General features: G+C 35.7%; 101 protein-coding genes, 1 pseudogene and 1 CRISPR repeat array (1 of these 103 cut by a window edge). Of the genes and pseudogenes, 52 read left to right on the top strand and 50 right to left on the bottom strand.

The features are described 5' to 3' along the window. The first annotated feature begins 468 nt into the window (after window positions 1–468). Window positions 469–1,344, top strand: coding sequence for a hypothetical protein (locus BFU36_RS13345; protein WP_069284474.1), 876 nt, complete (start codon window positions 469–471; stop codon window positions 1,342–1,344). Between the two features lie 89 nt (window positions 1,345–1,433). On the opposite strand, the gene BFU36_RS13340 is transcribed toward BFU36_RS13345, so the two are convergent. Beyond that, window positions 1,434–2,108 carry a metallophosphoesterase gene (locus BFU36_RS13340; RefSeq protein ID WP_069284473.1) on the bottom strand — a complete coding sequence of 225 codons (675 nt, stop codon included), beginning with the start codon at window positions 2,106–2,108 and terminating at the stop codon, window positions 1,434–1,436. Window positions 2,109–2,575: 467 nt separating this feature from the next. Here BFU36_RS13340 and BFU36_RS14010 point away from each other — a divergent pair, with 467 nt between their 5' ends. The 5 genes from BFU36_RS14010 (at window position 2,576) to BFU36_RS13325 (ending at window position 5,276) form a co-directional block, all read left to right on the top strand. Beyond that, window positions 2,576–2,788: a hypothetical protein gene (locus BFU36_RS14010; protein WP_143576911.1), complete on the top strand. Its 213-nt coding sequence runs from the start codon at window positions 2,576–2,578 to the stop codon at window positions 2,786–2,788. Window positions 2,789–2,984: 196 nt separating this feature from the next. Next, a complete protein-coding gene (locus tag BFU36_RS14005) occupies window positions 2,985–3,155 on the top strand; it encodes a hypothetical protein (protein ID WP_156770097.1) in 171 nt (56 codons plus the stop codon). A gap of 841 nt (window positions 3,156–3,996) precedes the next feature. After that, window positions 3,997–4,416, top strand: coding sequence for a hypothetical protein (locus tag BFU36_RS13335; protein ID WP_231961180.1), 420 nt, complete (start codon window positions 3,997–3,999; stop codon window positions 4,414–4,416). 256 nt (window positions 4,417–4,672) lie between these two features. Then, window positions 4,673–4,900, top strand: coding sequence for an AbrB/MazE/SpoVT family DNA-binding domain-containing protein (locus tag BFU36_RS13330; protein WP_069284472.1), 228 nt, complete (start codon window positions 4,673–4,675; stop codon window positions 4,898–4,900). Continuing rightward, window positions 4,884–5,276 carry a PIN domain-containing protein gene (locus BFU36_RS13325; protein ID WP_069284471.1) on the top strand — a complete coding sequence of 131 codons (393 nt, stop codon included), beginning with the start codon at window positions 4,884–4,886 and terminating at the stop codon, window positions 5,274–5,276. The genes BFU36_RS13330 and BFU36_RS13325 overlap by 17 nt, the downstream gene beginning before the upstream one ends. 8 nt (window positions 5,277–5,284) lie before the next feature. Here BFU36_RS13325 and BFU36_RS13320 read toward each other — a convergent pair whose 3' ends face one another. Next, window positions 5,285–5,713: a hypothetical protein gene (locus BFU36_RS13320; protein ID WP_069284470.1), complete on the bottom strand. Its 429-nt coding sequence runs from the start codon at window positions 5,711–5,713 to the stop codon at window positions 5,285–5,287. A gap of 606 nt (window positions 5,714–6,319) precedes the next feature. On the opposite strand from BFU36_RS13320, the gene BFU36_RS13315 reads away from it, so the two are divergent. Next, window positions 6,320–7,747: a TM1812 family CRISPR-associated protein gene (locus BFU36_RS13315; RefSeq protein ID WP_069284469.1), complete on the top strand. Its 1,428-nt coding sequence runs from the start codon at window positions 6,320–6,322 to the stop codon at window positions 7,745–7,747. 36 nt (window positions 7,748–7,783) lie between these two features. After that, a complete protein-coding gene (locus BFU36_RS13310; RefSeq protein WP_069284468.1) occupies window positions 7,784–7,975 on the top strand; it encodes a hypothetical protein in 192 nt (63 codons plus the stop codon). 276 nt (window positions 7,976–8,251) lie between these two features. Then, a CRISPR array of direct repeats spans window positions 8,252–13,135; the repeat unit is 25 nt; unit sequence CTTTCAATCCCTTATGGGATGCATC. A 942-nt stretch (window positions 13,136–14,077) separates the two neighbouring features. On the opposite strand, the gene BFU36_RS13305 is transcribed toward BFU36_RS13310, so the two are convergent. From BFU36_RS13305 to BFU36_RS13295, 3 genes are all read right to left on the bottom strand, one after another. Continuing rightward, window positions 14,078–14,620 (bottom strand): zinc ribbon domain-containing protein, encoded by a 543-nt coding sequence (locus BFU36_RS13305; RefSeq protein ID WP_069284467.1) that lies wholly within the window; start codon window positions 14,618–14,620, stop codon window positions 14,078–14,080. Between the two features lie 145 nt (window positions 14,621–14,765). Continuing rightward, window positions 14,766–16,463 carry an ATP-binding protein gene (locus tag BFU36_RS13300; RefSeq protein ID WP_231961178.1) on the bottom strand — a complete coding sequence of 566 codons (1,698 nt, stop codon included), beginning with the start codon at window positions 16,461–16,463 and terminating at the stop codon, window positions 14,766–14,768. A gap of 10 nt (window positions 16,464–16,473) precedes the next feature. Then, window positions 16,474–17,493 carry a DNA double-strand break repair nuclease NurA gene (locus BFU36_RS13295; protein WP_069284465.1) on the bottom strand — a complete coding sequence of 340 codons (1,020 nt, stop codon included), beginning with the start codon at window positions 17,491–17,493 and terminating at the stop codon, window positions 16,474–16,476. Window positions 17,494–17,985: 492 nt separating this feature from the next. Here BFU36_RS13295 and BFU36_RS13290 point away from each other — a divergent pair, with 492 nt between their 5' ends. Further along, window positions 17,986–18,222, top strand: a complete 237-nt coding sequence (locus BFU36_RS13290) for a CopG family transcriptional regulator (RefSeq protein ID WP_069284464.1) — start codon at window positions 17,986–17,988, stop codon at window positions 18,220–18,222. Continuing rightward, window positions 18,209–18,613, top strand: a complete 405-nt coding sequence (locus tag BFU36_RS13285) for a type II toxin-antitoxin system VapC family toxin (RefSeq protein WP_069284463.1) — start codon at window positions 18,209–18,211, stop codon at window positions 18,611–18,613. The genes BFU36_RS13290 and BFU36_RS13285 overlap by 14 nt, the downstream gene beginning before the upstream one ends. A 666-nt stretch (window positions 18,614–19,279) precedes the next feature. Here the strand turns inward: BFU36_RS13285 and BFU36_RS13280 are convergent. The 7 genes from BFU36_RS13280 to BFU36_RS13250 form a co-directional block, all read right to left on the bottom strand. Next, the gene (locus BFU36_RS13280; protein WP_069284462.1) at window positions 19,280–19,924 is read right to left on the bottom strand and encodes a helix-turn-helix domain-containing protein; all 645 of its coding nucleotides are present in this window, start codon (window positions 19,922–19,924) and stop codon (window positions 19,280–19,282) included. 178 nt (window positions 19,925–20,102) lie between these two features. Beyond that, window positions 20,103–20,585, bottom strand: a complete 483-nt coding sequence (locus BFU36_RS13275; RefSeq protein ID WP_231961176.1) for a metal-sulfur cluster assembly factor — start codon at window positions 20,583–20,585, stop codon at window positions 20,103–20,105. After that, entirely contained in the window at window positions 20,569–21,744 is a 1,176-nt protein-coding gene (locus tag BFU36_RS13270) for a toluene monooxygenase (RefSeq protein WP_231961174.1), read from the bottom strand. Before BFU36_RS13270 ends, BFU36_RS13275 begins: the two co-directional genes overlap by 17 nt. After that, window positions 21,745–22,086, bottom strand: a complete 342-nt coding sequence (locus BFU36_RS13265) for an MmoB/DmpM family protein (RefSeq protein WP_069284835.1) — start codon at window positions 22,084–22,086, stop codon at window positions 21,745–21,747. Window positions 22,087–22,110: 24 nt separating this feature from the next. Then, entirely contained in the window at window positions 22,111–22,494 is a 384-nt protein-coding gene (locus tag BFU36_RS13260) for a Rieske 2Fe-2S domain-containing protein (protein ID WP_231961172.1), read from the bottom strand. Window positions 22,495–22,496: 2 nt separating this feature from the next. Beyond that, on the bottom strand, window positions 22,497–22,943 hold the full coding sequence (locus BFU36_RS13255) for a hypothetical protein (protein ID WP_069284461.1): 447 nt from the start codon (window positions 22,941–22,943) through the stop codon (window positions 22,497–22,499). 5 nt (window positions 22,944–22,948) lie between these two features. After that, window positions 22,949–23,878 carry a YHS domain-containing protein gene (locus BFU36_RS13250; protein WP_069284460.1) on the bottom strand — a complete coding sequence of 310 codons (930 nt, stop codon included), beginning with the start codon at window positions 23,876–23,878 and terminating at the stop codon, window positions 22,949–22,951. A 393-nt stretch (window positions 23,879–24,271) separates the two neighbouring features. Here BFU36_RS13250 and BFU36_RS13245 point away from each other — a divergent pair, with 393 nt between their 5' ends. Next, on the top strand, window positions 24,272–25,078 hold the full coding sequence (locus BFU36_RS13245; RefSeq protein WP_069284459.1) for a toluene hydroxylase: 807 nt from the start codon (window positions 24,272–24,274) through the stop codon (window positions 25,076–25,078). Between the two features lie 21 nt (window positions 25,079–25,099). Here the strand turns inward: BFU36_RS13245 and BFU36_RS13240 are convergent, their stop codons facing one another. Together BFU36_RS13240 and BFU36_RS13235 are read right to left on the bottom strand one after the other, a co-directional pair. After that, complete coding sequence (locus BFU36_RS13240) at window positions 25,100–26,569, bottom strand: CoA-acylating methylmalonate-semialdehyde dehydrogenase (protein ID WP_069284458.1); 1,470 nt, start codon at window positions 26,567–26,569, stop codon at window positions 25,100–25,102. A gap of 212 nt (window positions 26,570–26,781) precedes the next feature. Further along, a complete protein-coding gene (locus BFU36_RS13235) occupies window positions 26,782–28,233 on the bottom strand; it encodes an aldehyde dehydrogenase family protein (RefSeq protein ID WP_083216424.1) in 1,452 nt (483 codons plus the stop codon). 163 nt (window positions 28,234–28,396) lie between these two features. On the opposite strand from BFU36_RS13235, the gene BFU36_RS13230 reads away from it, so the two are divergent. Continuing rightward, window positions 28,397–29,479 carry an alcohol dehydrogenase catalytic domain-containing protein gene (locus BFU36_RS13230; protein WP_069284457.1) on the top strand — a complete coding sequence of 361 codons (1,083 nt, stop codon included), beginning with the start codon at window positions 28,397–28,399 and terminating at the stop codon, window positions 29,477–29,479. Window positions 29,480–29,486: 7 nt separating this feature from the next. On the opposite strand, the gene BFU36_RS13225 is transcribed toward BFU36_RS13230, so the two are convergent. After that, window positions 29,487–30,290, bottom strand: a complete 804-nt coding sequence (locus tag BFU36_RS13225; protein ID WP_069284456.1) for an acetoacetate decarboxylase family protein — start codon at window positions 30,288–30,290, stop codon at window positions 29,487–29,489. Window positions 30,291–30,587: 297 nt separating this feature from the next. Between BFU36_RS13225 and BFU36_RS13220 the strand changes: the two genes are divergently transcribed. The 6 genes from BFU36_RS13220 to BFU36_RS14360 all read left to right on the top strand — a co-directional run bounded on the left by BFU36_RS13220 (window position 30,588) and on the right by BFU36_RS14360 (window position 36,124). After that, on the top strand, window positions 30,588–31,589 hold the full coding sequence (locus tag BFU36_RS13220; protein ID WP_069284455.1) for a VOC family protein: 1,002 nt from the start codon (window positions 30,588–30,590) through the stop codon (window positions 31,587–31,589). A 17-nt stretch (window positions 31,590–31,606) separates the two neighbouring features. Continuing rightward, window positions 31,607–32,395, top strand: coding sequence for an acetoacetate decarboxylase family protein (locus BFU36_RS13215; protein ID WP_069284832.1), 789 nt, complete (start codon window positions 31,607–31,609; stop codon window positions 32,393–32,395). A 134-nt stretch (window positions 32,396–32,529) separates the two neighbouring features. Next, the gene (locus BFU36_RS13210) at window positions 32,530–33,744 is read left to right on the top strand and encodes an NAD(P)/FAD-dependent oxidoreductase (RefSeq protein WP_069284454.1); all 1,215 of its coding nucleotides are present in this window, start codon (window positions 32,530–32,532) and stop codon (window positions 33,742–33,744) included. 63 nt (window positions 33,745–33,807) lie between these two features. Then, window positions 33,808–34,254 carry a heme-binding protein gene (locus BFU36_RS13205; protein WP_069284453.1) on the top strand — a complete coding sequence of 149 codons (447 nt, stop codon included), beginning with the start codon at window positions 33,808–33,810 and terminating at the stop codon, window positions 34,252–34,254. A 10-nt stretch (window positions 34,255–34,264) separates the two neighbouring features. Continuing rightward, window positions 34,265–35,197 (top strand): amidohydrolase family protein, encoded by a 933-nt coding sequence (locus tag BFU36_RS13200; protein WP_069284452.1) that lies wholly within the window; start codon window positions 34,265–34,267, stop codon window positions 35,195–35,197. A 492-nt stretch (window positions 35,198–35,689) separates the two neighbouring features. After that, window positions 35,690–36,124: a transposase gene (locus BFU36_RS14360; protein WP_231961170.1), complete on the top strand. Its 435-nt coding sequence runs from the start codon at window positions 35,690–35,692 to the stop codon at window positions 36,122–36,124. Between the two features lie 62 nt (window positions 36,125–36,186). Here BFU36_RS14360 and BFU36_RS14560 read toward each other — a convergent pair. The 5 genes and pseudogenes from BFU36_RS14560 to BFU36_RS13170 all read right to left on the bottom strand — a co-directional run. After that, window positions 36,187–36,372: pseudogene (locus BFU36_RS14560) on the bottom strand (hypothetical protein); the annotation flags it as partial. Between the two features lie 253 nt (window positions 36,373–36,625). Further along, the gene (locus BFU36_RS13190; RefSeq protein WP_069284451.1) at window positions 36,626–36,913 is read right to left on the bottom strand and encodes a hypothetical protein; all 288 of its coding nucleotides are present in this window, start codon (window positions 36,911–36,913) and stop codon (window positions 36,626–36,628) included. A gap of 90 nt (window positions 36,914–37,003) precedes the next feature. Further along, window positions 37,004–37,282, bottom strand: coding sequence for a winged helix-turn-helix domain-containing protein (locus BFU36_RS13185; protein ID WP_069281366.1), 279 nt, complete (start codon window positions 37,280–37,282; stop codon window positions 37,004–37,006). A gap of 122 nt (window positions 37,283–37,404) precedes the next feature. After that, window positions 37,405–37,959: a hypothetical protein gene (locus BFU36_RS13180; protein ID WP_069284450.1), complete on the bottom strand. Its 555-nt coding sequence runs from the start codon at window positions 37,957–37,959 to the stop codon at window positions 37,405–37,407. A gap of 261 nt (window positions 37,960–38,220) precedes the next feature. Further along, the gene (locus BFU36_RS13170; protein WP_409349244.1) at window positions 38,221–38,922 is read right to left on the bottom strand and encodes an IS6 family transposase; all 702 of its coding nucleotides are present in this window, start codon (window positions 38,920–38,922) and stop codon (window positions 38,221–38,223) included. Window positions 38,923–40,105: 1,183 nt separating this feature from the next. Between BFU36_RS13170 and BFU36_RS13165 the strand changes: the two genes are divergently transcribed. The 9 genes from BFU36_RS13165 to BFU36_RS14425 all read left to right on the top strand — a co-directional run bounded on the left by BFU36_RS13165 (window position 40,106) and on the right by BFU36_RS14425 (window position 53,028). Beyond that, on the top strand, window positions 40,106–40,540 hold the full coding sequence (locus BFU36_RS13165) for a hypothetical protein (RefSeq protein WP_143576937.1): 435 nt from the start codon (window positions 40,106–40,108) through the stop codon (window positions 40,538–40,540). After that, on the top strand, window positions 40,540–40,752 hold the full coding sequence (locus BFU36_RS13160) for a hypothetical protein (protein ID WP_069284446.1): 213 nt from the start codon (window positions 40,540–40,542) through the stop codon (window positions 40,750–40,752). The genes BFU36_RS13165 and BFU36_RS13160 overlap by 1 nt, the downstream gene beginning before the upstream one ends. Window positions 40,753–41,034: 282 nt before the next feature. Next, on the top strand, window positions 41,035–44,190 hold the full coding sequence (locus BFU36_RS13155; protein WP_069284445.1) for a tubulin-like doman-containing protein: 3,156 nt from the start codon (window positions 41,035–41,037) through the stop codon (window positions 44,188–44,190). 7 nt (window positions 44,191–44,197) lie between these two features. Further along, window positions 44,198–46,507, top strand: coding sequence for a hypothetical protein (locus BFU36_RS13150; RefSeq protein WP_069284444.1), 2,310 nt, complete (start codon window positions 44,198–44,200; stop codon window positions 46,505–46,507). Between the two features lie 18 nt (window positions 46,508–46,525). Beyond that, a complete protein-coding gene (locus BFU36_RS13145; protein WP_069284443.1) occupies window positions 46,526–47,320 on the top strand; it encodes a hypothetical protein in 795 nt (264 codons plus the stop codon). A 147-nt stretch (window positions 47,321–47,467) separates the two neighbouring features. After that, on the top strand, window positions 47,468–47,998 hold the full coding sequence (locus BFU36_RS14355) for a PKD domain-containing protein (RefSeq protein WP_231961168.1): 531 nt from the start codon (window positions 47,468–47,470) through the stop codon (window positions 47,996–47,998). Between the two features lie 68 nt (window positions 47,999–48,066). Then, the gene (locus tag BFU36_RS13140) at window positions 48,067–50,367 is read left to right on the top strand and encodes a hypothetical protein (RefSeq protein ID WP_231961167.1); all 2,301 of its coding nucleotides are present in this window, start codon (window positions 48,067–48,069) and stop codon (window positions 50,365–50,367) included. Window positions 50,368–51,483: 1,116 nt separating this feature from the next. Next, entirely contained in the window at window positions 51,484–52,434 is a 951-nt protein-coding gene (locus tag BFU36_RS13135) for a hypothetical protein (RefSeq protein ID WP_069284442.1), read from the top strand. A 465-nt stretch (window positions 52,435–52,899) separates the two neighbouring features. Beyond that, entirely contained in the window at window positions 52,900–53,028 is a 129-nt protein-coding gene (locus tag BFU36_RS14425) for a hypothetical protein (protein WP_257784674.1), read from the top strand. Between the two features lie 89 nt (window positions 53,029–53,117). On the opposite strand, the gene BFU36_RS13130 is transcribed toward BFU36_RS14425, so the two are convergent. Beyond that, window positions 53,118–55,079, bottom strand: a complete 1,962-nt coding sequence (locus tag BFU36_RS13130) for a hypothetical protein (protein WP_069284441.1) — start codon at window positions 55,077–55,079, stop codon at window positions 53,118–53,120. 247 nt (window positions 55,080–55,326) lie between these two features. Here BFU36_RS13130 and BFU36_RS14130 point away from each other — a divergent pair, with 247 nt between their 5' ends. From BFU36_RS14130 to BFU36_RS13120, 3 genes are all read left to right on the top strand, one after another. Continuing rightward, window positions 55,327–55,491, top strand: a complete 165-nt coding sequence (locus tag BFU36_RS14130; protein ID WP_197490535.1) for a hypothetical protein — start codon at window positions 55,327–55,329, stop codon at window positions 55,489–55,491. Window positions 55,492–55,913: 422 nt separating this feature from the next. Continuing rightward, complete coding sequence (locus BFU36_RS13125) at window positions 55,914–57,164, top strand: glycosyltransferase (RefSeq protein ID WP_069284440.1); 1,251 nt, start codon at window positions 55,914–55,916, stop codon at window positions 57,162–57,164. Between the two features lie 5 nt (window positions 57,165–57,169). Continuing rightward, window positions 57,170–57,637 carry a hypothetical protein gene (locus BFU36_RS13120; RefSeq protein WP_143577137.1) on the top strand — a complete coding sequence of 156 codons (468 nt, stop codon included), beginning with the start codon at window positions 57,170–57,172 and terminating at the stop codon, window positions 57,635–57,637. Window positions 57,638–57,721: 84 nt separating this feature from the next. Here the strand turns inward: BFU36_RS13120 and BFU36_RS13115 are convergent, their stop codons facing one another. The 4 genes from BFU36_RS13115 to BFU36_RS13100 form a co-directional block, all read right to left on the bottom strand. After that, window positions 57,722–58,633 (bottom strand): aromatic ring-hydroxylating dioxygenase subunit alpha, encoded by a 912-nt coding sequence (locus tag BFU36_RS13115; RefSeq protein ID WP_069284438.1) that lies wholly within the window; start codon window positions 58,631–58,633, stop codon window positions 57,722–57,724. 552 nt (window positions 58,634–59,185) lie between these two features. After that, window positions 59,186–59,761, bottom strand: coding sequence for a hypothetical protein (locus BFU36_RS13110; RefSeq protein ID WP_231961311.1), 576 nt, complete (start codon window positions 59,759–59,761; stop codon window positions 59,186–59,188). After that, window positions 59,739–61,451, bottom strand: a complete 1,713-nt coding sequence (locus BFU36_RS13105) for a DNA polymerase domain-containing protein (protein WP_069284437.1) — start codon at window positions 61,449–61,451, stop codon at window positions 59,739–59,741. Before BFU36_RS13105 ends, BFU36_RS13110 begins: the two co-directional genes overlap by 23 nt. A 25-nt stretch (window positions 61,452–61,476) precedes the next feature. Then, entirely contained in the window at window positions 61,477–61,716 is a 240-nt protein-coding gene (locus BFU36_RS13100) for a DNA polymerase II (RefSeq protein WP_069284436.1), read from the bottom strand. 379 nt (window positions 61,717–62,095) lie between these two features. Between BFU36_RS13100 and BFU36_RS14125 the strand changes: the two genes are divergently transcribed. The 3 genes from BFU36_RS14125 (at window position 62,096) to BFU36_RS13090 (ending at window position 65,082) form a co-directional block, all read left to right on the top strand. Further along, window positions 62,096–62,236 (top strand): hypothetical protein, encoded by a 141-nt coding sequence (locus tag BFU36_RS14125; RefSeq protein WP_185957831.1) that lies wholly within the window; start codon window positions 62,096–62,098, stop codon window positions 62,234–62,236. 70 nt (window positions 62,237–62,306) lie between these two features. Continuing rightward, complete coding sequence (locus tag BFU36_RS13095) at window positions 62,307–63,365, top strand: hypothetical protein (RefSeq protein WP_069284435.1); 1,059 nt, start codon at window positions 62,307–62,309, stop codon at window positions 63,363–63,365. Window positions 63,366–64,440: 1,075 nt separating this feature from the next. Further along, a complete protein-coding gene (locus BFU36_RS13090) occupies window positions 64,441–65,082 on the top strand; it encodes a hypothetical protein (RefSeq protein ID WP_069284434.1) in 642 nt (213 codons plus the stop codon). 112 nt (window positions 65,083–65,194) lie between these two features. On the opposite strand, the gene BFU36_RS13085 is transcribed toward BFU36_RS13090, so the two are convergent. From BFU36_RS13085 to BFU36_RS13075, 3 genes are all read right to left on the bottom strand, one after another. Further along, window positions 65,195–65,884 carry a hypothetical protein gene (locus tag BFU36_RS13085; protein WP_069284433.1) on the bottom strand — a complete coding sequence of 230 codons (690 nt, stop codon included), beginning with the start codon at window positions 65,882–65,884 and terminating at the stop codon, window positions 65,195–65,197. A gap of 103 nt (window positions 65,885–65,987) precedes the next feature. Next, the gene (locus BFU36_RS13080) at window positions 65,988–67,952 is read right to left on the bottom strand and encodes a thermopsin family protease (protein WP_083216423.1); all 1,965 of its coding nucleotides are present in this window, start codon (window positions 67,950–67,952) and stop codon (window positions 65,988–65,990) included. Between the two features lie 312 nt (window positions 67,953–68,264). Continuing rightward, complete coding sequence (locus BFU36_RS13075; RefSeq protein WP_069284431.1) at window positions 68,265–69,269, bottom strand: alkaline phosphatase family protein; 1,005 nt, start codon at window positions 69,267–69,269, stop codon at window positions 68,265–68,267. Between the two features lie 308 nt (window positions 69,270–69,577). On the opposite strand from BFU36_RS13075, the gene BFU36_RS13070 reads away from it, so the two are divergent. Continuing rightward, the gene (locus BFU36_RS13070) at window positions 69,578–70,891 is read left to right on the top strand and encodes an MFS transporter (protein WP_083216422.1); all 1,314 of its coding nucleotides are present in this window, start codon (window positions 69,578–69,580) and stop codon (window positions 70,889–70,891) included. A gap of 43 nt (window positions 70,892–70,934) precedes the next feature. Here BFU36_RS13070 and BFU36_RS13065 read toward each other — a convergent pair whose 3' ends face one another. Further along, window positions 70,935–73,304: a serine/threonine-protein kinase gene (locus tag BFU36_RS13065; protein ID WP_069284429.1), complete on the bottom strand. Its 2,370-nt coding sequence runs from the start codon at window positions 73,302–73,304 to the stop codon at window positions 70,935–70,937. A 648-nt stretch (window positions 73,305–73,952) separates the two neighbouring features. On the opposite strand from BFU36_RS13065, the gene BFU36_RS14350 reads away from it, so the two are divergent. Both BFU36_RS14350 and BFU36_RS13055 read left to right on the top strand, forming a co-directional pair. Beyond that, the gene (locus BFU36_RS14350) at window positions 73,953–74,330 is read left to right on the top strand and encodes a zinc ribbon domain-containing protein (protein ID WP_083216421.1); all 378 of its coding nucleotides are present in this window, start codon (window positions 73,953–73,955) and stop codon (window positions 74,328–74,330) included. A gap of 269 nt (window positions 74,331–74,599) precedes the next feature. Further along, window positions 74,600–75,736: an acyl-CoA dehydrogenase family protein gene (locus tag BFU36_RS13055; RefSeq protein WP_083216450.1), complete on the top strand. Its 1,137-nt coding sequence runs from the start codon at window positions 74,600–74,602 to the stop codon at window positions 75,734–75,736. 308 nt (window positions 75,737–76,044) lie between these two features. Here the strand turns inward: BFU36_RS13055 and BFU36_RS13050 are convergent, their stop codons facing one another. From BFU36_RS13050 to BFU36_RS13035, 4 genes are all read right to left on the bottom strand, one after another. Next, entirely contained in the window at window positions 76,045–77,202 is a 1,158-nt protein-coding gene (locus BFU36_RS13050) for a hypothetical protein (RefSeq protein ID WP_083216420.1), read from the bottom strand. A gap of 34 nt (window positions 77,203–77,236) precedes the next feature. Then, on the bottom strand, window positions 77,237–78,475 hold the full coding sequence (locus BFU36_RS13045) for an MFS transporter (RefSeq protein ID WP_069284426.1): 1,239 nt from the start codon (window positions 78,473–78,475) through the stop codon (window positions 77,237–77,239). Window positions 78,476–78,525: 50 nt separating this feature from the next. Continuing rightward, complete coding sequence (locus tag BFU36_RS13040) at window positions 78,526–78,810, bottom strand: hypothetical protein (protein ID WP_069284425.1); 285 nt, start codon at window positions 78,808–78,810, stop codon at window positions 78,526–78,528. Window positions 78,811–79,000: 190 nt separating this feature from the next. Beyond that, window positions 79,001–79,483, bottom strand: coding sequence for a hypothetical protein (locus BFU36_RS13035; RefSeq protein ID WP_069284424.1), 483 nt, complete (start codon window positions 79,481–79,483; stop codon window positions 79,001–79,003). Between the two features lie 518 nt (window positions 79,484–80,001). Here BFU36_RS13035 and BFU36_RS13030 point away from each other — a divergent pair. The 5 genes from BFU36_RS13030 to BFU36_RS13010 all read left to right on the top strand — a co-directional run bounded on the left by BFU36_RS13030 (window position 80,002) and on the right by BFU36_RS13010 (window position 84,676). Next, window positions 80,002–80,748 (top strand): AAA family ATPase, encoded by a 747-nt coding sequence (locus tag BFU36_RS13030; RefSeq protein ID WP_069284423.1) that lies wholly within the window; start codon window positions 80,002–80,004, stop codon window positions 80,746–80,748. Between the two features lie 371 nt (window positions 80,749–81,119). Next, window positions 81,120–81,869 (top strand): enoyl-CoA hydratase/isomerase family protein, encoded by a 750-nt coding sequence (locus tag BFU36_RS13025; protein WP_069284422.1) that lies wholly within the window; start codon window positions 81,120–81,122, stop codon window positions 81,867–81,869. Window positions 81,870–82,140: 271 nt separating this feature from the next. Next, window positions 82,141–83,580, top strand: a complete 1,440-nt coding sequence (locus tag BFU36_RS13020) for an ATP-dependent endonuclease (RefSeq protein WP_069284421.1) — start codon at window positions 82,141–82,143, stop codon at window positions 83,578–83,580. A gap of 410 nt (window positions 83,581–83,990) precedes the next feature. Then, on the top strand, window positions 83,991–84,221 hold the full coding sequence (locus BFU36_RS13015) for a hypothetical protein (protein ID WP_069284420.1): 231 nt from the start codon (window positions 83,991–83,993) through the stop codon (window positions 84,219–84,221). After that, a complete protein-coding gene (locus BFU36_RS13010) occupies window positions 84,218–84,676 on the top strand; it encodes a type II toxin-antitoxin system VapC family toxin (RefSeq protein ID WP_231961165.1) in 459 nt (152 codons plus the stop codon). The genes BFU36_RS13015 and BFU36_RS13010 overlap by 4 nt, the downstream gene beginning before the upstream one ends. A gap of 812 nt (window positions 84,677–85,488) precedes the next feature. Here BFU36_RS13010 and BFU36_RS13005 read toward each other — a convergent pair. From BFU36_RS13005 to BFU36_RS12990, 5 genes are all read right to left on the bottom strand, one after another. Then, window positions 85,489–86,700, bottom strand: a complete 1,212-nt coding sequence (locus tag BFU36_RS13005; protein WP_069284418.1) for a hypothetical protein — start codon at window positions 86,698–86,700, stop codon at window positions 85,489–85,491. A gap of 7 nt (window positions 86,701–86,707) precedes the next feature. Continuing rightward, window positions 86,708–88,408: an AAA family ATPase gene (locus BFU36_RS13000; RefSeq protein ID WP_069284417.1), complete on the bottom strand. Its 1,701-nt coding sequence runs from the start codon at window positions 88,406–88,408 to the stop codon at window positions 86,708–86,710. A gap of 311 nt (window positions 88,409–88,719) precedes the next feature. Continuing rightward, complete coding sequence (locus tag BFU36_RS13990) at window positions 88,720–88,866, bottom strand: hypothetical protein (protein ID WP_156770096.1); 147 nt, start codon at window positions 88,864–88,866, stop codon at window positions 88,720–88,722. 385 nt (window positions 88,867–89,251) lie between these two features. Next, window positions 89,252–90,055, bottom strand: a complete 804-nt coding sequence (locus BFU36_RS12995) for a hypothetical protein (RefSeq protein ID WP_143576954.1) — start codon at window positions 90,053–90,055, stop codon at window positions 89,252–89,254. Window positions 90,056–90,065: 10 nt separating this feature from the next. Continuing rightward, window positions 90,066–91,538, bottom strand: a complete 1,473-nt coding sequence (locus tag BFU36_RS12990; RefSeq protein ID WP_069284415.1) for a hypothetical protein — start codon at window positions 91,536–91,538, stop codon at window positions 90,066–90,068. 1,023 nt (window positions 91,539–92,561) lie between these two features. On the opposite strand from BFU36_RS12990, the gene BFU36_RS13985 reads away from it, so the two are divergent. The 6 genes from BFU36_RS13985 (at window position 92,562) to BFU36_RS12955 (ending at window position 97,802) form a co-directional block, all read left to right on the top strand. After that, window positions 92,562–92,957: a hypothetical protein gene (locus BFU36_RS13985; protein WP_156770095.1), complete on the top strand. Its 396-nt coding sequence runs from the start codon at window positions 92,562–92,564 to the stop codon at window positions 92,955–92,957. Further along, window positions 92,957–93,295 carry a hypothetical protein gene (locus tag BFU36_RS12975; protein WP_069284412.1) on the top strand — a complete coding sequence of 113 codons (339 nt, stop codon included), beginning with the start codon at window positions 92,957–92,959 and terminating at the stop codon, window positions 93,293–93,295. Before BFU36_RS13985 ends, BFU36_RS12975 begins: the two co-directional genes overlap by 1 nt. 1 nt (window position 93,296) lies before the next feature. Beyond that, a complete protein-coding gene (locus BFU36_RS12970; protein WP_143576952.1) occupies window positions 93,297–93,596 on the top strand; it encodes a hypothetical protein in 300 nt (99 codons plus the stop codon). A 42-nt stretch (window positions 93,597–93,638) separates the two neighbouring features. Continuing rightward, window positions 93,639–94,886: a PIN domain-containing protein gene (locus BFU36_RS12965; RefSeq protein ID WP_069284410.1), complete on the top strand. Its 1,248-nt coding sequence runs from the start codon at window positions 93,639–93,641 to the stop codon at window positions 94,884–94,886. A 935-nt stretch (window positions 94,887–95,821) separates the two neighbouring features. Then, window positions 95,822–96,682 carry a site-specific DNA-methyltransferase gene (locus tag BFU36_RS12960; protein ID WP_069284409.1) on the top strand — a complete coding sequence of 287 codons (861 nt, stop codon included), beginning with the start codon at window positions 95,822–95,824 and terminating at the stop codon, window positions 96,680–96,682. Window positions 96,683–96,689: 7 nt separating this feature from the next. Beyond that, window positions 96,690–97,802 carry a hypothetical protein gene (locus tag BFU36_RS12955; RefSeq protein WP_231961163.1) on the top strand — a complete coding sequence of 371 codons (1,113 nt, stop codon included), beginning with the start codon at window positions 96,690–96,692 and terminating at the stop codon, window positions 97,800–97,802. A gap of 81 nt (window positions 97,803–97,883) precedes the next feature. On the opposite strand, the gene BFU36_RS14420 is transcribed toward BFU36_RS12955, so the two are convergent. The 8 genes from BFU36_RS14420 to BFU36_RS12925 all read right to left on the bottom strand — a co-directional run bounded on the left by BFU36_RS14420 (window position 97,884) and on the right by BFU36_RS12925 (window position 104,191). Further along, window positions 97,884–98,009 carry a hypothetical protein gene (locus BFU36_RS14420; RefSeq protein ID WP_257784673.1) on the bottom strand — a complete coding sequence of 42 codons (126 nt, stop codon included), beginning with the start codon at window positions 98,007–98,009 and terminating at the stop codon, window positions 97,884–97,886. Between the two features lie 189 nt (window positions 98,010–98,198). Beyond that, window positions 98,199–99,053, bottom strand: a complete 855-nt coding sequence (locus BFU36_RS12950) for a cation transporter (protein ID WP_069284407.1) — start codon at window positions 99,051–99,053, stop codon at window positions 98,199–98,201. Window positions 99,054–99,307: 254 nt separating this feature from the next. After that, window positions 99,308–100,441: a mandelate racemase/muconate lactonizing enzyme family protein gene (locus BFU36_RS12945; RefSeq protein ID WP_069284826.1), complete on the bottom strand. Its 1,134-nt coding sequence runs from the start codon at window positions 100,439–100,441 to the stop codon at window positions 99,308–99,310. A 5-nt stretch (window positions 100,442–100,446) separates the two neighbouring features. After that, window positions 100,447–101,610 (bottom strand): UxaA family hydrolase, encoded by a 1,164-nt coding sequence (locus BFU36_RS12940; protein ID WP_069284406.1) that lies wholly within the window; start codon window positions 101,608–101,610, stop codon window positions 100,447–100,449. Beyond that, complete coding sequence (locus BFU36_RS12935) at window positions 101,607–101,903, bottom strand: UxaA family hydrolase (protein WP_069284405.1); 297 nt, start codon at window positions 101,901–101,903, stop codon at window positions 101,607–101,609. Before BFU36_RS12935 ends, BFU36_RS12940 begins: the two co-directional genes overlap by 4 nt. Window positions 101,904–102,492: 589 nt before the next feature. Then, entirely contained in the window at window positions 102,493–103,128 is a 636-nt protein-coding gene (locus tag BFU36_RS12930; protein WP_250637318.1) for an Ldh family oxidoreductase, read from the bottom strand. Further along, a complete protein-coding gene (locus BFU36_RS14370; RefSeq protein WP_250637317.1) occupies window positions 103,055–103,462 on the bottom strand; it encodes an Ldh family oxidoreductase in 408 nt (135 codons plus the stop codon). The genes BFU36_RS12930 and BFU36_RS14370 overlap by 74 nt, the downstream gene beginning before the upstream one ends. A gap of 42 nt (window positions 103,463–103,504) precedes the next feature. Beyond that, window positions 103,505–104,191 carry a DUF1640 domain-containing protein gene (locus BFU36_RS12925; RefSeq protein ID WP_069284404.1) on the bottom strand — a complete coding sequence of 229 codons (687 nt, stop codon included), beginning with the start codon at window positions 104,189–104,191 and terminating at the stop codon, window positions 103,505–103,507. Window positions 104,192–104,583: 392 nt separating this feature from the next. On the opposite strand from BFU36_RS12925, the gene BFU36_RS12920 reads away from it, so the two are divergent. Further along, entirely contained in the window at window positions 104,584–106,560 is a 1,977-nt protein-coding gene (locus BFU36_RS12920; RefSeq protein WP_069284824.1) for an ABC transporter substrate-binding protein, read from the top strand. 546 nt (window positions 106,561–107,106) lie between these two features. Here BFU36_RS12920 and BFU36_RS12915 read toward each other — a convergent pair. The 3 genes from BFU36_RS12915 to BFU36_RS12905 form a co-directional block, all read right to left on the bottom strand. Then, entirely contained in the window at window positions 107,107–107,631 is a 525-nt protein-coding gene (locus BFU36_RS12915; protein ID WP_069284403.1) for a PaREP1 family protein, read from the bottom strand. A 314-nt stretch (window positions 107,632–107,945) separates the two neighbouring features. Continuing rightward, window positions 107,946–108,749 (bottom strand): enoyl-CoA hydratase/isomerase family protein, encoded by an 804-nt coding sequence (locus BFU36_RS12910; protein WP_069284402.1) that lies wholly within the window; start codon window positions 108,747–108,749, stop codon window positions 107,946–107,948. A gap of 11 nt (window positions 108,750–108,760) precedes the next feature. Further along, a complete protein-coding gene (locus tag BFU36_RS12905; RefSeq protein ID WP_069284401.1) occupies window positions 108,761–109,528 on the bottom strand; it encodes a Phenylacetic acid catabolic protein in 768 nt (255 codons plus the stop codon). An 87-nt stretch (window positions 109,529–109,615) separates the two neighbouring features. Here BFU36_RS12905 and BFU36_RS12900 point away from each other — a divergent pair, with 87 nt between their 5' ends. The 4 genes from BFU36_RS12900 to BFU36_RS12885 all read left to right on the top strand — a co-directional run bounded on the left by BFU36_RS12900 (window position 109,616) and on the right by BFU36_RS12885 (window position 114,277). Further along, window positions 109,616–110,314, top strand: a complete 699-nt coding sequence (locus tag BFU36_RS12900) for a Phenylacetic acid catabolic protein (RefSeq protein ID WP_342719108.1) — start codon at window positions 109,616–109,618, stop codon at window positions 110,312–110,314. Window positions 110,315–110,388: 74 nt separating this feature from the next. Continuing rightward, on the top strand, window positions 110,389–111,969 hold the full coding sequence (locus BFU36_RS12895) for a benzoate-CoA ligase family protein (protein WP_069284399.1): 1,581 nt from the start codon (window positions 110,389–110,391) through the stop codon (window positions 111,967–111,969). Between the two features lie 42 nt (window positions 111,970–112,011). Next, on the top strand, window positions 112,012–112,812 hold the full coding sequence (locus BFU36_RS12890; RefSeq protein WP_069284398.1) for a DNA-binding transcriptional regulator: 801 nt from the start codon (window positions 112,012–112,014) through the stop codon (window positions 112,810–112,812). 421 nt (window positions 112,813–113,233) lie between these two features. Next, window positions 113,234–114,277: a DUF917 domain-containing protein gene (locus BFU36_RS12885; protein ID WP_069284397.1), complete on the top strand. Its 1,044-nt coding sequence runs from the start codon at window positions 113,234–113,236 to the stop codon at window positions 114,275–114,277. Here the strand turns inward: BFU36_RS12885 and BFU36_RS12880 are convergent. Then, window positions 114,266–115,343, bottom strand: partial view of a hydantoinase/oxoprolinase N-terminal domain-containing protein gene (locus tag BFU36_RS12880; protein WP_069284396.1) — the 3' portion only. It continues 467 nt past the right edge of the window; only the last 1,078 of its 1,545 coding nucleotides appear in the window; its start codon lies off the right edge, out of view; its stop codon occupies window positions 114,266–114,268. The two genes, BFU36_RS12885 and BFU36_RS12880, sit on opposite strands and share 12 nt — an antisense overlap.

Raw genomic sequence — 115,343 nt, 5'->3', positions numbered from 1 at the left:
GTTTTTAGGAAACGGGATATAAAGTAAGCTAAGATGGTTTGAAGCATAGGTTAAGGTGAGTGATAATATATTTAAAAACTATAAAGGGGGTAAAGTGACCTCCTACCCGCTATAAATGTCGAGGCTTTACCACACTTTGTAATGAAACATCATTTCTATAGACATTTCAAAAACTTCCTTTACGTGTAAGAATTAAGTTAATAAATTGTTCACAGATGAGGAAAGTCAAACCTAACCATTTTATGTAGAAGCACTTAAACACGCTAGGGGAGCAAAATAGCCCATAGGGCTTTAGATAGCGTAAAAACGTTTTAATTGAAAAAGTCATGAACTAGTCCATTAAGCACCTGCATGTTGTGCAACAAAGTATTACGGAATGGTTTCTCATTTTAAACTTCACACTATAACACCTTGTCTCGGTTTTATTCTTACAAAAGTTTATAAACGTTAATATCCTTTTAAAATTATATGAGTTCAATTAATTGCTTCTTTCAGAATAAAGGCAAAGCAGTAAATATAGCCATAGATCTCGCCAAGGTGGCTGCTAAAATATTTGATAGACTGCCTAAGGTCGTACTAGGAGATACCCAAATATTTGACCTACCTGAATATATCCCTCCTACTCATGGGTTCGACATATGTAGCAAAGAGGCTGCACTGTACTACACCTTTAGCGTTGCAATTGACTACCAGACTAGAGCTAACTTTTTTTGGAAAAGGCTTAGGGAAGCTTATGTGAGGACGATGATTAGGGAAGACCCTAAGGTACCAAAAGGTCTGTTTTACCCAGAGGTGATCTTAAATTACGAGAATAGACCAGAAGAGCTAGCTGACATAATAAAGAGGTTAATAAGACCGAGGTCACATATGAATGCAGCCAAAATATGGTTAGACATCGCTTCGAGCCTCCAGTCATATTATAACTCAGACCCTAGGAATATAACGCCCGTAAAAAGGAAGGTGAATGAAGTCTTTTTCGAGATAAAGAAGTTTAGAGAACTGGGAGGTATTAAAATAGGGAGCCTTTATATAAGAATTATGTGGAGCCTTGGGCTGTTTAAAATAAGTGACCCGGAAAACATACCAGTCGCTGTGGACAGACATGTCTGCCGTTTCACGTATCTGGAGGTATGCGGAAGTCAACCACGTGAAGGAATATGTGATAGGAACAATACAAAGGTAAATATAGCAAAATTCTGGACAGAAGTAAGCAGGGAAGCTGAGAAAATTAATGAACCGTGGCTCAAGTTCCCCTATTACGATTGCGAAGAGAGGAAATGGAAATATACCAATGGCGTTATCCCCGGATACCTCGATGAAGGCATGTGGAGTAGCAAAAAGTAATTAAGCTAACAAAGGATTTTATGTAGTATTTTTATTTATTATTATATTCCCTATAAAATCTAAACATAACTTTATATAGAAATTAATGGTTAGAAAATTAACGAAAATATTTCCTCATTATCTTCATATACTCTTACTTCGTTTTTTTCAGATTCTAATAATCCATAACATCTACGAGTTTGTGAGCTGTCGACTCTAAGATATTTAGTTCCGGAGGGAAATTGATAATAAGAGTAACAGCCAACATGCATGTGTCCGTTAAAGAATAGTCTAGGTTTTAATTCTTCAACTGCTTCAAATACTAGCTTACTGTAGTTATCTGCCCTCATGTTAGGATATATATCTGGAATATAAGGAGGTTGATGAGTTATAAGAATGTCCAGTTTCGAAACAGATTCTTTTATCTTATAAATAGCATTCATGAAATGAGTTGGCGTAGTTCTAGGTATCCCTTTGATATTAGCATCTCCTACAAGTCCGTTAATTCCTGCAATTTTCAAATCCCCAAATTCGAAAACTTTCCCATTTGGCATAGCATAGTTCTCTATCAATGGAAAATTTTCGTGATTGCCATAGACTGTTAGAAGGTTTACTTTTGATAATATTCTCCCGAAATCTTCTGGAGTCATCCCTACGTCCCAATCTCCGGCAGAAATAAGGATCTGAGGATTTGTTTTATCTATTACTTCCAATAGCCATTCAACTGCTACAGACTGGTTATATCCTCTGTAGACTCTGTAGGCCTTATGCACGTCACTGACCAGTAGAGTCTCATAGCTTTATACAAAGAGGAGTAATTTATTAAATTAACTTCCACATGATTTGCTGTACTCACTGACTTCCTCCCCGCCCTAAAGGACGAGGCTTTCCTCACTTTTGTAATATATTCAGTAAACGGGAGCACAAACTTATCAATGAGACTAGTCAACAACAAAGGCAGTAAATACATACACTCAAGTACGTACTATACACGTTTGAAATGGGACTGCAACCACAATTTATAGCTTCATGACGGCGCTATATCCACTAATTAGTGTATCTATTTTTAACACATCTTTTCTAATCCATTTTCTGGGTTAAGTAAAGAACTGATTAAAAAAGTAAAAGGTCACGTTAATAACGCATCATGAATATCAGCTGAAATATAAGCTAATCAGAAATTGTAGCAACTGTTAATAAGAAAGGTATTTCTTGATATACTGAACCTGTTAGTGAGAAGAGGAGTCTATATATGATGGCAAAGTTTGAGGAAGCCTCACCATTTAGGACAGGGAGGATGTCAGCGATAGGTAAATTCAATTCAAGAAAAGCTTTTTACTCTAAAAACAATATAAGAAAACTAGGGAGTGGCGGGTCAGCCGAGGGGTGTTCTTCACGGCTCTGTGTGTCAGCTGTTCATCATTCCCCGCCACTCCCAATTCTTCTTCTGAAAGAGCCTATTTAAAAATTTTTCGTTTTTGACTTTATTATCATTAATATCATGATTATAATAATATTATAAATTGAGAGAATTCTCTTTAGGCGGGAAGAGGTAAGAAAGCCGTCTCACACTCTTCAAGCTTTTTAAACTTACCTGAGGGTAATAATGGTTTAGTAGTATACTTAGTAACCTTTTAACACTTTTAGTACCATCTATAGCTATGATGGAAGTAATTAAAATATCGAGAGAGACAAAGGAGAAGTTGGTAAAGATAGCTGGCAAATTGCAAGCCGAGAGGGGTGAGTTTGAACGAGGCTATAAATTTCCTTTAGAGTTCTATGAAAGTAACAATGAACACGTTATAAACTTAGTGAAGCCTTATCTCCTTTAATCTCTGATATGGGGTTGTTAGTCCTGAGGATATAGATAAAATCGTTTATAGTGGTGATAAAGATTGATCTTACTCGATACCTCCTTTATCTTCTCCTTTTTGAACTCATCTGATTCTAATCACTCCAGAGCCTTAGAATTAATGAAATAGAGTTTACGGTAAACCATACATAACTGATTATATCTTTAACGAGATTCTAACCCTAGTTTTAATCCGTAAAGGTAAGGAATACTCAATTAATGTAAGGAAGACGATAATGAGTCAAATAAAAAATGGTCCCTCGGGACTCGTAGGGATAACAGAAACGTTGTTCAACATAGCATGGGAATGTTAAACTACTTATGATAAGTTAAGCTTCACTGACTGCACTTCGGTAGCCGTTATTAAAACGCTTGGAGAGAAGTTTATAGCGAGTTTTGATAAGGGTTTCGATCAAGTAAAAGACTTAGTTAGAGTTAGTTAGGCTAATAACTTGTCCTATTTCTCTCTATCATACACTGTATTTAGCAACCCCTTTTCTGGTCAATTTTCCCCAACCAATCAAGTACATAACGCAGACCTCTCTCATATTAGGAGAACGGTGAGTAAATCAGTAGGCTAAGTGTAACCCTGATATCAAACCCTCCTCGTATTTGGGATAAGGAAAAGAGATTTATACATATGCTTTCTGTTATACATACTTTCTGACATCCTCCCCGCTATAAAGGGGATTCTTTCCTCACTTTGAAGAACTAAAATCTTGTTTTAGTAACTCTAAATCGAAGAAGTTGGATAAATCATATCTAATGTACGACCCCAATATCTCAAAGACTGATGTAAGATTTATTACTTCTGGGGGTGAATGTATATTCTGGGAGAGAAGTTGTTATTTGATGAGAGACCAAAGAGGACAAGAGAGGAGTTATTCGATAGAGAAGGGGAAATAGAAGAGATAGAGAAAAATGTATACAGACCTTTACTAGCCGGTATAAGGAGAATCGGCAAAACGTCAACTCTGCTAGTGGCACTGAATGAGATAGGTATAGACCACGTAATAATTGTCTGCAGGAGGTTAAAGGAGAACTACGGAAGACAAGAGCTCTACAACCTGTTCTCCAACAGTTTCTCCTCAATTCTAGATAAGATCAGGGATATCCTTTCAGGGGTTAGAGGTGTAAACATTGCAGGAGGTAGTGTAGAGCTTGAGTGGAAAGGGAGGCAGTCCCTATCTTTGGCAGACCTCTTTGATCACCGTGTGTGGACAACAATTTGGTTGATATAAACTGAATTTTGCTTAGGAAGGGTATTTTTAAACTTAGGGCGAGAAGATGAATAGGTTTGATTTCCCAGCACTTAACTCAACAAGAAACACATTAGCAAGGTGCTTATTCTTCCGCAATATACTCTAAACCAATTGCATAAAACAGTTAGACGAAATCATTTCCTCCACACCCACTGCTATAACTTACACCACGTATTACTAGTAACATTTATATATACTAGTAACATTTATATATTAGTAAATTCAATAGTAGCATATGGAAAGGGTTAAGGTTACTAGGAATTACCAGATAACTATCCCTTCTGCTGTAAGGGAGACTTTAGGGATAAAAGAAGGAGACATTTTAGAAGTCTACGTCGAGGGTGATAGGATAGTGATAAAGAAGGTCAAGTCTAAGAGACCTAGGATAAGGCTCAATAAACCCGTAACTTTGGAATACATAGACGAAAGCGTAGAGAGAGGTATGCATGAAAGTCTTGGTTGACACTAACGTTATCATTTTTGACCTCATAGAGGATTCACAGTTCCACAAAGAGGCTGAGGAGCTACTCGATATAGCTGAAACCTGGGTAATACCTTCAATAGTCATCCACGAATTAGTATGGTTCTTAAGGGCTAACAACTTAGAGGACTTAGAATACGTAACAGCCTACTTAGGGAACCCAAAGGCTGAGGTAGTCTGTGACGATTATGAAGTGATAAGGAAGGCATTTGAGATAATGACCAGAGAGGGGCTGTCACTCTCTAGATATAACGACGTGGTCATACTTTCCCACGCTATACTTAGGAAGTTACCCCTCGCTACCTTTGATAAGAGGCTCTCAAGCCTAGCTAAAAAATACGGCATAAACACTGTATAGGACTGACCCTAAAGGAGTGTACTACTGACGTTATAGTACTTATATACATATGTGTTAATACTGGACTCAACTTTGACCTCAAACATTACCTCAAATTTCACCCTCCTTCCTATCAATTCGTTAACAACGCTTTGAGGTAATGGTACGTTTACAGTATAAACCATAGTGTTCCCACCAAAGTTAAAGAAGCAAGTTGGACTTGAGACTTTTATAGTCCTATTTAGTAGCCTAAGCCCTATCACGTAAAAGAAGTAGTGTGATCCCAAAGCTGATGGCGTAGAAACATTTACGTAAAGTGTGAGGTAATCGTCGTTTAGGAACGAACGAGTAATTTTTATCGTGGGGTTCTGAACATAAGGTAAGACGTAACTGGCTACAAGCAAACCAAAGACTAAGGAGATCAACAATATAGGAGGGATCAGATACCGCCAGTCCATAGCATCACTTATCCAGCATGGATTATAAGAGTTTTCGCAAGCTTAGGTAACTGTTTTGTCTAATAGCTTCACGTTTAACGAGAAGAAATGAATTGATCAAAAAACGCGTGAAAATTTAAAAAATGGGACTATTTACTTGCCTTCAGCCTTAAAGTTCTTTGCCCATAGCCTCGAATTATGTCTCACTTCTTCCCTTTAAGGAAGTCCTTCTCATCGATTAGTGCTCACACCTATCTCATAGGACCATGATCGATTGAATTAGTGTTACAGATACTTTGCAGATAACTACCGAGTTCAGGATTGTTTAACTACACTTTGCGATAGACCTTTGATGGTACTTCTTTCTCTCACTCATGAGTACCTTTCAATAAACTCTTTGGCTTGTACTCTCTAAACCACTCAATGACGAGAAGTAGTTTTTCCATGATTAGGTACGAGAACGGGCAGAGGGGAGATAGGTGAATCTTCAAACTCTGATTTCTAACCCACCTCTTTTTAGCCCCTCTACCTATAAAGTGGAAAAAGACTTTAAACACTTTTCATCCTCGCCCTGTAAGGCTTTCATCAAAAATGTTTATAATTTATTATTAGTATACTCCTTACTTGATGAGCTCTCAAAAAAAATCCAAATGCCTAGTATATTTAGCTGGGGACGTGACAAATTATAAACCTATAACATACAGATTTGAAGGGAAAGGAGTAAAAACGTTCTTTTCCGCTCACGCACTATCTAAAATTTTTGAAGTTGATAAAACTATAGCATTACTTCCAGATAGCTTATTATCTAATAAGGATATTGCCGGGAACAAACTATCTCCCGACGATATAAATACCCTTAAAGAAGGGTATAAAAAACTTATTTCAGATAGGGCAGAATCTCTATTGGGTGAAAATAAAATAACTAAAGATATTGAGGAAGATATCAAATCATTAGTCGATAAGCTAGAGATTGAGGTAATACCCAACGTTGGCATAGGGCAGGCAATAAAGGTTAATAGTGATGGACAACTAGAAAAGGACAATAAGGGTTATAAAAGGGTTAAGTACTCTACGTCCAGAAGCCCTGTATTCATCTTTAATACTATTTATACTATATTGCATGATTTAAGTGAAAATAATGAGGTGTTTATAGATCTAACTCACGGGACTAACGTCTTAACGTCAATAACTATGGCTGTGGGGGCTCTGTTCAAATCCCGATTTTTCGCATCACCAATAATGGGAGCACCAAGCCAAGATGAGGTAGATATTGTAGAGCTCACAGATATAGTTGAATCTATGAAGGACTCACTAATGATAGTCTCATCTATAGAAAAGCTTGATGACAGGTACTTTAGAGATTATATAAGCAGGTTAAAAAATATTAATCCCCAGAACTTTAATGATAACGAGAAAGAAGTTATCGATAAAATAAAGGCTAAAGACCCAAATAGAGTGATAGACCTTTTGTGGAATTTAAGGAATGGCTTTACTGTCAATGCAATAAATTCTATGAACGATGTCAGTAAATATCTATCTGAATTAAAAGATGATGTATCTAACTTATCTAATTTTTACAGAGAATGGTATGACCACCCTAATTTAGAAAATATTAAGGAAATAGTTATTTCCAATTTTTACTCGACTTTAAATGTAAATAAAATTATCATTAGTGGGAAAGACGATATAGAGAGGTTAAGGGAGTTAGTCCAGTTATATATTAATGCGTCAATTTATGATAAAGCTTTGTCTCTAGCTAGGGAATTACCTGTTGCAAAATGCCTAAACGATAAAGGAGGAGGAGTCTTCGATGATAATGATGGTACATATAAAGAATGTGATGAAATAACAAATGATATATTAAGAAATAAGCATAGTGCTATAATGCAATTGAGGAATTACTTAGTGCATGGTGGACTATCCAAAGACATGAAAACTGAGGTAAGAAACGGGGAAATAAAAGCCAATGTCCAAATAAGTAAGAAAAAGATAGAGGAGTATGTAAAAGGGAGTTTAACAAAGGACCTAGATGATGTAATGAATAAGATAATGTAAAGTGAAATAAAATTTTTTATATTTTGTACCTTTAAAATGCGTTATTTCCTAAACATCTATTTCATCATAGTATTGGCAATTAAAGACAGTAAGCGAGCAGAAAAGTTTAAGGAGAGGGAGTTTCAGATTATTGTATTAGAAGAGATAGAAATACTAGGAAAATGGGGCGTTATATTAGTAAAAGAAAACGAAATACCAATAGTTAAGAGAAGGGCAATGCACGGATAAAATACAGAGGGAAACAATTTTGCACAAAACTTTATTGGATGAAAAATATTGCTATAAAAAACGTAGAGGAATTTAGAAAGTATAAAAATAATATATAAAGACATATATGAGGAAACTTTTGAAGAGACTAGCTTCTGAAGAAGTTAATAGATTTTCTATTTATAATATACCATAAAAACTTCACTGGGTTTTTACTAGCTTTAAATGTATTTTAGTTCCTTTTGGGATGAATCATGAAGTCGATACTAATTTCATTATGGACGTCATCAAGAATAGCTTTCAATCCCTTATGGGATGCATCTAATAAATCCTATCGATAACAAAGTATATTCATACGAAACCTTTCAATCCCTTATGGGATGCGTCCCGAGAGTACCTAGGTTCCATTTCTTAAACTACAAAACATCTTTCAATCCCTTATGGGATGCGTCGTATCTCAAACACAAGCTACGGGTAACGTACTATATACAGTCTTTCAATCCCTTATGGGATGCGTCCATAATTTTCAATAAAGATAAGCTTTTACAACAAAACCTTTCAATCCCTTATGGGATGCGTCAAAAATCTATTAATTCCAATTAGTGTTTCTAATATTTCACTTTACTTTCAATCCCTTATGGGATGCGTCATAATGACCAATATTCACCCGTACTACGGGCTAATGGATTCTTTCAATCCCTTATGGGATGCATCTTATGAAGTATAAAATATTGCATATGTATATTAATTCCTTTCAATCCCTTATGGGATGCATCATTTTTTGACAAAATCTATTAGCTCTTCAACATCTTCACTTTCAATCCCTTATGGGATGCATCAATCAATTGATTCCAAATCTGAGTTTATTGCGGTCTTGACTTTCAATCCCTTATGGGATGCATCAAAGGTGGACCAGGGGTTTGTAGTTTTCTGTGCTGTGCTGTATCTTTCAATCCCTTATGGGATGCATCTAAATCGTCTCATTAGAAATTCCAGACGGTTGTTTCACCTTTCAATCCCTTATGGGATGCATCAGTATAGCGTCTACAGCCTACATAAAACCAATAAATTATACCTTTCAATCCCTTATGGGATGCATCGAAGGAAATAGGGAGGGACATTGAAATAAAAGAATGGTATCCTTTCAATCCCTTATGGGATGCATCTTTATATACCACTAATAACGTTATGGATAACATATGATACCTTTCAATCCCTTATGGGATGCATCCTAAGAGGGGCTACACATATCATTCAATTTGAGAGAGACTTTCAATCCCTTATGGGATGCATCTTCTTGCCTTTTAATTCAATTTACTCCCCAGTAAAATGAGCTTTCAATCCCTTATGGGATGCATCTTGGTGGAGACATTACGGTAACGCGTCAAGGGCTATTATCTTTCAATCCCTTATGGGATGCATCTCAATATTACTTTGTGGTTAGATATGAAAACGAAGGAATAACTTTCAATCCCTTATGGGATGCATCGATTCGCAATACATTATTATCACAAAACCGGCGAATACTTTCAATCCCTTATGGGGTGCATCTAGGTGTTGCAGAGTTAGAAGGGTTTCATGAAGAATATCCTTTCAATCCCTTATCGGATGCATCTTGGTTATTGTAAATACTGTTTGTGTTTTGCCGTTTAGCGCTTTCAATCCCTTATGGGATGCATCCAAAGTTCTGGCTCCTCAGGGTCTTCTCAATCTTCACTTTCAATCCCTTATGGGATGCATCAATTCTGCTCAGGGTGACTATATGTATACTTATATTAATCTTTCAATCCCTTATGGGATGCATCTTTATAATCCATCACCTGGCGGAATTAACATTAATCAAAATCTTTCAATCCCTTATGGGATGCATCTTATCTCAAATTATCATGTTGAGAAATCAGAACTTTTGGAAATCTTTCAATCCCTTATGGGATGCATCTTAAACGACAAAATTATGGACATAGTTCAACAAATCATCTTTCAATCCCTTATGGGATGCATCAAAGTTCGATAAATTTGAGGGTGAAAAAGAGGGAGATAACTTTCAATCCCTTATGGGATGCATCGGGCGTGAATTACATAGTAATCTAGTGAAGGTCTATAAGTTCTTTCAATCCCTTATGGGATGCATCAAAAATACAATTTTTAAGTACATGTAGCGAATAAAATACCTTTCAATCCCTTATGGGATGCATCACGAAAACATGTGTGGGCGATTATTTAGTAAATTTCTTAACCTTTCAATCCCTTATGGGATGCATCAGATATGGGGACATAATTTTTCAAAACAAAATTTTAAAACCTTTCAATCCCTTATGGGATGCATCGAGTTTCTCGTAAACTTCATGAGAAAAACGGGGAAAAGTTACGTCTTTCAATCCCTTATGGGATGCTTCCGAGAATGAGATTAATAATCTACTGTATCTCGCTAACCGTTACTTTCAATCCCTTATGGGATGCTTCTGTTCGACAACTTTAATCTAAATGTGCAAAGTGACAAAATCTTTCAATCCCTTATGGGATGCTTCACTCCAGTTCTAATTTCAGTACTCCCTTATTGAACACTTACTTTCAATCCCTTATGGGATGCTTCAAGACTTTGCGGTTTGCAAAATTCAAAGTTTGGAAAATTGACTTTCAATCCCTTATGGGATGCTTCTAGTATTTTTAACGTAGCTGAAGATATAGCTGAAGTAATTCTTTCAATCCCTTATGGGATGCTTCATTTACTTACGAGAAAACGACTCGCTACGACTATTTACCCTTTCAATCCCTTATGGGATGCTTCGCGATACCGTTACAATGAATAGGGCGATAGCAGGAGATTACTTTCAATCCCTTATGGGATGCTTCAATGACGATACCAAAACCGATAAGAGAAAAATTTCCAATCTTTCAATCCCTTATGGGATGCTTCTCGTAGAAGTCCGGCGTGTAGTCTTTGTATTTCTTATCTTTCAATCCCTTATGGGATGCTTCATAGGTATATGCATAAAAACAATATAACCAAAGTAGGACCTTTCAATCCCTTATGGGATGCTTCTGATGCAGTGTACTACTTGTGGCACTTGAGGAACGGTAACTTTCAATCCCTTATGGGATGCTTCACGAAGACCAAAATATGCTTATTATTGCAAAGGCTGAAGACTTTCAATCCCTTATGGGATGCTTCAAAGCCCAGACGCGAAAGATGCAATAACTCGGTGAATTTACTTTCAATCCCTTATGGGATGCTTCAATGAAGGGCGATATTATCTCAGAAATACTGGAAACGGTCTTTCAACCCCTTATGGGATGCTTCGTTATAAAGGATAGTGAAACAGACTTAAGGGTTTTTGATATCTTTCAATCCCTTATGGGATGCTTCCTGAGGGCGACATAGACGAGCTATTGGAAAGGCTACATATCTTTCAATCCCTTATGGGATGCTTCTTGAATGTAATTAATAGTGACTTAAGGCTAATACCAGCCTTTCAATCCCTTATGGGATGCTTCTAAGAGATTACAAAAAGAAAATCTTAGAAACTATGAACTGCTTTCAATCCCTTATGGGATGCTTCCTTCGCACAGTAATCCAGTAAAGGTTTACAAATTTAATAGCTTTCAATCCCTTATGGGATGCTTCTTTCTATTTCTTCTATTTCCCTTTTTCTAAATATCTTTATCTTTCAATCCCTTATGGGATGCTTCATGCCTCAAGATAAAAAACCGTGAGATCTGGGTACCCGACTTTCAATCCCTTATGGGATGCTTCCGTAAAAAATTGGAATACATTTCTGGATTGTAGCTGATTTCTTTCAATCCCTTATGGGATGCTTCTCGGAGCAGGCATGGTTATGGGAATAATACTGTTATTATTTCTTTCAATCCCTTATGGGATGCTTCGAGTAAACCAGATAAAACCCCTATAGTAATAGGTGGGTTCTTTCAATCCCTTATGGGATGCTTCATTTCCAGCAATTCTATTGTAGACTTTTATCGTGAAAGACTTTCAATCCCTTATGGGATGCTTCCGTAAAGACATTTATAAACTAAAAAATTTTAGTGAAAAGCTTTCAATCCCTTATGGGATGCTTCGAGTCTTACTTTGAAATTGCTGTAAAGATTTTCAACAAACACTTTCAATCCCTTATGGGATGCTTCTACGAGACCTGCGACCATTAAGCCGATTAACAAATCGATAACTTTCAATCCCTTATGGGATGCTTCTTTTACTGACTTCAAGAAGTGTATGTATTACAAGGTGAGCTTTCAATCCCTTATGGGATGCTTCAGTTAAACAAGTTATGGGTTTCGGCGAAATCATATCCAAACTTTCAATCCCTTATGGGATGCTTCAAGTTTGGACGAAATAAAGAACGAGATCGAAAAAGCGTACTTTCAATCCCTTATGGGATGCTTCTGGGACAGAGTTTGTATTTACTAATATACAATTTCATCAACTTTCAATCCCTTATGGGATGCTTCGTTGTGTAGGCTAAAGATTCAAACTGGGTAGACTGTTGAACCCTTTCAATCCCTTATGGGATGCTTCCTTACTTTCTAACGATAACTGCCAATACCAAAAAATACTTTCAATCCCTTATGGGATGCTTCCATTACAACAATGGTGATAGGAATGCAATTTCTAAACTTTCAATCCCTTATGGGATGCTTCTCAGAAAATCTTTTGCTAAAATTATTTTTATATAGTGAGCTTTCAATCCCTTATGGGATGCTTCGTTTTTACTATTTAGGTATGATGAGTTTATCGGGAAATTTCTTTCAATCCCTTATGGGATGCTTCCATGACGAGCTGGAAAGATATATATAATCAAATAAAAACTTCCTTTCAATCCCTTATGGGATGCTTCACAACCCTATGTTACTATTATATCCGTATTGGCTTAATGGGTCTTTCAATCCCTTATGGGATGCTTCATTTTTGTGTCTGTAATAGATTACAAAATAATGTAAATTTCTTTCAATCCCTTATGGGATGCTTCAATCAATGACCCACAGTGTATTTCATACATGAAAGAAATCTTTCAATCCCTTATGGGATGCTTCTGTGGACTTGTGGACGCCACAGAATTTTGAAAACTATTATTTCTTTCAATCCCTTATGGGATGCTTCTTGGGAGATTTTATCGATATGATATTTTTCGCGTGGGCTACTTTCAATCCCTTATGGGATGCTTCTGATTTGTTTATTAACCCATATTCCTTATCTTCTCCTTCCCCTATAATAAATTTTACTTTAGTCACCTTCCCCTATCATGCGAGTGTTTTTCCTAGTAATAGTCTTTAACGTTTTTCTCTCGCATGGACTTTTAATTTATTTGAAAGTTTGGGTTAATTTATAAACGTTTAATTCACCAAATGATTATCGCAACTCTCGCATTGAGACTCATACTTTTACACTTTTAAACCACTTAATGAAGACTGACAAATACTGTTTGAATTTACGCGTTATAAGGTTATTATATCGTAATAAGGCGTTTAAAGATTTATTGAAAATGATAGAATATATAAAACGATTTTTAACATAACGTTATAGTTATGTTTATAAAGGGGCTTAAATAAGCGCGTTATAACGTAAAAATTGGATTGACGTTAAAATAAAAAGGTTTTATTACATTATAAAATCTATATTTCCCTCAAATAAAAATTACCATGTTTGACTGGTTTGCAGTAGTTAAAGAATCCATAGTTTTTACACTTTTTAGTAGGCTGTATTATTCTAATATTTTTACGGTTTTCATTTCTTTGTATATTCCTTATATTGTCTTCTATTAAGCTTAAAAACCATTGTAAGGGAAATAATTTTGTTAAATTCTATTCATCCTAGAAAATTTTAGGGTTAAAACTGACTTCAAGGTCAGTGCTGGGGCAAGCATATAAGTTTACTCGAATTTTAGGGTCTAGGAAAGCCCCTCTGGTAAGGAGGAAGTCAGAGATGTAAAGGTACTTAAGGAGACTTTTTTATGGTTGAAAGAAGTCAGAAGGTTGAGTCGTCATGAACTATGGCATAAGGGTTTAGCTTCCAATCTTTTCCATCCCCGTTTAAGCACTCTTCTCTGGATTACTCCTCTGACTTTCCATTTTAACCCTAAAAGGCGAGGTTTGCCTTCTCTGAGCTAATTAAGAAAGTCTTATCCCACAGTTTATACAGTATTTATACCCAGCCTTTATTGGATGTCCACAGTTTGGGCACCTTTGGTACTGGAGAATGACTTGTTGTATCTGTTGCAGTATTTGGTTCTCTTGTTGGTAGCTCCCCAGGACGCTAGCTATGTCCACACCACTAAAGGCTCCAGAGAGTAGTGTTAAAAATCTGTTGTGTAGGAATACGTCAGAGACAGCGCCTATGCCAGCAGATATTCCAGCCTCCTCCAGTTGTACTCTACCATTAGTTATCCCAGCCTCTAGAAGGACTACGTTATTGTTCTGACAGATCTTAACAGTGTAGTAGTGCCCCCTAATCCCAACTGCGTGTATTTGGAGGATTAGGACGTTTTCGCCGTAAGTAGCGTAAACAGTATACCCCTGTGACCTCAGAAGTAGCTTTAAGTCCTTACTCAGTCTTCTCATGTCTAATGAGCTAGTGATTGGTATTTGGATCATTTTAGTACCTAAACCAACGGGTTGGCATACCATGTTATATAGGGGATTATTAGCTGCCATAGTATATACTTGTAGATGGAGATTTTTAAGTCTTTTTTAGACTTTAGATTCTAAATTACAAAGTTAGCGATTTATTGGAAGAGTCCAGTTGAGGCAGATCAGTAGTTAATACAAGGGATGAGCTTTAAATATCTAAGTACACCCCCTATACTTGAAAGTTATCACGGTCATCGTATTTAAGGGCTCTGAAGAACAAGTCATGGACTTTTAAGGAGAATGTCCTCATTACCCCGTAACCAGCTGGGGCAGCCTGCAAGAGACTTGCGTAGTTGTCCATACCTATCTTCTTTAGGGCGTCTTCATCAGCCCTTAAAGTGATCTTAGTATTTGCCAAAGTAAGTATTAAGTCGTTGAGGTCAGTAGGCCTATGCGTTGCCAATATCGTACCTATACCCCTTACCCTTCCTAACCTCATAATCCTATTTATTAACCTCTCTAACGCATCTTTTTGTTCGTCTCTTCTACTCTGGGGGAAGTATTCATGCGCTTCATCGAATATCATCAAGAAGGGAGTCTCCTTTCCCTCTTTTTTATACTTATCGTCTATGAGCTCGAATATCCTGTCTGCTATGATAAAGGCTGACATGGTGGCAGAGGAGATCCCCTTTTCTGAGACCCACCTGAGATCTACGACCGACTTCGCATCAGAACTGACCAAGTCCTTATAGTTCGGTTCGTATAAATAATACCCTTTTAGTTCTTTCATCTTTACGTCTATGACTCCAGTCTCTCTTAATAGGGTAACAGACCTCAGGATGTTTTCTTGTGTGGTCGGGTATACCTTATTTTTCCTCATAGCACTTGAGCACATTTCTTCCCATTCATCGATAATACTCCCGCATTCCCTCGTTACTATCTTGAAGAACTCACCACCCTGGGCTGAAAAGAACGGTGAGACCTCTGGTAATAGATTATAGGTTTCTGTGAGTCTGAAGGCTACTAAGTAAAGGTTGAACTCTTTGCCCTTATCGTTTCTTAAGACTGCTTTGTTACCTTCGATCTCCCCTATAGTATAGCCTTGTAGGTTGCTCCTCTTTAGGTACAGATTGATGAATTCAGTTACGCCTAGTTTAGCGTAATCTCTAGTAATGGGCAATATTACGTTACCTCCCATTCTCGCGACAGGGGTAACGTAGTCACCTTGAATGTCGAAGACTATTACTGGTATTTCACTGTTCCTCAATATGACCTTTAGGAGATTGGTCTTTCCAGCACCCGTAGTGCCCACGACAAGTACGTGGTGCCTTAGGATCTCCCCAGTGAGTTTTACCTCTATGTCTAACTCTTTATAGCCTTCCACTATTCTTCCTATTGTAATACCAGAATCTGGTATTCCTAGCATTCTCTTTATGAACTCCTTGTTAGGAACGAAGATGGGGCTCTGGGGATCTACTGGGGATGAAGGAGGGACTACCTCACCCCCTACCTCTTCAGATAATAGCTCAATGGTTAGGGTGAGCGGAGTCGTCATTCCAGAGGCTTCTTCTACGGGGAAAAGTGCTGGGACTCTCGACACGGATAGGATGTCAGACCTCTCAACCTGGGTTATCCTACCTAGGATGAGAGTCTCGGCAATAGGCAAAGAAATACCTATATAGCTACCTACTAAAAACCTCTTAGACAGATATACGTTGAATGGAACATCAGCCTTTATCTCCTTAGTCTCAGTACCGTGAGATATTGGCGTTACCCTCGATACTAAGCCTACAACTTCACCTTCCTTTTTAGCCCTTAGCTTAGCATCCTCTATCAACTGGCTGAGCTTTAAGACCACATCCTCTCCTATTGGTCTGTTATTATCTAAGGCTTCATCCCTTTTCATTTCCTCATCTCTTTCTTCCATTACAGCCCACCTAATCATTTAGGTCTCTATTAGCCTCAATAAACCTGTTCCAATCGTCGTATGTAATACCGACTAAGCCCTTAGCGTAGGTAAAGCTCAAGACGTAGACTGAGGCACTCAACTTCCTAGACATCTTGTCAGCGACTTCAATGAAGGTTGGTATACCCCTAAATGAGGCGTTTTTTATAGCTGTTGAAACTCCTTTGCATAATAAATCTTTGCTCATGCTCTCCACTCTGAAGACGCTATCGAATACCTTCACGTAGACCATATAGCGTGTGAACTCTTTGTCCCTTATAGTAACTTCCTCGCTGTAGATCGGTGTTAAGTACACGTTACTCCCCTTCCCCATCTCCATGACTATTATGTCATCTGTTGCCCCAGACTTGACTAGCTCTGGGTAGTTCTGCTCTATCTCTTTGACTCTCCTCAACTTTCTGCTGAAGTTCAGCCTCTTAACAATCCCTATTAATTTATCCGTGTTTCTCTGGAGTGCTAATGTCTCAAAGGCTGACTTATAGGGCTCACCGACCATCTCTAAGTAAGGTCCAGGGAAGATGGGTCCATCTACTATTACTACCTTTGATCTAGACTTATTTATAGCATAGTTCTCTAAGGATATCCTCATCTCATCTAAGATGTTGTCGTCCTTGTAGTCCAATGAATAGGGTTCACCGTTAGGGTTCTGGACCTTTATGAAGCCTAAGTTCTGGATAGCGCTTGTCACGTCTTCAGATGCCTTTATGGCGATGAAGGGGACGGAAGTGTTTAGGGGTACCATTATGTGACTCCCACTATCGTTAGCGTAAAGGGAAGCGAAGTAAAGGTTAGCTCCCCTTATGCTAATTACCCTAGAAGAGCTGTCCAGGTAACCGAAGTCAGATAGAGGGTCGCATGGAGTGAAGTTCTCCTCAAAGAAAACTGGGTTGGACTCCTCAATGTTTGAAGTCTTAACTCCCAAGAACTTCTTGTCTTTAGACAACTTTGATAGGATTAGGATGAGGTCCCTTAGTGCGTCCTCAATTCCCATAGAATATGTTACTCAACTGTCATTTAAAAATATTATCTTATATAGAGAGTCGAAAACAGTTTTGTAAGAGCTTATAGAGGGCTTTTCTCGACTTTGTAAAATAGTTAAACTAAATTCAATGGGTGATTTAACGTTCAGATAACTGAAAACTTTAGATTGATGGGAAAAATGAGGACAGAGTCACAAAGAGGGGAGAAGAATGGTTTAGGTAATAAGATTAGATGGGTTGGTAGTAAGGTGTAGGGGAAAAGAAAAGATTTGTAAGGTTAACTAAAAGATTTGGGTGTGTGAGCAACAATTTGGTTGATATAAATTGAATTTTCTTTATTATGGAAAAGTATTTTTAGGGCGAGGATAGGTTTGATTTTAAGCAAAATTAAGGGGTTTCACTTCCTGGAGGAAATTACAGAGTTTATGAAAGCCTCTCTGTCGGGAAGCTGAGACGTAAAACCCTAGAGTAAACTTTATAGGTCTACTTTACAGTATAATTTTATGTCTGAGGTTGTCAGTTTTAAGGTCAGAAAGGAGATAAAGGAGAAGATGGAGTTATATAGAAACGAGGTTAATTGGTCAGAGGAGTTGAGGAGGTTTGTAGAGCAAAAGATTGCTGAAATTGAGGCTAAGAGGGGGGTTGATAAAGTCCTAAAGGAGTTGAATGAGGCTAACTGGAGCTTTAGAAGGGGTATATCATCAGAGCTCATCAGGGAAGATAGGGATGCTGATAGTTGACGCTTCTGCCCTTACTGCTGTGATATTAAAGGAGGAAGAGTGGGATAAGATATTAAGGCTTTTCACACCAGCCTATTCCATTGACCATGTTATAAAAGAGACTATGAACGCTATATGGAAAATGGCGAACGTAAAGAAACTGATAGACGTTAGGACAGCTCTTGAAATGAAGAGAATACTATTCGACATTTTAAAGGAGAAGACCTTAATACTCTTAAATGAAATGGACTACGTCGAAGAGGCGTTCAACATCGCAATAAACAATAACCTCACGTTCTATGACTCATTGTACATAGCGGCGTGCTTAAGACATGGAGCTACACTAATAACGAGGGATGTAAAACAGGCTGAAGTTGCAGGAAGTTTAGGCGTAAAAGTCGAAATACCTTAATTACTTCCCTTAGAGGTCTCTTTTAAGAATGGTTTAGTTCCATTCAAAGGTTAACTTCCTTTATAGCTAGTTGGTGTCTCTGATATCATCCATATAACTACTAAAGACAGCGTTTAATAATAGACTTGTTAGTAAGATTTAGCTTACTTTTATAAAATTAACTGTTTTTAGAATTTTAAAACATGTTACTTCCAACTTTCACATCTCGTGAACATACTATAGATTACATTTGTAATAGACTTGGCTTTCCCACTTCACTTTCAAGATAGTTTGAAAACCCATCCCTATATTTCAAAATAATGTGAAATTTCCTGACGCCATAACGTAAACATGTGCTCTAAAAATTGGATTTTAAATTTCCTTCTCTTTTCATCGATTTTGATTGCCGGTAAACAGGGTTAGAGACCCTCTAGTATGCTTAAAGCTTTGCCGTCCCCTCCTTGTGAGGTTTTCCTCAACTCTTTCATACTAGAGCTTTCCCTTTGAATTTAAGCCCTAAGTCCTTCAAGTAGATAGCCCTTGGTTCTTCTCCCGTTTCTGATGAGGCTTATCTCGCCCTTTAGGGAGGAGCAATCTTTATGGCTGAAGCTGTTAATTTCGCAACTTTCTTAGTATAATAAAAAGGAAAGGATTTCACTCGTTTTATCGCTTAATCGTCAATAATTATTACTTCTCTTCACTGACCAGTTTTAACATTATCTTCTTTTCTATATTTCTTATGTGGTATAATAGAGTTGAGGGGGAAACGTTTAACGTTTTACTTAAGTCTTCTAAGTTTACTTTTCTGGGGAACTCAAAATAGCCTAGTTTAACTGCGGTTTCTAGTATTTCTTTTTCCTTTTCTGTTAGTTCTACTTCGCTTACTGGTTTGTATTCCTTAGTTCTAACTTCGATATTGATCATTATATTTTTCAAACCTTCCATGATATAGTCTAGGTGTTGGCTAGGTATTAAGAAGTCCCATTTTTCTATTCCTTGGTTATAAGTTGCACCTAGAAAGAATCCGTGGTATTGGTCAATCATTCTGGGTATTGAAATTTTATTCACGTTTTTTATGAAGCTTAGTATTATCTTATCCCTAGAATACTTAGTTGCACTAGTCAAGATAAACACTCTATAAGTTTGCTTCAACCTCTCTAAAAGGGGTTTCCTATCATCCTTGTGGATTAATAACAGCATTCTCAAATAGTTGTCCATCATTCTGAAGTCTAAAACCTTAATCGGGTATTTTAATCTCTCATCGGTACTCCAGCAACCTACATGTACGCCCTTAACTAGGACTCTGACTGGAGAACCTACTACAAATTTCATTATAAATATATTAGATTATACCTTTAAATTTCTTTTTGAAAGGAGGACATGGGAGAAACATAAGGTATAAGTACTAATATCTAAAGGTAAACAAACTTAAACAGAAGTTTTTACTACGTATGGAAAGATTTAATAAAAAGAGGGTTAAAACTAGCCTTTAAAGGTAATGAGGAGTTTACTAAGCGTTAATTAGATCTACTCTGTTCCTATCTAACCATTCCCTAAATGCTTTATACCTCTCCTCTAGCTTCATCCTCATGTATTCCTTGGGGTCAAATCTTTCATTTTGTTGAATTCTTAAAGACTTCACCACGTTTTCAACACTCCCGTCTAGTAATTTCTCCACAACCTCTTTTCCATAGATTTCCTCTAACATGAGTCTACCTTCATAGGTCATCATTGAGAAGGACCACTTAGCAAACTTATCTACGTTTACTATTACGTCGTATTCTGGGAATTCCCTCTTTACCTTGTACTTTACGTTGACTGTAATCAGATCAGCTATGGTGCATTGATTACCTGCCGTAAGTATCATATCAATAGTTATCCTACTGTCGTCTACGTCTATTCTCTTGACTAACCCTAGGTCATATATATTTATGGGAATTTCCGGGTCATAAATCTGTCTCAGTATTTCCACTATCTTATCCTTGATATTCAACTCCTATTCCCTCAAGATACTTGTTGTGCTCTTTCCTTATCTCGTTAACCACCTTGTCGTATTGTTCTCCAAAGATTTGCTTAAACCCTTCTAGGGCTTTATAACTCTCTGGGTACCACTTGTTTACCCACTCTTTTACTACGTTTTTAAGTGAGGGCTCTCTCTGGAAGGCATATTTATATATTTCTGCTATTTGATTCCTATGCCTTATAGCATCGTTGTAGAATGACCTAGAAATGTGTAATTGCATATCATCTCCCATCTTAGCTAACTGATTTGGCAAGTGGACTAATAGTAACTCCTCTAAGGTGAACTTTACGTTTAGTCCAAAGGAAGCTAATGCCTCTCCCCAATCATATGCTACTAGCATTTTTTCTAATACCTCTCTAGCAGGCTGGAATATCTCGCTTTCCTCCCAGGTTTTCCTTGTCTCCTTTCCAAAACCATAGTTTGGATAGACTATGTCGAGCATTTTGATCCTTTGGGCAACTCTTTGAACTCTTCTCATGTGGTCCATGGACATGAAGATGAACGTGTTCACTATTGAACTAGTAGGAGCCATAGTAGCTAAGTAACCTGATTCCATCTGGAAGACGTGCCATATGTATCTTAGAGGATCATAAACGTCTTTGTAAACGTTTAGCACGTCTTCGCTTAAATTCCAGTCGTATTTACTCCTAACAATTTCCTCGTAGAGTTTGTCCAAGAAAGTTTCGTTATCATCTGCCATTGCATTGTATGTCCAGTAAACTAGCTTGTATGGATCTTCATAATCATGCCATTGTCTTCTCTCAAATAGTGGCTTAACAAAAGGTGAGTTGAAGAGGAAGTGTTTATACCACTTCTGTGTTACGTGGTCAGTGCCTAATTCGAAAGGTCCTTTATTGTACACGAAGTTTGGTGATAGTGGGTCTGTCCAATAGCTTAAGGCGTAGGAGACTATTTGATATTCACTGGGTTTTTTCTTACCTAATTTCTTCTCTAGCATTGGCCAAGTACTGTATACCTTCTTGTAACTTGTATACTCTTTATCCCTATAAAATACGCTAGTTTGACCGTTCTTGAAGATATCGCCAAACAGTTCTTTATATCTCTTAGCCCAAGGTAAGTTCTCTACTTCTTTTATCATTCTCTTTATTTCTTCCTCATTTGTACTCATTCACACCCCCTCCAAATACCACTTTATGTAACTCCCAGTTGTAATTATCCTTCCAGCAAAGGCTGATAGTCTGACTTCAACTTCACCCGGAAATCTGACTTCCCTACCGGCTAGCTTCTCTAAAGTACTCTTATTTAATGTTAATTCCTTATCTCCAACCACTCTGATATACGAACCCCTATCCATCACTCCTTTGAAGTTATTTGGGTTATCAATTGCTATAGCCTCGATGATTAGGTAGGAGAAGTCGTCTTTCATTAATACTGGTCCTACCAAATCCTTTGGTAATTCGTTTAACTCTATCTTATACTTACTTAATATGTAATCTAGGTCTATTGTCACTTCTTCCAAAACACATTACACCTCTTATTTATTATACATTCGGAAGTATTTAACTTTAAATTCATATGTGGATACTGAGGGAACTTTAACGTAAACCTTGTTATCATCGACTTTCACTTCCAATTGAAATAGACTACTCCCCTCTGGATTTATGCTCTCTCCCGTACTCGGATCGTATTCCCAAAGGTGGACTGGGCAAGTTATTTTTTCTCCATCAAAACTTGAAGGTTCTAATAGACCTAAGGCATGTGCACACCTAGCGTAATAAGCCTTGAACTCTCCATTGACATTAACAATTAAGATCTCATAACCCTTTACGTTTATTAACTTAGCCTCTCCCTCATAAATGTCATCTGTCGTTATAGTCTCAACGAAGTCGCCCGGATAATCCATCTTACTCACCATCATTTTTACTCCCTCAATTTACCCTCTCTTTCTAACCTCTTTATAATGCTTAGTCTCTCGAAATCGTCCTTAAACAATACCGTGGGTGATCTAGGAGCGTCCTTAGCCTTTTCCTCAACTTCCCTTATTATCCTATAAATGTCATCATTCTGGTTCTCTGGCTTCCACCACTCCTCTTTAGCTGGCCAATACACTAGGACTAGGATATCAAAGGGCTTTATGACATCCTTAACCTTAGCATTGGGGTCTAAGACTTCTCCAGCCTTAGTGGTATCCCCTCTGAACCTTACCATTCTCAACTCCTTATCTTTTTTCCAAACTAGGATGTTAGCTACAGTGGAGTAAAGTGCTTCTGTAGCCTCCTTAATAGTTTGGTTAGCAAAAACGAAACCTGGCAACCATACAGTACCTTCTTCATGGACGTATATAACTGGTATTATTTCCTCGCTCATGTCGATCACTCCAAATACTTTTTAATTCTATTATTGAAATCGGGGTCTTTCTCCTTATACAATAAGGCGTAAGCGTTATCAGTTGGGTCTAAGCCGGCTTCACCGTATTCGGTGTAACCCATGTTCCATATGACCTCTTGTAAGAGTCTCTTAGGATCTTTATAAGCTTCTGGTGTGAACTGAATCATTCCTTCTAAAACCCTCTGAGTGTAAGTCCTACGATTCGCATATCTCTCTGGTTCTTGTTCAAATATCCACTTACAAATGGGCGAGTCAAACGTATAGATCTTTCCTTTATATTCACTAACATATATTCTCAAATATTTACTATTAGTTGGGGCCTGTATCGGAACTTGACATATATTGCATAAGTGTACTGCCGTTACTGGAAGTGGGGATTCCCCATTTAATATCTTATAAATGTATAAATCCCAAACTCTCCCAAAAAACTTCTCCCAGTGTGGATACTTCTGATTTAACCATTTTCTCTCATCGGGAGTTGGTCCCCTAAATCCTATGTTTAATGTTCTTCTCCACGTGTATAAGCCTATTATGAAGTCATGGTGCCAATGGTCTAATTCCAATTCCCACCAATCCCAATACCATGGTCTTCCAATACCTAGATCTTGTAGTATTCTCATGAATTGAGCTCCCACCCACTCCTGCATGAACTCCTTATAGGACATTATCCTAGCGTCTAAAGGCGTTAAGTAGTCCATTGAGACTCCAGTTAAAGGTGCTATTAGCCTAGTGTCAAGCCAGAAGCCCTTCAATATTAGATACTCAGCTGCTTCTCTATATTCCTTACCCCTTTCCCTAATTTTCTTAGCGAATTCTATTGTATTCTTAAACCTAGCTTGCAACGCTTCTGCAGTACTTTTTAGCGTCTGTTTAACCTCGCTTCTAGTAGAGCCTAAACTACCTTCAGAAGACATAATACCTCATTTTCTTATTTAGAGTTTACCTAATAAGTACAATTATCAAAGATTACTTTATAATGACTAGATCAAAACCTTTCTATTTAAAATTTTAGTAATAATGTTCATAATTAACTATATTGGTATCATATCTAACGGAGTAGCTGTTCTTATAATAATTACGGACTGTCGTGAAAGAAGTACTCTATGTAAAATTTCATTTAGATTATCAAAATAATATCTTAGATGAGGCCTTTGAAATATCTGTGAACAAACTAACCTCATTTAGCTAAATCTTTTCTCTAGTTTTCTTCAGCATTAATTACAAATAATGAAGCTAAACTTTCATTGCTTGTAAACAAAAAGTTTAAATAAGCATCAACTTTATAAATTCTTAAGAGTGGTCTAAACATGAAGCCAACTCCACAAGAACCAAGATTACCAACTAGGGACGACTATTACGATCTAGCGAATAGATTAGAGTGGACCCCAAAATATGTTTCTGAGGAGGAATTATTCCCAGTAGACATGCATGGTTTGCCATACTTGCCGATAGACGTGTGGGCTGAAACGTTTGATGCCCCATATAAGGTAACTTATAGAGAATACGTTAAGAACCAAAGGGAGAAAGACACTAAAGTGCTTTCAGTTAGGGACGCTGGAATGAGAGCAGAGTTAGCTAAAAAATTGGACAGAACTTATCATGAGGGGGCTTTCTGCTTCCACATAACTGCAATCCCTATACCAGAATATACTGCGGCTGTAGCTGAAATAAGGGCTGCTAGATTTGGAAAAGCAGGAGAGTGGAGGAACCTATCAGTTTTTGGTGCTATGGATGAAGTTAGGCATGCTCAACTTCAAGGCTTACTATCTCACGATAACATAGGTATTAGTCCTAAGTTTGCTCATGCCCATAAGATGTTCTGGATAGATGGATGGCTTCCAATAGCTGCTAGGAGCTTCTTTGACGATGGTATAACTGGGGCTAATGCGATAGAATTTGACCTTTTAGTCCCATTCGCCTTTGAGACAGCTTTCACTAACTTGCAGTTTGTCGCATATGCAGCGATGGCTCAGGGGGCAGGTGATATAGTGTTCTCTACTGCAACTTCGAGTATACAGACTGATGAGGCTAGGCATTCACAGATAGGTCATCCAGTGTTAAAGACTATGGTAGATTTGGAGAAGATTTCTAAAGAATTAGAGAAAAAGATATAATTTTTTTAAAATTTTTTCTTTTTACCACCATCTTGATATTATTACTTTTCTGTCTGTGAAGAAGTGTATGTAATCGTCTCCTCCTTGTCCGTGTAGGTCGCCGAAGTGGGAATCCTTCATCCCCGCGAATGGGTACCAGGCTATTGGTTGTGCTATTCCTATGTTCACTCCTATGTTCCCCGCCTTTACGTATTTCTTGAACTGCCTCGCATGTTTACCATTACTAGTAAATATTGACGCTGCGTTGCCGTATTTGCTTTTGTTTATAATTTCTATTGCCTCATCTATGTTGTTAGTCTCTATTACACTGGCTACTGGTCCGAATATTTCTTCTTGGGCTATCGTCATTGATGGTTGTACGTCATCAAACACTGATGGGGCTAGGAAGTTTGTCTCTGGGTAATTTCCTTTTATTCTAAATTGTCTCCCATCTAATACCAGTTTTCCTCCTTCAGATATCCCCTTCTCTATGTAGTTTAATGCCCTATCCTTGCCGTCTTTACTATTCATAGGTCCCATGTTTACTCCCTCATCTAATCCATATCCTAAAGTGTAGTTTTTAGCCTCGTTTATGAAAGCTTTTAACACTCTTTCATGGTTTTCCTTAAATACTACTAGGTTAGCTGCTGCTAAGCATCTTTGTCCTGCGTTTCCATAAAATGCCTCTACAGTGTTTGGTATTGCCTTACTTAAGTCCGCATCTGGCATTATTACTACGAAGTTTTTCGCTGAAGCTTGGGCTATAACTCTTTTTCCATAAGAGGCTCCCTTTTCATAAACGTATTTTGCTATTTGTGTTGTTCCTACAAATGTTATTCCCTTTACTCTATTATCTTCTAATAGTGTATCAACAACTTCCTTATCTCCGTGGATTAGGTTAATTACTCCTGCTGGTATTTTTACTTCTTCGTGGATTATTTTCATTACTTGGGTGAAGGAGTTTGGTGTCCTAGGGGATGGTTTTATTATTATTGTATTACCAGTTATTATGGCGTATGGTAGGAACCAGAATGGTATCATTACTGGGAAGTTGAATGGTATTATTGAGGCGAATACTCCTAGAGGCTCATTTATTAACTCCTCATCAATGTCCTTTGCTATGTCTAAATTGTTCTTTCCCATTATCTTATATACTCCCCCTATTGACGCTTCAATGTTATCTAATGCTCTTCTCAACTCTCCCTTAGCTTCACTTAATGTCTTCCCGTGTTCTTGGGTTATTAATCTAGCTATCTCGTTCTCATGGGATAATATGGCTTCTCTCATTCTGAAGAGGTATTTTAATCTTTCAGTTATTGGTGTTTCACTCCAAGTTTTGAATGCTTCATATGCTGATTCTATTGCTTCCTTTGTGTCCTCCCTAGTGGAGAATGGTACCTCGGATATTTTTTCCAGCGTAGCAGGGTTTATTACGCTCTTATACTGACTTCCCCTACTCTCTTGAAACTTCCCATTTATGTAATTCCTTAACCTTATGTCTTGAATAGACATGTTAAAATTTAAATGGTAAGACAAAGTTATAAACTTATCTAGTATGCAATAATAGAGGCTTACCTAAATAAAGAAAGTAATGAAAAATATTTTTATACCACGAATAAAAGTTAATACATCAAAACACTTTCAGAGGAAAGGTCATAACAGTTTATATTTTAAAACTTTCTCTAATATTAAGGTTCACCATAAAAAGGGTTTGAGGAAATACCTCAATAATTGACGTATATTGCCTTCATTCTAGTGTAGAAGTTTATTGCCTCTTCTCCTAACTCCTTATAAATATCATTACCAGAACCCTTGAATCCACCATATGGAACCCATTGGTCTAATTCGCTAGTCGGTCTATTCACCTTAACCACACCTGTCTCCACCTTGTTAGCGAATCTCATTATCTCCCCTATGTCGTTACTCACGATTTCAGATACTAACCCATATTCTGTGGAGTTGACAATGTCAATAGCCTCGTCTAAACTATCATAAACCATTACCGCTAAGACTGGACCAAATATTTCCTCCTTAGCGATCCTCATGTCCTTACTAACATTATCGAATATTGTAGGCTTAACGAAATAACCAAAATCAAACTCCTCACTACCCCTAATAGGCTCACCACCATAGACTAATTTAGCACCCTCACTCTTACCAACCTCAATATAATTCAAAACCTTCTCAAACTGCTCCCTACTCGATAAAGGACCCATTTGAACGCCTTGCCTTAAACCATTACCTATGATGGTGCTCTTAAATTTTTCTACTAAAGCATTTATTGCCTTGTCGTGTAATTCTTTGGGAACTAAAAATCTAGATGTGGCTAGGCAAACTTGACCAGCATTTCTTATGACAGATCTCGTCACGTGCTCTATGGCTAGGTTAAAATCACCATTTTTAGTTAACACTGTTGCGTTCTTTCCACCTAATTCTAATTGGACTCTAACGAATCTATTGCCTATTCTTCCATTAATCTCCTTTCCAACTTGTAATGAACCCGTAAATGAGATAGCTGAAATGTCCTTATTTACTACTATCTCATCTCCAACCTCTCCGCCTGAACCTGTCACGAAATTTAAAACTCCTTTTGGCAGACCAGCATCATAAAAGGCTTTAACTAATTCATAAGCTACCGTTGGAGTATTTGTAGCTGGTTTAAAGACTACTGTGTTCCCAGTGGCTATTGCGGGAACTATCTTCCATCCAGGGATTAAGAATGGAAAGTTCCATGGAGTGATAATTCCTACTACTCCTAGAGGTTCTCTCATTGTTATGTGAAAACTATTCTTCATACTTGATGGTATTGTTTTACCCAAGGAGTTCAGGATAAGACCACCATAAAACCTTGCCAATACCGCAATCCTCTCAACTTCATATCTACTTTCTGGTAACGTCTTTCCCTCCTCTAAGGTTAAGATTTTGGAGATGCTTTCAATTCTTTGTTCTAAGATATCAGCAAATCTAAATAGAATTTTAGCCCTATCATATGCAGTATATTCTCTCCACTTCTCGAAAGCTTCCTTAGCTGACCTAATAGCGTTGACCACATCGTTTCTCTTAAGCTTAGGGAATTTCGAAATCACCCGTCTTAAGTCTGCAGGATTTTTTACTTCATAATACTCTCTTTCTCTTGGGACTACATATTCTCCTATATAAACCCCCATTTCCGTCATGAAATATTTCCCAATCTATTAGTTTGAGGAAATGGTTAAAAAGTTTCATCAAAAATGGAGAAAAATTTAGTTAGATTTTAAGCTCTGTAGTTCTCGTTATAATTTAATATATCATCTTTTTAAGAAAAGTTTAAATATGTGAGATTAATTACATATTATCAACATGTATGCAGCTAGACTATATAATTTTATGCAACCATTAAAAGTCGAAGATATACCTATCCCGAAGGTCGGTCAAGGAGATGTCTTAATAGAAGTTAAAGCTTGTGGAATATGCAGATCAGATTGGCACTTATGGAGAGGGGATCCATCTTTAGTAGCTTATATGGAATGGAGTGGAGGAAAATTGCCTATAATACAAGGGCATGAGGTTGCTGGGAGAGTAGTTGAAATGGGGGATAGAGTTACGAAAGTGAAGAAAGGGGATTACGTAGTCTTGCCTGCGTCGTCTACTGGGGATTACAGGACTTGTAGGTATTGTATGGAGGGGAACTCTAACATCTGTGAGCATCTAGTCATAGCAGGTTATGGAATAGATGGATGTTATGCGGAATACATGTTAATCCCAGAGAGGACAGTCGTAGACTTGGTTAAAGTTCCAGATAACATTAAACCTGAGTGGGCTGCAATCACTGGTTGTGGATTTGGAACTGCGTGGAACGCGCTAACTATGAAGTCTAGCTTAAAGCCTGGAGATACGTTAATAGTTCTGGGAACTGGGGGGATGGGACTAAGTGCAGTTGCTATAGCTTCAGCCATGGGCATTAAGGTGATTGGAATAGATATTAATGAAGGTGCTGTTGAGAGGGCAAAGAAAATAGGCGCAATTTCAACTTATTCTTACAAGGATAAGAATGAGTTAAATAAGATAGTTGAGGATATTACTAAGAGTTTTGGTCTAGTGGATGCAATATTTGACACTACTGGCAATCCAGATGCGATTTCTCCTCTATTACCAGTTATAAGGCCTCAAGGTACTCTATTAATGGCTGGGTTGATGATGAAGGGAAAAGAGATCTTACCTTTGCCTGCTGATCTAGTCGTTGCTAGGGAAATTAGAATTCAAGGAGTTTTAATGCTCCCCGCACAAAAGTATGATGGAATATTTAAATTAATGGGAGAGGGGAAGATTAACCTGGATGGTGTAATATATAAGTATATAAGTTTGTGGGATGTTAATGACGCATATAAAGAGATGAGTGAATTCAAGAACATTGGAAGGATAATTATCAATAAGTTCAAATAGAAAAAAGCTAGATTATTTTTTGTGTTACTTTTATTTTTTCTAATCTCTCTATTAATTTAGTAGAAGTGACTTTGAAATATGCAGTGAAATAGTATCCTCCTTTAACTTCCTCTAACTTTAAGACATCTACTTCATCGTTAACATAGCCTCCTAATTCAATGTTAGCCTTTCCCTTCCAGACCTCACCTAAAACGTTTTCATCTCTAACTCTACTTACGATTTCTAATAAGTCTAGCTCGCCATCACCCCTAGAAGGGAAGTATCTGATGTTAAGGAATGGACCGAAATCCTTGGTAGGAACTGAGTCGGACTTCTCTTCTAATTCCACTTGTAATCTAAACATTAAGTTTCCTCCCCTGATCGTGTAGCCTCCTAATTTCAACCCTTTCCCTGGCTTATTATATTTAGGCAATAAGGGATGAAGCTTGGTCATAGCTATCTTAGCTATTTTCTTTGGATATCCATCTAACCAGCCTCTAACTAAAGCCCAATCCTTATCAACCCACATGAATGGGAAGTATAGGTAATGGTTTCCTTTATAATAGACTTTTAACCCTATTGCCCCCTCCATGTACTGTGTTAAATCTGGATCTTGGTATACCCAATCCCACGTTGATTCTGAAGTAGATATAAATTCAGCTATGTAAATCCATCCCTCACCATCTGTCGTTAAGAAGTCTGGTAATACTTCATTTGCACTCTCCCTTTCAAACTTAACGTGAGCACCTATATACGTTACTCCATAATGCCAAGGTGGGGGTGGTACTATGCTTGACTTCCCTGTTCTTGTTATAGGAAGGCTGTACGACATATTAAACCACTGTATAGCATAAGCGATTGACTGTATATAAGTTTTTTCATTTAAATTTACATGATTTGATTTTCATAATAATAAAATTAGAAGTTAAATCGCATCGAGATCCTCAATTAAATATAAGTTTTCTAGTGTAAGTTTAAACCTCAGTTATAAAATTATAACTTTTCTAGTTCTTTTTCATGCTTTTATAGAAAAATTTGATTTCAAAACATTTTACTTATACATTATATCACTCAAAGAAAAGTTTATAAATCACTCAAATGATTAAATACATAAGGGTGTGTACGAAGTATGGTAAATAAATTAATCAGTCAATTAGTTAGCGTAGAAATATTAACTCCAAAGATAGATGATACCTTATGGTTTTTCAAGGATGTGTTAGGATTATATGAGGTGGGAAGAAAAGATAGATCAGTATATTTAAGGGGATGGGAGGACTGGTATACTTACAGTCTTAAAGTTACCGAAGCCAGTACTAGTGGGGTAAAAGAGATAACTTGGAGGGCTTATAGTGAGGAGGACTTACATACAGCAATAAAGATGATAGAGTCTAAGGGATTAGGGTTAGGATGGGATAACGGAGAACCGGATATGGGTGTAGGTAAAGGTTATAAGTTCATGTTGCCCTCTGGACAAGTAGGTAAGTTAGTCTGGGAGATGAAATTATGGAGGGCTAGTGGTAACTTAAGGTCAGGATTTAAGGCTAGACCAATGAAGAAACCGTTACAAGGTGTTCAGGCTAGGGATTTAGCTCACGTATTCATATTCGCCTTTGATCCAAACGCGTTGAAGAGTACTGTTGACTTGTTTAAGTCATTAACTTGGCATGTAACTGAAATATTGAAGGAGGGAGATCAAAGGATAGCCTACTGGGGAGCCTTTAATGGTACCGCACACGATATGGCTATTAGTCTAGATCCTTCTGGTGTTCCGGGAAGATTAAATCACCTAACTTTCAACGTAGATTACGCTGATGATATATTGAGAGCTGCAGACTTCTATAGTGATTATGGTGTAGAAATAGTTGGTGGACCATTAAGACATGGTATAACTGATAGCCATTCATTATACGTAAAAGAGCCAGGAGGTAACGTAATAGAACTCCTACATGGAGGGTATATAAACGTTGTGCCAGACTGGGAGCCAGTGGTGTGGGACACTAAAGAGGATGAGTACAGATGGTTATATTACTGGGGTCACGTTAAGGAGGCTTTCTGGGATGGTAGTCCAGTACCTAAAGACAGGGTAGACCCAGAGTTAAGGGAATTAATCAGACAAAAACTTGGGAAGTGAAATTTAGGGGAAATGAAATGGAGAAAGAAGAGTATTTTTTTACCGCTCCACTTTCAACTTCTGGGAAGTCTTCCTTAGTACCACCACCACCTTGGATTTATGGAATTGAAAACATATCGGCTCACGTATATTTTAACGTTAATTCAATTCTGGATTTCATACCAAAACCATTAGACGTTGAAGATGGGGAGGGGTGGATTTACATCGCTAGCATAATATCTACTAGTGAGAGAAACTTAGATATGCTTTACGAAGAACCGGAGTTAACCCAATACATGGAGTGGGCTATAGCGGTAAAGGTCAAGTTCAATGACAATTACTACACGTTTTTCCCATTCATGTGGGTTGATAAGGACTTCGCATTATATAGAGGTATAATATTAGGTTACCCAAAGAAGTTTGCAAAAGTGGAGATGAGTAGGTTCAATCCAATGTTGAAAGGATATTCCGAGCCAAAGGAAGGAGTGAGAATAGGTGGATACTCAGTTAGGGGTGGAGAGAAATTGATGAAGATGGTTATTGAGTTGAAGGATAAGGTTAATAAGATACCCTTTCCCTTCGGTCCAATAGTCCAGTTTAGGAGATTTCCTTCAATTATCGAGGGTACTGATGTTTTTGAGTTAGTTCAAGTAGTTGCAGAAGCTGAGGTAAAGGAAGGGTGGAAAGGTGATGTGGTTAAACTGGAATTGAATGGAGGAATAAATGATGAGGTAGAGAAGTTTAAGGTAGAAAAAGTATTAGGGGGATATTACTACAACTGGTTCTTGAGGCAAAAAGGGGCGAAGTTGTTATATAAGGTTAAGTAAACGTTAGGGAATATTTTTCTAGTACTTTCTTCCTTTTATTACTAAAATTTTATCCTTAGATTATAAGTAAAAAGGCTAATATTAATCTATATTCACAGTAAGACTTTTTAACTATAAAAACAAGTAATAGTGAAATGGAGACAGATTACTTAATAGTAGGCGGAGGATTGGCTGGGGGATACGCCTCCCTCTCGATAAGGGAAAAGGACAAAAATGGAAAAATATTATTGATAAGTGAGGAGAAGGAATTACCATATGACAGGGTTCCCCTATCTAAAGAATTTTTACTAGATAAGATAGCTAAGGAACAGTTATACATCACTACTAGGGAAGAGCTGGAAAGCAATGCCGTGAATGTAGAGTTGGGGAGAAGGGTAATACAAATAGACCTATCCAATAGGGTTGCTAAATTAGATAATAACGAGAAGGTCAGTTTTAAGAAGATACTGATTTCAACTGGAGGAAGTCCTAGGAGACTTAGGATTGAGGGTAGTAATCTTGACGGTATCTATTACTTCAGGACTTTAGACGACGCTGAGAGGATAAAGTCCAAGTTATCTTCAGTTGGTAACGTTATTATTGTAGGAGGGGGTTTTATAGGTTGTGAGCTAGCCTCTGCTCTAAACGTAAAGGGGTTAAAAGTTACTATAGTCGAGATGTTAGATAGTCTTTTAGGTGCGGTTTTAGATAAGGAAATGGCTACGTGGATAACTAAGTACTTCTTAGATAAGGGTGTGAATTTAAAATTAAATACTAGGATAAGTAAATTTATTGGCGAGAATAATAAGGTTATTGGTGTAGAAACTGATAAGGGGGAGATCATTAAGGGAGATCTCGTCATTGTGGCTGTTGGAATATCTCCTAACGATTCCTTAGCTAAGGATGCTGGTTTAAAGGTGGATAATGGGGTAATCGTGAATGAGTACTTGGAGAGTGACGTGAAGGGAGTTTTCTCTGCTGGTGATGTCGCAAGATTTCTCAGCCCTATCTATAATGAATACATGAGGATTGAGCACTACGACGTTGCTGTTAAACAAGGCAAAATCGCTGGTTATAATATGGTAGGGGAGATGAAGAAATTCGACGAGATACCTTACTTCTTCTCTAGGATGTTTGATGCTAAGCTTAACTTTAAGGTCTACGGTGTTTTAAACAGATATGACAATATAGTTCAGAGAGGTCCAGATGGTAAAGGGGGAATGATAAGGTTCTACTTAAAGGGGAATGTAATAAATGGCATTATGTTAGTGAATGCGAGCTTGAGGGAGAGTGTAATAAAGAGGTTAATTAGGAAGAAAGTTGATGATGTGGAGAAATTGAGAAGTGGAAAGTTAGAGGAAATCTCTTAATTTTTTGTGAAGTCGGTTTATCAAAAAGATTTAATAACCTAGACATCGTTAATGTAACACGCAATGATAACCTCGAATAAGTTATCCTTAAGCGAGGCTAAAATCTTGGCTGAAGGGGCTGAGGCTGAAGCTAAGAGGTTGGGAATAAAGGTTTGCATTGCTATTTCTGATGATAGTGGTCTACCAATACTATTTCATAGAATGGAAGGAGCGTTTTTAATTAGTATAGAGATTTCTCAATCAAAGGCATTTACCGCAGTGGCAGTTGGAATGCCCACTAGGCAAATCGGAGAAACTGCTCATCCGGGGAAAGTAAATTATGGTCTACAATTTAGTAACTTAGGAAAGTTCACTATACTACCAGGTGGGTTTCCAATAATAGTTGATGGTAAGGTTGTGGGAGGGATAGGTGTCAGTGGAGGAACTGGGGAACAAGATGAGCAAATAGCACTTTATGCGTTAAAGTACTTTAAGGAGAATACTAAGCTTAACGTGAAGTTAGACTTTTAATGTGATTTTTATGATAATCGACGTTCATTCCCATATTTATCCCAAGGTTTATATGGATTACCTTTCGAAGAAGAACGTCTTAACACCTAATGGTATAATAGTAAATAACAGAGTTTACGTGGTTAATGACCTATTACTGAATTTAGAAGATAAGATAAGGGATTTTAAGAATAAGGTTAAAGGTGAAGACGTCACTATCTTCCTTTCAATTCCACCTCCTTGGACATATTTTCTACCTAAGGATGAGGAAGTGAAGTTGACTAAGTCGTGTAATGATGAGTTAGTTAAAATAGTCAATGATAAAGAATTGAGGGGTCTAGCTACCTTACCTTTGAATGATGTAGATGAGGCAATAGGGGAAGCGGAGAGAGCTATAAAAGAGTTGAATTTAGACGGATTTATTCTGGGGACAGGTGTTGGAAACAAGAGTATTGCGAATGACGAATTCAAGCCATTACTAAGCAAAATTAGTTCATTGAATAAACCAATTTTTATACATCCTGGAACTTTGAATTTAGGAATTAATGAAGGGGCCCTTAGTACTATAGTGAGCTATCCATTTGAGACAACGTTTGTGATGAGTGAGCTAGCTATAAGTGGGAGTTTAGAAGAATATAACTTAAAAATAATTATACCACATGGAGGAGGATTCATTCCATACCAACTAGGTAGAATTGACATGTTATATGAGAGCAAAAGGAGTAAATTTAAACCTAGTGAATACCTTTTAAAGAGTGTTTATTATGATACAGTAATGTACGACAATAGAGAGTTCGAATTATTGGTCGAAAGGGTAGGAACTGAGAAGGTAGTCTTTGGAACAGATCATCCATTCCCGATTTCTAAACCTGAGTTATTCATTAAGATAGTAGGAAGCTTAACTAAGGAAGAAAGGGATAAAATACTTTATGAGAATGCTAAAAAACTATTTAGTTTAGCATAGGTTTAGCTTATAAAAGAAAACCTCGCCTTTTAAGGCGGGGTAAAGGTTTTTAAACTCCTTTTCCTCACCTTTTCTTATGGCACTCCCTTCTGGTCAACTTCAAGAAGATGAGGAGCCCGATCATTACTCCCGCAATACCAGAGCATTCGCACCGTAGCTGTCAGACTGTTCCCTAGTGGGGCACAGCAAAAGAAACTGAGGAAGTTAGCAGACGTTTCAGCGAAGTTGTGGAATGAAGTCAACTATGAGAGAAGGCAACAGTTCTTCCAACAGAAAAAAAGTAAACTTCAAAGCTACTTGGAATAAATTCTACGAGAAGTACAAGGATATTCTTAAAACTGATGTACAAGCTGTATTACAAAAGAACAACGAAGCATGGTCTTCATTCTTCTTGTCGCTAAAGAATAAAGACAGCCTGCCACCATTCGTTCGTCATATTTACCACCGGGGTATTGGAAAGATAACAAGAAAAGGAAGTTAATCCTAGTAGTTATGCAAGACCGTTATGAGGTTGACGAAGAGAAACACTTGCTAATCCTTAAGGACTGGAAGATGGAGATACCCCTTGCAGGAAGGCTAAGGTGGTACGGTACACAAGGCAGGCTAGAGGTACACATTGATGGCAACAAGTTCTATGCTTATATCCCTGTTGACGTAGGTAGGGTTACTGCAAAGAAGAGCAAAAGACCAATGAAGGAATCCCTCATAATTCACGGTGAGAGGGATAAGACACAGATAGCTACACCTAAAGGTAATAAGATAGCATCTATTGACTTGGGCATTAACATGTTAGCAACTGTTACAGTAGATTATGGTACTGTTCTCTTTTACCGTGGTTCAACAGTTAAGAGTGATTACTTCTATTTTCGGAAGAAGGTTGCAGAGTTAGATAGACTAAAGGCTGAGGCAGAGAAGATTAATTTTTAGACAAGCCTAAGCCAATCTATATCGATTAACTATGTCATAGAAAAGATGTATGGACAACAATTTCACCCATCCCCATAAAATTCAATTTTATTCCAACTTATGCTAATAGATTTCGAGTAAATTGTGTTGTAGATTAGGAAGAATATTTTTAGCCATCTCGTTATCGTGTTTCTTGTTGTGTTCCATGTAAAGTCCATGCTTGCTAGCCTATGTTTTAAGCTCCTAAAAACTAGTTCTACTAAGCTTCTGTGTGTGGACAACAATTTGGTGTTTTGAAATAAATTGAATTTTGTTTATTATGGAAAAGTATTTTGTATGAGGCAACTCATCTATTGAGGCGAGAAGATGAATGGGTTTGATTTCCTAATACTCACCTAACTCAACGAGAAACACAATAGCAAGATGGCTAAAAATATTCTTCAATACGATTTGCTCGAAATCTATCGACATAAGTTAGAATATGGGGGTGGATGAAATTGTTGTCCACATTACCATATAATTTTATTTTTTTGAAATTTTCTGTACCTCTTCTATCTTTCTTGATTTTTCAAGAACATAATTCAACTCATTCTCGATTGGTTTTAACTTCTTAATGGTAGTCTCATAAATTGCTTTTACATCTCCCCCCTTCATTGTAGTAATGTAAACTAAAATCTCCTCTAAGAGATTACTAGTATTACTATCACCTAAAACTGAAGTAAGAGCTATGAGAAAATCTAAAGTTCTTTTCATACTCATCTCTCTCTCCTTATCCTCTAAAATCTTCATATATTCTTTCATTATTGACATCAATAAAATAGCCAGAATCAAACTTAAAAGAAATTGTAATATAAGTGATAATTCTCCCGTCAAAGAAATAAGCCTCTTACTATTAGCTTATCACTTATCAATCTCCTTCCTTAACTCTTCTAATTTCTTAGCTAACTCTAAGTATTCCCTAGCTCTTTGTAAATATTTCATACCTTTTTCAGTTAATTTGTACAAATTTCCTTCTCTTTTTATATACCCGCTTTTTACCAATTGATTTAAATATTTGTTGAAGGGTCTGGTACTGAGGTTAACCTTATACATGAGTTTTGTCTTATTAATACCATCTGTACAAGCTTCCAACATGGTAATAGTTATCTCTAGGCTATTCCTCTTTTTCTTTAAAAGCATATATATTTATATTAGACAAACCTTTTAAAGATTACGGCTAATCAAAGAAGGACGTAAACAAAGGGAAAAATATTAATTCTTACTCGATAAAAAATTATTGTTCTTAATTTTTGCTACAAAAATCATGAATTATAGGAATACAAATAAACTACATTGTCATGTATAAAGTAATATCCACTATCAAACCGTATGGCTCTAGCGTTGTAGTGTCTCATCATTTTCATGAAGTCCTCCAAGGAGTTAACCTTTATTTGTGTCATATTAGTCGGTGGGGGCGGTCCTCTGATTGAATTCCTATTTATTATTTTCATAGCATCTGGAGTAACTATGAAGAAAGCTGATATTCCAAAGAGTATTAAGAAAAACGCTCCATAAAAGTAAGTATAGTTATACCCAGATGTTGCCTTGATTAAAATCTCTCTATAGAAAGAACCTGACACTGTTGAATCGTTATAGTTTAAGACAGAAATATTAAATGAACTATTCTCTATTACAATTCCGTCTCTAACATAAATTGGCTCTTCGCCATAAGGATATTTTAAATTAGCGTAAACACTTATGTTTAAAATAACAATGTATGATATCCGATGAAGAAGTCTTACGTAGAGCAGAAGAAGAACGACGACAACAACAACGTGAGTGGTTATAATAGAGAAGGAAAAAGGTACTAACGACAAGAAACTAAAACCTTTACCGGGATTTTTCGGAGGTGGGGGAGTAAGTGTACTAACGACAAGAAACTAAAAACCCGTGGAGATAGAGTATTTTTACAATCTCCATAAGCCCTACAATAAGTGTATTCTTATTGCTTATCCCGTCTAATACCCCCTGAAACTTCACAATACATTCCTCCAAATTGTTGACTACTTCAATGCCTTTTCCTTTAAGGCTTAACTCAACTTTCCTTTTATCACTTCTAATGTGTGTGGACAACAATTTCATCCACCCCCATAAAATTCAATTTTATTCCAACTTATGCTAATAGATTTCGAGTAAATTGTGTTGTAGATTAGGAAGAATATTTTTAGCCATCTCGTTATTGTGTTCCTTGTTGAGTTCCATGTGAAGTGTGAGTCCATGCTTGCTAGCCTATGTTTTAAGCTCCTAAAAACTAGTTCTACTAAGCTTCTCTTGCCAAAAGTTTCAACCTCGTGTTTTGCATTGAACCAAGAGAATGCCTTGTAGACTGATGCCTTATCGTGTAGGAAGATAACCTTATCCCTCCAATTCTCAAGCTTAATACCATTTAATATCACATAAACGTGGAAACCACTCCTAAGACTAGTCAACATGAAGAACACAACAAGCCCAGACTCGTAATGCCTAACAACCCATAAGTAGTAATACTCACCATTAACCCTCAAAACCTTAGTCTCATCAACGAGCAAATAATCCCCACGCTTAACATCAACCTTAACCTCATAATTAACATTAGCCAACTTGTGAAAATAGTAGAGCAAGGTAGTGTGAGGTAATAAAGTCCTCCAACTTGACAAGCCTAGCAAGTAAGAGGTTAAGGCTAATGCAATATCATCCAAGGAATGAAACCTAGGCTTAACACTTATATACTTTAAAAGGGTAGAGATAATTTGGGTGAGGGCGAGGAAATCAAACCTATTGATATTCTCACCCCCATAAATAACTCGCCCTCACCCTAAAAACACTTTTCCACAATAAAGAAAATTCAATTTATATCAAAACAACCAAATTGTTGTCCACACACCTTCTAATCTGCGTAGGCGATAAATATCCCTTTTTAATCAAATTATTTATCGAGTCACTTAGAGTCGGTTGGGTTATAAGTGGCCTAGTTAACATCTCCTTTTGCGTTACCTTTCTGTGTGTGGACTTCATCTAACTGTAAAATTTTATTTATTCAATGGATTTAGAGTATATTGCAGAAGAATAAGCCATCTTGCTATTGTGTTTCTCGTTGAGTTAAGTACTAGGAAATTAAGCCCATTCATCTTCTCGCCTCAATAGATGAGTTGCCTCACACAAAATACTTTTAAAGAAAATTCAATTCATATCAAAACAACCAAATTGTTGTCCATACACACTTTTTTCTGCATTTACAACAATACTACATATATGAGTTGATTTAAAAAAGAGATATCATAGTAATCGCTTTTAAATATTAGATTCGGTTAATTCAAAATAATAGCGTTATTCTCACATTAACGACACCTCACTCTTTATACTTGAAAACACATATTATTTTTTTAGTTGGAACGATGTTTTCGAGTATAAAAGGAAGTGACCACCTCCTTAAAATTACTTACAAGCTAAAACATATCATCGAAGACTTCTTTGTTCGATATGAAACAATATTGAACTCATTTAAGTTGAGATCATTAAACAAGTTTTTCACATATAATTCATGCGTGTGCAACGATCTGTTTTTTATATAAATTGAATTTTCTTTATTGTGGAAAAGTGTTTTTGGGGTGAGGGCGAGTTATTTATTATGGCAAGAAGATGAACAGGTTTGATTTCCCAAATTGTCCTTTTAAGCCTAGGTTTCATTCCTTGGACGAGATTGTATTAGCCTTAACATCTTACTTGTCAAGTTGAGGACTTCATTACCTCACACTACCTTGCTCTTCATAAGTTGGCTAATGTTAATTATGAGCTTAAGCTTGATATTAAGCATGGGATCGTTTGCTCGTTGATGAGGGTTAATGGTGAGGTGGGTTGTTAGGCATTACGAGTCTGGGCTAATTCCTCATGTAGTTTCCACGCTTAAGCTTGAGAATTGGAGGGATAAAGTTACACGATAAGGCTATAAGGTATTCTCTTGGTTAAAACATGATGTTGAAACTTTTGGCAAGCTTAGTAAGTGTTCAGAAGCCTAAAGCAATTATGGACTTCACATGGAACTCAACAAGAAACACAATAACGAGATGGCTAAAAATATTCTTCTACAACACAATTTACTCGAAATCCATTAGCATAAGTTGGAATATGGGGGTGGATGAAATTGTTGTCCACACACGTAAGCCTTTGGGTGGGACTGGTGAGGAGGTTTATAATAGTTTGGTTAATGGTAATGCTGAGGTTAAGTTGGGGGATTTGGGTTCTGCTAGGAGGGTTGGGGAGAGGGTTACTCAGTATACTTCGCAGTATTGTTCTATTGATCAAGTTAAGGCTATGATAGTTGGTAGGGCTGACCCATCAATGGATGTGTTCTCTTTTGGGGCTTCTCTTTACACGGCTTTGACTAGGAGGTCTTTTAATCCCCAGAGTTGGTTAAGTTGATGGATGATGCTTTAGATGATTATGTGAGGAATGGGAGTAGGTTCTTGAGTATCTTGAAGGAAGCTGAGGAGAAGTACATGAGATATTATAGTGGTGGGTTAATAGCCTCTCTTTCCGCTTATCCAGATAATTTTAGAAAGGTTATTTTGCTCACTACTAATCCAGATCCTAGTAAGAGACCTAGAATGGATTATATCATAAGCCTACTCTAGATTCTAAGGTGAGGCAGTTCAACAATCTTCAAATATATGAATGAAATCTAAACATCATTAATTTAGTTTTAAGTAAATATCATTTAAGGTTATTAGGTAAGTTTTATTTAGGTAACTATAAGCACAGTAATATTAAAGATATACATTGCCACTAAAGTAACTCCGAAGTAAATCTTAGACGATAATTTAGTTCCAATTTTACGTAATTTGGAACTCTTTTATGAAAGCTATATTTATATTACGGTTCTCATATAATTCTTAAATAAAAGGGGGTGTGTACACATGAGTATTGGTATATTTGGGAATTTAGAAGTAATGTTAGTGCTGAGTACATTGTTTAATCCGGTTGGTCTATCTATTATTGGATTTACTATTGCAATATTAATGATAGTGGAATATGTTGTGTTATGGCTACTTACAGAGGAGCTTACCACGAGGGAACAAGTGATAACGATAATTAATCTAATAATTTCGCTGGCATATTCTATTGCAAACTCTCCTCTCATAATTCCTCCTCTCTATAACATAATTAATAACGCTTATGAATCGAATAAAGGATTCTACTCTTTACTTTACATGGCTATTTTCATTGCATTAGTAATTTTAGGAATTATTCCCGTGTTGATGTATCTTAGGAAATATCATAATTTTAATAATCTAAGTAAGCGATACCAGGAGATATCTTTAAAGATTACATCGGTTCAACAAGCCTATCAGGAAATAAACTCTAAACTTAATACTTCTCAGAATGAGATAAAGGAAGTAATCGATAACATTAATAAGGCAACAGAGCTATATAACACAGCTTTAAGGAATCCCGATCTAATCATTACCTCTTTAGATAATAAGCCTGAAATGCCAGATGTGGTCAGACCAAACATAAATTATGTCGTAGTGGGACTAGGAGGTGTAGGGACTGCTTTACTTAGGGGTTTTATAGACTACTTGTTGTCTCAAGGATCTATTAGGGAAAATACAGATAATCCTTTCCTTTTTGTAGCTTTTGACACTAACCAAGCTAATATATCAGACCTTAGGAACGCATATAAAGGGACTGTCGTAGAAAACCTTCTATACACGTTCGATAACTTTGAGCTACTTTCTGCGAATAACATAGTAAATCATAATCCTTGGTTGGCAGGGTTCAGTCTAAGCTACATTCAAGGGGCGGGAAACAGGAGAGCTGTAGGTTTCGCCATGTATAATACAGTTAAGGATGCTTTAATGCAAGATATCGCTATGAGGTTAACAGCTCTTATAAATAGGACTATGACTCCGAGAGTACTTTTAATAGTGTTAACTTCTCTGGGGGGAGGTACAGGATCGGGCTCTTTCATACATTTCACTAGAGATTTGTTAGAGAAATTAAGAGAGACGACTCGAGTAAACGACCCTTACGTGTTGGGATTTGGTGTACTACCTAGATCTGAAGAGGGAGCTATATTCCACATAAATGCAATGGCAGCTATGAAAGAGATGCAATTTATATTAAGCAATGGTGGGGCCAGGGCTGATGAGGAGAATAATGTTACGAATCCGTTTTTAGCATTTTTCTTAATTAGCAGGGACAGACCAGAGAAGGATGTTGACGAGAATATAAGAATAGGGTTAGCTAGATTTTTGTCTGATATAGGTACGTCTGGTGTGAGGGAGGCAAGGCCCAATAACATCAATATTCAACCTGGAGGAGCCGGTTACACGGATACTTTTGATTTAGATGATATTAGGACAAACGTAAATTTAGCACCCAATTCGTTCTTAACATTTAGTAGATATGATATATATTTTCCTGCATCTAGAGTATCGTGGTATAAGAATATTGGGATACGTATCTCAAATGAGATAAATGACCGATACACAAGATTAACTAGGCTCTTGGCTGAGATCCGTGATGATATATCCAAATATAAGGCTAATACTTCAAACTTAGAAAATGAGATTAATACGCTGATAGAAGACCTTAACTCGCTAATTACTAAGGTCTATAGGAAATGGAGTTCAATAACAAGTAATATGCATAAAGATCTCCTCCTATGGAGGGCTTCAATAGAAGAGGGAGGTAGTTATGGTCCTAGTAACTTAGAAACTCCGTATAATAGATTAATGAGCTCTACAGAAGAAGGTCCAAACAAAAACACGATAGAGAGAAGAATTAATGAGTTTAACTCTACAGTGAAATCTGAGGAGGTGTTCCTAAAGAATCCTCCTGCATCCTCTATACAGTACGTATTTGGAGTACCAAATTTAGAAAACTTTAACTATCCACTCGAGAGAACTTTCCTCTATGAAGTTTTATCCCAAAGAAGGGATGAGTTCAGTAGGGCTCTATCACATCTCAGGTCTCCCCTAGGTGAAATTGGTCTAACAATGTTAAACATTGATTATACGAGGATAAACCTTCCGTTAAACGTTACTACAGATGCTAAGAATTTCATTTCAGAGCATAATCCCAGTCTAATTAGAAACGTCAGAGGTCAAGATGACAGAGGTCAAGATGTAGTTTCATCTCCACCATTAGTTACCGCCCTTATGGTAACCACTTCGTCCGATGAAAACATATTAGTAAATGAGTTCCCGAATGACAGAGCGATAAGAGATGGATTGCAAAGTAAGGCCATTAATCCTACGTTCAAAAAAGGGTACATACAATACAAGAGGTTTGATATATCTACATATCACATAATAAATGGCATATACGTGTGGAAAATAAGCAGTAAGGAACAACCAATTCTAAGAGACTTAACTTATCTAGAAAGATCCTATAAGGAAATGAAAGACAACAGACCTGAAGAGATGATATTTCATCATACTCTCTTCTATGACGACTTAGAAGCATTTGAGAATATAACCAATATCGGAATTGGCAATACGATACAATCAGAAGCGGTGAGAAAAATAGCTGATTTTTGGAGTAACTTTGACCCCACGTTATACTATATAGATATATGGGGAATCATTGATTTGTCATACGTTTATAGTGGCATTAAGAGTATCAACAATGACTTGAGGAATATAATGCTAGAGCTAAGCAACGCTATAAGAAGCCTGGAAAATGGTTCAACTAACATAGATCTTCCGAAAATAAGGAGTGCTATTGACAGAGTCTCTAATGTTAAACTACCTTCAGCTGAAATATTCAACAATATAAGAGAGAAAAATGAAACTGTGAACAATCAAAATGTTAATAGGGCAATCGAAGATATAAACAAACTCACGTTTGATACGTTACAGTTATTAGAGGATATTAGACAGAAATACGCTAAAGACTACATAACTAAGTTGAATGAACTCAAAAAGAAAACTACAGACTACTACCTATCTAATATAGCTCAAAACTTGATAAATTACGTAGATAGGTTAAGCAGGAGTTGTGATGATCTTTTCAATGTCCTAAATAATTTTAGGGAAGAGACTCAAGGGATGAGAATAAGAGGGTGAGAGAGATATGCCAGAAAGGGATCCAGAATCGCTTTTACTGGAATATTTTAAAAAAAGTGGAGCAGAAAGGGGTTTTTTTATTTTAAAAGGGCTTAATGATTTTGTTAAAAATTTCTCAGAATATAGAGAATTTATTAATGATCAAGAAAAGTTATTTAATGTGATCACCGAGTACCAACTAATGTTGAGCATAGCTAAACAATTAACAACTAGACGTGGAGGTCTAAGAACATTGGAGAGGGTGTTATCTGACAGATTCGATATTAGAGCTTTGGAAAAAACTTCCCAAAGTCTCGCTGCTGACTTAGAGAGAAAGTTAAGTGAGGAATGCTCTACAATTGTAGGTTACTATAACCAATCAAAGTTCCCTATAGTTTTGAATAAAGACTGCACTCAACTTTATACAGATCCATACAATAACGCGGATTACAATTTTCCCTCAAGACTTCTTTCATTTGCTTATTATGTGGCTAAAATAAGGTATTCCTACAACGCAGTCAACAAGGTTTCAAGGGATTTTTTCCAGTACTACGCAGAGAAGGTAAACTATAATAATCGGTTTGGGGATATAGGAGATGCCATAAGAACGGTAAACGAAGTTTTATTGAACCCAGGTTCAATACAATCACTTAGGGATTCTGCTCGAATATTGAGAGATGTGGCAAGGTTCTTATGTGACATGTGTATCTATCTAGGGTTCTTTCCGGTAGAAGTTAACGCAAATAGGGATTCTGTTGAACACCTGAGCAAACTCGAGCAATATTTATGGGATTCTACTCGAAAAATATTGTATTATATTAAGGATCATACGAGCGATTTCTTAAACCTTATCCCTCAAAACACTTTTAACGCTATATCGTATACAGACTTTCGATCTGCACTAACTACTACAGTAAACACTCTAATAAATGTTTTACAAAATAAGGATATTAAGAAGCTAGAGAGTATTCTAACTAATGGAGGACAACTAAGTTTACTCCAAGCTTATATGGCAGATTTACTCTTTTTTATCTTCTTTAGTATCGTGGATGCCTTAGATTTGTATAATAATGATACAAAGCTAGTTAAGGATTTAATATTGAAGATACCTTATGAGGATAGATTGAGAATAAGCTCCTCCATTTTAGGAATAGGAACGGGAAGTCAACGTATCAAGAGCTTAAGTTGCTGGGAAATTTATGATCGTACTCAGATTCTAAATGATATTTCAAGGCAGGTTTATACAAACGAGACCACTGTAGCTGGAGCAATTAGCAGCTTATATAATTACGTTTTACTCTCTATGGAAACTAAATATACAACAGAGGACATAGTGAAGATGTTTAAGAAAATTTTATCCTCCAAAGCGATGATGATATACTTAGCAGGATATCCAGAATACAGTGATACGGTTAAGCTTTTAGACAGGCTGGAGAACATTAGAGATTATACGACCTTAATAAACGATCTAGTAAACCTAAATGATGTTATTAATAAGTTAAGGGATGATAAGATTATTGATAGATTATCAACTATGTTAATTAAAGTGGTAAAGGGGGAGCCACCTAATCCTGAAAAACTGGATTATACAACTATCTCATCTAAGGTAGTTAGGAAGAGAGAAGTAAATATCTCGATGATAAAAAATTCAGAGCAATATGACTTCGAGAGTGATACTAGAGTAGTGAGAACTTTACCTCCAATATATCAAATGTGGAGTGTTATTAAAGATGGGGATTCGGTAGTTGACGTTGTAAATAATGTTAAGAAAAGTTTTGGTATTAGTGATGATAATTTAGCTATAAGAATGACGATGTTCTACTTGAATACTTTAGCCTCTGTTGATCTAATCTGGTTTGAGGAGAAGGCACCAGAAAAAACTAAAAATCAACAAAAAATGAAAACGGAAAAACCTCAGGGGGCTAATCAAGGAGAATATAATAATACATCCCCTATCACTGGTACTCAGCCTATCCCTAAACCTGAAAAAACTCCTAAAAATGATTTGAGTAAGCCTACAACTGCTGGGGGACTAGGTATTTTCTTAACTTTAATTGGGTCAATTTTATGGATCTCTATTAGTCTGCATCTCCTCATCTTTGGATTGGGTATCTTTATAATAGGGTTAGTTCTCTTCAGTCTTACATTTAGTAATAGACCAGATTATAGTATAATAGGCGAAGGGATAGTAATATTTTACGCCGCACTCTTTATAGTCACAAGTATCGCATTTGGACCTCCTACTTACGTAATTAATATTATTAAAGTAATTTACTTAATTAATTTAATACTAGGAATATATATATATGTCTACGAAAGAAAACCGATTACTCAATGACCTTACAGAGTTGGTAACATGGCAGATAAAATAAATCAGAATCTAATAAAAAACTTATCATATTTTTTCAAAAATAAAACTGTTAGAAAAAATAAGCTCACGCTTAGTAATGAGTTGTTACACTACTTTATAAATCAAGGCATAGTTAGCAAGGATAAAGGAAGTTATTTCATGAACGTATCATATAAGTTTATAATACTCAAGTACTCAGACCTCATAAAAGTCCATGAGTCTAAAAAAGAATTGATGTATACGGAGTCAATATCTTTGTTAACCATGATAATGGATGAGGATTGTGAAAAAATTTCATTTCTTCATTATACTCCAAATAAAGGCGTGGTGAAAATTAAAAAGAGAAAAGCAGAGATACTCACGTCTGATAAATTAATGAAACCTAATGATATCTCTGCAAAGGTCTCAGTGAAGAGATTATCTAATTTAATCAATGGAGAAGTTAATCTTGGCTCAGCCTCAGTAGGTGAGGTAGTAAAATTTGGATACTATATATGGAATAAGCTAGAAAAAGAAGGGGATAATGAAGTACATGAAAGTTACTCTTGGATATATGCACCTACTTTAAAATATGAAATTAAGGTCTTTTTACCGTATAATATGAAAATAGAGTCCATAAATATGGAAAGATACATGTATGTTAACGACAACATAGTAGTTCGAGCACCTATCTTGAGATCATATTCCTTAAACCAAAGTAACAACCACTTTGAGATAGTAATGCAATACGTTGATTATGGAATATATGGAGTATCGTATAGCTTTCACACTAACAAAGACCACTCAAATGAATTAAAGTAATCCATCGGAAGGGATATGAGGGGATTAAAATCCCTAAAATCCGTCTATTAGTCAAAATGTACTTTGACACAACTGCACCGTATCCACATAAGGGCATTTTTCCAATAAAGTTTAAATACAATAATGAGTTTTTAAATTTGTGAGAGTTTGAAAAAAATCCCTATACTTCTCATACTTTTAATTCTAATGTTATCGCTATTTTCTTTAATCTCTGAATCACAAGGTAATTGTTCCCCACCAACCATATCCCTAGGAGAGCCTGAAATTAACGGAACTGAAGTAACCATAAACGGAGTAGCATTACCGGGAGGAAACAGTTGTACAATAACCTCAATCACGTGGTCATGGGGTGATGGAAATATTACTACAAGTTGGTTTCCGGCCTCTCACATATATTCAAAGTATGGTACGTATCATATAGTGGTCATTGCCCATCAGTCTAATGGGCTTAACGCCTCAGCCTCGGTCACAGTTACCCTCTTATCACCCTACTATACTCCAACATGTAAGTCTTCTCCACCTGTGATACAGAAAGGGGCGAAACCAGGTAAGGGTTATCCAATCTCGATATTTTACTCCCCTTATAGGGGGGTTCTACCAAATAAATCTACCCAGATACTCCAGCCTGTACCTAATGGTACGTTAGGGCTAAGTTTAGAGTTTACAATGGTACGTTAAACATTACCATATATCAAGGGTCAAAGCTTATATACAACGGGACTATAGAAGGACCCCCTTTCAACTATGTGGCAACATCAAGGGCGTTAAGCTATAGTTATGTAGACTTTGTTTCGAATGGGCAGGAGTTGAGGATAATTCTTGATAACCCCGGATCTACTATAGCGCTCTTCGCTTACAATCTTTACAACGCCCCTATCACTAACTTTACAGCTTCCTTAATAACATTACCTCCCCAATTTGCAGTGAATATAGGACCATCTTCAAATCCTCCAAATAACACTGGGATGTCACTTATTCTAAAGGCTCCAAACTATACCGCACCAACTCCTTTAGCTATTTGGATAGGGGAGGGATTCTATAATTCCACAAACTTCTGGTGGGCACAAGTTGGCTTTAATGATTGGTCTGAAAGCTACGACAACGTATCTCACGCGGGCTGGGGCATATTTTCCAACTATTTCGGTAGCCCTGGTGGGACAGACTTTAACTACCCACTAGTCTCTGGCGTTATTTACAACTTTACTATGGTTTACGTAGGTAATGGGGATTGGGCTTTCTTGGTTAATGGTACCCCAATTGTTGAACCCGGTCTACCAGGTTACATACACACTGGGACTACTTATGCTAACGGTGGTGAGGACTTTGGTATAGAGACGTTAACTGCTTTTTCAGCCAGCTACAATATAACCAACCTGGTCGAGGTTCCCATTATGATGCTCTTTAAGGTTAATGGTACTTGGATTAAGCCAAATGGATTATATTTCATAGTGAATGGGATTGGTGAGAATTGGTGGAATGGCAACGCAACTTCAGCGAGTTCCATACCTTTCTGGGGCATTGAGGGACATTTGCAAAACAGTAGTATACCCAACGATTCATTGTTAATCCAAGACGGTCTGTCTGCTGTAGTCTCTACTCCTGCAGAGGGATATTATCCTTTATATGGTACATATCAAGCCCCGGGTTATATACCAAGTATTGGAGGTAGTAATTATGGTCCAACATTAGTTAAGGTAAGAGTAATTAATGGAACTTTGAGCCTTCACTCTCTGACTAGGACCTACGTTTCCATAGCCTTTATCAACTCAAATGGTATAATTCTTAAGCAAATCTCGTTAAGACTGCGTGAAAACTCTACAACAACTTTGTCTATTCCACCCCTTTCATTAACAGATAAAAACGGTAATGGGGTATATGGGGTTATGATCTACGCAAGTACATTGTATTTAGGAGGGACACAAACAACGTATAACCAACAGATGTACATACCATTAAATGTGGTTCCCACCATTAAATTAAATGCATATGTGTTCAACCCAGGTGAGAAATTGTTGTTAAGCGGAAAAGCTATACCAGACTCAGAAGTTGATATAAAGTTGTTTAACCCACACGGTGAAAAGGTAGTTGAGAAGTTAGTTAATACGTCTTCCTCTGGACTTTACAATACTACTTTAATTTCATTCCCGTCATCTCCGAACAGCACTTTTCCATACGGCAGTTATGAGATAGAGGTTAATGACACTTTGGTCTCCTCCTACGTAAATATTAGCTTTATGCCTCTGATCTATTCCTTGACCTTTGTTGAACAAGGTCTTCCGCAAAACTCCACGTGGTCAGTTACCCTCAATGGTACTACTAAGGCCAGCAACTCCTCTTCTATCACATTCTACGTTACAAAGGGAGATTATTACTATTTAATATCAAACGTAAGCTATAGTATTAACTATACAGTTGGTTACACTCCTCAAGTCCAGAAAGGTTATATAAAGCTTGATAATAACTCCACAATAAGGGTATTATTCACTCCTCAACTCTTTAGGCCTATACTTAACATATCCTTCTTATCTAATGGTTCTGTAGTAAAGAGGCTGATACAAGGTAGTACTTATACTCTACGGATAATAGCAAAGAATTTAGGTAATGCGTCAGAGAACGTAAAACTGACTATATCGATGACCGTGGACGGAAAATACATAGTTAATGGAACTGAGTATAATTTCACTTTAAGTCAGAATGGAAGTAAGCTGATGGAGCTCCCAATAAAATTTAACATAAGTGGAAACATGACTTTAAGCGTCTCCTTATATGGGGTAAACGAAAAAGGGGAAATAGCGTACGCTTACGTCTATATGCGAGAAACAGTATACACACAAGGAAATTATCAGAAGAACAGTTCTACTACTCAAACAAATACTCAAAAAAACATCAACACCTCTTCCGTAACTTCTCAATCCAGAAGTTTAACAACTCAAACTAAGTCTAGCACCCTTGGCTCTAAGTCATTGCCTTACAATATCGTTTTTATAAGTATAGTTGCATTAGTTACCATTAGTGCAATAATTATTTTACTCTCGAAGAGAAAATGATTTTTCCCATTTAAGTGTTTTCAACTTATTATGATTATAATGGATTATAGTTCTATTTTAATAGCGTATAGCTTGAGTTATTTTTCCTTCGTTCCCCTCTTAACGAGTCTCATTGTATTACAGTTTATCAAGCTAGTACGTGGTAGTCGTCACTTAATTCTCTTTCGATTGTATCTCAGTTTCCTTAAAGTTTTTCTCATCCAAACTGAGAATATGTTCCCTTATCTGACTATTATTTAAATATCCACTTGTATAATACTCTTAATACGGGTCAACAAATTTGTGTGTTGACAACAATTTGATTGATATAAATTGAATTTTCTTTATTTCGGGAAAGTATTTTTGGAGATATTTATTATGGCGAGAATAGGTTTGATTTCCCAAATTGTCCTTTTAAGCCTAGGTTTCATTCCTTGGACGAGATTGTATTGGCCTTTTACTTGCTAGGCTGAAGGACTTTATTACCTCACGCTACATTACTCTTCACAAATTGGCTAATGTTAATTACGAGGTCAAGGTTAATATTAAGCGTGGGGATCATTTGCTCGTGTTCAGAAGCTTAAGCAAGCATGGACTCCACATGGAACTCAACAGGGGACACAATAACGAGATGGCTAAAAATATTCTTCCACAACACAATTTACTCGAAATCCATTAGCATAAGTTGGAATATGGGGTGGATGAAATTGTTGTCCACACACGCATGATCTAAGATAAAAAATTTTATAGGCTTCACTAAACTACATTCACAATGAAATCGCTGTTTACGCAACAAGCTATCTTTCAATAAAATATTTATATACCCCTCCTAGATAATTAAATTATAGTGTTTTCACTTTATCTGGAAAAATAAAGGAATCAGACAGTTAATTGTACAATAAAACTAAAATATCAAAGTATATTAAAAAAGATGGAAAATAAGATTGAATATTTTATAAGATTGTTACTGATTGTATAAGCTACTAGTGTTTTAACTTCTGAAATTCCCTACACTGAATCAAAATATTCCTCTTTTATTCTCTTAATTTTATAGAAAAATAACGATCTGACATATATATAGTAATACATGAATTTGCTATATTATAATTTAAAGTTACCATGACCATACTTTGTTTCATGGAACTGAGAGATAGAATGACAGTATGCAGTAGATGCGGTAAAATCGGTACTTCCGTGATAAGGAGAGTTATAAATAACAAGGAGTATCTTTATTTGAGTCATTACAATCCCTATACTAAAAAAACGGAATATTGTTACTTAGGTTCCTTGAATGAGGCGAAAGACTTAGTAGATGAAGCAAGAGACTATATGGACATAATTATTAAGGTAAATAAAGGAAGTCCTTTGAATTGGCAAAGTGATCTAGTTAGAAGATTGAAAAAGCTAAAAGTTTTGAGGGAAGAAGGTGGAAGTACAGTGATTGGTGATTTTGACTTAATGTATCTTATGATCTCAAAATATACTTATATGTATCCTTCTGGGACAAGACTATCAGAGACTATATATAATGGAATAGCATTAAGACCGGTGAAAGAATTGAACCTCTTCCTAAAGATCTGGGGGAAGAAGGGTAAATGGCCTTCAGTGAAACAATTGGATTATCTTAGAGCCTATATCAAAAATGAAATAATAAGGAACTTCTCGGATAGAAAAGTTGTAATCAAAAGAATCAAAATTAACCCAGAAGTTATGGAATTGAAGGCAATTTTTGACCCACCCTTAGAGGTAGGGGAATTCATCTCATTCGGATATAGATTAAAAATTAAAAATCATTATGCTTTAACGAAAGATGAAGCTATAAAGAGATATGGTGCACCCTTTAGCTCAGAGGGGTTAATGATAAGAGGACCTACCTTAAGAGCCTTAATAGAGATGACTTTTCCTAAGGGATTTAAGTATGAATTTACGGAGATAGCTAGCTTCTTGTACCTTCATTCGGACCAACCTATGGATAAAGTAAAAGTCGACTGTTATCATAACTTTGACAAGAAGCAGGATAAACTTGTTCTTGAGTTATTTGAGCCAACAGTAGGAATGAATTATAATATAATCTGGTATCCTCCTTAATAGTAAATTTATTCTTTAAGCAGCTTTACATCGAGGAATATTTTTAACACTTTTCTAATTCAGTTTTTTCTAAAGAGTTGCTCGAACGAGTTATTAAGATTTTCTAATTTATGAGTTACAACTTATTGCATTTCCGAGACACATTAACCTTGAAAAATCTACGAAAGAATATAAATTATAATAACATTGAACTTCATAGATCGTATATTTAATTTATGTAATTGACAGCTCAGAATAAGCTAATATATAATATCATTCGTGACTATAAAAAGATAATTGCTGTTCTAATTTAGGTAGGATAAAAGTGGTAATTCGTCTAGAATTTCCAGAAAATCGAACAAAGCTTAAAGTTTCACAAGTGAGTCCATTTTTAAGAAAACCCAAAAAACCCCTCATAATTTTTTATATTGAGGTCAAGGCGTATAAAGAAATGTTTTAATCGTAGGATGAACTATTATATAATTAATGGTTGAGGTAAAAAACACGGAATATTGTATGAAGTTAATTCAGAGATTGGATAAATTAAGTCCTTTAGAGGCAAGTTATTTGATGGACTGCATAGAATTGTTAAAGGGTAATAAGGAGAAAAGATAATTGAATTCATTATCAAGTAACATGATAGCTCTAATAGTAATTATACTTTCGTATAACATCAAAATGGAAAAAATTAGATTTTTATTAGATTAACTTCTATTTCTAGGAAATAGAACTATTGCCAATAATATCACTATACCTACTATAAATATAACTGGAACGTGATAAACACTATATCCCAAATAGTTCAGTCCCAAGCTAATATACTTTATAATGGGGCTAGTATTGTTGTTTATTACATTAATTGTATAATTCTTTTGCATGACGCTAGTTCCGTTGCTGTAAAGTAAAGTTACTGTGATCTTGAACTTAATACTGTTGCTAGAGAATTGGGAATAGCTTATTACTTCCTCGTTTGGACTTAGTTGACCTAAGTTAATCATGCTTGGGCTGACATAACTAATTGAGCTCGAGGAGACTAGTATATAGCTATTATAAGCACTGATGTTTCCTATATTTTTAACATAAAGGACTATAATAAACGCATTACCATCTTCAACTATTTGATACTTCTCTAATGCTAAATCTGGATTAATGTTGCCTAGAGATAATTTAATTGATTTCACGTATTCTGTTCCATTAACGTAGTAGTAGAGTTTTAACGAGATGTTGCCAGACAATGGTTGAAAACTTATTATGGTTGACGCATTTTCCCCAAGTGAGGTTAAATAATACGTGTGAGGATTTAATTGATTAGACACAACATATACGTTAGTGATTGGGTATAGATAGGAATTATATAGGACTAGCTCAAGTTGACCGTTTATAAACGTATATGAAACGTTCAAAGATTGGCTAACATTTATGATCAAACTCTTCATAAATTGGTAGTTATTAACATAATATGTTATATTAACAAGAGGATAAGGGTTACTTATCATAGTTGTAACTTTACCATTAGGCGGAATTTGATTAAATGTAATTCCATAAATTGTTAGATTATCTATTGGAACTTTAAGGTTATTTATTACAGTTAAATTGCCATGATAATAATACACTTGTATAGGATCAAGGTTTTTCACAGGAATTATAATTTTATCTAACTCAGTGATGTTTTCAGAGATGTTAGATACGAAGGCTTCAATCGAAATAGGATGTGATGAGTATACTAGTGTGTATAAATTAATCGTCTGATTAGGTTCCCATTGATTTAAGTACTCCACTAGTTTACTTGTATAAGTCCCGTTATTTATCATGAGTGTGACGTAACTTCTATAAAAGGTAACTCCGAACGTATTATTAAGAGATATCATAATTAAATTCTTACCTGGAATTAAATATGATGGATTAGGTGAGGACACAACGTCATAAGTAATGTTGTAGTTTCTAGTCTGATTTACAAAAAGGTAAATCGTTTTTGAGTAAACTATATTACCGTAAGGAGTTAAATAGTAGGCCTTTATTGTCAAAGGATAAAACGAAAGGTAGTAATAGGAGGATACAAACAAGCTTACGTTTGCTTCATTATTATTAACGGTCACCTTAGCTGAGTTAACCATCAAAGATAAATTATATATTGGTACTTGGCTTTTGTTAATTATTAACGTTACCGTATTTTCCCCTACTGACAAAGACCTCTGTAAGGGAGTTACAGAGAAGTCTAGTTGACCATAAAAGGGAAGAGTGAAATTTATTGGTGTGACGTAGTATTGCGTCATGTTATCAAGTACAACACTCCAGTTTATGAACCCTTGAAAATATAACTTACTAGATGATATATGATTACCTATCGTGATGTTAAAGTTAAAATGATTATTCCCTTGAGGAGAAGATGGTAAATATTCTTGAATTATTTCATTCCCTCCAGTAGAATTAAAAATTCCCTCAGGTAAATATAAGTGAAGTATAGCATATAATACTGGTACGGTTGTAAAATATCTAACACTGACATTAACGCTTGCTGTATCGTTTGATGGAGGAGTACTCCAATTACCGCTCACATACACGTATACTGGTTTAGCACTGGTGTATGTACTAGTCATAATAGGAGAGAATAGCATACCAATTATAGTGATAACTAATACTATTGTTAAGTAGATTTTACTATTCATATTATCAGCTTATCTCTGAGTTTCTAGTTTTGGTATTTAAAGTTAATTGATAAAAGGCAAGAATGCTCATCTTTCGCCCCATAGAATAGAAAACTAATTTATATAGAGCTAGATTTCGACAGCATAAGGAATGAGATTTCCTATGGCGCTATTATTATTTCATAATGTCAGAATATTATATTAAATATAACAAAATTTCTAAACATTAAATCTATTACAAAGTAGGGAAAGCCTCACCCTTTAGGGCATGGAGGAGGTCAGAAAGAATAATATCAAAGTCAAAAGGGTTATGGAGAAGATACTTGAAGATCCTAAAATAGAAGTTGTGGAAAACAGGCTTAAAGATGTATATTACGCGGTAAATAACAATCCTAGAAGGTATGATGACTTCAAAGATTTCATGATAATTTAAGCTGCCAAAAGGCTGAATTTAAAATTATTCACTTTTAATGAGAAGCTTAAAAGAAAATACCGAAAATGATCTGACTTCCGCCTTAAAAGGCGAAGTTTTCATTTATAAATTAAGCTTTATTGTAGTCTCAAATGAATAACTTTCTCTAGGTCGAAACGTATAAATTTTTTGAAATTCTATCTACTACTAATGGTTTGTTATGTAGTTGTAGTCAATGCTACTTTTAGTAAACTATTTTAAAAATAACCTTATTTTTAATGAAACAAAATACATAGTTTAGTGAAGTATCATATATATCAAACTTAATTGAGTGATAGATAATTGTATATTCTTAGTATATGTCGTATTAAAATCATTTACCATCATATCTATTTACATAAATCCAAAAAACTTTTAAATGCAGAAACTTTACTCTTCAGTTAATGATATTTGAGCTATTAGAAATGCTGTACATGTTCCTAACAGGTAAGTTCCTATACTGGCCAATAAACTTTCTAATATTCTTAATAGGTGCATCTCTCGTCAGGGGGATATATGCGAGACAATATAAGCCATATAGTGATGGTCTTAAAAGAGAAGAAGTCAAGGTAAGTGTAGTTATACCAGAGTATAAGGAGGATATAGAGACATTAGAGAAATGTATAAAAAGCGCAAAAGAGAATAACCCGGATGAGGTAATACTACTATATGAAGATGATAGACCTGAAGTTAAGAATCTAGTAAAAAAGTATAACATAAAGGGGATAGACTTATCTCATAGGAGGTTAGGTAAAAGGGGCTCCTTAGCGATGGGATGGTTGATGGCTAAGGGAGATATTATAATCCAGCTTGATAGTGACACTATTTTAGAAAAAGGGGCTATTGATGAAATAATAAAGCCATTTAAAGATCCCTTAGTTGTTGGAGTTCAGGGGCACCCGTTTTTATTTAAAACTGGAAGTAAGTTGGCATATGTTTTTGGTCAAGTGATTGAACTTAGTAGGGATATCGTTTGCAAAATGTTAGATAAGAACTTAATAGTAATTGATGGTAAATTAGCAGCTTATCGGAGGAGTTTTTTGGTAAGTATAGTAAAGGATTTCTTAATTGATAGATGGGGTAAAAGAAAGATATTGGTAGGGGATGATAGAGCTTTGACTTACTTAGCTAATATTATGGGATATAAAACGGTTTATCAGTCAACAGCGTTAGCCAAGTCAGCTGCTCAACCAACTTTATATAGGTTCATACTACAGCAACTAAGGTGGGCTAGATCAGGTTACTTATATTTTCTAAAAGATATTAAATCCGGGTTATTCTTTAAGGCAAGTAGAAGGTATAGATTTCAGATGATTACTTACCTCTTTGCTCCACTATCATTACTAATTTCTATAATACAAACATTGGTAATGAACGTACAGATCGTTAATGAGATAGGAGAGTTGGTTAATAGTACGTTGTTAATCAATGTTCCTCTAATCATATATTCGTTGGCAGTATTCATTGTAGGGTCTGTAATAACTTTCAACGTAAGTATTACTAGTTTAGGAATCAAATATAGTGAAATTCGCAATCTATCATTAAACATTTTAGACTATATTTTAATTCCTATGATAGGACTTTTCATCATTTTCCCTACTTATCTATATGCTATGTTAACTTACAAAGAAGTAACGTCATGGTTAACTAGGTGAGAAAAATGGAGAGGCAAATAGAAGTTGGCGTAAAATGTAAGGAGTGTGGAACGATAAACAAAAGGGGTAGATTATTTTGTTATAACTGTGGATCATTAATTGAAAATGAGGAAGTTAAGGATAAGATCTTAACTACTTATTTATACAACATAGTAACTAATATAGATAAAATGAGTGAAGTGCTAGATGCTAAAAAAGATTACGTTCTAGGCGATAGCTTAAAAGCGGATTATTACATTGAGTTCAAGGATCACATAGAGCTAATATTCATAATAAAAAGCTACAACGAATTCATAAGATTCATACCAGCTAGCGTCAACAAAAATAGGATAAGATACGTCCTTATATTAGCGTTTAAGGAGAAGAACGTTTTAGAAATGGCTAACATGAGAGATGACGTTGATATGTATAAATTGGCTATCATACATGGTGAGTATAAACTAATACCCTTAACTAACAATAATGAAAAATAATAATTTTTAGAAAGATTTTTTAGTTTTTTTCATTCTAATTGCTTTTTCATTCTAATTGCTTAAATATCCCAAATACATTGGAAGTTAAATCAGACCTAAGTCGCTTCTCCTTCCAACCCTCTTCTTCAGCCAATCCCTATAAACTAGGGATAGCTTATCGGCTACAACGTGAAGTTCCTCATCTAGGTAGAACTCATTCGGCAATGACTCTAATAACGCTTTCTCTTGTTCCATTATTTCATTTTGTAGTTCTAAGACCTTTTCCTCTGGCATGTCATGGTTAAACGCCATTATCCCGTAAACTACACTCTTATCTTTACTCTCCGGAAATATACTTATATATGTGGAGAGCGCCTTATTATCTTCATAATCTTTTCTATAGTATAATGTTAGGGGACTAAGGACCTTAAAAGTATAATTTACGAAAGACTCAGAAATTGGTTCATAAACTCTAATGCCTTTAGCTATTATTTCTTCCTCCTCAATAATTACTTCATAATTGTCAACCCTAGTATATTTTGGATCAGCTAGGATTCCCTCATGGACAAAGGGGAAATGGGATACGTCTAGCAAGTTATCCATTACCCTAAATGGATTAGCGTTAAAAGTAAATGGACCTATTCTCACTTTTTTAAAAGTTGGATTATAATATTCTGGGAATTCTGGAATATCATTGCGATTATTTAATGAAATCCATACTATTCCATACTTTTCCTTAACGTTGTATTTCCTTAGTACCACGTTCCCTGGAGATTCATACGACGGAATATAGATTAGCCTTCCATTGGAATCAAACTCCCAACCGTGATAAGGACACTTTATTCTATCATCCAATATTTTACCCATTGATAATTTAGCGTTTCTATGAGGGCATCTATTCTGAAAGGCAACGTAATTATCGTTTACTCTCCATACTATTATTTCTCTGCACAAGAGATTTACTTCTTTAACTTTTAATCCTGTGAAGCCAATAGGATACCAGTAGTCCTCAAGCATAAGTTCTACTAAGTTTAATAGTATATAAATTTTTTATACATTTTTGGTTCTATCACAATAATAGTTATATTCGCTAAAGTTTGGTTTCAATACTTTCTAAGCTAATTGGAATAAAACTTTTATCTAGTCTATTTCATCAAGGCGAGCCATATAAAAATTTTAGTTTGAATGGGCGGTGTAATAATAAAAATTTTACTAAGTATAAGTTATAAGATTTTCACGTTATTCTAAGTTATTTAGGGATAGCTTTTATATTTTTGCTCTTTTAAACGCTTATAGATGATGAACTGTGTAGTCGATGATGTGTGATGCAGTCCGTCCCAGCTGAGAGGTATTTTCGAAAAGATTTCAGAATTATTCCCTTCGTTACCGTGTAACTATTTAATTTAATGCTGTGGAGAAAAACCTTTTTAGCGAATCCCTAACCATGATTAAGCTCGATATAGACAGTTTTTACCATTAATTTTTTAAAATAAAAGCTGAAAAAAGCCACCTTGAATATGATTACGAAATGAGGAGGACCAAATCCTGACGGCTTAAGTGATTTTTATTTTATAATAGCCATTTCATTAAACCATCATCATATTTACCATAAATATCCCAAAAACCATAAGGTATCTCAACTTCTTTAGCGATAACGCTCTTGACTATCTTAGCAATAAAACCTCTTTTAGTGGATTTTAATTCGATAACAGAGTTAGCAGAGTGAAGACCAAATGTAGACCCTTTAACTCTTCTATCCACGTTACTGAATATGAAAATTTTCTCCTCTCTATTAAACGCCTTTCTCCTTATAGCACCTACTATCTCAGTGTAATTTTTACCATGATGGTAAGGATTAATCAATATCAGGTCCCCCTTTCCCATAGCCTCAACAGTTGGTCTAACATCCTCAACCTTAAAGGCTCTCCTAATGAATATCTCATCACTCTTCTCAAATATTCTCCTAAACCTTTCAATCAGCAATGGGTCAATCCCTCCCCTCTCTCCTATAATTATTACGTTCACTGGAGAGGAGAGTACAATTACCCTGTGATAAAAGTTATATAATAACCTCTCGTCAATGGAGTAAAACTCCACTATCTCGTCCTTCTCAATTATCCTATCAATAATTTGGAATCCAGTCATTAATGCCAATAATACCACCCAATAAATCATGGTAAACTCTATCTAAGTAGTTTAAATAGTAATCAACGTCTCTTCCCATATAACCTCTCCTAGCGTCATAGAATCCCCTAACTCCTCTAACTAATGGATTATCCTTAACCCATAAGACGTAATCAGTCGGATCCCTACTTAATGCTATTCTCTTCCTATACTCGTCGCGTAAAGCAATTAATTTACTAACATCTATTTCCTCGCAAGTATCAGCTTTAGATAAAACTTCAACAGCATCTCTCAAAAAATCCTTTATTACGTTTGGCATGTTCTCCCTTATCATCCCCTTAACCTTCATCTCCCCCTTCTTTAGCTTACCTAAGTATCTCATTGGGTAAGACATTCCCTTTCTGTTCTGAAAGAAAATGACCCAATTCATATCATCCCTCTTCATCTTAAGCCCGGTGACTTCCTCAACTCTCTTCATATAATCCTCTACCTTATCCCCTCTAACTATTAACGAATCTATTATCCCGTGAAGTACCTCTAAGTCATACTCCTTAGCTAATTCAATAGCCTTTCTTAACGTCTTCCTAGCGAAGTAAGTCACTAATTCGTAAGCCTCTATCTTACCGAACTTTGAATTCCTATAGCCTAAGTAACCAAAGGAAGCTACTAAAATCCACTTTACAGCCTCTGCTCTCTCCTCATCTATTCTCTTCAACTCCTCTTTTCTCTTTATTAACCATTCCAAAGCCTCTGGCACTATTCCCTTTTCCTTCAAACAGATACTATGCCCAATCTCGGTCAATACATCATTACACTTATCAACAGTTTCAGCTGAAATATTATACTTAACTATAAGCGAGGGGTACATTGAAGAAAAGTCCAGTTGAGAAACGTTATTATAACAACCGATTTTAGGGAATAGAATTAAACCACCTTTATCAACACTCTTCAACTCCTCTATAGTCCTTACCTTTTCCACCCTGGGAACTACGTTAGGAATTATAATCCTTCTCTTAAACGCTACCCAGGTTTCATTAGTAGTTAAAGCTTTGCCTATTGTTGCATCTTTCAATTCCCTTATTAAAGTCTTACTAAGTAAAGACCACTCTATTAATCCCTTTACTGAAACAGGAGCTCTCTTACTCGTTATTAGGACTGAAGCCTTAACACTTTTACAAGCTATTCCATAACATTCCGCAACGTCTACCGTTAAGTCCAATTCATCCACCTTTCCTTCAAACGTCTTACCATTCACGTTAGCAACGTATTTTTTACCGTAAAAGGATTTACCATACCAGTCTTTAGTTATAACACTAGCGTAAATTATGTCAGGAAAGGACAAGTCGTCTTGTATTAACTCAATCCCTCTCTTACTTATGCTAACTTTCCTAAAGGGTAAAGCGTTAAGTCTATTCAGAACTTGAGACATGACCGTTGGCAATTCATTTACTGTTTTAACCCTCTTTCTTATGTAATAATAAGCGTTCAGGTCAGTTAACTCAAACCTATATAACTTTACTTCCTTACCACTCAAATCCCTCCAAATCTCTTCCTCATAACTTATTACCGATGGATGTTCAGTTATCCTCTCGGGATTATCAGTCATAACATAAATCGGGAAAGTTGTTTTCACCTTAACCCTTCTGAAGTTATCTAAAACTAGCTCAACGCTATTATAAGATGGAACGGCATCAACCACGTAGCCTTCCATTACAAACCCCCGTCTTGTGAACGTATCAGACTTCATCACTCTTATTACATACTCTCTCAGCCAATACTGAGATGATCGCTAGAAAAACGATTTCTTGTGGGTCGGATACTTCATCATATAAAGCGCTCTGGAAATATCTAATCCTCTTAGAGGCTTCTAAGATCACTTCATCAAAGCAAGGGTAACTTAATCTCTTAGAGAGTCTAGATAACTTATTTAACTCATCATCAATCACTTTAGTAAACGATGGCTGTGTTCTTCCCATGTATAAATATATGGAAAATCTACCTAATAAGTTTTGAGAGAGTTGACCGAAAGTATTCTTTAAAAAATTTTTGTATAAGTATGGTTTATAATGATATTACATACTATGTGTAGAGAATTATATAGAATTTGACTAAAATAAACTTTTAAACTTTCCATAAAAGAATATTATGAAAGTACTTTTAAAGTGTTGATTCAACTTCGTAATACCAAATAAATAAGCCGTACTCTGATGAAAATTATTTAAGGTTTAAAGGTTCTATATAAAAATTTGTTCAATGTCATGTTAACCTTATACCATTTTTTTATCATATTAAAGCATTATTTTAGTCTAACTTAAAGGTTTAAGGGGTGTTAAAGGATCTAGGCTATTGATCTCCATGAAAATAAACACACAAGTCCTAATTTCAAGTCAATTTGTAAGAACAGCAATAATAGTAACAGCGGCATCTCTACCATTAATTCTAGCAGCACTACACATAGTACACGCTGGTCTATCAACAGATCCAGCTACAGGTTGAGCTCATTAAATATTTTTCAAAATCTTATACGAGAGTTTTTTAACTAAGTATACCTATCTTCTTTTATACTATGATTATCGACAATAGTAAACTTACTGCCATCATTCATCTGATCGAACATTTTGGTTATGATAACATTGAATTACTCAAAGAGTTAAGTGGAGTAAAAAATGTTGAAGATTATATAAATTTTTTAGAAGAGAAAAAGGTACGTGTATCTCCATCACCGAATTTTAAAAGAATTGGGTTAACCTTCTACCACACAGTAATTGATTTAAATAGGAAATTAAATTTAGTAGATTTTTACTATTTGCTAAATGGTTTCCCAATTGGTATCTTAAGAGATGTAGTAGTTGCAAATAAGGTAATACTCGATATATTGTTTCCTAGTGGAAAGTGGGCATTTATACAGATCTTAGATTATTTGCGAGATGAGGCTGGACTAATAAATGATTACAAGGTTTATATGGAGTATGAGAGAGAAGTTTACTCTATAAATTATGAAAAGTTTAATTTTAATGAGCTAAAGTTTTATGATAACTTCATACTTGACAAGCCTAGAGAGCCCATTTATTTGAGATATTTAGAGGATGATTTTAAACCTGACTGGTACGATGTTGTGATGATAGGAAAAAGGCAAGAGGGGGTAAACTTAACTTTTGAGCAAATAGCAAAAGCATTAGGTATAAGCGTAGATGAGGTGAAGAATCACTATTATGATCACGTAATTGGAAAAAGCCTAATAGATGCATTTTACGTATATATAGGAAAATATGACTACAGAATAACGTTAATAATGAACACTGTAAAAAAGGAAGTAGCAAAGGAGTTAACTAGGATACCCACACTAATGAGAATATCATACTTACATAACGATAAGATTTACGCATTAGTGGTAGGTCAAAATCACGTTTTATTAGATATACTCTCCTTTATAAACAAGTTATCTTATGATTACGACTTTACTTACGATGTTTTCATTCATCCATTGAATCCGTTTAGAGAGTATACAGTTACTGCATCTCTACCTTATGAGCACTTCTCTAAGGATGGTAAATGGGAAATATCGTTAGAGGAAATGATGAATAATATGAAAAAAGCCTTAGTTAATGTCCTTAAACGAGAATGAAAAATATTGAAGAGACCTATAATTCTTATTAAACTTCTTCACGGTTTATTGGCATTTACAAAGTGATGTAAAGCCTCTCTGGCGGGAAGGAGGTTAGATTTCTTCTAATCTGAAATATGGTACAAGACAGAGGAAAATTGTTCTATAATTAGCAAGAGAATACTCTTCATTAAATTGGCAAGACTTGTTATAAAGCACTAAAAAGTTTTTAGGAAGGTTTCACGAGCGAGGAGGAAACTTATTAGGATTGCTTTAAGAATATAAATGTGACAGAGTGGATAGTTCCGTGTGTGGACAACAATTTCATCCACCCCCATAAAATTTTATTCCAACTTATGCCAATAGATTTAGAGTAAATTGTATTGAAGAATATTTTTTAGCCATCTCGTTATTTTGTTTCTTAATGGGTTAGGTGAGTGTTAGGGAATCAAACCGATTCATCTACTAGTCCCAATGAATAACCCTAAAAATACTTTTCCACAATAAAGAAAATTCAATTTATATCAAAACAACCAAATTGTTGTCCACAAACTGCGTAAATGTGAGACTAGTCATAAGGTATGAAGAATTCTACTAGCCCAGAATCGTAACGCATATAATGAAAATGCTGACCATGAATCCTCATTAGCGAGCAAATAACCCTCATGGTATTAAGCTTATAATAACTTAAGAAAAGCAAGGCAACGTGAATAAAGCTCCACAACTTGACAGTTTACCTCTTCTAGCCATAAATGATGAGCACTTCCTTAACTTTGTAATATTGACGATTGTAATACTATAATAACAAAGGTATTCGAATATATAGAAGAGGAATTGGGGAGTGGCGGGTGGGGTTGGCGGGAATGATGAACGGCTTGGGAGCAGAACCCCCGTGAAGGGGGGCGTGGCAGTTGACCCGCCACTCCCTGATTCTCTTTTGTCTTAAAGATAAATAAGGCTTTCTATCAGCTTTTAAGAAATAGGTGAAGCCTTACCCGTTAAAATGAAAAGGGGTCAGCAAAATAATGCTCTTAACAAGTATGAGGGTTTAACTATCGAGGAGGAGACTTATTAGGATTGCTTTAAGAATATAAATGTGGCAAAGTGGATAGTTCCTAGGGATAGATTTTCTAAGCTCTTTTCTTTCTCCCTTGAAGCTAAGCAAGTTTTTCTAAATTATATTGTAGACGATAAATTTTCAGTTTGTTATATTACAGGCAGATTAAAACAAATTGCAGATCATTTAACTTATTCCTTTGAAGGAGAAATTGGGCATATGTACTGGAGTGTGAGGTATAAGGGTGTCAACACTAGTGTGATTAATAAGTACGTTCAAGTTTACTTCAATAGCGAAGGTGATATAAACGATAATATATTAATTTCTCTAGTATTCGCAAAGGAGCTGGGGTTACTGAGTTTTGGGGTGATAACTGACGTTGAGTTAGACGCTTTGAGAAAATATGTATACACTGATGAAACTACTGGATTCTATCCACTGAGGATAGGAATTAAAGTATTTTGGCTACATAATAGTGTAATTAATTCTTGGAAGGATTATACTAAGTGGGTTAAGGAGAAAAGTAATCCACCTTTAGTTCCTTTGCCTGCTGGCGTTGTGTGTATTGAACGTTTTAAAGGAAAGCCAATTAGACCCTTTGTCAAAGATTTCATACTGGGAATGGAAAGAGGGATTGAAGAGACATTATCCTTCTATAATGGTCTAAAGGAGGGAACTTAACGAGGATTTAAATTAGGCTGAACCATCTTGATAGCTCACTAATCCTCAAAAAATTGTTGTGTAAAGTCTTTACTTTAAGAGGGTTTATCTGAGGTACAACTATTTAAATTGTTCATAAATCGAATAGTAGTCTATTTAAGTCGTTCTCGAACCTTCTCATCTCCTCATTTACCCTCCTCTCTATATCCTCAACCTTTCCTAACTCATTATTCTTAACATACCAATAAGGAAGTTCTACCTCACTATTTTCCCTTAAATAAGCTATACTTTTAGGAACCCATAGTTCCTTATTTTGGAATTTTAAGAGGTAAGCTTTATTACTCTCAACCTTTATAGAAGCTCTCAATCTGACCAACTCATTGCCTAATTTACCCTCAACCTCCCTCTTTCTCTTATTGATTATGAAATTTATCATGTCCTCTTTACTCTCAAAGAAATACTTATCATCTAATTTATAAATCGTCAAGGAAACTTTATCACTAACATTTTCATTTCTAACTATTACTTCACATATACTAATAACCTCTCCACTATCTAGGTTAAGCTTAGGCTTACACGATAAATCTTTTAATTCCTCACCATCATAGATTTGATAGGTTATACTAACTACCTTACCTTCTCTTTTAAATATCCTCTTTATCAGAGTCCCCTCAGGCTCATCTAACTCCCCTTCTAAATATTTTATAGACTTCACGGAATGCCATACCTTATCCTTGACTTTCACTTGCCTCCACTTATTTCCAGTGTAAGCGAAATAATATTCCTCCTCATCCTTAGAAATCTTTCCTATTTTCACTATCATTTAATTAAACTTCTCAAAAAGCTTTATAAAACTTAATTGACGTGAGTTACTGACCTCTTCCCCACCTTAAAAAAGTTTTCTTTTTAATTTATGAGTAAAAAGCTTAGTGCCTTCTCCTCAGGAGCACTATTGCTGCCACTATGATTATTATGAGAAGAATAATAATACCTAAACCCAATTCCGAGGATGCTTGAGGACTTGTTGATGTACTATTTATTGATGTAGTAGAATTGATTATAGAATGTATTGATGAACTCTCTGTACTTGATGAAACAGAGGTTTCAGTTGTAGATGAAGTTGTCGTGGTCGTAGTAGAGGAAGTACTCTGTGTAGTTGTCGTGGTTGTCGTAGAAGTAGTCGTAGAAGTACTCTGTGTTGTTGTAGTAGTGGTTGTTGTAAATGAATTGCTTTGGGTAGATAGATACATTAAGTCCAGTTTACCCGTTGACACTGTTACTAACCCATTTCCTAAATAATTCACATGAACATTATAAGTAGCCTCAGCTGTGTCAGCACCAAAACTATAATAAGAGGGGAACGGAACGTAACTTCCAGTTGTTACGTTGTAATAATATAAGCCTAGTTCAGCCGACAGTTGCTTAAATGTGGTTATTTCTCCATTTCCTCCTCCTCCAAAGACTAGTTCAGCGTCGTAATAATTTCCTATAATGCTATGTGCTCCTACCGGCGTATAGGCATTTCCAGAAACTACAAGGGCTGAAGCTTCAGCCAATGGATCGTGAATTAAGATAGTGTCGAAGGTATAGACTCTTGGATTATTGAGTACACTTCCGTTCTGGAGTACCTCTATAGCCATTGTAATTTGTACTCCCTGCCCCTCTACAATTGACTCGTTCAGAATTAGGTAAAAGGCAAAGGGAGTGCGGTAGGGTAAAATTGGGGCATTAAGGTAATTGCCATAATAATTATTATAAACGTAACCGTTAGGCGATGTTATACTATTATTAGTTAGAGTTGCGTTATCTCCAGTAACGTTCAGAACGTTGTCGTGAAGTTCCACTTCTGACTGATTTGTGAAAAATATTAGTACGTTCTGGGGCCAATAAGTATATAACGAACCATTAGAATCTACTACTAGCATAGCATTTAATTGTAAGCTAGCTTCATAAGGAGATACACCCACTTCAGGGGCTGAGGTATTGTACGCTAATATAGAGGTAATATTTCCAAAACCTATAATACTATTTGTTAAAACAGTATATGTGGTGATGATACCGCTCTGATTTATCACACCGTACGAAGCTATTCCCATGGGAGCATAAGCACCGCTACGAAGCATAGGGTAAATGAATGGGTTCACATATTCAGGATATACCTTATACATAAAGTAAACTAGTGCTGGTGTCGAGTGATTATTTTCGATGGTTAAGTAGTAAATTCCTGGAGATAAGTCCCTTAGTGTGTAATTATATGTGAGCGGAGATACGCCTAGGTTAGTTACGGTAGTAGGGGGTGAGACCAGTATCGGCCTATTGCTAGAATTAATATTATATAATGAATATACGACAGTTTGGTTCGATATTCCAAAAATTGTCAAATTAAATGGTGAGCCTATCGTCTCGTAATGTATTCGTATAAGTTCACTTTGATAAGGGGGAATTGTGATGAAGTCTCCTACGAATGTTGAGCTATTCTGTTCTTGCAAGTTACTTGAAATATTTAAAAAAATCTGAACTTTAGCACTAGACTGATAAGCGTAGACTACTAGATAATACGTCCCTTGAGTGAAGAGAAGTCCGTCAAAATTCAGTGTACCATTTTGAAGTGTTACATAACCCTTTGAAAAACTTCCAGTCTGATTAAAAGCCAAAAACTGTGATGAGGTTAATATTGCGGTAATAACGCTGGTATTACTAATTGTATAATATACCCCGAATGCTACGTTTGGAGACGTATTAGGCACGTAAAATCTATAACAGAAATAATAATTCGAAGGGATTGTTTCAGTTGCGTTTATAACATAGTTTATGGTTGTGCTAGATGATGAAATAGTTATTATTGGTATATAGCTGAATATAATAATCAACAACAGAAATAAGTATTTCATAACACTCTAGGTTATAAAGTACCCTTACACTATATATTAAAGTTTATCTGTATTGTCGTACATAAATGTAGAAAAATTCATATTTTGTATAGAATTACTTTTCATCTTACCTAACTTAAAGAGTGTATCTTATTCCCATTTTCTGACTTCTAGGGTAAACCATCAATTCTCTAATGTGAGATAGCTTAGAGATTTGGATAACCTGCTATCAGCGTATAGAATTGGCTTTTAAAAATTTTTATCATCACAGCCTTATAAGGACTTTCCTAATTTTCTAAGCCTATTCTTGATAAGGGTGAAATTAACGAGGGGCTATCCTTTCTTACTTATTACTATCAGAGGTATTTCAATTTCCTCTTTTGATAGACCTCCATGAGATCCTAAGTACGTCTTCTCCTCTTCATCATCCCAATAATCGTATACCATATTGCTTAACGGAACTCCAGCGAAGTCTGGCACGTTATCTCCCCCGCAAATATTCTTCAACTTTTCCTTATCAAATATGGCCATATCGTAATTCTCCTCTAACCACTCCTTAGGGTTTCTCTTAGAAATGAACATCAAGTTTCTAGCTCCTCCAAAAGGAGGAAAGTCTACTATCTTGAGTATTTCCTCGCTCACCCTTACATAACCCTTTACAGGGACATGACCATGGTCTGCAGTGACTATTACATCGTATTTCTCCTTTACGTCGTTGGCTAACTTAAAGGTCAAGTCCATTACCTCCCTTGCAACCCTTATCGTATGCTCAGAGTAAGGTCCTAAGTGGTGGCTTACCATGTCAACGTATGGTAGATACAAGAAGATGAAGGGAGAATCGTTTTGGGCTAAATTGTAAGCCTGAGTAAAAGCGTCCCAAGGTGAATAGTATGGTATTATCATACGTTCTCCACTTACCATCTTAGTGAACCTTAGTACATTTTCCTCATAGCTCGTTAAGATTACTGATTCCTTTGGCAAATAACTCTCTAAATTAATTTTGTACGACTTCTCCTTCAATAGGTCAATTATTCTACCTCTCCTCTTATCGAATATCTTCCACCCCATTATGCCGTGAACTCCAGGTGGAGTCGCTGTGAATAGGGTCGATAGGACAGTTATCGTTATGGTTGGAAAGACGGAATGAATCTTATTTATATTTACGTAATCGGGTAACCGTTTAGAGAGTACTCTCTTGGCTAAATCGTAACCTAAACCATCTACCAGAATAAAAATCAGTTTCTTTCTTGTTATCATTTCAGTTGTCTTATCTTCAAAGTTATTTTTAATTTCTACAGATAATGATAAAAGACTTTTGTCTAGATTTGGGATTATCATGCTGATTAAAAATGTATAGCGTTAGGCTTTAAATTTTTACAATATATTATATATATTGGAACATATCATATATACAAACAAATAGAATATATAGTACAACTATTCGAATATAGTTCTTTAAAACAGTCTTTCTTCCTAAAGAAAATCATAACATTTTAATGAGAAGTTTTTAGAAATTAAGGAAAGCCTTGTCCTTTGGGGTGAGGAGAAAGTCAGAACGAGAATTCCCTCTATAATCTAAATAGTTTATTTTCGTAAATATATAATATATAGGAAAAATTTAATTATTATTATAAGTTATGAAGCATATGGATAATCCATTAGGTGATTATGAAGAAAAAGGTATAAACTCTTTTCACATTAAGGCAATGTTTTTAGCAGGAGCAGGGCAAATAACGGATGGATATGATCTAACAGCTGGAGCTTTAGTACTATCAATGGTCTTATCGTACTTAAGGCTGAATTTAGAGTCGGTCTCTATAGTCCTCTTCGCTTCAATTATATCTGGAAACATTGTAGGAGCTTTACTTTTCGGTTATCTAGCTAGAAGAGGTAGGACTAAGTTCTACGGAATAGACGCGTTACTAATGATTATTGGTGCTTTACTTCAAGCTTTTATTAGTACGCCAATAGAGCTGGCTATTGCTAGATTTATTCTCGGCATAGGTATAGGCGCGGATTACGTTTTATCGCCATTATTAATGGCTGAGTATTCGAATAGGAGGGATAGGGGCAAATTATTAGGAATCTCTGGTGGGTTCATGTGGATGTTTGGGGCTCTACTATCGACGTTAGCAACACTACTGATAATAAATATACTACCCTCTTCATTAGTATGGAGGGTAGTTTTAGCATCTGGTGCAATACCTTCCATTTTTGTTTTATATGAGAGGACTAAAATGCCTGAGACACCTCACTATTTAGCGTTTGTAAAAGGTGATGCTAGAACGTTAAAGGAAAAATACGGCTTAACCGTGAAAACCATACCTAAAGGGTATAAGCGATTAACAGCTAGAATGGTATTGTATCTAATTATAGCAGCTGCGTGTTGGTATCTCTACGACGTAATTGGGTATTCTCAAGGCTTCTTCGGACCAAACGTAATAGCGAACTACTTAGGAGTAAATGGGATAATATTTAATTTGATTGTGATTTCAGCCTTCTCCTTACCGTTCAACTTTATAGGGGCTTTTTTATCCGATGGCATTCTAGGGAGGAGAGTATTACAGAGCATAGGGTTTCTAGGTATGGGATTGCCATTATTTATCTTCGCTTATGTGGGTAGTAAAAATGTTATGGTCGATTTACTTATGTTTGGCTTAAGCAATGCTTTCAACTCATTGGGACCGGGGAACATTATAGGCTATTGGGGAGTTGAATTGTTTCCGGCAAATGTCAGAGGTTTCACACAAGGAATTACAGTAATAGGAGGGAGATTGGGAGTCATAACTACTACTCTGCTATTCCCGATATTGTTGAATAGCCTAGGAATTTTACCAGTAATGATAATTTTAGGAATTTTAGGTATTCTGGGGTCGGGGTTAACGTTAATATTAGAAGAGCCTAGAGGTAAGAGCCTAGTAGAGAGGGAAATCTCTGTAGTAGATGGGATTAGTAAATAATTAATTATTTTTAATAAATAACAATTTTTAAAGGTCAGAAAAGTTATGCTAGCATCTTTAATATCTCATCAATCGTTGGTCTTTTGCTAGGTTCAGGGTTAGTTGCCATTATTATTATTTTTTTATACACATCTGGTATACTTAGCGGGAGTTTGCCGTAGTAGTTCCTATATATTACTTCAGCTTGATCCAAATAAGATAGAAAACCCGCTTCTCCTCTTAAGTAACTATCAATCGCTGAATCCATTAATTTAATTACCTCTATAGGATTGTATGAACTACCCGTTAAAGCTTTATATATTGAAGCTCCAAATGCGTAAACGTCCATTGAGGGATTTGCACCTCTACCCATCAATATTGACCTGACTTGATCTATTGGACAGTAGTCTGGAGTGTACTCAAAGAAACGCTCTCCTATCCTCTTTGCTGAACCTAAATCTCCTAACTTAACTTTAACATGCCCATTTCTTATGTTATTAAGTACTTCTTCCCCTAATTTACCGGGGAACTTATCGAAGAATATGTTTTGAGGTTTAATGTCTAAATGTACGTAACCTTCCTTGTGAATATAGCTTAATGCGTAACCAATTCTTATGAAGACTTCCTTAACTATCTCCTTCCAATATTTTGAGTTCACTATTTCTCCTCTCTTTATCAAATCGTTTAAGGTCCCTCCTTCCATCAATTCCATAACTATTGCTGGAGGGTTCTTAAGATAGTATATCGTATCACCTAAGCTTATGCTCTTTATTATATTTACATCTATAAACATTCCATAGATTCTAACAATGTTGCTATTTGACTCTGACATCCTCTGTAAATTAGATGATTCCTTGGATAGGTCAGCAAAGGTAGTGAAGCTCTGCCTAGTTGCTTCCTTTTGTGCAGAAGACAACTTTGGGATTTTTATGGCATACTTCTCATTGCCTCTAGAAGCTAACAAGACATAAGAAGTTCCTCCAGTCCCCAACACTCCTTCTACCAAATAACCGTAAATTTCCCTATTCTTCCATAGGTTAGGATCCCATTGATCCAAGGGAGGTGCTTTTTCATTTATAGTAGTAGGAGTTTGTTGTTGAGTTATTAATTTACTTATAACCTTCTTAGCCTTTTCTGCCCTAATGTCCCTTGTTCCTTTAGAGAGAATAAATCCAGCTAGTTTCTCAGCTGACTCCAGATCAATCTTCTCTAATGCATCTAATATCTCATCAGTTGAGGAAGGTAATGTATTCTTAGATATGATACAATCAACTGAATTAGTGAGTAACCTACCGCAATAATCGTACTTTAAGTCATAGTTCTCCATCATCCATAAGATTGAATTACAGTCTCTTTTCGATAATACCCTGCAAAAGATGTCATTTTGATTAAAATTGTATGTCCTTAGGAGAGATATGTAATGTCTAGCGCTATTGTAATCCCTTTGACGTAGAGCGTTAAACAGTTTATCGATTAAAGTAGAGGGATCAGCTACACGAGGGGAATTCAATCCTACTAGGGAAAGAAAAGCTAAGGGTATGGGGGAAAAGTAAACTGGTAAAGGTAAGAGGCTTAATGAGGGGTGATGTGTTATTAAGTAAAGAAATGGCTTATATCCCGCATAAGCCAGAAGAGTTGAAAATATAAATGAAGGTATTGATGAAATCAAGTTAAGAGGTACTCCTTTTATACCCCTTCTGAACACTGTTATAATGGTGAGTAATGCTAAAATTAGGAGAATAATTGAATATGAAATGGAATTATTCACGTATATTAATGAAAAAGAAAGGGCGAAGAGAGAGATCAAGAATGATGGTAAAAAAATGTCAAATAAGGCCCTCCCAGTCTTATAACCTCTTCTGAAGCTTATTAATATAGTTCCTAGAATAAGCATGAAACTTACGTACAAACCAATGTTATCTACCTCACGATTAGGATAATTAAGGAAAATCACAATAGGTAAATTGTTTACATTAAAGGCTGAGGGTATTAGGGTTAATGAGTAGGTAAAGGCTGGTAAAGCTATCAATAGTGTTGCGATAAGTGCTCCAATGAACGCTTTTTTCCCTCCAAACCTTATCATAATTAAAGGGAAAAATAAACAATATAAGAAGAATATTACAAATAGATCCGCCTGGCTAGTACTCAATCCTGCTATGCTTGGAATCTCTCCTAGAAAAGGTGATCCAAAGAATAAGCTTAAGAAGATTGCATAACCAAATGACTTGGGACTACCAGATACAAATGAGGCTATAGCCAAGAAGAAGGAGAGCATTAACACGTATATGGGAATTATGGGATAAATTTTACTATTTATAGTTAGAGCAATATAAGCAAAAATAAATATGCCAAAGAACAACGTCTCTAATATGCCTAAAATTTTTAGAACTCTAGAGGTTATGTTAACGATCCTTGGAACCCTGCTTATTGACATGACGTATAAATATAAGTCTGGTCTAAATAAATGTTTTTGTCTTATTTAAAAACTGTTTATTACACCTTCTCCCTGCCTAAAGGGGAAGGGTTATGGTGAGGTCTAAGGTGTTACTCCCCTTTGTTACTCCGTTATACTAGAAATGATGAAAAGAACGGCAAACTCGCCTTTTAAGGCAGGGTAAAGGTTTTTTAACTTCTTTTCCCCAACCTTTTCGTGTGTGGACAACAATTTCATCCATATTCCAACTTATGTCAATAGATTTCGAGTAAATTTATGTTGAAGAATATTTTTAACTATCTCGTTATTGTGTTCCATGTTGAGTTCCATAGAAAGTCCATGTTTACTTAAGCTTCTGAAAACTTACTAAGCTTGCCAAAAGTTTTGACCAAGAGAATGCCTTATCGTGTAACTCTATCCCTCAAATTCTCAAGCTTAAAGAAACCACATGAAGAATTAGCCCAGACTCGTAATGCCTAACTCACCATTAACCCTCATTAACGAGCAAACGATCACCATAAGATCAAGCTCATAATTAACATTAGCCAACTTGTGAAGAGCAAGTGAGGCAATGAAGTCCTTCACCTAGCAAGTAAGATGCTAATGCAATCTCGTCCAAGGAGTGAAACCTAGGCTTAAAAGGATAATTTGGGAAATCAAACCTGTTCTCGCCCTAAAAATACTTCTCGTGATAAAGAAAATTCAATTTATATCAACCAAATTGTTATCCACACACAGCTAATTGATCTATATAAGCTCTATGAATACGGTATAAAGGTGTTTCTAGTTGTCGAGTATAATACTTCAAAGCTCTGTGCTTTTCATGGCGTTAAGATTGAGAGGAAGCCTAAGATAGTCATTAACTGCCCTTTAGGTCATAAGCTTCATAGTGACGTTAATGGAAAACATAATGAAAATGGGAATAAAGAGGATTGTAATTATGCTAAAGAAGCTCCTTTCCTTCCTCTAACGTTGAATAAAGTAACAAAGGGGAGTAACGCTTTAGACCTTAGCAAAACCCTTTAGGACGTAAGGAGGTCAGCCTGAGGACAATTAATGAACCAGGCTTTCTCCTAACCTCATGAGATTGGTCTTAAAAATAAATTATTATAACCGAAATATATCTTCTAATTTTTCCAATCAGTAAGGGTGGAAACATAAAAATATGTTGAAAAAACATAAAAACATTTTAAAAATTCTTAGCATGAGGTCTTAAGGTTTTTTGCAAAAATTAAATCTTAATAATGAATAACGTAAAGTTTATTACTACTTATACTCTTTATATATTGGTCATCATGTTTCAGTTACCTAAAGAAGTAGAGGAGTATTGGTATAGGGTTAAGGATTACGTACAAAAAGAAGTTAAGGAATTCGCTAAACAAATGGATGAAACTAATGATGGAGGAGATAAAATAGTGCGTGACTTCGCTAGATTAGAATTATTAGGAATGAAAGTACCTAGACAATACAATGGTTTAGGTCTAGGGGAAATCGCTTTTGCTATAGCCACTGAAGAGTTGGGAAGTGAAAGTGGAGGAGCCTCACATAGCTTGCACACACAGCTCAACGCTATTCAACTTTTAATGTCGATAGGTGGGGATTCAGCTAAGGACTGGATAGAGAGAGGTGTGAAAGGAGAGGAAATCTATGCTGTAGCCTTGACAGAACCCGGTGCTGGATCAGACCTAGGAGCATTGCAAACTACTGCTAAAACGGATGGTAATGAACTGGTAATTAGCGGAGAGAAAATATTTACCAGCGCAGCTACGTTCTCGACTAAAATGGTGGTCTTAGCTAGGACGAGCGGAAACCCGGGGGATAGACAAGGAATTTCCTTACTTCTAGTTGATTCCAAAACCCCGGGGATAGAGGTTAGAAAACTAGACTTAATGGGCATAAGAGGGGCAGGTGTAAGTTACGTAAAGTTCAATAACGCTAGGGTCAGTAAGGATAGTATAATAGGTAGGGAAGGAGATGCGTTTAGAGGGGCTATAAAGGCATTAATGATAAGTAGAAACGGTTATGCTGGAATTGCAGTTGGAATAGCTAGGGGTGCTCTAGATGAGGCAATAAATAGAGCAACACAGAGAAAACAATTTGGAAAGGCACTAATTGAACAAGAATGGATAGCGTTCAATCTAGCTGATGCTCAAGTCAAAGTAGAGGCGTCAAGACTTTTAACGTGGAGAGCAGCTAACTTGTTAGATAGGGGTATTGAAGCTTTAACTGAAGCATCTATGGCTAAATACTTCTCAGCAGTTACGGCAGCTGAAGTAACTAGAACCGCTCTTCACATATTCGGAGGACATGGATTGAATAGGGGTTCAAAGGTTGAAAGACTCTATAGGGACTCTAAGATAATGGAGATTGCAGAAGGTACGAATGAAATGCAATTGTTAGCGATTTCGAGATCGCTTCAAGCTAAGAAGTGAATATTGTTGACAAAGGAAGGACAAGCTTTTCTCCCGGGGTTTAAAGTTTTTAAGTGAATTAGGTTTTTGGGAGGAGGGAAGCAAAAAGTAAAACGTGTCCTTCCTCCTCAGTACATATCCCCAAGTCCCTAGGAGGATGGAGTGGGGACTCTACCAAAGGGATAGGGGTAAAGTGGCTGAAGACCAAGCCGTTGGTCTACCACTGGATGAACGGAGCGGGTGTCAAAGCCCACTAGCTATGAAGTGGTGAAGGCGGTAAACTTGTGAACCACCTTAAGGGAACCTTTAGGGGCGGGGAGGAGGTCAGATTATCCTTTAAAGAATATAAGTGACGATAGTGCGATTACGAATAGGTTAAAAATGTTGATCCCTCTTAACCTTAGTCTTTTTAAGTACTCCCCCTTAGTCTCCTTATTCTTATATAAAACGTACTCAACAATCCTACTCAAACTTCCATTAATCCTCATAACGTCTTTACTGTTGTGAATCCAACTCTCGTATAAGGCATTGTAGTAAGCCTTACTTTTCGGTAGCGGAATTATTATGCTCTTATACTTACTTAACTCATCTACCATTTCATCCTCTACATAGACTACGGGGTAAATGAAGTTATTATTTAACTCTTTCATGACGTCCTCATCAATCCCTTTTAACGAACACGCTTCCTTCCTAGTAGATAAGACTGGGGATCTCCAATTATTTTCATTAAGTCCTAAGATCTCCCTAACTCTCTCTAATCTTACCTCGGGCACTGACTCTACAGTAATCTGTGAGAAGTATACTTTTCCGTAACTCGAAGCCAATTTAAGCAAAGAGAAAAGTTCTTCTTCTGGTTTATAAGAGAAAAGATCCTTTGATATTAAGTTAACTTTTCCATGATACTTAGACTGTATTTCCATCTCTTTCTTAAACACCTCAAGTGGGATCTTCCTTTCCTTTCTACTAATCTCCACTTCAGCTAATGCTGAAGGGCCTCTTATAGGGAAGAATTTGTCACTCTCTTCACCATAAACTACCTTAGGAAAGTCTCTCTCTTTTAATAGCCTAGGAAGAGTTATTTCCGCTTCTCCAACTAATACTGTATCTATCCAATCCGGGACGTCTATAGTTAATTCCCAACTACCCGGACCTCCAACAATAACTTTAAGCTCGAGTTTTCTCTTCAATCTCATTATCCTATCCCCTAACTCTTTGAAGGATTCGACAAAGTAAGGTGGTTCTCCAAACACTTCAGTAAGTCCTCTCGTCACTTCACTCATTCCTAAAGGGTCATTTACGTAAATTCCTATTATTTCCCCATTCTTAACGCGTAAGGAATTAGGTGGAACGATTCTAGAATTGGTTAGACTTTCTATTTTTCTTAACCCGTAGGGAGGATACTTATTTTTCCTAAGCAAGTTGGGAATTAATCTTAAAGGTAAGGAGGGTAAAGAGTGAAAGGTAGCGTAATCAGATGTTAGTATCACGAGAAATATTTTGAAGAAAAAGGATTAAAAACCTTTAATCTTCAAATACCTTCTTTTTCTCTATTTCATCTATGCTCATTCCCTTTCCCGTCTCAAATCCAAAAATATACCACAAGATTGCAGCAAATAATCCTATACTCCATATTCCTAAATTAAATAGAACGTATTGAGATAAGGAGAAGGATAGAGTGAGAAATATGGTTGGTATGTAGAGACCTATTGAAACTACCCTAGCAATAGCCGTATAAGTTCCTCTTCTGATGGTGGACCATAACTCAGCTTTGAATGTATCTTCTGTTAAATACTGTACAGACGTGAACGCATTTATGGCAACTAGCAGAGCCCAGAATATTATTAAGTCTGACTTCCAAGCGGGGATGAAATAATAAGTTAAAAATGTAAATATCACAATTCCGAGATTTGACCACAATAATAATCCCTTTCTACTAAAGGAATCTGCTAAGAAGGAAATTACTAAGCCCACCACGAACTCCGTTATATCAGCTACAAATATTATAGTACCGGTTAAATTTGAGAAGAAGTAAGGTCCTAACACATAAGTTATTAAACCAAATCCAGCAGAATTGGCAAAAGCAATTGCTGTTGTCACAAATAGCTTAAACGCTGTATCCTTATCTAGTTTCTGTTTTACTACACTACCTCCATTAGTCATTTTACGCTTAGCACTTAACCACCTAATTGATTCAGGCAATTCTAGTCTAGTAATGAAGAGTACTACAGCTGCTATTATAATCACTACACCTAGGACTAACCTTTGAAAGAAAATAGAGGAGAACTGAGTTAATAAACCTAGACCACCTAGTACAGCTCCTCCTAGGTTTATAAAGTTTATTTCCAAAAACATAATTTTGCTTCTGTTTCTTTGAGGCATGATCTCATGCGTAGCAGCCATAATAGTGTTCATCTCACCTCCAGCACTAAATAGCATTATAGCAGTAAATACTAGTACTAGAGCGTAGTTAAACGAGAAGATTAATCCTATTCCTCCAATAACGTATATTGCTAATGTGATCCATAACGTGGTTTTTCTACCAATTCTATCAGCTATTGGACCGGCAAAGGCTATACCAATTATAAGCCATAGCGGAGCCCAAGCTAGTAATAAACTCTCTAGTATTTTTGGCACAGTATACCAACTTGTCGCAATAGACTCTAACCCAAAGATGAAGGATTCCAAGAACATACCTACGGAGAAAGATACGAAAGCCATCTTTAATGCTCTATTCCATTCCTCACCTGGTTTCCAGCTCATATTTACCTATTAATAATTTCAAAATAAATATAAAAATTTTTTTATATCATCTATTTTATCCATGACGAGTAGTAAATTTCATCCCTTTCCACATGGTAGCTTATCGGAATAAGTTGTTGTAAGGCAATTATAGGTCTAAATGACTCAACTGGTTGGTATCCTAATAGTTCCCCTACGATACTATTTTCAACACTCCTAAATACGGACTTATCGTTAAGGTACCCAACACCCCCAAATATGTCCCCAGTCCCCATACCGGCAACTTTAGACCCATGTTTCTCGATATAGAAAAATGGTACGTCTCCTGCCCATATTACCCTTCCTCCCCTATTCATGTACTCAAATATGGGAGTCCTCTCTATTGGACTCTCATGATCTTTCAGTGAAACTGCTTACCACGGCTTTCTCCTAAATCGATGAGGGGAACCCTCTAGGGGAGGAGATCTATTAGCGCATTAGATTCATAGCTAAATGAGGACAAAAGGGAATAAGATAATTAGTAGTTATCTTTATGAAAAAGTCATCTTAAGGAGAGTCTTGTTTAGTGCTTTTCTCTCTCTTTACAATTACCCTATTACCAATTATCTCCACAAGACCTTGCATTTCCATCTGGTTAAGATAGTCGGCATATCTTATCCCTAACATATTTCTTACCTCCTCTACAGTTGACTCTCCACCAGACTTCAAAAGAAATTTCAAAATTTCGTTCTCCAGTTCTAAATCTCTCGCATCCTTGTTTTTCATTTCTTTATATTCTTCATACACCTTTCTATCCAATTTTCTATAAACCCTTACATGAGAGTGATACATTATTATTATTCTCTGAGCTATATCTAATGCTTCTTGATCTGTGAGTCTTATGCTTTTCTCTCCCTCACTGTCTCCTACAATTATGAAGAATGCACCGTCTTTAATTTTCCCATCCTTTACAATGGGAGGACTCTCCCCAACTCTAATGTATATCTTTTTTCCGTTATCGTTATGTGTTTTTCTCACGATAATCGGCATATATATTATATTATGAGAGAAGCTAAATAACTCTTTTGTATTCAAATTAGTTTCTTGAGCTCCTTGTTCTTGATGCTAATTATTAGTTAGAACTCTTTTGTATTCGAATTAACTTCTTGAACTTAATTTATACTGCCATCATAAAACTAAAATTTCTTTACTGCACTTTAAGTTAATTTCCATTATAGTTTAGTGTGTGGACAACAATTTCATCCACATATTCTAACTTATGTCAATAGATTTCGAGTAAATCGTATTGAAGAATATTTTTAGCCATCTCGTCATTGGTTGAGTTAGGTGATTGTTAGGAGATCAAACCCATTCTCGTCCCAATAGATGAGTTGCCTTACCAAAATACTTTTCCACAATAGACAAAATTCAATTCATATCAACCAAATTGTTGTCCACACACAAATTTCGAATCACACTATCCATATCTTAATGATCGAAATATTTCTGTACTAAGATCATCACGATAATAGAAACTTTTAAAACTCAATTTATGGGATATATTTGTCATGAAAGTAAGGGTCAAGTTTATAGGAACTAAAGGAGGCGTAGGTAAAACTACTTTAGCCTTAAATACAGCTTTTTATCTCTCTCGAAAGTATAAGGTCTTATTCTTGGACATGGACCTTATGTCCTTAGGTTCACTTATATTAGGTTTTAAAGGTGTTGGATTTTATAAAGCTATTTCAAAGGATTTAGGAGAAGAGGAATATCTATATAAGGTTAATGAAAGTCTAGACGTTTTCAAAATGTTTGGAGATCCAATAGAGGATAAGATTTTACATAATCAAAATGCGAGCAAAGCAGCTCTTCACTACACTAAAGTCCTCTCCAGAGGATATGATGTAATAATTGCTGACTATGGAGTATTTGGAAGTCTAGTCGATGAACCCGTAATCACAGATGAGATTAGGGAGTTTAAACAAAGATTTCCCAATTACGTAATAGGAGCCGTTGCTGTAACTGATCCTATTTACGACGATGTAATCATTACCGGCAAGTTCTTTAATAATGTAGTAAAGGAATTAAACATAAAGCCGATAGCCTTCGTGATAAATATGATACCAGAGGTTGGTAATATAAAGGAAGAATTGGAAGCGAAATCAGAAGAAATAAGACAGTTAATTAAAAACAGTTGTCCTATCTTCGAAATACCCTTCAAGGAAGAGTTCCTACAATATAAAAACTTAGGTAAATATGAAGAAATGATTAGAATTGGCAAAATTATAGAAGATGAATTCCTTTCGAAGAATTAATTTTAGATTAAAAGTATTGAAATCTATCATCATTTTTTAAGAAAAGTATTAACAAAGTTTAGATAAAGAAGGGTGAGTATTGAATATTAAATAAGCGGTTGAGATTCTCTCGCAATCGTACGCTGTTGTATCCTTTTAATCATTATGATAAAACGAGAACAAGCCTAGTCATTAAAGAAAGATGAGTTTCTGTGTCTTAAAAAGTTTTTAAGATAAAGAATTATGAATATACTCTATTTTCAATATATATCACCTTATATTTATAGACTATATTTTAGGATATAATTTTCTCTCTAAAAAGATTTCATCGTTAATTAATCCCTTTCCATTAGTCCGTAGCAGAGTTAAATAGTTATAAAAAAGTTATTATTATCATGAAAGTGATTTATGAGAAGAGGGGAGAAGTGGCTTGGATAATTTTCAATAGACAAGAGAAAATTAACGCTTTAGATAAGGAAAGCTGGATTTTATTATCTCAACACTTGAGGAACGCTGATAAAGATGAGGAAGTCAAAGCTGTAATCTTGACTGGCAAAGGTAGGGCTTTCAGTGCGGGAGATGACATTCATGCCATGTATGAGTTGAAGACTTATGAGGAAGCGGTAGACTTCTTCAACTCTCTATTCCAGGCTATAGATTCACTAATCACCCTCACTAAACCTTTAATATGCCTCGTTAATGGTTTAGCCTATGGAGGAGGCTGTGAAATCTTACTCTTTTGCGATATTACAATAGCGTTAAAGGAAGCTAAGTTTTCAATCCCGGAAGGTAGATTAGGCTTAATCCCTCCAATGGCTATCAGTGTAGGTTATAACGCTTTAGGCAGAGTCATAAATAGGTTGGTATTAACAGGAGAGGAAATAGATTCCCAAGAAGCTAAAAACATTGGCTTGGTCGATTACGTTGTTGAAAACTTAGATGAAGGATTGAACAAAGTAATGGAAATGCTAAATAGGGTAAGTCCTACATCCATACTGACGATGAAAAGATGGTTGATGAGGAGTAAAAGAGACGAGGTCGAGAAAGCTGTGAAAGAGTTAACATTATTATCACTAAGTGAAGAGGCTAAAAGAAGGATGTATGAGTTCATAAAGTCGAGAGAGAAAAGTAAAAGGGTATAACACTTCTTAAATACTGTACAATTTTTTGTCTCCCAATTATTTGATCTTCTCGTGAATTAAAGTATGTGCAAATATTGTAACCTTAACATGATTTTTAGAAAAGTGCATAAGTAGGTTAATTGATATTTTTAATTTGTCATATAACGTTATTAAACCCGCTTAACGCAATATTCGTCCACGACAATGATAAAAAGAAACGACAAGCCTCGCCCTTATTAATTCCGTGCACGATAATAATATATTAATATGCTGAAAAGATAATTATACTATTATGGAGAAAGCAATCTACTGTGGCAACATTTACAGCTGGATTAACATTTGTGATAAGGTCAAGGGTGAAGTTATAAGGCTAAATTACCAGTCAGTTCTCGAATGGATAAATAAGCACGGTAAGGGCTCTTACTTAATTTTCGGCACGGACGTCATCCCTTTCACGATCTTCAATTATCCTGAGAGTCCAATAGAGAGGACTCCCATATTTGAGTACATGAATAGGGGAGGAAGGGTGATATGGGCAGGAGACGTACCATTTTTCTACATCGAGAAACGTGGGTCTAAAGTTGCCAGTATGGGGACTGGGGACATATTTGGACATGTTGGGTACCTTAACGATAAGCCCGTATTTAGGAGTGTTGAAAATAGTATCGTAGGGGAACTATTAGGATACCAACCAGTTGAGTCATTTAGACCTATGATTGCCTTACAACAACTTATTCCAATAAGCTACCATATGGAAGGGGATGAAATTTACTACTCGACATGGATAAGTATGATAGGAAATAGTGGTGGTGCCTTCGTGAGGGTTTATGATTCAAGGTACGTTAACGTTGACTATCTGTTATCTTTACCCGAAAGACTGGAAGATCTAGGAGAGGGGATAAGGATACTAAATTTTAAGAAGTTTGATAAGAAGATAGACATCAAACTACCTAAGTTTAAAGTGTTAGTAATACTAGGAGATAATAACGTTGGAAAGACTACTATATTAGAAGCTTTAGATTTCCTTTCTTCTAATAATCATATAAATAAAATAGCCGAATATAGGAACACGTCCCCACAAGAAGTTGAAAAGTTAATAAGGCAAGATACGATAATTGAGGTTTTTATAAACTGGAAGTATGCGTTGAGGAGAGGGAGAACTCTATTAAGTAACATGGACTTTCAGCTTATCTTGCCTAGAATGTCCGAGGATATAGAAAAAATAAACATTAGTGTTGAGCAGTTAAAAGAGATTTCTAAGAGGGTTAAAGACAACATTGACAGAAGGATTCACTACATCTACTTAACAGTGGAGGGGCAAGAAAAGAAGAAGGTCCTTAGAGTACTTTTTGAGGACTTGTCTGACATCAGATTAGACGATCTTGGACAAGGTTATAGGTCATTAATTTACTTCCTTTTAAACTATTTTACAAAGCCTTACGATTTAGTCATGATTGACGACATGGAGGCATTTGCAATGCACCCAGAGTTATTGAAGAAAGTGGTAAAGATACTTTTAGGCTTGGAGTCTAAGTTTATAATAACTACTCAAAGCATGGATATTGAATATTATATTGGAAATGTGGCAGTATATGAGGAAAAGAGTGATATGGTCTATTATTTATTACTGAAAAGTGACGGTAGTTATGAGATATATAATGCGGACGAAGCCCTTAAAGAGATGGACTTTATAGATTTAAGGTACAAGGCTATACAGCGAGAGGGCAAGTAAGAGTGAAAGTAGATATTACGCGAAGTGACGTACCTAAGATAATTTTCGGTGATGGGAGTAGTGATATCCTTATAATAAGACAATTTCTAACTTAAGGCACGAATATGCGTCAATGACTAAACGTTGTCACGAGTTTCCCAATAAACACGTTTCCTAGTTTTACTATTGTAGTTATGAAAGTAAAACTTATTGAACCTTTTTTCATATCGGTAGAAGGGGTAGGAGGAAGGAGGAGAAGCTAATCAAAAGAGTAAAACGCTCAATTACGTAGAAGTTTGAATTGGGACCTTAACCAGAATTTATAGCTTCATGACAGGGATACTCAGCTAGTTGTAAAGATTAATATGGTAAGAACTCAAGGTATAACATTGCGGGTAAACCTTATATATGTCTACACTAAGTAATAAACTATGGAAAATAAAAAATATGTAACAGTGTCTGCCAAAATACCCCGTGAGTTGAAAGACTTAATGGATAAGTATAGCATAAAGCCCGGTCCAATAATTAGGAAGCCTCTAGAGGAGGAGGTGAGGAGGAGAGTATTGGAGGAGTTAGAGGGGGAACTCAAAGAGTTAAGCACAGTAGAAATATCTGACGAGGAGATTGCTAGATTAATACGTGAAGATAGGGATAACCTTTGAGTAAGTACCTATTTGACGCAAGTTCTATTATAAACCTGATGAAAAGGGGCACTGTTACACTCTTAGCTGATGGAGAGACGTTGGACCTAGCCCTATATGAGGCTATTAATGCTATATGGAAGGAATACTCAAAGCTAAAGGTAATCAGTAAGGATTTGTCCAAAAGGTATATTAGAGTAGTAAGAAGGGTGATGGAGGTAATACCTATTAATATAATAAAGGGTCTAGAGGAAGAGGTGTTTGACCTAGCCTCAAAGGAGGATTTAACGATCTATGACGCATCTTATTTATTAATTGCTAAGCGCAAAAACCTTGTATTAGTAACAGATGATAACGTGCTGAGAAGTAAACCCGTGGTAAGCAGTTTCAGTGAGAGAATTAAGTTTATACAACTCCATACTAATATTTTTTACATAATGCAAGATGTGGGTATGTATCCCGAAAGGCTTGCATAGCCCAAGATGATTCCCCACTGTGGGTTGGGGTTATCCCGCTAATGGGGCGAAGGAGGGCGAAGAATTCGCTCGACTCCCGTGAAGCCCAAGGGTTGATATATATGAGATCCGATGAAACCCAAACCCCTCAAAGTATATACTGAGCATATGTACAAGTCAAACTTCTTTCTGGCTCTTAACTTAGGTGTACAATGTTGTATGACACAAGTCGTCTCTATTTTCAGTAGTCTGATGAAAATAATGTAATCTACTCTGGCAAACGAGTGTGGACAACGATTTAGTTATTTTGATATAAATTGAACTTTCTTTATAAGAGAGTAACAAAGGTAGTAAGCTTAGAAACGCTCAATTACGTAGAAGTTTGAATTGGGACTTTAACCAGAGTTTATAGCTTCTTGATCATAACACTATACCAAGAGCGGAATTGTTGTTCAAATTCAAGATTAGATGCCTTTATCAAAAAAAATTTTGCATATAATAAAAATTGTTGTTCACGTTTGTTTTAAAAGGTGATGCTTCCCACCTTTTCGTTATCCTCTTATGAATGAATTAAACCTTTGGCACGATATTCATTTCCAGTGTAATTATATTTTTGTGATTGTATGTATGAGCTTGAGGACATATAGAGGTTATTATTCATTCCTATTTTATTTCCCATTCCTTAATTTCTTCCTCTTTTACATTAGCCTTTCTTAGGATTTTTTCCATTGTCTTCTCATCTGGAAATATTACCTCCAATCCCCTTACTTTTTTGAGTATCATGTTAGATAGTTTAAAGTATATATGAGGGAGTGTTAGGTGAAAGAATTGTACTAGACTAAATTCTCTAAGACTCTTTTTAACCTCTCCCTATTGATGTAGTCACTATCAATGGGGTCAATCTTCATCATGTACAGCTTTTTACCATTATATTGAAATTCTATAAATCCCTCCTTTTCAACGACTTTATCTAACTCGCTTGTTGCCAACTCTTCCTCGTCATAATATTCGTTATCCTCTCCTAATCCGGGATATACTAAAATTGCTGTAGTAGGGTCATACTCATAAGTATACGCCATTATCTTAAACCTACCTAGAGTTATATAACTAGGCTCACTCGAGTACTTACACTCAAAAAGTATTAAGTAGTTATTAGATAATGATACATCGGGTTTTCCCCTAAACCTTTTCACATTAACTATATTATCTACCGATCTTAGTTTTGACGCTTCAAGGCTTGAGTTGAAGTAAAAGTATAATGTCCTCGAATCCTTAGTTGCTTCGTATTTTTCCCCTCTCTTGGAAATTTTATAACCTTCTGATTCGAGCAGTGATGCTAGTAAATAGAATACGTAAATTTCGTATAGCCTCCAGAGTAGGAACTTCAACTTCAATACTAGCTCTTCTTTCTCTTTAATCTCAGCTGGTCTAGTGCCTATCTCTATCCTTTTCTTTAACACTTCATACGCTTTATAAGCTCTTATCAACCACTGTGGGTCCGTGTAGATTGGCCCTCTGAAGTAACCTCCGGGGAATAGTTTAAAGTATTTTTCTTTTAGCTCGTTTAGGGATGTCCAAAAGTTGTCGATGAAGTTGAAGTATTCTGGGAGGTCTGTATTAATAATCTCATACCCTTTTAAAAGCCTTGTCGCCATTTCATATACTGATCTCAAGATTGTTCCAAACACCCTATATTCTGGCGCATTCATCCCTTCCCTATAAGTGTAGTATGAATATAACTTCTGAGGTAAGACTAAAATTGTCCTATCAACGTCTAACTGTCCTAAGACTTGATTAGCATATTCTACGCTTAACTCCCTATACGTTAATTTGTCTTTCAATGCTTCTTTTGCTGACTCCAAGACCTCCTTTACTGCTATATATGCTACATAAAGCCTAATATAATTCAAGACGTTCTTATTTACTTTCTCTATTTCTATATCTACCTTTTGGATTCCTAAAAGTTCATTTAGCCTTATTACGCCGGTATATTGTAAGTAAAATGCTGATATTTTATTCAGTAATGCCTTATCCCTCTCCGTCAAGTTGGCCTTACCTCCTTCTGATTATCTCATCAAACTTATCGATAATCCTACTATCGATCGTACCTAATGAAGATCTCAGTAGCCAAATGAAGGTGTCAACGTTGCGTTTATCTTTTGGTAATTTGGAGTATAAGAGTAACGCCTTTCTTACGGAAGCTGGAGAAATGTTAAAAGTTATTCCCTCAGTACTCAGCTCCCCATCATTATTAAACTCTTTCCTTAACTTTTTAACTATGTCAGTTATATCTTTCTTTTCATTTTGATCAAGGTTTTCAGCAAATTTCTCCACGTCCTCAGCTTCATTTGGATATCCAAAATTAAATATTGTAAACCTCCTCAAGATAGCCTCTCCCAAATAGAATAAGTTCTTAACGTCAACAAGGTTCATTGTAGCTATAATCCTTATCTTCCGTAATGGTGAATCCCCATTATTTTTGTAGTTTTCTAAGAATTCACCAGCCTCACCATCAATTGATGATCCATAACTCTTTATCTCATCTATTAGTGATGAAGGTATCTTCCACTCGTCAGGGTTAAAGCTGGAAAACATTGTAAATAATTCCCCAAAAGCCTTATCAACATCAGCTCTGTTAATCTCATCTATGACAACAAAGTATAAGCCGTCTCCGGTTATCTTACTTGCCTTGTTGTAAGCCCGTATGAATAGCCCACTCCTCCATATCACTCCCTTCTCATACAGACTTTCTCCGCCTATCACGTGTCTCCTAAACCACAACGAATTTGCAGTGGTTACAGTGTAACATTCCTTATTATCCCCGACCAGTTCTCTCACTAAGTAAGTAGCTAAAGTCGTTTTACCAGTGCCAGGGGGTCCTACAAATAATACGTTTCCCACACTCATAGCCGTTTTGATAAAGTCTAATGGATTACTAATGTCAGAGTATTTATCTATATTGAGATAGAGCGAGTTATAGTCTGGTTTAAAGCCATTTTCCTTACACTCTAGTACTTGTAATTGAGTCGTTTTAGTCTTATTATCTTGTGGAGAACGGTATAACTCTAACGTAGTCCTAACTCCTTGATCTAATTTATCTTGAATATAAGGCATTAATACATTTACGATACTATTATTCTTATTCACATCAAAGCATTGATTTGTACGGAACCCGGCAAATCCCTCTATATTATCACCACTCCACTTATCGGGGTTACCTAAATTATTTCGTATTGAGTCATTCAAGTAGAGAACTTTGATCCTAAACCTAACTAACCATAGCTTATCATTATCCTCTTTCCATCCCTTAAAGTTTCTGTAGACGTCAAAATCAATATCAGTTACTATACCAAAGCCGAGGACTCCAGACTTTTCGCCAGAGTCTTTTTTAGTGGCGTAAAATACGCCAATCAATGGATGAATATCAGGGGCTAATTTCACAGCTCCATTTTCTATTTTTATGTGACCCTCACGATACTTGTTTACTAGAGTGGCAAAACTAAAACCTGTCATCTCATCTTGTCCCTTGTTTTCCCCTGGATCTCCCCATAAGGTATATCCGATCTCTCCTTCTAGGGAATACTTTATTGAATTGATCCAATGTTCTATACCGCCTTCGAAGAAGCATAGGTAAAAGTTCTTTTTTTCCACTGCTTTCTTTATGAAATCTATTATCTTTTGAATATTCTCATCTTCGTAGCTGTCAAGATCAAAACCTATTGCTTTTCTAGTGTTTAACCACTTTCCATACATTTTTGTATAGGTATTACTCTCACACCCTAATAAGTTTTCACCACTTTTCTTGTACTCCTAAAACAACCTCTTGACCTTATTGTCCTTCTGCGCCCTTTAAACATAATTACTCCCCTATATTCTCCGTACTTGAACAGCGAAACTTCTCTGAAAAAGATCTTACATAACTTAAGATTAACTAGAAAGAAGCTAAGATCCTTATCATACTTTAAGTTGAAAAGTGGAAGAGAATTTCTGCACATTAACATTTTTTAACAGTTAAGCTTATGAGCCTCCATCACATTAGTTGTCCTAACCTCGTAACCTAAGATCTATTCAGAGAATTGCTTAGCCTTTTCTAATACTTCAAAATCCGTTATTATTAGCTTAACATTAGAACCTTTTTCTAGTAACGCTTTGGTTGAGGCTATTTCACCAATCACCGGTAACTCTAAGATTATGTAATCCCCTTCAAGCAAGCTAAGATCTCTAAAGACCTTTACTGCTCTCTCAAATCTTTTCCTTCCCCTAACCTCATTTATATCCTCCGACCAACCAGTCCATTAAATTATTAAGAAAATTAGTGTAAATGTCTTATATAATTTAAAGGAAAAGAGAGATAAAAATTACTTGACCTTACCCTTATAGGGTTCTCCTCATTGATTCTTGTTTGAGGAGAAGTCGAGAAGAATTAAGAAGGTTAATGGTTAAAATTCTATCATTCCTATGACCACAATTAACACATAATGTGGAAAACAGCTTTTAGTATAAAATAGATTTTTTCTTTACAGAAGAAAAATTTTTGGTCATCTATTTAATTATGTTAATAGAGTTGATTTCCCCACTCAGCAATTTTTAGATTGCTTAACAGTTGTAAGTCAGATATCTCTTACCTTCTATAAAGTATATGCACAGCTTCTTATAGCCTTGGGGATTTTCTAAATTAGGTATTAACTCCCCATTTTCTTTGCTCAGTTGATGATCGATGGCGACCAACTCCACTTTAGGTACTCTGATCTCTCTCTTAAGTAAGCCATAAAGGAATTCTCCATTAAATGAAGAGGGAGGGGAAAAGACTACCTTAAACTCTTTATCATATGTCTGTTCCTCGAAAGAGTTAAAGTAAATTAGTACACCATCACTATTCACCTTCAACTCCCTGAAGTAAACTTTACTCCTAATAATAAAACTCAAAAGATCGTTGCTGATGTGACTGCAGTCCAAAAAGGCTTTACTGAACCACAACTTAGTAGTCAAGATATCACGTAAAATGTCCATCTGGTCGAAACAGTTAACGAGGATGAAATGAGCCCTATCGTTACTTCCTAAGCCTATACTATTATGGTTTATCTCAATATATTTGAAATTCTTGGCGAAATTGTCGACAACCCTATGTATTAGTAAAGGATTGTCGTTAATCACCAGGTTAACTTCAAAACCCATAATTTCCCTAAAAATGCTCTCAGCTTTATCTATGAGATCTAAGGGTAGGGAGAGTTCAGCATCCCTCTTCTTTATCTTAACGTTAATATTATTATTTTTAAGTGTGAAACCTAGGCTAGCCTTATATTCCTCAACCCAACTTAGCTTTTTGAGACTATTAGTTAATTTCTCTAATACTTCATATATTTCTTCTATCTCTTCAATGTCGTCTATGGCCAGATTCAAAAAGGTCACCTCAAATTAGGGACCATCTATCAGTGTAAACGGCTTGACTCTCTACCCACGCCTCAAACGGCAATTTAACTTCCTCTAGCGCCCTTATTAAAACTCTTTTATGAGGATACGATCTCGAAACGTGGAACAACTCAACGAAGCCATTCTTCATTAAGTGGATTATTCCCAAAATATGCTCCTGCCTAAATAGATATGATGGGATCTCTAAGTTCTCACTTGTCCTATTCCCGCTAGCTACTCCTAGATATGTTGCGATCTTATTACTATGTTGACTATTGTAAACTCCAGTGTAATTGAAAATTAAATGTTTACATCTATACTTTGGAGAGAATACTATCAAACCCTTGTTTACTTTTAAGAAGTGGGAATGTGTACCCAAAAAATCAAAGGTATACTCTCCGTCAATTGAGTTTACTATAGTCAATAGGTCATCTGATGAAATATCTTTCCTAATTACTGGAAAGCTAATATTACGTGAAGGGTTAAGAGTGAGCGTGAAGCACTTCAGTGCGTTTACCTTTACTTTGTCTAAATATTTTTCAGGGTCCTCGTTATGAAGTTTTATTACTACGTCTCCTTGAGTTAAGGATAGGTCTATTGCCTTATCAACGTTAATTTCTTTAATCATACTCCTCTTATGGATTAGAAATTTTGGTAGCTTGAACTTACGCTTGTATATGATAGGTAAGATCTTAGCGAACAGTAAGTAATCTCTTTCATCGCTTTTACCAATAATGCCTAACAGCTTAACCTTAAATTGTCTTATTACGTTAGAGACGTAGTTATATAACATTGGGTAACCTGTTAAAGAGCTAATGACTCCTACCTTTCTCAAAGCCTCATCTGGGGGTAATAATGATTGCGTAAATATCCCCTCACTGAACTCATTCTTACCTTGATCGTCATATAGGTCGTCCAATAAGAATACTAGATATGTTTGGCTATCCTTTACGTATTTTATTAATCTAATGAATTCATCATCCCAGTTACTCCTCGCAATATGAAGGTTTAACTTCTCATATTTCTTATCTTTATATAGGAAGACTTCTGAGAATCCGTTGTCTAATATAAAAGCTAAAGCTAAGGCAGAGTTATGGTCTAACTGTCCATATTGTCTCTCTATTTTAGAAATTATGTTATAATGCTTATGAATTTCCGATCTGAACGAAAAGGAATTAAAGGAAGTATTAATTTTAACCTGAAATTCATGAGATTTCTCTAAACCCCTCCCCTTAAGGAATAACGTTAAGTTCCATTCCTCACTTAAGATAGATGGGAATTCAATGATTTCATCAGCCTTATTAATCCTTATCACCTTAGTCGGTTGAAGGACTTTCACCTTAGCCCTTAACCTCTCTAACCTACCATCGTGTATTCTTATCTCATATTCCCCTTCTGGTATTTCCTCATCCAATTTTATTTCTAAGAAGAGGGAAGTATCATTATCTAAAGGGGGTATGAAAAATACGTCCATTAATCTAACCCTCTAGTAAAAAACACGTCCCTACTAGCAAAGTTAGTCTTCTTGTATTTTAAACGTTGAATGGGTTTTTCTAATTGAGCTCTCATGTTAAAAAGATTCGTACGATGTTATATAAATGTTATAACTGAGCATAACGAGAGAGAAAACGCTTTAGATTTGCCTAATTTTTGACTTAAGATTTTTAAATAGGATTATATCGTATTATGATAAAGTAAAGTGTGATTCACTTATTGATCGTTACGTTATTTACATAATTTCTTATATGAATGAGAGAGTGGGTGAAAGTTCTCAACAATTATGAAACTGTGTTATGAAAAAGCTAGACCTATCTCAAATCTAATTTGTGAGGTTTGCATATACATTTATGAAAAACACTAAATAAGTTTCCAAATTGCTTAAAACAGATATATTTCAGTCAACTAAATTTTTTGATTTTTAATAATTCTTTTCTTGGGGGTTATAATGTTGATAATTAACAAGAAACTTACCTCCTCTAAAGGCAGAGGGTTCCCTTAGGGCAGTTCATAAGTTTATGTTTAATCTTTTCTCTTCATAGCTAGCATCTTTAACATTCACTCGCCCAGCGAAAACTGGTTCTTCATCCAAATTTACCCTTTTACCTCACTCCACCTTTCTCGAGACTAGTATTGAGGAGGGGGATTCTCACTATCTTTCCCTCCGCGTTCTTCACTGGAAATATTAACCCCCTGCCTTGAAAGGCGAAGTTTACTGTTCCTTTGCCAGATCTCAAGAATTAACTCAACAATCGATTGAACAGATAGCTCTTATAACGTCTAGAAAGCCACGTGCTCTACTATTTTTTCAAAGTGATGAGAGCCTTGAGGAAGTCAAGTTAAAATAGTAGGAGTATTGTTATATATTTTTAAAATTAGATGAAATATCTCTTTAAACATAATGCTTATATCAGTTAATATGGTGTATAAACATATCTATTAAGATTTAAATGACAAAATTTATTACCTACTTTTTCTATATAATATTTTTGGGAGATTTATGGATTTAAGATCCTTAAATAGGATCGTCCTCATTTCCTCATCTGTATTATATTCGGTAAACGTTATACTTTCCTTATCATTATTTACATTACTCTTGATCAAACCTTTACCAATATCTAATCCGGACGTTAAGGCAATATTGACAGCTGTCCCACTAATTTCAGGTGTGTTTAATGCGTTAATATTAGGTATGATAAGCATGAGCTTGAAGTACGCTGAATATTACGGAATATCTAAATCCGTCTTAGCCATAATTATATACTCTGCGTACTGGCTATATTTTAAACCACCATTTGATATTCTAATCTTTATAATCTCGATAATGGCGTTATGTCTGATCCAAATAGTAGACTTGTATTACTACGCTAGGATCCAAAAGGAGATGTTCGGATAATGCTTATAAAGGTGAGGATTGAGGGTATTGAAGTATTCCCATCTCAAGTTAAGGGTAAATTGGCTTTAGAGAGAAACTTAGTGTTAATAATTAGGACTCAAGCTAGGGTTCTCTATGTAGATTATATAGGAAGTAACTCAACGTTAGGAGCTTATGTTCCTCCACCTTTTTTGTCTGGTAAAATATACTATTATAAGTTAATTGAGGTCCCAGAAGGAATGGAGAAGTATATTGAGTGTATAGCAAAAGAAGTCGAGAATAGGTTAAACCCATTATTTAAGAATAAGGGGATAAAATGTGAAGAACAATTGACTGTTTTAGTTGAAGCTGGTGAGTGATTTGGACATTAAAAGATTGCTAATATGCGATCAGATAGGGATGAATAACTCTGGACAATACTATATAGAAGTTGATAGGTTAAGGATATTATTTGAGGCTAAGGTAAATATTGGTATAATAGTGGAGATAATATTGAACTCGATAAATTACAAGTTAACGTGTAAAATAGTGTTTGATCCCAGGTATGAGAAAGTTATAGAAACGTCATGTATTGGATTTAAAGAAGATAAGGTCAAGTATATAATTCAGAACTGTTTTAAGGAGAAGGGTATTTTATATACTGGCAAAACCTCAAGATGAAGTAGCATAGATATATAAATAGACTGACAAATTATATATATTGTGAGACTTGCTGTTTTAGGATCAGATAAGTTGGTTACTCCAACTAATGCTATTCTAACTGAAGTGTTTACCGGGATATTGCCAGATGAGATTTACATCTTATCAGAGGATTCTAAAAATCAACAGAAGATCCCATTAATAAGTCAAATGCTCTCATTGTTTGGCAAAGAGGTCAAAGTTAAAAGCGAAGTCGTAGGAGAGGGGGTGGAGAAGTGGAGAAATTACGTATCAAATTTAGATGTTGATATAGCTGATATTACGCCTGGAAGAAAATATATGGCGATTTCAGTTTATGCATACTCTAAGGCTAATGAAGTTAGGTATGTCTACATAAAGAATGAAAGTCAAGGGTATAAGGTATTTGGATATATACCGTTTGATCAAGTAAAAGTAATAGATGTAAGGCAAGGTACTCAAGTGCCATTTAATCCCATAGATGTGAAAAAAGGTAAAGATACTTATGATCTTTCAGATGATTCAATAAGAGCGTTAATAAACATTTACTCCCTTTTAGGTGAAGTTAAGATAGTTATAGACGGTATCGAAGTTAATGACCTAAGAGAATACGTGAAGGAGAGTGAGGCGTACAAAAGGGGAGAGAATGAAGTTCTATTGTGTGCTACGCGGGCTGGTTTGCTAAGATATAAGGAAGAGGAAGACATAGTAAAAAAAGCAAGACAAGGTTCTTTCTTCGTTGCTGATACAAACGTATATATCAAATTAGGTACGAGAATAAGTAATTTAATTTATGATAGAGAGTATGGCAGAAGGCTATTGCCAACGAGAACTATATTCAATGAAATTGATAATTATGCTAAAAGTACTCAGAAGGGAGAAAAACAAGTAATATTTCAATTAGCTTCATACACCTTTAGATCCTTACATGCTCCTCCCTTAGCTACGGAAAGTAATAATGTAGGAGATGTAGAATTTGTAAATGAGACTAAGAAATTGAAGGGTGAATTGGACCACGTTACGTTAATAACGGCAGATCAAGGCGTAGCTAATTCAGCTAAGAGTAGAGGGGTAGACGTTATATTCTTGGATAAATTAACAGATGGAAATTTAGATGGGATTGGTGAGTTTCTCCACTGTTTAAGCATTTTTAGGAAGAGAATTGAGATAAAAGTGAATAATAAGTCAATGGGAGAGATATTAAATCAAAAGGTAATCGATCCTAAGGCAAAAGTTAAAGATCATACGAATTATGCATATTTACTTGAGCTAGAGGAACAATTTCTTAAATAGTGATGTGAACTAAAAATTTTAAGGATGTGCTATTATTTTACAAAGAGATCATTTTTAATAATTTTATCTATTATTTAAATAAAAAATTTTCTATATAATGTATAGTCGATAATTTTCACTTAGAAACTTTTGTAAGCTACCTTAATGTTGTGTAGTTTGTTAAGTACTTCTATTGACCTTCTCCTAAAGACTAGCTTTCATCACTTTGTAAACTTCCCTTTAGATAAGCATGTGTTTATAACAGATATTTAAGCACTTTAGCACCGATTATGAGAGATGAAGTTATGATTAAACAGACCGTTGAGACATCTAATCCCCATAACGCTAAATGTTGAGCCAAAGACTTTTAATAGTGAATAAGCTATGATAGAAAGAGGGACAAGCCTCGCCCTTTAGGGCGAGAAGGAGGTCAGAGAGCTTAGTGAAAACCCTCTCCTTTATCTTTATCGGTAAACTCTTGAACCTTTTCTACTAATAACTTCAACAAGCTCAGTAATCCTCTTCTGAAAATAATCACTCTTAACTAGAGGACAACAATAAAATAGAGTTATATCATCATCAATTACAGCGGTTCCCAATATGTTAAATTAATTGGCGCTACCCTATTACCTCTTGGTTTCGAATCTTAATCCCAAATGTCCTTAAATCTCTTTTGTTGGAAGAATTGTTGCCTTCCTTGGTGACTAGCTTCGTTCCACAGCTTTGATGCTATATCTGCTAACTTAGTTAGTTTCCTCTGTTTAATAATCTAACAACGATTGTTCTTACACTTCCCTCTGGTATCGCGGCAATTGCATATTTATGAAGTTCATTAGAAGGGAGTATGATAAAAGAGAAGATGTTTAAAAAACTTTTACCTTGAAAGGTTTTCCTTTTTAGTCTAAAAACCTCGCTGTCGATAGAGTTATAAGACGTTTTGTTAAAGTTATTATTATATGATTAAAGTGATATTTGGAGATTCACGGGACATGCATGAAGTTAGTGATAAAAGTATAGGTCTTGTTCTTACTTCTCCTCCATACTATAATGCTCCCTTTGACTTTCCCGACCTCTTTTCTAGCTACGAGGAATATTTGCAGCTATTAAACGACGTGGGAAAGGAAATATATAGGGTATTAGATGATGGGAGAGCAGCCGTTTTCGTCACATCAGACGTGAGAATAGATGGTGTGCTCTATCCCATAGTGGCTGATCTAATAAAAATAATGACTAACCTAGGTTTTAAATACCAAGAGCGTATAATTTGGAAGAAGCCTGAAGGGTATATAAGGATAAGTAGGAGGAGTGGTGTTTTGATACAGCATCCTTACCCCTTATATTATTATCCAGACAACGTTTACGAGGACATTGTAGTCTTCAAGAAGCCGGGCAAATTTAAAGCATCAAAATTAGAGGAGAGCAAGATAGACGTTAATAGGTTCCAAAGGGAAAAGTGGTACTTAAACGTTTGGGAAATAACTAACGTTTTACCTAACAACAAGTACTCAAAATATACTGCTCCCTTCCCTGAAGAACTTGCAAGTAGAATTATAATGCTATACTCATACGTTGGGGATACAGTCCTTGACCCGTTTGCTGGAACTGGAACAACGTTATATGTAGCAAAAATATTGGGTAGAAATGCAATAGGATACGAAATTGATTTAGAACTAGAAGAAATAATAAAAGAGAGGGTGGGGCATCCAACTCTTTTCGATAATAATGATGTAATATTTTCGAAGAGAGAAGATGCGAGAAATCTTAGAACTAAATTGAGGGAGAAAATAGATAAGAAGTTGGAGGAGAAGTCAAGGTGAGAGCTTATTGCCTACTAAAATGATGTTTTATGGAAAAATAAAAGGTATTAGATACAACCCCTCTTTTAGAATGCCTAAACTTCATGAATACTCAAATTTGGAAGAAGGCATAAAGAAAAGCTCATCATTTATTTTCTTGTTAGGGAAAGATAGATTTGCGGTAAGCTGGTGGGTTTCACCAAAGCGTACCAGATCTTATCCTTATGCGAGGGTATATAACACTTTACAGTTCAATCAAGGTAAAAGAGTGACTATTATCCCTGTAATGAAAGATGAAGGAAAAGACGGGGATAGAGATTTTATACAGTGGGATACGATATCGCTCATGAGCTTACTAGGTGTTTATGTGATTTTAGGATATTACTCAGATGCCTCCAAAGTTTCTTCCGGTAAAATAACAGATCAAAGGTATGATTATGATTATCTAAAATCTCAATTCGAACAGTTATCTAATTGGCAATCAGATGCCTTACATTGGAATATGTCGCAAGTGAATAAGATTGGAGATCTCATGAAGAAAGCCATTGAAGCATATGAAAGAATCTCTAAAAAATTGAACGTAGATTTACATGATTTAAAATCAGCTCTTACAAAAGCGAATGAAATTTATAAAAGCGCAACGAATTTTCAGCAGTATTCAAGGTCACAATCCAAAAAAGCTCAGCAAAGGGAAGTTTTGACCATTCAACCTAAAGAGAAGATAAGTGGTGAGAAAGCTTCTATAGATATTGAAAATTACTTAGGAGGGCTATATCATCTGACGATAGATGAGGTATATGTAAATTTAGAAAAGGGGGCTGCATGTATAATAGAGGCAAAAAATTCAAAAACAGAAAGTCTTCCCAAAGAAGAGGATATAAAGGACGGACTATTAAAGATGATAATATTTACGAACTTAGCTGAATTGTATTATGTCCATAACAATTCATATATTAAAATTAATGAGATAAAACCCTTCTTAAAACTTACAGGCAAAAGTACGTCCTTTGAACCCAAACACGTTCAGATTTTAGAGAGCTTAATGAAAGAGGCCGAGGATAATGGTTTTCAAGTATTGGTAAATGAAAAGATCGCTAAAAAACAAGTAAATAGTACATCATATCTCGATTTCACATGTTAATAATCTAAAAGGTCAAATACGGGTTTAAAGTTCAACTGACTTCCTTAGAGTTTTCTCCTCACCGATCCATATTTACGTCTCTCATGTAACTTCATAGACTAATATTGGTCTCAACGTCTTTTCGTTACAAACCTCGACAATAGAATAATCCCTAAATCTTTCTACAATATCTTTTATGTTATTGATCTTTTCACATTTAACTTTCACAATTGAACAATTAACTCAATCGTATATATTAACGATCATGAAATTTCCGCATAAGAAATAAAGGAGTGAGTTAAGCGAATATAACTGGAGTTATTCAGACAAAATATAATTTTTCCAAAGAGCAATGGAAAATTTTTGTCTTAAGCTGAAATAAACTATAATTAATGTGGGAGAATCCCATAATTTAAACTAATCTCTAATCTGAACCAGCTGAGGAATACTTTTCTGAGGTACTATTTTTACCTCAACTGAGATCACTGGATTGAAGGAGTAAGCTATTTTACTAGCCTTTTTTCTAACCTTATACGCTCTCCTCAAGGTCACATTAGATGGTAAACCAATTATCAGATAAACCATATAAAATGAACCTAATCTTCTAACGTAAATTTTTAGTACGTTTATATTCGCCTTTCTTAACGCTTTAAAGATTTCATCTTTCAGAGGACCGTTATAATTTGCCCCTATTAAAGACATTATAGCCTCCTTTAACTCCCTGAAAGTATCAAATATTATAAAGCTGACTATTGAAAGTATAACCATTAAGTTAAACGATAAGTTCTCCGAAATGATGGCAAAGCCACTTATTATCTCCATGGCAAAGTCAAGTTTACTATGAATCATATCACTTTTAACAACGCTGATCCAGTTATATCGTCTCTCAAAGTAATATATGCTAAACGTTATCAAGGCTGATATCCAAGTAATTATTGAAAGCCAGTATGGAACCTCAACGCTTATTTCTGTAACTCCTCTTATATAGTCGATTACTAAGAAGAGTATTATGGCTGATGATATTAAAACTCCTAGATTTTCTAGGTTATATAGCGCCCAATACTTTCTGTTTCTCTTATAAGCTACTTTCAGTGTAATTGAAAATAATAGGGACATAGATGCATCTACGAAACCGTGATACGAATCAACTATCAATAAAGACGAGTTATAAATTAGACCATAAATTGCTTCAACTAATGATATGGAGAAAATCAAAATACTTGAAGCTAAAAACACTCGGGAAGCTGAATTGATCTTTGACAATGAAAGCAATTCCCATCACCTCAGTGACCACCTATTATATATTATTCATACACCCTTAAAAAAGTTTGTATATATCAAAGCTTAAATTTATCAAGTTACTAAATTAGAAGATTAGATCAACTCAGTTAGAAGGGAGATTTAAGGAAATTAAGAGATTAGAATTAGAACTAATAAAGACATAGAAAAGTATAAACATACGTGATAAAAAGAACGTTAAACTTTTAGCATGGGAGGGGTGAAATGGAAATGGGAAAATAAACAACTTACTTCTTCATCTTCTCCTCTAAATCGCTGAAGTGCAGTACTCTTAACCTATTAATATATTTGTACTTTTTCCTCAAGACCTCTTCATTAATCTCAATATCCTCTGAGGGTATCACGTAGCCTCTCTTAAAAACGGGTAAATTAGGAAATAAGTCAGATGGAAAATCAGAAATTGTGTATTCAACCAAATCTACGTTAAGGTTAGTTAACGCTAAGTTCAGAGTATAAATTAGTGATATAGGTGAGCTATCTGGTCTATCGTGAGGTAAGACTTTTACGTTATACGCTGAGGCTAAGTTTAAGACTTGCAAGAACTTACTTATCCCTCCAATTTTAGCTACATCCGGCTGTAAGTACGATATTCCAGCCTCTAGGAGTTTCTTAAAGCCATGTAAAGTGTATTCATTTTCTCCCGCAGATATAGGAATAGGCGAAACCTTAACTAATTTACTCAGAGTATCATAATCGTTTGGTGGATATAAAGGCTCCTCAACCCATTCCACCTCATACCTAGCCACTTTGTTAACGAATTCAACAGCCTTAGTTAAATCAAATGGGGCATTTAGATCTATTGCTAACTTTAACTCCTTATACTTATCCCTTATACTTCTCAAGGAGTCTAAAACAGTTGATGTAGATTGATGTAATTTAATTATCTCAAAGCCTCTATTGAAGGTAGTGTCAACAGCCTTCACTAATTCACTTACTTTAGAAAACCTGGGAAAGCTTGCATAAACCTTTACACTATCTCTAACTTTACCACCTAGTAAGTCTGTTAACTTTATCTTCAATTGTTTTGCTCTTAATGCCCATAAAGCCATTTCGACTGAGCTTATAGCCCCAGTAACTACTCCACAATTTCCTGCAGTAAACATAACCTTCTCCAATACACTTTCAATCTCTTGAAGAGACTTAATGTTATTATAATACTCTTCGATAAATGGTTTTATTAAGTCACTTATTACAGAGGAGTAAGCGCTAATTATGCCACTTCCAGCTACTAACGTTTCTCCCCAACCATAGTTTTCCCCATCACTTACCTTAACGTATAATTGTACATCCCAAGAATTGTAAAAGTCAGAAATTGGATCAGTGATGTAAGGTATTGAGACTTGAAAAACGTCTATATTCATTCCCTTCACGCGCTTATGTAAAGCTTTATCGGGGAGAACTCGTCATGCTGCAGGACTTCAGCTGATGTTAGCCTACCGTTAATCACCCTAAGCATGTAGTTAAATATCCTCTCTCCAGCCTCTTCTAACGATATCTTTAAGGAGAGTAAGTCTGAAATGTCTACGTCAATGTGTTCACTCATCGATTTAACTGTCTTAGGATTAGCCGTTATCTTTATGACTGGTATAATGGGATGACCAACAATATTTCCTTGACCAGTGGTAAACAAGTGTATGACTGAACCCTTAGCAGCAAATAAGGTAACAGCTTCAGCTGCTGCTGAAGAAGTATTAACGAAGCATAACCTTCCTCCCTCTTTTTTCTTATCCAATTTATCTAAGTAATCTAGGACACAATTTATCGGTCTATGTCCCAGCTTTTGTATGTTACCTAACGCCTTCTCCTCTATCGTCGATAACCCTCCCTTAATGTTACCCTGAGTAGGTTGAGAGCCTAATAAGTCAACTCCTTGACTTTCTATCACATTAACGTATTCCTTGTATATTCTCCAGAACTTCTCCCTTAGTACTTCATCCTTAATTTTACTAGCAACTATATCCTCTCCTCCAGTGAGTTCTGAAGTTTCCCCAAACATCGCAGTTGCTCCTAGATCAACCATCCTATCTATTACAACTCCAACAGCAGGATTAGATGCTAGGCCAGAAGTGGTATCACTCTCTCCGCACTTAGTGCTCATCACTATAGATGATATGTCTACTTCAGTCCTCTGTTTTTCACTAGCCTCTTGTACGAATTCCTTAGCCTTCCTAGATGCCCTCTCAATCGTCCTTAAATCTCCATAACCCTCTATTGGGAAAACTTCAACAGGTTTTCCAGTCTTAGCAATTTCATCTGCTACCTTATTAGCCCAGTTCTCCTCAATCCCTATAATAATTACTGAGGCAACGTTGGGATTAGCCCCCGTTCCAGAGAGTACGTGAAATAGTAGGTCTAAGTCTTTACCAAATTGTAATCTTCCATAAGGATGGGGAACTGCTATTGTACCCCTTATTAACTTTGCCACTCCTATTGATGCCGTATTAGAGAGGTCATCTAGAGGCAATATTAAAACGTGGTTTCTTATCCCTACAGAGCCGTCTTCCCTTAAATAACCTTTAATGGTTATCATTTCTTATCAAACCTCCACCTCAAACTTTTTATGTTATGGATATGTACATGCTCTCCCTTCCTTATGTCTTGAATTGCCTCTCCTATAGGTCTGCCATATTTAAGAACTTTTTCACCCTTCTTTATATCCCTTAATGCTATTTTATGCCCCAATGGGACGTTTTGAACACTTTTTAACGTTACGTACTCAGATGGGTTATCTAAATAGGCGCAAATAACTTCTTCTCCCGCTGATATATCTTCTACCGCAACACAGACGTCGTCTCCTTTTGAATGAATTAAACCCTTTGGCATATATCTCTTGATTCTTAAGCTTATTAATAAATTTTTTATGTATACAAGATTGTTTAAGCAAGATATAATGCCGTCATGAAGCTAAAATTTATTAACTCCTTATAAGGGGTAAGAAGGAGGTTTATAGGGATATACCTTATTTATTGCCATCACGTTATTAGGGTTAAGATAGGAAGTTCCTTGATGATGCAAAACAAAGGCATAAAACAGTCATACGCGTTTGAAATGGGACACGACCAGAATTTGTAACTTCATAATAGTAATATTATCCATATTGTCAAATAATAGGAAACTTCTTTTTAGCCTCCAAGTTTATAAAAAAACTTGAATGAAGAGGTACTCATGAAAGGTTCAATGTTTTCATTGAAGGGTTTCAATTAGATTCTTTACAACAGTAATATTATGAAGATTTGTATCGTTTAAAAATTAAACTACAGTTTCTCAAGACAATCCTCTAATAAGCAAATTCCCTTGTTAGCTTACCCTTAATAGCATGTCAGAAGGGTCTCCTATCGATATAGCGAAAAGGCTATTAATTTAGTGAGGACGTATGCGTCTTATTTGGTTGAATACAAGACTCACGTGATATTTATGTGAAATAAGGTACTTTATACCTCATATCAACTAACGTTTCGTATAACTTTTCATCAATCTCTATACCTTCTCTCATAGCTTTTTCTCTTAATTTCATCCCATGTTCACCTGGGAAATCAGACCTTAAGATGTTCTTCATGTAATCTATTGCGTCATAATTAGCATCTATAGGATCTATTATGATCATTATTTCACCCTTGTTTGGTGGTGTTTCAGTATTTAGTACTCCCTTGACATTAGGACCTATGGCAGAGCCTGTTAAAAACGATACTAATAGTTCTAATGTAAGCATTAAGTAAAATCCTTTCTGTCCTCCCATTGGTAAAATTCCTCCTTCCAAAGCCTCTTTAGGGCTAGTAGTGATTTTGCCTTCCTTGTCTACAGCAACTCCATACGGTATCTCCTCTCCTTTCCTTAGAGCTTCTATTATCTTTCCTCTAGCAATTGAGGCTAGAGACATGTCTAAGATTATAGGATTATCCCTTGTAGGAATAGAAATGCTAATTGGAGTTGTTGATAACACTTTTTGTGAACTCATAGGTTTTACTACGGCAGGTTCAGCATTGCCTATCATTATCCCCACTTTCCCTTTTCTTGCTACTTTTTCCGTATAATATCCTAGAAAACCTATGTGGGATGAGTTTCTGACCGCTATAAAGTTCTTTTTTTTCTACGTATTCCTCTACCAACCTATCCCATAACGTTATTCCTATGCTATGCAACCCATCTATGAGTATTGAGTTATTGTTTTCCTTTACTATCTCATACTTTAACTCCTTCCTTATTGTTCCTAACTCAACACCTTTAACTAAGGGAATTACTCTCTGAACGCCGTGAGATGAATGACCTCTTAACTCTGCTTCAACGAAATGATTTGAAATGATCTCACTTCCATTAACTCCCCTCTTATCAAGTATCTCCTTTACTAACCCATTTAGCTCTTGATGGCTTATTAATCTTACCATAAAGATAAGTATACACTTTTTTTAAATAAATTTGTGAGGTACTTAGATGATCTCCTTAAATTCAGTTAAGTTCCTACTACCGCTAGTCAAGAAAACTTTGCTCTCCTTGCATAACTGTATCAAATCTATTGTTGGGCTTAACGTGAATATGACGGGAATTATCTTCTTATTCTCAAACATTTCCCGCTTACTCATCTTCAACTTCTCGATTTTTCTCATTAATTCATGAAAGACACTCCTATTTGCCCTACTTTTAACCTCGCCTATCAAAACGTAATTACCAAACTCTGCAAATAAGTCTATTTCAGCAATGTTTTCCAATTCAAGCCTGCTAATTTGAACCTTATAACCCAACTCCTTTTCTATTAACCACTCTAAGTAAAGTTGAGCATCATCCTCAATGCTTGTAGTTAAGTTCTCCACAAATTTAGCTATCTGCGTGTAATACTTATTCATATCCTCCCTCAACTTCTTTATCTCGTTGGTAAATTCTTCTCTCATCTTATTTATATCCTCTCTTAATTTGTTCTGATCTTCTCTTAACTTCCTCATTTCGTCACTAAATTCTTCTCTCATCTTATTCATCTCACTTGTTAATCTCACAATTTCACTACTTAACTCTTCTAATTTCTTTATTACGATTTTATCCGCTATAGCATTAGCTAACCTTTCAATGAACTCCTTATCGTTTTTTAGCTTATTGTAAACCTCGTCTACTGTGCTACTCACATGATTAAATCCGTTTATATTCTAAAAAGATTATCGCTGATTTAACTCTCTTCCTCAGAGTTTAAACCTTTTATCAGTATGGAAAATTCTTAGACCTATTGAGTCTTAGGTAAGTTTAGATCTATCTATATAATAGCATCATCAATAATATTACCAAATTAATTAGCACTGAGGAAAATAAAACCTATTACTTTAATGTAATTTCTCTTTGTACGAATAGTAAAAATTTCTTGTTGAAGTACGATTATGTTGTATTCTATATAGTATTCCTCTACACTTTCTCACGATAAGCTTAAACCTTGTTCATATCATACAATGATAAAGTATTAATATTAATCACGAATGATGAAAGGAGGGTGGAAAAAGTTAAGAAAATAAGATCCGGATTAAGTATGAAAGTAATAACGGTTGTTATAATTGTAATATTAGTTATAGCTATAGTAGGTGGCGTTCTAATCATAACGTCTTCTCATCATCAGCCCTCTACTTTTCCTTCAAGTACCTCATCTTTTACCAATACTACTACCGTAAGCTCTGTTAGTGTTCTTCAACCCTCTAATAAATCTGTATTGGTAGATGTAGCTCAGACTGCTGCTCCTAGTGGTTTGGATCCAGCTACTGATTTCTTAGACCAAGTTGAGCCTCTATATTATGCAGTATATCAAGAATTAGTAGAACCTAACGGTTCCAATTACTTACAAGTTGTTCCCGTAATAGCTCAAAACTGGACTACAACAAACTACGAAAACTGGACCTTTTACTTAAGAACTTATGTAACGTTTTCTGATGGAAATCAAGTAAATGCATCATCTGTATGGTTCTCGTTATATAGGACTATTTTGATGGGACAACCTCCGGGTGTAGCTGATTACATTTGCTTATTATTTAATTCAACGCAGTATGGTCAGACTGGTTATGCTTTACCTTGGGGAGTAGCTAATGCAATCCAACAAGTTACCGGTTTACCAACTACTAAAAATGCTACATTAGCTGCACAAGTCCTAGCATCTATCCTATCACACTTCAACGCAAACAATCAAACAATTCAGAAGATAATGGAATACCCATACCAAGCAGTAGTTGTTAAAGGACCATATGAGGTAGAAATAAACACCTTGCATCCCTATAAATACTTCTTATTAGATATAGCTAACTCTTGGGGAGCTATAGTTGATCCAGTTAGCGTGGATGAACATGGAGGAGTTCAACCAAATAGCCCTAATAATTACGCAAACTCATATGGTCTGATAGGCACTGGACCTTATGTGATTAAATTTGTTGGTCTTAGTTTCTCTGAAATAGCGCTAATTAAAAATCCTCATTACTGGGCTGAAAACCATTCAGTACCATTAATTGCTGAACCTGCTCATATACCAGTCGTTGAGGTTTATTACGGACTATCCCATACTGATAGGGTAGAAGATTTCGTATCAAACCAAGCCCAAATCTCTTACGTCTCCATAGCGTATATAAATCAGATATTAAAAGCATCCCCTTACAACAATATGATAAACCAGACGTTTTATGATTTTGGAGTATTACCCGGCGTTCAGTACATTTCAATGAACACACAAACTTACCCATTGAACATTACAGATCTTAGATTAGCCATAGTTCACGCCATTAACTACTCAGCCTTATTAAGCATATTTAATTATAATGGAAATATATTAGCTGATCTACCTTTAGGTCCCATTTCCCCTCAATATGGCATACTATACAATCCTGGAAACTTATCCTTCTATTCATACAACTTGTCTCTAGCTTTACACTATCTAAATGAAGCTGGATATGAAGGAGATTTCTACGTAACATTATCTAATGGAACCGTTATAGGCAATCCTAAGGGTAATCCTTTACCGACTTTACAAATAGTAGCCTTAGCTCCCGTAACTAACACCATGCAAGAGGAGTTTGACATTATAACGCAGAACTTAAATCAAATAGGTATATCAGTTTCAGTTAAATATGTAACGTTCTCAGTGATAGAGTCGTATGCGACCCCTCAATCAACGCCAGATATGATTGCAATAGGTTGGACACCGGATTGGCCAGATCCAGTCTTTCAGCAATTAATGCCGTTAACTGACATACAGTTTGGAGGACCTTCTGGCAATTCAGCATGGTTTAATAACTCCGAATTACAACAAATATATGAAACTTTGCCCTTTATCACTAACGTAACCGAGCAAGCTGATATGATAAAGACAGTGTATAACATAATATACAATCAAGCCCCATATATATGGCTTCCAGTACCATCATCGTACTACTTTATACAGCCTTATGTAAAGGGAGTAGTATTTACCGATGTTGATGGGTACTTGATATACTTCTATAATACTATGTACTATGAGAATGCTACCTAATTATCTTCATAATTTTAACTACATTTAGGTAAAAATTCATTTAATTTTTTTTAAATTCTTTTTTACCTTTTTCATGTGTGGACAACAATTTCATTTACTTCCACATTCTAACTTATGCCAATAGATTTCGAGTAAATTGTGTTGAAGAATATTTTTAGCCATCTTGTTATTGTGTTTCTTGTTGAGTTAAGTGTTAGGAAATCAAACCCATTCTCGCCCTAATAGATGAGTTGCCTCATGCAAAATACTTTTCCACAATAAAGAAAATTCAATTTATATCAACCAAATTATTGTCCACATATTTACTAGTCAGAGAATTATCGCAATATCGTTCTCGTAACCGCTTCAAGTTATACCTGTAGCTCGTCATGAAAGTTTATTTTTATTGACGTATGACATAAGGATTACCCTATCAAAAGTCAATTATAACGTTAGTTAGAAAGGGGTCTTCGTACACCAGTTCTTCAAATACGTGGCTTTGTGATATGTAATTGGAGGGTTTCCCAGTTACAACGTCCCTTACGTTTTCAATTTTATTATTGCATCTTAAACTTTAGTCTCCCTTTCCTTGACAAGCGTTTTATATAAATCTTCCGTTTCTTTCCCCCAGAAATCCTTGAAGAGTTTAGGGAGTATGTTAATTACCGTGTCAATGACGTATTCTAAGTCATACTTAACCTCAGCTTTATTTCTATACCTAGAAAAATCTGGGTCAAAACCATTATATTGGTAATCATGTAAATTCAAGGCACGGTTTATCAAGTCGCTTACGTCAATACCTATACTCTTTAACTGTAAGGAAAGTCCGTAAATTGAGTGTGTAGGTGCAGAGTAACCTTTTTTTGATAACCATTTTCTCTCCTTCTCGTCTTTTACAGTTTCTATAAGCTTTTGCATATTGATGAGTACAAGTGCACTTATTAAAGCTTTGACAGCATTAAATGCCTTACCAGCAGAGTTTCTAGTTAGTCCCCTATTCCACAACTCAATAGAAAGTATTAAGTCAACTATGACCTCCAAGACTCTAGCCTTAATGTAGCTTTCATCAACTCTTGTTAAATCCTTCTCCATCATGATAGTAAGGGAAAGCAAGATATATATACTTATTCTGCTTAGCACGTGTGTGGACAACAATTTGTTGATATAAATTGAATTTTCTTTATTGTGGAAAAGTATTTTTAGGGTTATTTATTAGGGCGAGAATAGGCTTGATTTCCTAGACTATCTCTACCTTTTAAGCTTACTTTCATTCCTTGGACGAGATTGTATTAGCCTTGACCTCTTACACCAAATATACTCTAAATCTATTAGCATAAGTTGGAATGTGGAAGTAAATGAAATTGTTTTCCACACACTAGCGCATGGAACAAAAAATAGTAAAAATATCACTTTCCTTTAAAGATTGGTTTTCTCTTTTCGAAGAACGCTTTAGCACCTTCTTTAGCGTCTTCAGAAGCTAAAGCTTGGTTCTGCATCTCCCTTTCTAATGCAAACGCACTATACAAAGGTAAGTCCATTCCCTCATTTACAGCCAATTTAGCAAATCCTACAGCTAATGCTGGTCCCTTAGCAACTTGTCTAGCAAAATTAAACGATTCTTCAAATAATTTCTCAGGCTCTACTAATCTGTCAAGGAGTCCTAACTCATAAGCCTCTTTAGGTGTTAATGTTTTACCAGTAGTCATTAAATAAATAGCCTTTGATCTACCTACAATTCTGGCTAGAAACTGAGTTCCTCCTTCTCCAGGTATTAAAGCTAGATTAGCAACTTCTGGCATACCTATCTTTATTTCTTCACTATTAGCACCAAACCTCAAATCACATGCCAAAGCTAACTCTAACCCACCACCCATGCAATGACCATTTATGCTAGCTATTATCAGCTTCTTAGTAGACATCATCCTTAACATTACCTCTTTGCTGAACTGACTTGATAATCCTATATATTCTGGGGGTTTTTCCTTAATCTCGTTTATATCAAATCCGGCTGAGAAAAATCTTGGTACATTACTGGTAACCAATAATGCCTTAACACTATCGTCGAATCTAGCCTCTACTATGATGTTGTCTAATTCTCTTAACATCTCTAGATTGTGAGCATTAGCTGGAGGTCTATTCAACTTAATTATTCCGACATTATCCTCTACTTCTATTTTGAAATATTTAGGGCTTAACTCTTTTAAACCCATTACATCTCACCTTATAATATCCTTCTATTCTTATAAATATCTGGTAACTGTAAACCTAAAGGTTCTATCAACTCTTTTACGTCTTTTATATACATCTCCCTTAACTCATCATTCTTATACCTCTTTAAACCGTATTTGTAAGCCAAATCTATCGTATATGATTTTGAATGCCCAAACATATCTAGACCTCTAGGGAACCACTTATTTATTAATGCTTGAGCCAAGTCCTTTTTACCCTCCTTTACTAGTTCCCTTATCCCATTATATCCAAAGTTTACGTGAAACTCCTCCTCCATTAGCATTGTAGGTATTATCCTAGATAATGGACCAAAGCTACAGTCTTGGAAGGCTAATAATTGGAACATACCAACTCTATCTATTAGAAAGGTGAATGCTAGAGTATCTTCCCACATATTAAATGGTATATTGAATGCGTCTAGTCTATGTTTGCCCATTCTAGTCCATAACAATTCTTCAGCTATTTTCTTTCCTTCCTCTCCGAATTCCTTCAGTACTTGGATTACCTGCCAACCATGTCTCATCTCATCTACCATTATCCTAGAGATCGTAACTCTATCAGAGAGTTTAGGAGCATGAATTAACCAAGGTAAGTGCTGTTCTATTGAGGCAAACTCTGTATCTCCTTGAACGGATAAAAGTCTCATTAGTACGTTTACAGCCTCCTGAGGAATATCGTATGTTGACTCAAACTTCCTCAAACCTTTATACTCTCCCCATCCAATTACCCTTTTTGGTTTGGTGTATTCTGGGACTACCACAAAATATGATTTGCGTTTAAAGTATATAACGTTTTCTGTACGTAAGAAGTAAAAAGCGAAAAAGATAAAAGTTTCTAAAAATTAGATATATATGGTGAGATTATCATAAAGAGGACAAATGATCTCAGAGAAATACCAGATGAACTAAAGAATATTATTAAGAATATAATCGAAACGAGAGCTGACTTCGAACTAGCTATGGTTGAGCAATATTCACCTTGGCTCGTTAACGCTCCTAACGTGGATGGAAGATTATTTATGGCAAAGATAGTCTCAGATGAGCTAAACCACGGATGGCAACTAATAAGGTTATTAGAGAACTTTAACGTTAATACAGAAAAAATACAGAACGCTAGGCTAGGATTACATCTGCTGGAAGTATCTAATTTACCGTTATTTAACTGGGAAGACGTAATCTCTTACGTATATCTGATAGATAGAGCTGGGTTATATCAGCTTAGGGCTATTAAAGATATAATTTATGAGCCCTTAGCTAACCTTGCATCCAGTTTAGCCAAGGAAGAGGAATATCACTTACACTTCTCTTATAATGTTTTAAGAAGTTACGAAGAGAAGAAGAGAATGCAAGGTGCACTTAACTTTTGGTTCCCTAGGGCTGTTGAGATGATCAATCAGTTAAATAACGTTATAGGAAGCAAGTTATACTTAGAACAGTTAAACATTGTTGATATTTCTGTCAATGAATTCATTAAAAGTGTAAATGAAGAACTCAGCAAATTGGGGTTCTCTCAAATAGATCCTTATAAGACAATGGTATTGCACTAATAATAGTTACGAGAATTATCCGTACAATATAACTAGCGTAAATCTTATTAACTTGTTTAAAAAGTTTAATATAAATGTCAAGCAAGTATGGCAAAGTTTTAAATATAACGGATTATCTATTTTCGAAATGGGAAAAAGATGATCAAAGAATAGCAATATACTATGAGGGTGAGACGTGGACGTATAAGAGGGTAGTTGAGGAGATAAACAAGTTTGGAAACGCACTAAGGGAATTAGGGATAGAAAAGGAAAATAGAGTATTGATGATAGGTTACGATTCTCCTTATTTTATATCAACGTTCTATGGCTCAATGAAGATAGGAGCTATCCCAGTCCCAATAAATACCTACCTTAGACCAGATGAGTATAACTTCCATATAGAGGATACTGAGGCTAAGGTATTAGTAGTAGAGCAGGACATTTGGGTTAAATTATCAGAAGTTATTAAACCTAAAAGGTTAAAGTATGTGATAACCTTACCCGTTATAAAGGATGTTAAAAATTTATCTGAAGGACCTAATGCGTTAAAAGTAATATCATATCGTGAAATAACCTCTAATCAAAGTAATAGTTTAGAAGCTGAGAGTACTTCACCTAACGATATGGCTTTTTGGTTATATACTTCTGGCACAACTGGACATCCTAAGGCAGCAGTTCACTTACATAAAGATATATTAGTAGTCCTTAACACTTATGTTAAAAACGTCCTTAAAGTTAATGAGAAGGATAGATTATTCAGTGCTTCAAAACTCTTCTTCGCATATGGACTTGGTAACGGTTCATATTTCGCCTTTGATAATGGAGCATCTGTTATTTTATACCCCCATAGGGTAGAGCCTAAGAAAGTGTTAGAGGTTATACACAAGTATAAACCAACTATCTTCTTTGGTGTACCGACACTTTATAACGCTTTATTACAAGTTGAGGACTGGAAGAATTACGATTTAAGTAGTTTAAGATTTTGCGTTACCGCTGGGGAACCTCTACCTCCAGTTATTTACACTAAATGGAAGGAGAGGTATGGGTTAGAAATTCTGGATGGAATAGGATCAACAGAGGCGTTACACATTTACATTTCTAACTTTCCTGGAGAATCCAAACCGGGATGTACTGGCAAAGTTGTCCCAGGCTACGAGGTGAAGATAGTGGATGAAGACGGTAAAGAAGTCCCTCCTAATACAGTGGGAGATCTATACGTTAAGGGTGATAGTGTTGCGATGTTTTACTGGAGGGATTATGAGAGTACTAGGAAGAACATGGTAGGAGTTTGGTTTAGGAGTGGAGATAAGTTCTATAGAGACGAGAATGGATACTATTATTATGTAGGCAGATCTGATGATATGATAAAATCCTCTGGATTATGGATATCTCCCATAGAAGTTGAGGCAGAACTTTTAACACATCCAGCTGTTTCAGAAGCAGCTGTAGTTGGAGTGCCAGATGAAGTTGGATTAACTAAAGTTATAGCCTTTGTAGTTTTAAGACAAGGGTATAAAGCTGATGAGAAGTTAGCTGAAGATATAAGAAATTATCTGAGGCAAAGGTTGGACCACTATAAGGTTCCTAAGGAGATAAGGTTTGTTTCAGAAATTCCTAAGACTGCGACGGGTAAGATACAGAGGTATAAGTTTAGATTAGGTGAATATAAGGTTTAAATGAAGTAGGTTTTTTAAGTCTATTTCATTTATTGTGATAGTATGAAGATTCAATCCTTGTTTTTCACAATTTATGGAGATTATATTAAAGATGTAGGAGATAGTATAAGTCTTAAGAGTTTGATAAGAATATTTAAAGAATTTGGGTTCAGTGAAGGTGCTGTAAGAGCTGGTATGCATAGGATGAAGAAAAGGGGTCTAGTGATAACGATAAAAGATGTGAAAAATAAAAAGATCAGTTATAAATTATCACAAAAGGGAATGCTTAGGTTAAGTGAGGGGACTAAGAGGGTATATGAGAAGGCAAGGAAGAAATGGGATGGAAAGTGGAGGATAGTTGTGTATAATATTCCAGAGGGTAATAGGGAGTTAAGGGATAAGTTGAGGAAAGAGCTGAGATGGTTAGGCTTTGGTATGCTAGCTCAATCTACGTGGATTTCTCCAAATCCTATGGAAAATATTGTGTTAAAATTCGTTGAAGAGATTAATAATTCTACAAATAAAGAAGGACAAATAGATGTGTTCCTCTCAGAATACCTTGGAGATCCTAAGTCAATTGTGAAAAAGTGTTGGAATTTGAGTGAGATAGAAAAGGAATATGAGAAGTTCATAGAGAAGTGGTCTTCCATAGAAGTTGAAGGATTAAGTGAAAGTGAAGCTTTCATAACTAGAATAAATCTCGTACATGAATATAGGAAATTTTTGAACATAGACCCAGACTTGCCAGAAGATCTATTGCCCGATGATTGGAAGGGATATAAAGCATATGACTTGTTCATAGAATTAAGGAAAAAGTTAACGCCTAAGGCTGATAAGTTCTTTTACTCAGTTTATGAACCTTAATCCATCTTTAACGTTAATAAGGAAAGAGTATTGCTTAATAACGACTAAATCGTTATATAAAACAAAGCCGTTGTGAAATTCTTATCATAAATTCCCCATTATGTTTATAAAATATACGTATTATAACGTTAAAATATGCAAAGTGCTTACTTGTTTGCGGATTAAGCTTTTATAAAGTTTTTAGATGAATATGCTGGTTTACCCATACCTCATAAGGATCTAAATATTTAACTAATTATTTAATAGGAATAGCAAAACTACTTATTTCTTTCTATATAATTTTCGTTATAATTTCTATCTAAAATCGTAAGAATATTTCTAGATATATTAACAGTCCTATCCATTCTTAAAAACAAATTATCTCTTTATATTTTAGGTGACTTTTTAAATAAGTTCTGGCAATTCTAACTTGGTTAAGAAGATGTATAAGGTTTCTGAAAGAGATATATATTATTTAGCAATTGGTAGTTCAGTTTTAGGTTCTGGAGGAGGAGGTAATCCGTTTCTGGGATATGAAATATTAAAGACAAAAATGAAAGAACTCAATAGACACGAGCTATATTATGAACAGGGAATAGCTGACAACGATTTCATTATTGGAGTAGGAGGTATGGGATCTCCATGGGTAGGTATAGAAAAAATACCAGCTGGGACAGAATATTTTAAAGCTTACGAGTGTTTATCTAAATTTCTCAAAAGGGAAGCGTCCAAGATTACATCAATAGAGATAGGTGGTATAAACTCTGTAGTACCTTTTATAGCTTCATTATTAGCCAATAAGCCTTTAGTTGATGGAGATTTAGAGGGAAGAGCTTTTCCGGAACTTTACATGACTACTTCGCACTTTTACGGTATCAATGCCACGCCAATGTGTATAGTTGATGAGAGGGGTAATCAAGTAATTTTGGACTCAGTTGATAACTATTATGCTGAAAAAATCGCTAGAAGCATAACTGTTAGGTTTGGAGGAAGAGGTTATATTGCAATTTATCCTATGAACGGAGAGAGTTATATTAAGAGTGCAATATTAGGAAGTATTTCGTTGAGCATAGATATTGGCAAAATATTGAATACAGAAGGATTGGATTCCATGTTAGATTTCGTCAAAGGTAGAATACTCTTTCACGGGAAAGTTGTCGATGTGAGAAGAATTAATCTACCAGGTTTCAACTCAGCTATAGTAACGATTGAAGGTTTAGAGGAGTATAAAGACTATATGGCTAAGTTATATGTTAAGAATGAATACTTATTGTTTGAAGTCAATAATAACATTATTTCAATTGCACCAAATATAATAAATCTAGTGGATTACAAAAATAAGATAATTACATCAGATATGATTAAATATGGTATTAGGGTTAGAGTTATCGGAATTCCAGTTTCATCAAAATGGAGAGAGGTAGGTGGTGAAGAGGTAATTTCAAAAAGTATATTAAACGAATATAAAAAATTGTCAAATCTTTAATTCTCCTACGACTTTCACACTTACCTTTATTGCATTACCCGGTAAATACGGCATTTGCAACTCCTCAATTTCCCTAACTTCTATTGTTGTATCGATAGCTCCAGCAGATATCGCGGTCTTCTTAGCTTCTTCTATTAATGATTTAATTGCAGTATCTCTACTGGTCTGATCATACGAGAAGGTTCTCTCTATCGTAGCTCCGACTTTAGTAAGGGTACACCCAATAGCATTAGCGTATTGAGCATTTTTAGGAATTACCAGTTTGGAAGAACCTTTCAAAGTTTCAGGTAACATAATGCTCCCTCCTCCTACTCCTATTACTATTACGTCCTCCTTAGAAGTTTTCATCATGTCAATGGCGTTCTCCCAAGATTCTAACATCTTACTATAGATTTTCTTAAGGTACTCTATTTGGTATCTATCCCTTATAAGTTCTGGATTAGATCCTTCAATTTTGATTCCCTTAACTACCATCGAAACGTCAGTAGCGGTTAACGTATCCCCTCCCCAAGATAATCCTCTTTTAGTAAGCATGAAACCCACGCTTTCTGGCCCTATTTCTTCTCCTTTTATGACTGTTCCTCCACCTAGTGCTAAAGTGAATATGTCTGGCATCCTAAAATTCGTCCTTATACCAGCTATCTCAACTGGACTAGCTGATTCCCTTGGATATCCCTTATAGAGAACTCCAACATTAGTTGTTGTTCCTCCAACATCCATAACAATAGCGTCTGTTATTCCCGTTAGCAAATGAGCTCCTCTTATGCTATTTGAAACTGGTCCCGCTACTGTAAATATTGGAAATTTTCTAATGAATTGAGCAGAAGCGATAGTACCATCGTTTTGAGCAAAATAAAGCTCTACATTTTCTAAACCGAGTTTGTGCAGAAGGGATTGTAAAATTTGTATTAAATTATCGAAAATGTTTAGGATCAATGAGTTAAGTATTGTAGCGTTTTCTCTTTCTATAAGGCCTATGCCTCCTATTTGATGTGATAACGTTATTGGTACGCTTATTCCTTCCTTTATTAAAATATCCTTAACTCTATTCTCATGCTCTGGATTA

It is taken from the genome of Sulfolobus sp. A20 (genome assembly GCF_001719125.1).
GTDB lineage: Archaea > Thermoproteota > Thermoprotei_A > Sulfolobales > Sulfolobaceae > Saccharolobus.
Note: the sequence above shows the minus strand (reverse complement) of the source record. Positions and strands in the feature narration are given on the sequence as shown.

Bases quoted from the DNA above. Each gene is read 5' to 3' on its own strand.
- BFU36_RS13345 (WP_069284474.1), top strand. From the start codon at position 469: ATGAGTTCAATTAATTGCTTCTTTCAGAATAAAGGCAAAGCAGTAAAT.
- BFU36_RS14010 (WP_143576911.1), top strand. From the start codon at position 2,576: ATGATGGCAAAGTTTGAGGAAGCCTCACCATTTAGGACAGGGAGGATG.
- BFU36_RS14005 (WP_156770097.1), top strand. From the start codon at position 2,985: ATGATGGAAGTAATTAAAATATCGAGAGAGACAAAGGAGAAGTTGGTA.
- BFU36_RS13335 (WP_231961180.1), top strand. From the start codon at position 3,997: ATGTATATTCTGGGAGAGAAGTTGTTATTTGATGAGAGACCAAAGAGG.
- BFU36_RS13330 (WP_069284472.1), top strand. From the start codon at position 4,673: ATGGAAAGGGTTAAGGTTACTAGGAATTACCAGATAACTATCCCTTCT.
- BFU36_RS13325 (WP_069284471.1), top strand. From the start codon at position 4,884: ATGAAAGTCTTGGTTGACACTAACGTTATCATTTTTGACCTCATAGAG.
- BFU36_RS13320 (WP_069284470.1), bottom strand. From the start codon at position 5,713: ATGGACTGGCGGTATCTGATCCCTCCTATATTGTTGATCTCCTTAGTC.
- BFU36_RS13315 (WP_069284469.1), top strand. From the start codon at position 6,320: ATGAGCTCTCAAAAAAAATCCAAATGCCTAGTATATTTAGCTGGGGAC.
- BFU36_RS13310 (WP_069284468.1), top strand. From the start codon at position 7,784: ATGCGTTATTTCCTAAACATCTATTTCATCATAGTATTGGCAATTAAA.
- BFU36_RS13305 (WP_069284467.1), bottom strand. From the start codon at position 14,620: ATGGCAGCTAATAATCCCCTATATAACATGGTATGCCAACCCGTTGGT.
- BFU36_RS13300 (WP_231961178.1), bottom strand. From the start codon at position 16,463: ATGGAAGAAAGAGATGAGGAAATGAAAAGGGATGAAGCCTTAGATAAT.
- BFU36_RS13295 (WP_069284465.1), bottom strand. From the start codon at position 17,493: ATGGGAATTGAGGACGCACTAAGGGACCTCATCCTAATCCTATCAAAG.
- BFU36_RS13290 (WP_069284464.1), top strand. From the start codon at position 17,986: ATGTCTGAGGTTGTCAGTTTTAAGGTCAGAAAGGAGATAAAGGAGAAG.
- BFU36_RS13285 (WP_069284463.1), top strand. From the start codon at position 18,209: ATGCTGATAGTTGACGCTTCTGCCCTTACTGCTGTGATATTAAAGGAG.
- BFU36_RS13280 (WP_069284462.1), bottom strand. From the start codon at position 19,924: ATGAAATTTGTAGTAGGTTCTCCAGTCAGAGTCCTAGTTAAGGGCGTA.
- BFU36_RS13270 (WP_231961174.1), bottom strand. From the start codon at position 21,744: ATGAGTACAAATGAGGAAGAAATAAAGAGAATGATAAAAGAAGTAGAG.
- BFU36_RS13260 (WP_231961172.1), bottom strand. From the start codon at position 22,494: ATGATGGTGAGTAAGATGGATTATCCGGGCGACTTCGTTGAGACTATA.
- BFU36_RS13255 (WP_069284461.1), bottom strand. From the start codon at position 22,943: ATGAGCGAGGAAATAATACCAGTTATATACGTCCATGAAGAAGGTACT.
- BFU36_RS13250 (WP_069284460.1), bottom strand. From the start codon at position 23,878: ATGTCTTCTGAAGGTAGTTTAGGCTCTACTAGAAGCGAGGTTAAACAG.
- BFU36_RS13245 (WP_069284459.1), top strand. From the start codon at position 24,272: ATGAAGCCAACTCCACAAGAACCAAGATTACCAACTAGGGACGACTAT.
- BFU36_RS13240 (WP_069284458.1), bottom strand. From the start codon at position 26,569: ATGTCTATTCAAGACATAAGGTTAAGGAATTACATAAATGGGAAGTTT.
- BFU36_RS13235 (WP_083216424.1), bottom strand. From the start codon at position 28,233: ATGACGGAAATGGGGGTTTATATAGGAGAATATGTAGTCCCAAGAGAA.
- BFU36_RS13230 (WP_069284457.1), top strand. From the start codon at position 28,397: ATGTATGCAGCTAGACTATATAATTTTATGCAACCATTAAAAGTCGAA.
- BFU36_RS13225 (WP_069284456.1), bottom strand. From the start codon at position 30,290: ATGTCGTACAGCCTTCCTATAACAAGAACAGGGAAGTCAAGCATAGTA.
- BFU36_RS13220 (WP_069284455.1), top strand. From the start codon at position 30,588: ATGGTAAATAAATTAATCAGTCAATTAGTTAGCGTAGAAATATTAACT.
- BFU36_RS13215 (WP_069284832.1), top strand. From the start codon at position 31,607: ATGGAGAAAGAAGAGTATTTTTTTACCGCTCCACTTTCAACTTCTGGG.
- BFU36_RS13210 (WP_069284454.1), top strand. From the start codon at position 32,530: ATGGAGACAGATTACTTAATAGTAGGCGGAGGATTGGCTGGGGGATAC.
- BFU36_RS13205 (WP_069284453.1), top strand. From the start codon at position 33,808: ATGATAACCTCGAATAAGTTATCCTTAAGCGAGGCTAAAATCTTGGCT.
- BFU36_RS13200 (WP_069284452.1), top strand. From the start codon at position 34,265: ATGATAATCGACGTTCATTCCCATATTTATCCCAAGGTTTATATGGAT.
- BFU36_RS14360 (WP_231961170.1), top strand. From the start codon at position 35,690: ATGCAAGACCGTTATGAGGTTGACGAAGAGAAACACTTGCTAATCCTT.
- BFU36_RS13190 (WP_069284451.1), bottom strand. From the start codon at position 36,913: ATGTCAATAATGAAAGAATATATGAAGATTTTAGAGGATAAGGAGAGA.
- BFU36_RS13185 (WP_069281366.1), bottom strand. From the start codon at position 37,282: ATGCTTTTAAAGAAAAAGAGGAATAGCCTAGAGATAACTATTACCATG.
- BFU36_RS13160 (WP_069284446.1), top strand. From the start codon at position 40,540: ATGGATGATGCTTTAGATGATTATGTGAGGAATGGGAGTAGGTTCTTG.
- BFU36_RS13155 (WP_069284445.1), top strand. From the start codon at position 41,035: ATGAGTATTGGTATATTTGGGAATTTAGAAGTAATGTTAGTGCTGAGT.
- BFU36_RS13150 (WP_069284444.1), top strand. From the start codon at position 44,198: ATGCCAGAAAGGGATCCAGAATCGCTTTTACTGGAATATTTTAAAAAA.
- BFU36_RS13145 (WP_069284443.1), top strand. From the start codon at position 46,526: ATGGCAGATAAAATAAATCAGAATCTAATAAAAAACTTATCATATTTT.
- BFU36_RS13135 (WP_069284442.1), top strand. From the start codon at position 51,484: ATGGAACTGAGAGATAGAATGACAGTATGCAGTAGATGCGGTAAAATC.
- BFU36_RS14425 (WP_257784674.1), top strand. From the start codon at position 52,900: ATGGTTGAGGTAAAAAACACGGAATATTGTATGAAGTTAATTCAGAGA.
- BFU36_RS13130 (WP_069284441.1), bottom strand. From the start codon at position 55,079: ATGAATAGTAAAATCTACTTAACAATAGTATTAGTTATCACTATAATT.
- BFU36_RS14130 (WP_197490535.1), top strand. From the start codon at position 55,327: ATGGAGGAGGTCAGAAAGAATAATATCAAAGTCAAAAGGGTTATGGAG.
- BFU36_RS13125 (WP_069284440.1), top strand. From the start codon at position 55,914: ATGATATTTGAGCTATTAGAAATGCTGTACATGTTCCTAACAGGTAAG.
- BFU36_RS13120 (WP_143577137.1), top strand. From the start codon at position 57,170: ATGGAGAGGCAAATAGAAGTTGGCGTAAAATGTAAGGAGTGTGGAACG.
- BFU36_RS13115 (WP_069284438.1), bottom strand. From the start codon at position 58,633: ATGCTTGAGGACTACTGGTATCCTATTGGCTTCACAGGATTAAAAGTT.
- BFU36_RS13110 (WP_231961311.1), bottom strand. From the start codon at position 59,761: ATGACTGGATTCCAAATTATTGATAGGATAATTGAGAAGGACGAGATA.
- BFU36_RS13105 (WP_069284437.1), bottom strand. From the start codon at position 61,451: ATGGAAGGCTACGTGGTTGATGCCGTTCCATCTTATAATAGCGTTGAG.
- BFU36_RS13100 (WP_069284436.1), bottom strand. From the start codon at position 61,716: ATGGGAAGAACACAGCCATCGTTTACTAAAGTGATTGATGATGAGTTA.
- BFU36_RS14125 (WP_185957831.1), top strand. From the start codon at position 62,096: ATGAAAATAAACACACAAGTCCTAATTTCAAGTCAATTTGTAAGAACA.
- BFU36_RS13095 (WP_069284435.1), top strand. From the start codon at position 62,307: ATGATTATCGACAATAGTAAACTTACTGCCATCATTCATCTGATCGAA.
- BFU36_RS13085 (WP_069284433.1), bottom strand. From the start codon at position 65,884: ATGATAGTGAAAATAGGAAAGATTTCTAAGGATGAGGAGGAATATTAT.
- BFU36_RS13080 (WP_083216423.1), bottom strand. From the start codon at position 67,952: ATGAAATACTTATTTCTGTTGTTGATTATTATATTCAGCTATATACCA.
- BFU36_RS13075 (WP_069284431.1), bottom strand. From the start codon at position 69,269: ATGATAATCCCAAATCTAGACAAAAGTCTTTTATCATTATCTGTAGAA.
- BFU36_RS13070 (WP_083216422.1), top strand. From the start codon at position 69,578: ATGGATAATCCATTAGGTGATTATGAAGAAAAAGGTATAAACTCTTTT.
- BFU36_RS13065 (WP_069284429.1), bottom strand. From the start codon at position 73,304: ATGTCAATAAGCAGGGTTCCAAGGATCGTTAACATAACCTCTAGAGTT.
- BFU36_RS13055 (WP_083216450.1), top strand. From the start codon at position 74,600: ATGTTTCAGTTACCTAAAGAAGTAGAGGAGTATTGGTATAGGGTTAAG.
- BFU36_RS13045 (WP_069284426.1), bottom strand. From the start codon at position 78,475: ATGAGCTGGAAACCAGGTGAGGAATGGAATAGAGCATTAAAGATGGCT.
- BFU36_RS13040 (WP_069284425.1), bottom strand. From the start codon at position 78,810: ATGAATAGGGGAGGAAGGGTAATATGGGCAGGAGACGTACCATTTTTC.
- BFU36_RS13035 (WP_069284424.1), bottom strand. From the start codon at position 79,483: ATGCCGATTATCGTGAGAAAAACACATAACGATAACGGAAAAAAGATA.
- BFU36_RS13030 (WP_069284423.1), top strand. From the start codon at position 80,002: ATGAAAGTAAGGGTCAAGTTTATAGGAACTAAAGGAGGCGTAGGTAAA.
- BFU36_RS13020 (WP_069284421.1), top strand. From the start codon at position 82,141: ATGGAGAAAGCAATCTACTGTGGCAACATTTACAGCTGGATTAACATT.
- BFU36_RS13015 (WP_069284420.1), top strand. From the start codon at position 83,991: ATGGAAAATAAAAAATATGTAACAGTGTCTGCCAAAATACCCCGTGAG.
- BFU36_RS13000 (WP_069284417.1), bottom strand. From the start codon at position 88,408: ATGTATGGAAAGTGGTTAAACACTAGAAAAGCAATAGGTTTTGATCTT.
- BFU36_RS12990 (WP_069284415.1), bottom strand. From the start codon at position 91,538: ATGGACGTATTTTTCATACCCCCTTTAGATAATGATACTTCCCTCTTC.
- BFU36_RS13985 (WP_156770095.1), top strand. From the start codon at position 92,562: ATGGATTTAAGATCCTTAAATAGGATCGTCCTCATTTCCTCATCTGTA.
- BFU36_RS12975 (WP_069284412.1), top strand. From the start codon at position 92,957: ATGCTTATAAAGGTGAGGATTGAGGGTATTGAAGTATTCCCATCTCAA.
- BFU36_RS12960 (WP_069284409.1), top strand. From the start codon at position 95,822: ATGATTAAAGTGATATTTGGAGATTCACGGGACATGCATGAAGTTAGT.
- BFU36_RS12945 (WP_069284826.1), bottom strand. From the start codon at position 100,441: ATGAATATAGACGTTTTTCAAGTCTCAATACCTTACATCACTGATCCA.
- BFU36_RS12940 (WP_069284406.1), bottom strand. From the start codon at position 101,610: ATGATAACCATTAAAGGTTATTTAAGGGAAGACGGCTCTGTAGGGATA.
- BFU36_RS12935 (WP_069284405.1), bottom strand. From the start codon at position 101,903: ATGCCAAAGGGTTTAATTCATTCAAAAGGAGACGACGTCTGTGTTGCG.
- BFU36_RS14370 (WP_250637317.1), bottom strand. From the start codon at position 103,462: ATGGTAAGATTAATAAGCCATCAAGAGCTAAATGGGTTAGTAAAGGAG.
- BFU36_RS12920 (WP_069284824.1), top strand. From the start codon at position 104,584: ATGAAAGTAATAACGGTTGTTATAATTGTAATATTAGTTATAGCTATA.
- BFU36_RS12915 (WP_069284403.1), bottom strand. From the start codon at position 107,631: ATGGAGAAGGATTTAACAAGAGTTGATGAAAGCTACATTAAGGCTAGA.
- BFU36_RS12910 (WP_069284402.1), bottom strand. From the start codon at position 108,749: ATGGGTTTAAAAGAGTTAAGCCCTAAATATTTCAAAATAGAAGTAGAG.
- BFU36_RS12895 (WP_069284399.1), top strand. From the start codon at position 110,389: ATGTCAAGCAAGTATGGCAAAGTTTTAAATATAACGGATTATCTATTT.
- BFU36_RS12890 (WP_069284398.1), top strand. From the start codon at position 112,012: ATGAAGATTCAATCCTTGTTTTTCACAATTTATGGAGATTATATTAAA.
- BFU36_RS12885 (WP_069284397.1), top strand. From the start codon at position 113,234: ATGTATAAGGTTTCTGAAAGAGATATATATTATTTAGCAATTGGTAGT.